The organism is Actinomyces ruminicola (assembly GCF_900103885.1).
Taxonomy (GTDB): Bacteria; Actinomycetota; Actinomycetes; order Actinomycetales; family Actinomycetaceae; genus Actinomyces; species Actinomyces ruminicola.
Genome location: NZ_FNIM01000014.1, coordinates 1 through 82,077 on the forward strand (window position 1 = coordinate 1; position 82,077 = coordinate 82,077).

56 protein-coding genes, 2 tRNA genes and 2 riboswitches are annotated in these 82,077 nt (G+C 71.0%); of the genes, 31 read left to right on the forward strand and 27 right to left on the reverse strand.

Annotated features, from left to right (window positions below; all coding sequences use genetic code 11):
- From BLR49_RS10220 to BLR49_RS10230, 3 genes are all read left to right on the forward strand, one after another.
- Positions 1–270: transposase (locus BLR49_RS10220; protein WP_176765847.1), on the forward strand; the 270-nt coding region annotated here is incomplete at its 5' end.
- 275 nt (positions 271–545) lie between these two features.
- A complete protein-coding gene (locus tag BLR49_RS10225) occupies positions 546–1,211 on the forward strand; it encodes a sugar O-acetyltransferase (protein ID WP_176765848.1) in 666 nt (221 codons plus the stop codon).
- A gap of 135 nt (positions 1,212–1,346) precedes the next feature.
- Complete coding sequence (locus BLR49_RS10230; RefSeq protein WP_092537294.1) at positions 1,347–2,849, forward strand: DHA2 family efflux MFS transporter permease subunit; 1,503 nt, start codon at positions 1,347–1,349, stop codon at positions 2,847–2,849.
- A gap of 116 nt (positions 2,850–2,965) precedes the next feature.
- Here the strand turns inward: BLR49_RS10230 and BLR49_RS10235 are convergent, their stop codons facing one another.
- Positions 2,966–5,332: a prolyl oligopeptidase family serine peptidase gene (locus tag BLR49_RS10235; protein ID WP_092537295.1), complete on the reverse strand. Its 2,367-nt coding sequence runs from the start codon at positions 5,330–5,332 to the stop codon at positions 2,966–2,968.
- Positions 5,333–5,354: 22 nt separating this feature from the next.
- Positions 5,355–6,473: a Gfo/Idh/MocA family oxidoreductase gene (locus tag BLR49_RS10240; protein ID WP_092537297.1), complete on the reverse strand. Its 1,119-nt coding sequence runs from the start codon at positions 6,471–6,473 to the stop codon at positions 5,355–5,357.
- Between the two features lie 448 nt (positions 6,474–6,921).
- On the opposite strand from BLR49_RS10240, the gene BLR49_RS10245 reads away from it, so the two are divergent.
- Both BLR49_RS10245 and BLR49_RS10250 read left to right on the forward strand, forming a co-directional pair.
- Complete coding sequence (locus tag BLR49_RS10245) at positions 6,922–7,296, forward strand: hypothetical protein (protein WP_092537299.1); 375 nt, start codon at positions 6,922–6,924, stop codon at positions 7,294–7,296.
- Positions 7,297–7,377: 81 nt separating this feature from the next.
- Positions 7,378–8,886: a C2 family cysteine protease gene (locus tag BLR49_RS10250; RefSeq protein ID WP_092537301.1), complete on the forward strand. Its 1,509-nt coding sequence runs from the start codon at positions 7,378–7,380 to the stop codon at positions 8,884–8,886.
- A 39-nt stretch (positions 8,887–8,925) separates the two neighbouring features.
- Here the strand turns inward: BLR49_RS10250 and BLR49_RS13080 are convergent, their stop codons facing one another.
- The gene (locus tag BLR49_RS13080) at positions 8,926–9,231 is read right to left on the reverse strand and encodes a hypothetical protein (RefSeq protein WP_143008890.1); all 306 of its coding nucleotides are present in this window, start codon (positions 9,229–9,231) and stop codon (positions 8,926–8,928) included.
- A 383-nt stretch (positions 9,232–9,614) separates the two neighbouring features.
- Here BLR49_RS13080 and BLR49_RS13310 point away from each other — a divergent pair, with 383 nt between their 5' ends.
- Positions 9,615–9,767, forward strand: a complete 153-nt coding sequence (locus BLR49_RS13310; protein WP_176765849.1) for a hypothetical protein — start codon at positions 9,615–9,617, stop codon at positions 9,765–9,767.
- Positions 9,768–10,338: 571 nt separating this feature from the next.
- On the opposite strand, the gene BLR49_RS10255 is transcribed toward BLR49_RS13310, so the two are convergent.
- Complete coding sequence (locus tag BLR49_RS10255; protein ID WP_092537303.1) at positions 10,339–12,792, reverse strand: prolyl oligopeptidase family serine peptidase; 2,454 nt, start codon at positions 12,790–12,792, stop codon at positions 10,339–10,341.
- 214 nt (positions 12,793–13,006) lie between these two features.
- Here BLR49_RS10255 and BLR49_RS10260 point away from each other — a divergent pair, with 214 nt between their 5' ends.
- A complete protein-coding gene (locus BLR49_RS10260; RefSeq protein WP_092537305.1) occupies positions 13,007–14,575 on the forward strand; it encodes a DUF1593 domain-containing protein in 1,569 nt (522 codons plus the stop codon).
- Between the two features lie 8 nt (positions 14,576–14,583).
- Here the strand turns inward: BLR49_RS10260 and BLR49_RS10265 are convergent, their stop codons facing one another.
- The 6 genes from BLR49_RS10265 to BLR49_RS10290 form a co-directional block, all read right to left on the reverse strand.
- Positions 14,584–16,506, reverse strand: a complete 1,923-nt coding sequence (locus BLR49_RS10265) for a CocE/NonD family hydrolase (protein WP_092537306.1) — start codon at positions 16,504–16,506, stop codon at positions 14,584–14,586.
- Positions 16,503–18,128 (reverse strand): carboxylesterase/lipase family protein, encoded by a 1,626-nt coding sequence (locus BLR49_RS10270; RefSeq protein ID WP_092537307.1) that lies wholly within the window; start codon positions 18,126–18,128, stop codon positions 16,503–16,505. Before BLR49_RS10270 ends, BLR49_RS10265 begins: the two co-directional genes overlap by 4 nt.
- 1 nt (position 18,129) lies before the next feature.
- Positions 18,130–19,563: an MFS transporter gene (locus tag BLR49_RS10275; RefSeq protein WP_092537309.1), complete on the reverse strand. Its 1,434-nt coding sequence runs from the start codon at positions 19,561–19,563 to the stop codon at positions 18,130–18,132.
- A gap of 32 nt (positions 19,564–19,595) precedes the next feature.
- Positions 19,596–22,595 carry an alpha-L-rhamnosidase gene (locus BLR49_RS10280; RefSeq protein ID WP_281241818.1) on the reverse strand — a complete coding sequence of 1,000 codons (3,000 nt, stop codon included), beginning with the start codon at positions 22,593–22,595 and terminating at the stop codon, positions 19,596–19,598.
- Between the two features lie 1,042 nt (positions 22,596–23,637).
- Positions 23,638–26,649, reverse strand: a complete 3,012-nt coding sequence (locus BLR49_RS10285) for an alpha-L-rhamnosidase (protein WP_218121349.1) — start codon at positions 26,647–26,649, stop codon at positions 23,638–23,640.
- A 199-nt stretch (positions 26,650–26,848) separates the two neighbouring features.
- Entirely contained in the window at positions 26,849–27,457 is a 609-nt protein-coding gene (locus BLR49_RS10290; RefSeq protein WP_245690607.1) for a TetR/AcrR family transcriptional regulator, read from the reverse strand.
- 278 nt (positions 27,458–27,735) lie between these two features.
- Here BLR49_RS10290 and BLR49_RS10295 point away from each other — a divergent pair, with 278 nt between their 5' ends.
- The 4 genes from BLR49_RS10295 to BLR49_RS10305 all read left to right on the forward strand — a co-directional run bounded on the left by BLR49_RS10295 (position 27,736) and on the right by BLR49_RS10305 (position 31,521).
- Complete coding sequence (locus tag BLR49_RS10295) at positions 27,736–29,103, forward strand: MFS transporter (RefSeq protein WP_092537313.1); 1,368 nt, start codon at positions 27,736–27,738, stop codon at positions 29,101–29,103.
- A 142-nt stretch (positions 29,104–29,245) separates the two neighbouring features.
- On the forward strand, positions 29,246–30,544 hold the full coding sequence (locus BLR49_RS10300; protein ID WP_092537315.1) for a glycoside hydrolase family 1 protein: 1,299 nt from the start codon (positions 29,246–29,248) through the stop codon (positions 30,542–30,544).
- Between the two features lie 238 nt (positions 30,545–30,782).
- Positions 30,783–30,959 (forward strand): zeta toxin family protein, encoded by a 177-nt coding sequence (locus tag BLR49_RS14025; RefSeq protein ID WP_143013747.1) that lies wholly within the window; start codon positions 30,783–30,785, stop codon positions 30,957–30,959.
- Positions 30,960–31,143: 184 nt separating this feature from the next.
- On the forward strand, positions 31,144–31,521 hold the full coding sequence (locus BLR49_RS10305; protein ID WP_143013748.1) for a hypothetical protein: 378 nt from the start codon (positions 31,144–31,146) through the stop codon (positions 31,519–31,521).
- Positions 31,522–32,294: 773 nt separating this feature from the next.
- Here the strand turns inward: BLR49_RS10305 and BLR49_RS10310 are convergent.
- The 7 genes from BLR49_RS10310 to BLR49_RS10340 all read right to left on the reverse strand — a co-directional run bounded on the left by BLR49_RS10310 (position 32,295) and on the right by BLR49_RS10340 (position 41,973).
- Positions 32,295–35,213 carry an alpha-L-rhamnosidase gene (locus BLR49_RS10310; protein ID WP_092537319.1) on the reverse strand — a complete coding sequence of 973 codons (2,919 nt, stop codon included), beginning with the start codon at positions 35,211–35,213 and terminating at the stop codon, positions 32,295–32,297.
- A 320-nt stretch (positions 35,214–35,533) separates the two neighbouring features.
- Positions 35,534–36,349, reverse strand: coding sequence for a class II aldolase/adducin family protein (locus BLR49_RS10315; RefSeq protein ID WP_092537376.1), 816 nt, complete (start codon positions 36,347–36,349; stop codon positions 35,534–35,536).
- Positions 36,350–36,406: 57 nt separating this feature from the next.
- Positions 36,407–37,942: a rhamnulokinase gene (locus BLR49_RS10320; protein ID WP_092537321.1), complete on the reverse strand. Its 1,536-nt coding sequence runs from the start codon at positions 37,940–37,942 to the stop codon at positions 36,407–36,409.
- Between the two features lie 85 nt (positions 37,943–38,027).
- Positions 38,028–39,218, reverse strand: coding sequence for an L-rhamnose isomerase (gene rhaI, locus BLR49_RS10325; RefSeq protein ID WP_092537323.1), 1,191 nt, complete (start codon positions 39,216–39,218; stop codon positions 38,028–38,030).
- 72 nt (positions 39,219–39,290) lie between these two features.
- Positions 39,291–40,574 carry an MFS transporter gene (locus BLR49_RS10330; RefSeq protein WP_092537325.1) on the reverse strand — a complete coding sequence of 428 codons (1,284 nt, stop codon included), beginning with the start codon at positions 40,572–40,574 and terminating at the stop codon, positions 39,291–39,293.
- A 47-nt stretch (positions 40,575–40,621) separates the two neighbouring features.
- On the reverse strand, positions 40,622–41,086 hold the full coding sequence (locus BLR49_RS10335; RefSeq protein ID WP_092537327.1) for an L-rhamnose mutarotase: 465 nt from the start codon (positions 41,084–41,086) through the stop codon (positions 40,622–40,624).
- A gap of 368 nt (positions 41,087–41,454) precedes the next feature.
- A complete protein-coding gene (locus BLR49_RS10340) occupies positions 41,455–41,973 on the reverse strand; it encodes a flavodoxin (RefSeq protein ID WP_092537329.1) in 519 nt (172 codons plus the stop codon).
- A 247-nt stretch (positions 41,974–42,220) separates the two neighbouring features.
- Here BLR49_RS10340 and BLR49_RS10345 point away from each other — a divergent pair, with 247 nt between their 5' ends.
- Positions 42,221–43,231: a LacI family DNA-binding transcriptional regulator gene (locus BLR49_RS10345; RefSeq protein ID WP_092537331.1), complete on the forward strand. Its 1,011-nt coding sequence runs from the start codon at positions 42,221–42,223 to the stop codon at positions 43,229–43,231.
- 68 nt (positions 43,232–43,299) lie between these two features.
- Here the strand turns inward: BLR49_RS10345 and BLR49_RS10350 are convergent, their stop codons facing one another.
- Both BLR49_RS10350 and BLR49_RS10355 read right to left on the reverse strand, forming a co-directional pair.
- The gene (locus tag BLR49_RS10350) at positions 43,300–43,623 is read right to left on the reverse strand and encodes a putative heavy metal-binding protein (RefSeq protein WP_092537378.1); all 324 of its coding nucleotides are present in this window, start codon (positions 43,621–43,623) and stop codon (positions 43,300–43,302) included.
- 130 nt (positions 43,624–43,753) lie between these two features.
- Positions 43,754–44,272, reverse strand: coding sequence for a SprT-like domain-containing protein (locus BLR49_RS10355; RefSeq protein WP_092537332.1), 519 nt, complete (start codon positions 44,270–44,272; stop codon positions 43,754–43,756).
- Positions 44,273–44,319: 47 nt separating this feature from the next.
- Here BLR49_RS10355 and BLR49_RS10360 point away from each other — a divergent pair, with 47 nt between their 5' ends.
- Positions 44,320–45,345, forward strand: a complete 1,026-nt coding sequence (locus BLR49_RS10360; RefSeq protein ID WP_245690608.1) for a hypothetical protein — start codon at positions 44,320–44,322, stop codon at positions 45,343–45,345.
- 83 nt (positions 45,346–45,428) lie between these two features.
- A complete protein-coding gene (locus tag BLR49_RS10365) occupies positions 45,429–46,946 on the forward strand; it encodes a phospholipase D-like domain-containing protein (RefSeq protein ID WP_092537334.1) in 1,518 nt (505 codons plus the stop codon).
- 505 nt (positions 46,947–47,451) lie between these two features.
- On the opposite strand, the gene hrpA is transcribed toward BLR49_RS10365, so the two are convergent.
- From hrpA to BLR49_RS10385, 4 genes are all read right to left on the reverse strand, one after another.
- Positions 47,452–51,867: an ATP-dependent RNA helicase HrpA gene (hrpA, locus tag BLR49_RS10370; RefSeq protein ID WP_092537382.1), complete on the reverse strand. Its 4,416-nt coding sequence runs from the start codon at positions 51,865–51,867 to the stop codon at positions 47,452–47,454.
- An 814-nt stretch (positions 51,868–52,681) separates the two neighbouring features.
- Positions 52,682–53,494 carry an alpha/beta hydrolase family protein gene (locus BLR49_RS10375; protein WP_092537336.1) on the reverse strand — a complete coding sequence of 271 codons (813 nt, stop codon included), beginning with the start codon at positions 53,492–53,494 and terminating at the stop codon, positions 52,682–52,684.
- A 213-nt stretch (positions 53,495–53,707) separates the two neighbouring features.
- Complete coding sequence (locus BLR49_RS10380) at positions 53,708–54,565, reverse strand: PspA/IM30 family protein (RefSeq protein WP_092537338.1); 858 nt, start codon at positions 54,563–54,565, stop codon at positions 53,708–53,710.
- A 199-nt stretch (positions 54,566–54,764) separates the two neighbouring features.
- Positions 54,765–56,843: a TPM domain-containing protein gene (locus tag BLR49_RS10385; protein ID WP_218121351.1), complete on the reverse strand. Its 2,079-nt coding sequence runs from the start codon at positions 56,841–56,843 to the stop codon at positions 54,765–54,767.
- Positions 56,844–57,137: 294 nt separating this feature from the next.
- On the opposite strand from BLR49_RS10385, the gene BLR49_RS10390 reads away from it, so the two are divergent.
- Positions 57,138–58,049, forward strand: coding sequence for a type 1 glutamine amidotransferase (locus BLR49_RS10390; RefSeq protein ID WP_092537342.1), 912 nt, complete (start codon positions 57,138–57,140; stop codon positions 58,047–58,049).
- Here the strand turns inward: BLR49_RS10390 and BLR49_RS10395 are convergent.
- Complete coding sequence (locus BLR49_RS10395; RefSeq protein WP_092537344.1) at positions 58,034–59,746, reverse strand: DNA repair helicase XPB; 1,713 nt, start codon at positions 59,744–59,746, stop codon at positions 58,034–58,036. The genes BLR49_RS10390 and BLR49_RS10395 overlap by 16 nt on opposite strands.
- Positions 59,747–59,840: 94 nt before the next feature.
- Between BLR49_RS10395 and BLR49_RS10400 the strand changes: the two genes are divergently transcribed.
- The 11 genes from BLR49_RS10400 (at position 59,841) to BLR49_RS10450 (ending at position 75,641) form a co-directional block, all read left to right on the forward strand.
- Positions 59,841–62,213 carry a helicase-associated domain-containing protein gene (locus BLR49_RS10400; protein WP_092537346.1) on the forward strand — a complete coding sequence of 791 codons (2,373 nt, stop codon included), beginning with the start codon at positions 59,841–59,843 and terminating at the stop codon, positions 62,211–62,213.
- Positions 62,214–62,295: 82 nt separating this feature from the next.
- Positions 62,296–63,480 (forward strand): DUF3027 domain-containing protein, encoded by a 1,185-nt coding sequence (locus BLR49_RS10405; RefSeq protein WP_245690609.1) that lies wholly within the window; start codon positions 62,296–62,298, stop codon positions 63,478–63,480.
- Positions 63,481–63,686: 206 nt separating this feature from the next.
- Positions 63,687–65,141, forward strand: coding sequence for an NCS2 family permease (locus BLR49_RS10410; protein WP_092537384.1), 1,455 nt, complete (start codon positions 63,687–63,689; stop codon positions 65,139–65,141).
- Between the two features lie 174 nt (positions 65,142–65,315).
- Complete coding sequence (locus tag BLR49_RS10415) at positions 65,316–66,653, forward strand: MFS transporter (RefSeq protein ID WP_092537350.1); 1,338 nt, start codon at positions 65,316–65,318, stop codon at positions 66,651–66,653.
- 171 nt (positions 66,654–66,824) lie between these two features.
- Entirely contained in the window at positions 66,825–67,502 is a 678-nt protein-coding gene (locus BLR49_RS10420) for a metal-dependent transcriptional regulator (protein WP_092537352.1), read from the forward strand.
- A 278-nt stretch (positions 67,503–67,780) separates the two neighbouring features.
- A riboswitch (cyclic di-AMP (ydaO/yuaA leader) is annotated at positions 67,781–67,951 on the forward strand.
- Complete coding sequence (locus tag BLR49_RS10425) at positions 67,951–68,694, forward strand: C40 family peptidase (protein ID WP_092537354.1); 744 nt, start codon at positions 67,951–67,953, stop codon at positions 68,692–68,694. It overlaps the preceding riboswitch by 1 nt.
- 218 nt (positions 68,695–68,912) lie before the next feature.
- A riboswitch (cyclic di-AMP (ydaO/yuaA leader) is annotated at positions 68,913–69,071 on the forward strand.
- A 5-nt stretch (positions 69,072–69,076) separates the two neighbouring features.
- Entirely contained in the window at positions 69,077–69,877 is an 801-nt protein-coding gene (locus BLR49_RS10430) for a C40 family peptidase (RefSeq protein WP_092537356.1), read from the forward strand.
- Positions 69,878–70,031: 154 nt separating this feature from the next.
- Positions 70,032–70,973, forward strand: coding sequence for a universal stress protein (locus tag BLR49_RS10435; RefSeq protein WP_092537358.1), 942 nt, complete (start codon positions 70,032–70,034; stop codon positions 70,971–70,973).
- Between the two features lie 98 nt (positions 70,974–71,071).
- Positions 71,072–71,147 (forward strand) — tRNA-Arg (locus BLR49_RS10440).
- Positions 71,148–71,235: 88 nt separating this feature from the next.
- Positions 71,236–75,408 (forward strand): DNA helicase, encoded by a 4,173-nt coding sequence (locus BLR49_RS10445; RefSeq protein WP_092537360.1) that lies wholly within the window; start codon positions 71,236–71,238, stop codon positions 75,406–75,408.
- Positions 75,405–75,641: a transcriptional regulator gene (locus BLR49_RS10450; protein WP_245690610.1), complete on the forward strand. Its 237-nt coding sequence runs from the start codon at positions 75,405–75,407 to the stop codon at positions 75,639–75,641. The genes BLR49_RS10445 and BLR49_RS10450 overlap by 4 nt, the downstream gene beginning before the upstream one ends.
- A 161-nt stretch (positions 75,642–75,802) precedes the next feature.
- On the opposite strand, the gene mscL is transcribed toward BLR49_RS10450, so the two are convergent.
- From mscL to BLR49_RS10465, 3 genes are all read right to left on the reverse strand, one after another.
- Entirely contained in the window at positions 75,803–76,180 is a 378-nt protein-coding gene (gene mscL / locus BLR49_RS10455) for a large conductance mechanosensitive channel protein MscL (protein WP_092537386.1), read from the reverse strand.
- A gap of 116 nt (positions 76,181–76,296) precedes the next feature.
- Positions 76,297–76,992, reverse strand: a complete 696-nt coding sequence (locus BLR49_RS10460) for an RcpC/CpaB family pilus assembly protein (RefSeq protein WP_342706653.1) — start codon at positions 76,990–76,992, stop codon at positions 76,297–76,299.
- Between the two features lie 111 nt (positions 76,993–77,103).
- A complete protein-coding gene (locus BLR49_RS10465) occupies positions 77,104–77,775 on the reverse strand; it encodes a 5-formyltetrahydrofolate cyclo-ligase (RefSeq protein WP_092537364.1) in 672 nt (223 codons plus the stop codon).
- 256 nt (positions 77,776–78,031) lie between these two features.
- Between BLR49_RS10465 and BLR49_RS10470 the strand changes: the two genes are divergently transcribed.
- The 5 genes from BLR49_RS10470 to BLR49_RS10490 all read left to right on the forward strand — a co-directional run.
- On the forward strand, positions 78,032–79,243 hold the full coding sequence (locus BLR49_RS10470) for a molybdopterin molybdotransferase MoeA (RefSeq protein WP_092537366.1): 1,212 nt from the start codon (positions 78,032–78,034) through the stop codon (positions 79,241–79,243).
- Between the two features lie 109 nt (positions 79,244–79,352).
- Complete coding sequence (locus BLR49_RS10475; RefSeq protein ID WP_245690611.1) at positions 79,353–79,949, forward strand: GNAT family N-acetyltransferase; 597 nt, start codon at positions 79,353–79,355, stop codon at positions 79,947–79,949.
- A gap of 131 nt (positions 79,950–80,080) precedes the next feature.
- A complete protein-coding gene (locus BLR49_RS10480) occupies positions 80,081–81,235 on the forward strand; it encodes a hypothetical protein (protein ID WP_092537370.1) in 1,155 nt (384 codons plus the stop codon).
- Between the two features lie 187 nt (positions 81,236–81,422).
- Positions 81,423–81,495 (forward strand) — tRNA-Ala (locus BLR49_RS10485).
- A 351-nt stretch (positions 81,496–81,846) separates the two neighbouring features.
- Positions 81,847–82,077: transposase (locus BLR49_RS10490; RefSeq protein ID WP_176765850.1), on the forward strand; the 231-nt coding region annotated here is incomplete at its 3' end.

Below are 82,077 nucleotides of genomic sequence, written 5' to 3' on the forward strand. Positions count from 1 at the left end.
GCCTTCCCCAGGGAGCACTGGCAAAAGATCTGGACGGGCAACCCCATTGAACGGCTCAACCGTGAGATCAAGCGCCGCACGGACGTGGTCCAGGTCTTCCCCGACCGGGACTCCGTCACCAGACTGGTCGGTGCGGTCCTACAAGAGCAGCACGAGGAATGGCAGTACGGCGAACGCCGCTACCTATCCGAAACCTCACTACGCCGCCTCACACGGATCCTCCACGAACAAGCCGAAACCACCCACCCCATCATGGCCATCACCGCATAACCAGATCTACACCACACCAAGAGACTTGACCCTACGGATGGACACGCCTCCTCTGGGGGCGGAGCGGGAGAGCCTGCCTTCAGGCTCAGTCACGCGTGGCAGCGGGGACGGCTTCTGTTCAAGGCGCACGGAAGCCATTCGCGCGCTGCCCCAAACCGCCGGCGCTATCCGGTAGCGTTCACAACGCAGGGATAGCGCGGAGGCATCGACGCATCCGCACTCGAACGCGCAGACACATCGGCGACATGCGCGGCTGCTACGTAAGGAGGTGTGCCATGGAGGATCAGGACGCGCGCGCCCGCGCCGGGCTCCTGTTCGACACCGCCTGGCCGCCCTACCGCTCCCTCAAGGCCCGCGCCCACGACCTGTGCCGCCGCTACAACGCCCTCAATGACCTCGATCCCGAGCGCGATGAGCTCATCCCGCAGATCTTCGCCGAGATCGGCGAGGGCTTTCACGTGCGCGGCCCGCTGTACGTCAACTGCGGCTTCCACACCCGCATCGGGGCGCGCTTCTTCGCCAACCTCAACTTCACGCTGCTGGACGACGTCCCCGTGACCATCGGCGACGACGTCCAAGTCGCGCCGGGTGTCACCATCGCCGCCGGCACGCACCCCCTGCTCGCCGCCGAGCGCCAGCACCTGACCTACCCCGACGGCCACACCGGCGGCGCCGAATACGGCGATCCCGTCGTCATCGAGGATCGCGTCTGGCTCGGCGCCAATGTGACCGTCATGCCGGGCGTCACCATCGGGCACGACGCCGTCATCGGCGCCGGCAGCCTGGTCACCCACGACGTGCCGGCCGGCTGGCTCGCCTTCGGCGTTCCGGCCCGCCCCGTACGCGAGATCACCGAGGCCGACTCGGTGCACAGCCCGACCTCCGCCGTCTATGGGCGCCTCGGCTCCGAGCAGCGCCCCGCAGGGGCGGACGGCCATTGACTGCCGGGACGGTCCGCCCACATCGGCCCGCCCGGCGTACCGTCCCTCAATGCACATCGGCTGTACCCCTTCGGTGCGCCGCCCCGTGCACGCTCAAGGCGCCGCATCAAACCCTCCTAATAGAAAGCACCCCCAATGACTGCGGACTCCCGCACCTCCATTCCGACCCCCGCCCGGAAGGCGCCCGGCCCCTACCGGGTGGCCGCCGTCGTCATGATCGGCTCATTCATGTCGGTCCTGGACGGCACCATCATCAACGTCGCCATCCCCGCGCTGCAGCGCCACTTCGCCGCACCCGACGGCACCCTGCCCGCGTACTCGGCCGTCTCCTGGACCGTCACCGGCTACGCGCTCGCGGTGGCGGCAATCATTCCGCTGACCGACTGGGGGCTCAAGCGCATCGGCGCCCGCTGGATGTACATCGGCTCCATCACCCTGTTCACCATCGCCTCCGTGCTGTGCGCCCTCTCCCCGAGCCTCGGGTTCCTGATCTTCATGCGCGTGGTGCAGGGCCTGTGCGGCGGCTGCATCATGCCGGTGGGCACCACCCTGGTCGCCCGTGCGGCCGGGCCGAACAACCTAGGCCGCATGATGAGCCTCATGGGCGTCCCCATGCTGATCGCCCCGGTCATGGGACCGATTCTGGGCGGCTGGCTGGTGGAGGTCGCCTCCTGGCACTGGGTGTTCCTCATCAACCTGCCCTTCGGGCTGGCGGCTGCCGGGCTCGGGCTGTTCCTGCTCCCGCGCGACGACGACCGCGGCACCGTGCGCCTGGACGTCCCCGGCGTGGTACTCATGTCGCCGGGCCTGGCCCTGACTCTCTGGGGGATCTCCAACGCCGGCAGCGGGGCGTCGCTCACCGCGCCGATGGTGTGGGCGCCGCTCGTACTCGGTCTGGTGATGGTGACGGCCTTCGTGCGTCGCAGCCTGCGGGCCGAGCACCCGCTGCTGGACCTGACGATCCTGCGTCTGCGCGGCTACCGCAATGCCATCCTGCTGGCTGTGTTCTTCCAGGCCGCCTTCACCGCCGACCTGTTGCTGCTGCCGGCCTACTTCCAGCAGGTGCGCGGCCTGGGCGCCATGGCCGCCGGCTTCTTCATCGCCCCGACCGGCCTGGGCGCGCTGATCTCCATGCCCATTGCCTCCAACCTGGTCGACCGGCTGCCTGCCGGACGGGTGGTGCCCTTCGGCATGACCGCCATGTTCGCCTCCGTGCTCGCGCTGACCCAGGTGGGTGCCGACACGAGCCTGTGGTGGCTGGGCGCCGTCCTCATGGTGCAGGGGCTGGGAATCGGCGGCACCATGATGCCGGTGTCGACGGCGGCCCTGCAGGCGGTCGACCGCGAGGAGGTCGGCAACGCCACCACTCTGTTCAACATTGGTCAGCAGGTCTTCGGCGCCGTCGGCATCGCGATTGTCTCCGTGCTGCTCGCCCTGTTCCTGGCCGCGACCGACTCTGGTGCGGCGGCGGTGGCCGGCGAGCTGAGCGGGGCGGAGCTGACGACCGGCCTGGCCCAGGCGGCGGGAGCCTTTGGACGAGCCTTCTGGATGCCGACGATCTCCATGGCGCTGGCCCTGTTCATGTCCTTCCGCCTGCCCATGCGTCGCGAACGCGCCACCATCCCCGACGTTTCCTGAGCGTGACCCTCCCAACCGTCGAGACCGGCATGTCATTCGTGCCGGTCTCGACGTGTTACCGGCGCTTTCGGCGCAACTAGCGTCCGCCTCGGTGGGAGGGGAGCGGCGGCGAGTGCCTATGCGGTGTGGCGATGGGCGAAGACATGGAGCAGGGCGCTGACGAATGCCCGCTGCGCGTGGGTGGCCGCGCGTGAGTGCCCGCCCGCGGCGGTCTCGAAGTAGGTGACGTTCTGCCCCAGCCGGTCCAGCCGATAGGCCAGGGAGCGGGCGTGCGCCGGGTGCACGCGGTCGTCCGCGGCCGAAGTCAGCAGCAGCACCGGCGGATAGTCACGCCCCGCCTCGAGCAGATGCAGCGGTGAGTGCTCGCGCGGCCAGGCCCACTGCTCGGGGTCGTCCGGATCGCCGAACTCCGAGGTCCACGCCGCCCCGGCCGACAGCTGCGTGTAGCGGCGCATATCCGTCAGCGGCACCTCCAGCACGGCCGCCCCGATCCGCTCCGGGTGCCGGGCCAGCACCTCCCCGGCGAGCAGGCCCCCAGCTGAGGAGCCGTATAGCGCGATCGTCTTCGGGGCGGCGACGCCGCGCGCCACCAGCGAGTCCAGCACCGCCACCAGGTCCTCGACCACCCGCCGTCGGCCGGCGCCGGTGCCCGCCAGGTGCCAGGCGGGCCCGTACTCGCCGCCGCCACGCGTATTCGCCACCACATAGGTGCCACCCCGCTCCAGCCACGCCTTCCCGGTGACGGGCTCGTACCCGGGCGTGAGCGACTCGCCGAAGGCCCCGTAGGCGTGCACGAGCGTCGGCGTCGGCGCAGAAGTGGGCCGGCCGATCTGGAAGTAGGGCACGCGGGTGCCGTCGGCGCTGGTGGCCACGTGCTGGGTGACGGTGATGCCGCGTGCGTCGAAGCGGGCGGGCGCCTGCCGCACCACCGCCATGCCCGTCAGCTCCCCGGACGGCATCAGCCGGGCGACCGTCAGGGTCGAGGGCGTGGTCCACCCCGACGCCGAGATCCACAGGTAGTCGGAGTCGGTCGGGCGCAGCGGCGTCGCGGACACCGACAGCAGCGCCCGCCCGGGACGCAGCGCGGTCTCATCGCCGTTCGGGCAGCCGGGCAGGTCGGAGGCTCCGGTCAAGTCGATCCAGTGATGCGACCACTCGTCCGGGGCGGTCCCCGTCTCTTCGGAGGCCCCGTCCCGCCCGTGCGTGGGCGGCGTGCACACCTCCAGGCGGTCGGCGACGTCGTCGAGCACGGTGAGCACGAGATGGTTTGCAGTCCAGGCGGCCGACAGGAGCGTCGATGAGGCGGTGGGCGTGAACAGGACCTCCAGCCTCCGCTCCCCGGCCAGGTAGTCGGCCAGTTTCGCGCCGAGCATGGCGCCGGCCGGGTGGGTGCTGCCGCCGACCTCCCAGGGGCTGCGCAGCTGAATGGTCAGCCACTCCCGCCCGACGCCGGCCAGGCAGTTCTCCGGAACCTCCAGCCGGATCGCTCCCGCCGGGACGACGTCACCGGTGGGGGTGGCAACCGTGCCGGGGCGCGCCCGGCCCTCCAGCGCGGCGCGGGCGGCCGCGGCTCCGGACGGGCAGCCGGCGTCGTCGGGCAGGAGCCAGATATGCGTGTGCTGGAAGCTCGGCATGGTGGTCAGCCAGGTCCGGCCCCAGGGGTCGCGAGAGGTGAAGGCGGCGACGGCGCCGCTCCCCGCGGTCACCAGCACCTCCGCCTCATCCAAGGACTGCCCGCGCCGTAGACGCCGCACCTGACGCGGGTAGCCCGCCCCCGACAGGGTGTCGGGGCCGAAGTCGGCGGAGACTATGGCGGCCTCGCCCGCGTCGTCGCCCCAGGTCATCGATCCCTTGGACAGCGGGCGGAACAGGCCGCCGTCGTCCGGGGAGATGAAGCTGCGCGAATGCAGGTCGTACTCCACGGTGAGGCTTGCGTCACCGCCGCCCGGGGACAGCGTGACCAGGGCGCGGCGGCCGGCGCGCGGGCCGGTGGTGAGCACCTGCGCCCCGCCCCACACCAGCTCGGCGCCGCCGGCGCAGGCGAGCGCCGTCGGCCGGGCGCCGGCCGCATTCAGGGCGTCGAGGTCGAGCAGGGTCTCCCACTGGGTGGGCTCGGGGGCGCGGTCGGCTCGGGACGGGGCTCCCGCCGCATATGACTCCCAGCTGGTGCGGCGCCACAGGCCCCGCGGGTGCGCGGCATCGGTCCAGAAGTTGTAGAGCATGCCGGCGCGGTCGGCGACGGCGGGGATGCGGTCCGGGCAGTCGAGCACAGTCTGGATGTCGTCGACCAGGTGCTCGAATGCGGGGGAGGAGGCGTACTCGCGGGTGGCGCTCTCGTTGCGGTCGGCGACCCAGGCGCGGGCCCGCTCCCCGTGGAGCTCGTCGAGCCAGGCGGGGGCGACGGCGTCGTCGGGTGGAGACCCGACGACGCCGTCGGCGGGCGGGGGCGCGCTCGCGGCGCCGGACCTTGCGGAGCTGTCCACGGGAGGGCGGCGGGCGAGCCGGTCAGGCCTGCTCGGGGTGGACCACCTCGTGCGTGCGGGCCGAGGCGACAACCGCCTCCAGGACCGTCAGGCAGCGAATCACCGACTCATTGGTGATGACCGGCGCGGCGACGCCGTCGACCACGTCGCGGGCATTGCGGTAGAAGTCCATGACATCCACGTCCACCTCGGGCAGCGGCAGCACCTCCACCGGCGGGGTGGTGGTGGCCAGGGTCTTGTAGTCCAGGATGCGCGGTGCCATCGTCTTGGTCAGGCCCACGCCCGCCTGCACGGGGGTGGCGTCGTCCTCCTCGGCGCCGGTGCGGCGCACCATGCGGCCGTTCATCTCCCAGTCCTCGATGACCACGGTGCCCTGCGCGGACTGCATCCAGAACTTGGCCTCCGGCAGGAAGGAGGTGGTGGACACGTCCACCATCGCGTGGAAGCCGTTGGCGAAGGTCAGGTGGGCGCGGAAGCCGTCGTCGACCTGGTGACCGAGTGCGAAGGACAGCTCGCCGTAGACGTCCACCACGGGGGAGTCGACCATGGTCAGCAGGCGGTCCACGGTATGCACGCCCCAGTCCAGGATCATGCCGCCGCCGTGTTCGGGCAGCTGCCGCCAGTCGCCGGGGATGCCGCGCGAGCCGTGGATGCGCTGGACCAGGTAGGTGGGGGCGCCGATGAGCTGCTCGTCGTAGACCTTCTTGATGACGTTGAAGTCGGGGTCCCAGCGGCGGTTCTGGTGCACCATGAACATCCGGCGCGTCTGCTCGGCGACGGCGGCGACCTCGCGCATCTCGGCGGAGTTCATCATGGCGGGCTTCTCGCACAGCACGTGCTTGCCGGCGCGCAGGGCGGAGATGGCGTAGTCGTGGTGGGAGTCGTTGGGGGTGCAGATGAAGACGATATCGATGTCATCATCGGCCAGGATGTCGGCTGCGGAGGCGTAGACGTGCAGGCCGTCGGCGGCGGCGTCCTCGTTGGCGCGCGGGTCGGTGTCGTAGATGCCGACGACGTCAATGGCGACGTCGTCCAGCGCCCGCAGGTTGCGGGTGTGGTAGACGCCCTGGGTGCCGTAGCCGATGACGGCGAGCTTGTGGGTGGGGGCTGGGTCGGGCTTGCGGGTGGATTCCTCGGACACGGTGACCTCCGGAAGTGTTTGTGCAGTGCGGCTGCGGTTTGCCGATTGCGATTGGCTGCTCGCGGCGACCTCGTTGCCGCCGCCGCGTATAAGGCGACGGTAGGCGGCGCGTTGGCGGCTGCGTCAGGGCGGAGCGGGGGCCTTCCGCCCGGATCGGCGATAAGGCCGACTGCCGTCCCACACGCCGCCCTCCGTCGTCCGGCGTGAAGGTTCGGCGTCCGCCTCGGGCGCCCGAGTTCTGGCGAGCACTGGGCTGGACTGCGCGCGGTGCTGGGGACGTCTGAGGCTCGTGGGGACGGGCGCACGTGTTCTTGTGGTCGTCACTGCGCAGATCGGGGGTGTATTGAGGCGCCGTGATGCTAACCTGCGACCGTATCGAGACCAATCGGCTCGACTGGGACGCGCTGCTGGCAGTGCCCTCCCATGTCGGCGTAACAGGAGGTGGGCAGTGGTGTTGCAGGTTGTTCCTGAGGAGCTGGGCCGTGTGCGGGGGTTTCTGGAGGAGTGTGAGCACTCGTTGGGGCGGGTTTACGTGAACACCGGTGGTGAGGGTGCCTTCGGTGTGCCGGTGTTGGCGTGTGCGGCGGCGCGGTTCGCCTACCACTTCGAGGACCGGGCGGCCCGGGATGCCTCGCGGGCGGTGGAGCTGGCCGACGGGCTGATGGCGGCTCAGCGGGACTTCGCGAGCACCGATGAGGAGGCCGCCGACGGCGCACGAGCCCTTGGCGAGTCCTCGCACCGGTTCGGTCACGGTCGCTCCAACGGCATCGTGGTCGATCGTGACACCGGGCGCGTGGTCAGCTACCACGGCCTGACCCACTGAGCCCTAAGCCCCCTTGCAGCGCGCGGCCGTGCGCGCCTGCCCTGCCGAGCGCGTCCCAGTTTGTTGAAGGAGCCTTGCCCCATGAGTCCCTTGTCCATGTCCTCACCGGCCACCGGGCCGGTCTCGACCGCCGCCGCTATGGGAATCGGCAGCATCCTGGTGGGGCAGGTGCCGGGCGATCCGGCGGCGGTTCGTGCCGTTGCCACCGACTGGAAGCAGACGGCCCGCAGGTTCTGGGATGCGGCGGACCTGGCTGACTACGCCCGTGGTGCCGCGCCGTCCTTCCAGGGGGTTACGGCCGATGCCTTCAGGCGTGGTGCTCGGGAGCTGACCGGTGCGCTGGAGCGGAACGCGCAGGACCTTGAGGCTGGCGTGGGTCCGCTGGAGGCCTACGCCCGCGTCCTCGACTCCGCGATCGCGGCGGCTGACGAGCTGCGGGAGTTCGCCGGCCGGTCCTTGCTGGCCGCCCTGGGGACCCCGGCGGCCGCGATCGTGGCCGCCGCGGTCGTACCCGCCATCGCCCAGGCCTGGGCGGGCATACTCGCCGAGGTTAACCTCACCGCCACCCATACCGCAGCGGCGTTGAACACGGCATCGGCTGCAGGGGCTTCGGTCCAGGGCGCCGGGGCGCAGGCGCAGGGCGGCAAGGGCAAAACCGACGCCGAAAACAAGACCCCGTATAAGCAGGAACTGAGTGACGCCGATATAGAGCGGATTAAGCGCCAGTTGGATGGCGGCGAGGATTGGGACGATGTCAGCCAAGGCGAGTTAGGTGACTGCTATCTGATGGCTACGCTTCAGGCCTATTCATGGACCGACGAGGGCAAGCAGGTCCTGCGCGAGAACGTCAGATGGGATGAGTCCAAGCAGGCGTTCATCGTTACGCTCTACGATGACGGCGAGAAGGTGGAAGTCGAAGTCACCGACGTCTACACCTACGGGAACGGGCAGACCGACCTCATCGCGGTGTACGAGCGCGCCTACGGCAAGCACTTCGGGGATGAGGCGATCAGGGACGGCGGTCAACCTAGTGAGGTGATTAAGCACATCTCCGGCAATGACTCGCAAGTCGTAGACACCATCGGATGGAAATGGGGTGTACTTCCACAGCAGCAACACGAGTATACCGATGACGAGTGGCGGACTATTGAGCAGGCCGTTGAAGCTGGCAAGCCTGTGGTCGCCAGCACTGGAAGCGGCAACTTCGACGACGGCGATCAGGTTACCGCCATGGCTGACACGAATGACGATGGCGTCATCCGCTCCGATGATGAAAATGAGGGCGTCACCGTGGGCGAGGGGAAGCGAAGCTGGAAGCAAGGCGTCACCCCGGGCACAGAGCCGGACGAGGAAGGTCAGTACCGAATCGTCGGCGGAGACTATAGGGGGCAAGGGCGTACGTCCGCACACGCCTACACCGTCGTCGCCATCGATGATGAAACTGTGACACTATATAACCCTTGGGGCCGTAACGACACCGCCGGAGACTATTCCACGCCATCCGGGGATCTCAAGGATGGTTACATACAAATCTCCCGTGCGGACTATGAGAAGTTTTTCGGTAAAACAACCATAGAGGAGGGTGACTGATGGAAATCAGCTAACTGTCCTCGCGGAGCTAGGCGCAGCTTACGGACAGTAGTCTTCCGTGCGGCCACAGTATCTCACGCCGTCTTCAAATTGGATCACGAAGTAAATCCATTCGCCGACACCAACTTTCTCTTCAATGCCTGGAAGCCAAGTAAACTTGTTCGGATCAATAAGCGGAGCAGGGTCAACGCCAACCAAGGTTACAACCCCTAGACCCTCGATATCTACCGGTTCCCCAAGTCGCAGTTCATAGATGTGCTCGAAGCGCTCCAAATCCGTCCAGCGCAGGCGCGCAATCCACTCATGATCCTCAGAACGTAGCCCGGCCGAAGAAACCGCGCCCACAGTTGTCAGTATATCTGGAGTCGAGCCCCCCTGTGCCCTCACCTGATCCGGCTGAGACCCCTCTGGCAAGGGCGCAGATCGCAGTGCGGGCCTGGTCCACCAGATCCACCCGCCCGTCAGTGCCACGGCTACCAGTAACAGTGTTGCCACAGCTATAAGTACGCGCTTCTTGGGTATCGTGGGCCTTCTTGTCATGGGGTGCCTCCGGGTTGTTTCCAGTCAGATCTGATGTCTTCATGGTAGCGCATCCTGTTGCGTCTCTCGCGCTCTCCGTCTAGCAACAGCCTTCCGGCAAAAGCGGTTGCGTGCCGACCGCGGTCGTTCGAACATGCTCGCCGTGCCAAGTGGTCATGTGAGTGGTAACCGCCATCGACGACGAAACCGTGACGCTATATAACCCGTGGGCGCACAATGACGCTGCCGACGACTACTCCCCACCACCCGGAGGCCTGGGAGATGGATATATACGAATCTCCCGCGAGGACTACGAGAAGTACTTCGACAGCACGATTATAGAGAAGAGCGAGGAAGGCTAGATGTCGTGCAGATAATCGAGTTGAACGGCCTAGGGGCGCGGGCAATCGACTTCTTCCTGGGGGCTACATTCTCTGACGCCGTCTTCAAATTCAAGCACGAAGTAAATCCTGCTCCCGCCGCCAAGTTTCCCCTCAATTCCAGGTACCCAGGTCAGTCTGTTTGTATCAATAAGCGGGGCTGGGTCCACCTGCACTAGTGTCATGCGCCCCAAGCCCTCCACGTCAATCGACTCCCCGAGTCGCAGCTCGTAGATGTGTTCAACGCGCTCCAAATCCGTCCAACGTAAGCGCGCAACCCATTCATGCCACTCGGAACGCAACCCAGCCGAGGTAACCGTACCAGCAGTAGTGAATACTGCTGGAGCCGAACCGCCCTGGATCATAACCTGATCCGGCTGAGACCCCTCTGGCAAGGGTACGGATCGCAGTGCGGGTCTGGTCCACCAGATCCACCCACCCGTCAGTGCGGCGGCTACCAGTAACAGTGCCAGCGCACCTAGAAGGACGCGCTTCTTGGGCACCGTGCACCTTCCCTGACGTGTTGAGTTCAACTTGCCTTGCAAGGCGTACTCTATCTGTGACTCAACGAGAGATGCACGTCGATGGCGGAGTGAGAGTGGGCGGCGCCCGTGCTGTTGCTGCGCTCGGCGCCTGCTTTTTGAGACCCCGGGCGCCCGAATACGTGCCCACCGGTGGCCGCCCGCCAGGCGAAGGTGTGGATGAGGGCGCTCGTTGCCGCGCGCTGGGCGGGCACCGCCGTCCCCGTATGCCCGCCCTCGGTCTGCTCCACATAGCCGACCTCCAGCCCCAGCTCACGCATGCGGTAGGCCATGGTGCGGGCGTGCGCCGGGTGTACGCGGTCGTCGGCGGTGGAGGCGAGCAGCAGCAGCGGCGGATACTCGGCCTCGGGCCTCAGGGCGTGGAAGGGGGACAGGGGGCGCATCGTCTCCCAGTCGCCGGGATCGTCCGGGTCCCCGAACTCGGAGCGCCACATCGCTCCGGCCAGCAGGCGCGTGTACCGCTCCAGGTCCAGCACCGGCGCCTCCGCGATCGCCCCGCCGATCAGCTCGGGGTGGCAGGTAAGCATCTCACCCACCAACAGCCCGCCGGCGCTGCCGCCGTGCACCACCAGCTGCGCGGGCGCGGTCACTGCGCGGTCAATCAGTGAGCGCGCCACCGCCGCGAAGTCCTCCACCACCCGGTGGCGGCCCCGGCCGGTGCCGGCCAGGTGCCAGCCGGGCCCGTACTCACCGCCGCCCCGGATGCAGGCGACGACGTAGGTGCCGCCCCGCTCCAGCCACGCCCTGCCGGTCAAAGGCTGATAGCAGGGGGTCTGGCTGGTGCCGAAGGCGCCGTAGCCGTACAGCAGCGTCGGACCGGGAACCTGTCCTTCCGTCGTGGAGGTTCCCGCAGCGGTACCAGCTGTGGGAGCCGCCGTTAAGTCGCCGTCGTCTTCCTTGGCGCGGGGCCGGCCGATCTGGAAGTAGGGCACGCGGGTGCCGTCGGCGCTGACCGCCACGTGCTGGCTGACCCGCACGCCACGGGCGTCGTAACGCGCCGGCGCCTGGCGCAGCACCGACATGCCCGTCACCTCCCCCTCCTCGGTGAGGCGGGCCAGGGTGAGCGTGGGCGGGGTGGTCCACCCCGAGGCGGAGATGAACAGGTAGTCGGTGTCCCGCGGCCGCACCGCCTGCGCGCTCACCTCCAGCAGGGGCCGCCCCGGCCGCAGCTCGGTGGGATCCGGGGCCGCGGCGGCATCGGCGTCACTCGGGCGATAGGCGGCGCCCGTCAGGTCGATCCAGTGGTGGCGCCAGGCGTGTCCGCCCGCATCCCACTCCCGCTGCGAGGGCGGTGTGCAGACCTCCAGGCGGGCGACGGCGTCGTCTAGCACCGTCAGTACCAGGTGGCCCGCGGTCCAGGCGGCGCCGGACAGGAAGGAGGACGGCGTCGGGGTGAACAGCACCTCCAGACCGTCGCGCCGCCCTTGCAGCCACTCCTGCAGCGGCGCCGCCAGCAGCGTGCCCGGCCCATGGCGGTGCCCCGCCGCCTCCCAGGGTTCGCGCAGCTGGATCGTCAGCCAGTCCCGTCCCACCCCCGTCGACGCCGACGCCGGCACGTCCAGGGCGACCGCCGCCGCGGGCACAGCCTCGCAGTCGGCACTCAGCGCCCGCCGGGCGGCCTCCTCACCGACGGGCACGACGGCGTCGTCGGGCAGCCACCAGATCCGGGTGTCGCCCAGGCCGCGCATGCTCATCAGCCAGGTGCGGCCCCAGGCATCGCAGTTCGCCCGGGTGACAACGGCGTCCGGGGCGCCGGTGATCAGCACCTCGGCGTCGGCCGCAGCCCGGCCGCGGCGCAGGCGGCGCGCCTGCCGGGGCATACCCGCCGGGGACAGCGAGCCCGCGCCGAAGTCGGCGGCGAGCAGGCAGCTCTCCCCGTCCGCGCCCCAGGTGAGCGTGCCCTTGGACAGCGGCTTGTGGAAGCCGCCCTCGGCGGCGGGCAGGAAACGCCTTGCCTCCAGGTCGAACTCCTCGGTGACGGTGGCGTCCGACCCGCCCTCGGACAGGGACACCAGGGCGCGGCGCCCGGCCAGTGGGCCGGTCTGCAGTACCTGCGCCCCCGCCCAGGCCAGGTCGCGACCGCGCCTGCGGCGCTCGGTGTCCAGGTCGAGCAGCACCTCCCACTCGGTGGCGGAGCCGTCGTCGGGACGCGGTGGACTCGAGGGGGCTCCGGATGCGTAGGACTCCCAGCTGGTGCGCCGCCATACCCCGCGCGGGTGGGCGGCATCGGTCCAGAAGTTGTAGACCATGCCGGCCGCCTCGGTGACAGCTGGCAGCCGGTCGGGCGCCTCCAGGATCTCCTGGAGCGCCGCGGTCAGGCGCAGGTAGTCGACGTCGGCGGTGAAGGTCGCCATCGTCTCGTCCGTGCGCGCCGCCGCCCAGGCCAGGGCGCGCTCGCCGGCGGGCTCGTCCAGCCAGGCCGGCACTGGCGGCAGGGAGGGAGGGGCGGCGTCGGTGCGGTCCACCCGGCTATTGCAGCACACTCCGAGATGGCCTCATTGCCGCAAACGGTCACAAACAACGGATTCGCCCGCCCATCCGGAATCGGCGGCCGCATGATTCCAACGTTCTGTGAAGCGCCTTCAAAGCCAGCGGGCGCGTTTATGACCATCTGCGACAATGTTTCGCTCAGCGTGCGCCGAAGGCGCCCAAGCCGTCCGCATGTGGCACGCTGGGCGCATGCGCAAGGAAGCCTTCCCCCGGACCGACTGGCCGAGGGTGGTCGTCACCACCGACCCGGAGTTGGACGACCTGAACTCCATGATCCGCCTGCTCACCCACGCCGCCGAGATCGACCTGTGCGGCCTGGTGTACGCGGGCAGCAGGTTCCACTACACCGGCGACCCCGCCCGCGGCATCGCGCCCCACCGCTGGCCGGCTCCAGGCGCCAGGCTGCACATTGACGAGGCCATCGACGCCTACGCGCGGGTGGAGGACACCCTGCGGGTGCACGACCCGCGTTTTCCGACTGCGGCCCACCTGCGCTCCTTGGTGCGCATGGGCAACGTCGCCACCGAGGGGGAGATGGACGAGATCACCCCCGGTTCCACGCTCATCGCCGACCTGCTGCGGGAGACCGCCCTGACGCCGGATGGTGCGACCGGCGCGGGCGGCGCCCTGCTCGACGCCGCCCGCCCCCTGTTCATCCAGGCCTGGGGCGGCATCTCCACTCTCGCCCGCGCCCTGCGCACCGTCGAGGAGGAGCTCGGCGGCCGCGCGGACTGGCCGGTGCTCAAGCAGCGGGTGCTGGACCGGGTGGTGCTGTCGTCCTTCGGGGAGCAGGACTCGACCCTGGCCAGCTACATCCGGCCGTGCTGGCCGGGCCTGGAGCACCGCGAGGTCGCTACCAGGACCTGGGGATACACCACCCGGGACGTGCTCCTTCCCGCCGACCTCGAACTGGTCGGTGCGCAGTGGACGCGCGAGCACATCAGCAGCCGCGGCCCGCTGGGGGCCGCCTATAGGGTATGGGGCGACGGACGCCGCATGGCCGCCGACTTCGATGCCGAGGACTACTTCGGCGAGTCGGGCAAGACCGAGGCGCAGCTGCGCGAGGAGGGCTACCAGGTGTGGTGCCCGGTGCAGGAGCCCGGCGCCTTCATCTCCGAGGGCGACACCTCCAACTTCACCCTGCTGATCCCCAACGGCCTGCACTCCTGGGAGGACGCCACCTTCGGCGGCTGGGGCGGCCGCCAGGTACCGCACCCGGAACTTCCGGACACGCTCACCTCCGACATGCGCTTCACGCTGCCCGGCCTGCCGCAGCCGGACTACCCGCCGCTGGTCGTGGACCACGCCGCCGACGGCTCCGCCCCGCCCGAGTACCACATGACCCGCTGGTGGCGGGCGCTGCAGAACGAGTTCGCCGCCCGCCTGGCCTGGTCTGTCACGCCCCGTTACGAGGACGCCAACCACCCGCCCGCCGTCGTCGTCGAGCACCCCGACGGCGGAAGCGGGCTGGTACGCAGCGTGCGCCCCGGCGAGGTGGTCACCCTGACCGCCACGGCCACCGACCCCGACGGCGACCACGTGCTGCTGCGCTGGTGGGCCTACCCGGAGGCCGGGCCCAACCCGTGCCCGACGCCGCCGCGCATCCGGGACGACGGCGCCGGCAACGCCGTCGTCACCGTCCCCGCCGAGGCGAGACCCGGGCAGGCCATCCACGTGATCGTCGAGGGCACCGACACCGGCACCCCGCCGCTGACCCGCTACCAGCGCGTGGTGCTCGACGTCGTGGACGCCGCCTAGATGCGAGCTCAGGCGGAGTAGCGGCTCACCGCGGGGTGGGCATCCAGGTCGACGGTGGACACCACGACGGCGCCGGGGTGGGCGGCGTCGTGCAGCACCCGCATGGTCACCGGGGCGCCGTCGGCGGGGTCGGCCACGCTATAGCGCGGCCAGTTGGAGCCGGCCAGGTCCAGGCGCAGGCGGTGCCCGGCGGGCAGGTGCACGCCGGTTGCCCACATGTCCACCTCCACCTCCACGGGATCGCCCGGCGTGAGCGGGTCGCGCCGGTCGGTGCCGGTGCGGGCGCTGAGCCGCAGTACCCCGTCGGTCAGCAGGGTGGAGGTGCCATCGGGGGCCACGTCGGTAAGGGCGGCGTGCAGGTGGGCGTCGGCGGCGTCGGCCGCCACCCAGGCGTGCAGCCGCACCGGCCCGAGGAGCGTGACCGGCTCGGCCAGCGGCGCGCTGGAGAAGACGGCTACGTCCCCCCGCGCCTCGATGTCGCGCTGATCGTGCGGGCCGGCGTTCTCCGGCGGTCCCATGAGCATCTGGCCGCCCGCGGTGGGCACCGGGTCGGCGGGGTCGTGCACCCAGGCGGTGAATCCCTGCGCGTCGTCCTCGTCGCCGGGTGCGCGCAGTACGCCGTCGGCGTCCAGGCGCCAGGTCTCCTCGACGGCGTCGGGGGCGGGCCAGGCCGGCAGGTCGATCCAGCGGTCCGCGCCCATCACATACACCCGCACCGGGTCGCGCGGCAGCCGGGCCGCCGCCTGCGCGTCCCCGAGCGCCGCCCGCCAGAAGTCCAGGACCATTTCGCCCAGGCCGATGTCATCAATGCCGCCACCGGGGAAGTCACGCCCGGCCAGGTGCCCGTCGAAGGTCAGGTGGGTCCACGGGCCGATCACCAGGCGCACGTCCCCGGGCCGGCCCCGTGCGGCGGCGCCAGCGGCCATGGCCGTGCAATTGCGCAGGGTGCCGCCCTCGAACAGGTCGTACCAGCCGGACACGTGCAGCGTCGGCACCGTCAGCGCCGCCAGCTCGTCCGCCGGATAGGCGACGGATTCCCAGTAGGCGTCGTGCAGCGGGTGGTTCACCCAGTCGACCACGTGGGCTCCGGCCGGGTGCGCAGCCGCGAGGTCGCGTGCCGCCTGCGCGATACCCACCCGCTCCAGGTAGGGGGTGAAGTCCTCCACCGGTTCGGGCAGCGCCTCCTGTGGGGCGTCTGCGCGGCCGTCGCGCCACAGTCCGGTGCGCACCTGCTGCCGTGCCCACTCGTACGAGGGCCCCTCCAGCAGCACGCCACCGCGCATGGCCAGGTCGTCGTCATAGGTGGAGGGGGACACCCAGGCGGTCATGGCGGTCAGGTGCGCGGTGCTTGCCAGGGCGGCGGTGAACTGGGTGGTGGTCAGGTAGGAGTTGCCGAAGGTGAGCACGCGCCCGTCGCACCAGGGCAGGGCGGCCAGCGCCGCCAGCGTGGAGGTGCCGTCGGCGGCCTCGTCGAAGTAGAAGCGGAAGTCGCCGTCGGATATGTCCGTGCCGCGGCACGCCTGGGCGACCACCGCGAAGCCCGCGGCGATGGCCCGGTCCAGGCTCACGCCCGCCTGCATGCCCAGCACGCCCGCCATGAGCCCGGGCGCGGCCGGGTCCGCCCCGCAGGCCTCGGCCACCATCGGCCGCCAGGCCCCGAAGTAGGGGCAGCGTGTCAGCAGCACCGGGTGGGCGGCGGCGTCGTCGGGACGCGCGACGTCGGCGCGCAGCACGGTCCCGTCCGGCATGGGGAGCTCCAGGACCTCCCGGGCGGCGCGGGAGGCGGGGCCATCCGGCGCGGGCAGCTTCAGGGCGGCGCGCACGGGGGCCGGGGCGGCGGTTGCGGCCCCATCGGCCGGTCCACCCGACGGCGGTGCCTGCCGTCCCGGGGTCTGGTCCGGCCGGTCTGCGACCTGGCGGGTATCGGTCATGGCTCCGGCTCCTGCTCTGCCGTTTCGGCATCTTCCAGCATGGCGAACTCCAGGGGGTATACGACCTCGTCGACGGCGCCGGCGGGGGCGGCCGGGACGCCGTAGCGGCGGCCGGTGCCCGTCCGCGCCCAGGGCTGCCAGCCCGGGTCGCCGTCGCGGATGAAGCGCACCCAGTCGGCGTGCATGACGTCGGCCAGGGACTGCGGCCGCGGGGAGCCCTGGACGTCGTCGGCGTGCGGGTGGGCCAGGCAGTCGAAGACGAAGGGCACCTCCATGCAGTGCGTGGACAGCCCGCCCTCCGGTGCGGGCAGGGACGAGCACCAGGAGAAGTCGTACAGCCAGGTCCGGGTTGCCGCGGCGGGCGCGGACGTGCGCTGCCGTACCCAGGCCAGCACCGGCAGGCGGAACAGGCCGTTGGAGATGACCTGCCCCACCAGCAGTACTTCGTCTCCGGCAAGTTCGGGGTAGGTGGTGGTGAACTGCTCGATCCGCGCCGGGCTCATACCGGCCTGCGCCAACAGCTCCGCGGCGCTGCGCCCGGCCATCTCTCCGGCGAGCGCGCCGCCGATGGGGGTGAGCTCGTGCCGCACTCCGCCGCACAGGACCGGCACGTCCGCCCCCGTGCCCGCCGCGTCCAGGGTGGAGGCGGGGATGACATCGCCGTCGACCACCGGCATGAAGGTGCGGGAGATGGCCCGCGGCGGACGGGTGTAGCGCGAGAGGTCGGCGGAGACGTCGAACAGCGGGAACTCCCGGCCGAGCTGTTCCGACACGTCAAGCACCCGCACGGCATCCAGGGAGCGCCAGCCGTCCAGGCTCGGGGCGACGCCGGCGAGCTGGGCGGCCCGCTCCCCGATGACGCGGGCGTCGGCGACGGTGGCCGCCGTGGTGCCGCCGGACTGGCAGATCACGCCGTGCAACAGCCCGCGGGCGCGCGGAGAGCTCAGCAGCACCAGGGCGCTGGCACCCCCGGCGCTCTGCCCGCCGACGGTGACGCGCCCGGGGTCCCCACCGAAGGCGGCGATGTTCTCCCGCACCCACTCCAGGGCCAGTACCTGGTCGAGGACGCCCCGGTTGACCGGGGCGTCGGAATCGGGGATCCAGCCGAAGCCGTCGAATCCGAGCCGGTAGGACACGGACACGGTGACCACGCCGTCGCGGTTGAAGGCGGCCCCGTCGTAGTAGGGACTGGACGGGCTGCCGGCGTAGAAGCCGCCGCCGTGCACCCAGACCAGCACCGGTAGGCGGGCGGCGGTGTCTCCCGGGACGGGGGTGAAGACGTTGACGCCGAGCACGTCGTCGCCGGGGAGGGAGGGCTCCGGGATGGCGGTGACCTCGCCGAAGGGACGCCGCTGCGGGGTGGGGCCGGGGCGGGTCGCCTCCCGCACGCCGCCCCAGCGCCCGCGCCGCACCGGCGCCAGGAAGCGGTGCGGCCCCGACGGCGGCTCGGCGAAGGGGATTGCGTAGAAGGCCGCGGAGCGGCTGAAGCGGGCGGGGGAGCCGGTGGCCGAGATGATCCGCCGCCAGACCCCGCGCACCGCCCCGCAGGGGGCGTCGACGACGGGACCGGCTCCGGCCTGCGGCAGCGCTATGGGGGTGGAGGCGGGGTGAGGGGCGCACATGTCACTTGACCTTCTTGACCGGGTAGATGGCAAGTGCCGCCAGCAGCAGCATGACCATGGCGAATACGTAGATCATGCGGTACCCGGCGGCGCCGGCAATGCGTGCGACCAGCTGACCGGCCACCACGGGGGCCAGCATCTGACCGATGTTCGTGGCCGCGTTGGCCACGCCCAGGTCGCGGCCCGCGGCCTCCGGGTCCGGCAGGACATCGATGAACAGGGCCTGGTCCACGGTCATGAAGGCGCCGAAGGCGAAGCCCGACAGGGCCGACATGATCAGCAGGCTCGCAACCGTGGGCCAGACGGCGGGCAGCGCATACAGCGCCATGAGCGCGAAGGAGGAGTAGATGACAAAGGGCTTGCGGCGCCCCAGCTTGTCCGACAGCCGCCCGGAGACGAGCATCATGATGATCATGCCGGGCATGGCCACCAGGCTCAGGATGGGGACCATGGCATTGGCCTCGGCCTGGGTCAGGGCGGGGCGCACATAGGACTGGAGGATGTACAGGTTGAAGGTGGTGGAGGAGGTGTAGCCCAGCATCATCAGCAGGCGGGCGAACCACACCCAGCGGTAGTCGCGGTCGCGCAGGGCGATGGTGAAGCCGATGACAAAGGCCATTACGTCGAAGTGCGGCAGTTCCAGCTCCTTGGAGGAGCGGTCCTTGGCCAGCAGCACGAAGCAGGCGGCGCCGAAGGACACCAGGATGGCGAAGATGTAGTAGGCGTCCAGGCCCATGGCGTTGAAGGCATTGCCGGCGACCAGCGATCCTGCCAGCATGCCGACCATGGTGCCGATGCCGGAGAAGGCGGAGACCGTGGCCAGCCGGTTCTCCGGGGTGCGGTCGGCGATGGTGGTGACCAGCGGTGCCTGCATGAAGTTCAGCGCGACCTGCGCCACCACCCAGAAGATCGTGATCAGCAGGATGGTAGTGGAGTAGCGCAGCCCGATCATGAGCAGCGCACCGACGAACCCGCCCGAGCAGATCCAGAAGGAGCGGCGTCCCCAGCGCGACTTCCAGCGGTCGGAGATCACGCCGACGATCGGCTGGGCGAACATGGTGAAGAGGGATCCGACGGCGCTGACCACGGACATGGCGCTCGCACGGGCGCCGTCGTACTGGTTGTAGATGTCCATCAGCTCGGCGGCGTCCGCCCCGGTGTAGGTGCCGGAGGCGAGCTGCTGGAGCACCTCTGAGGTGACGTGCGGATAGTCGCCGAAGTAGGCCTGGAACTCCACCATCTGCACCTGGTTGGGCAGCAGAATGCCGGGAATGGCGGAGTAGCACGAGAACAGGAACATGCCCGCGATCGTGTAGGCGAACAGGTACTGGTAGAACGGGCGCCCGCCCAGGTACTTCATGGAGGTGCCGGGGCGGGTGGGCTCCTGGATATTGGGGTCCTTGCCCACCTGCGGGACCGTGGATGGTTGGGACATGGGAACTCCTTTGTTCTCGTGTGGATGTTTGCTCAGGTCACCAGGTGGTGGCGGCCGTGGGACAGCTCGATGGGCTCGCCCTCCTTACCCGGCAGGGTCACGCGCGCTGTTGCCCCCACGGGGACGACGACGTCGAGCTCCATCCGGCCCTGCCCGGCCGCGGCCGCCTGCGCGGACGCCTCACGGCCGGCCTCGTCCACCAGCCGCCAGGACACTGCGGCCCAGCCGCAGGGGGTGCGGTGCACGGCCTCGGCGCGGGTCAGCCCGCCGCCCGGCGTCGGGGCCACCTCGATCACCCGGTAGCCGGGCTCGGCGGGTGCCAGGCCCGCGACGCTGCGCTCCAGCCAGGCCGCCACCGCCCCCAGGGCGTAGTGGTTGAAACTGGTCATGTCGCCGGGGTTGATGCTCCCGTCCGGCAGCATGGAGTCCCAGCGCTCCCAGGTGGTGGTCGCTCCCATGGCCACCGTGTACAGCCAGCTCGGGCACGTCGTGGTCAGCAGTAGCCGGTAGGCGGCGTCGGCGTGACCTGTGGCACTCAGCGCCCCGGTGAGCACGGGCGTGCCCGCGAAGCCGGTGGACACATGCCCGCCGGAGGCCTCCACCAGCTCCGCCAACCGGTTCCCGGCGAATTCGCGGGCCTGCTCGGAGCCGGTCAGGCCGAAGGTGATCGCCAGGGCATAGGCGGTCTGGGTGTCGGAGGTCATGCGCCCGGCTCCGTCGGTGAAGCGGGCCCGGAAGCCCTCCCCGATCGCGTCCGCCAGGGCGGCGTAGCGGGCGGCGTCGTCGTCCTCGCCGAGCACCGCCGCCCAGTGGGAGACGATCCGGGCCGAATGGGCGAAGAAGGCGGTGGCCACCAGGTGCGGCTCCGTCATCGCCTGCATGGGGTTGTCCGGCGGGGCGGAGGGATCCAGCCAGTCGCCCAGCTGCATGCCGGAGTCCCACACGTGGTCGGCGGCGGCCAGCGAGTCCACCAGGTCCACCCACGCCTTGGCGGAGGCGTACTGCCGGCGCAGCAGACCCCGGTCGCCGGTGGCCCGGAACAGCTCCCACGGCACCACGGTGGCGGCGTCGCCCCACACGGCGGCCGGCCGCGGCGGCGTCCACAGGCCGCCCGGGATCACCGGCACGTACCAGGTGACGGTGCCGTGCGCCGCCTGCTCCAGGGCCAGATCCGCCAACCAGGAGGACAGCAGACCGGTACAGCAGTAATGGAAGGCGGCGGTGGGGGCGAAGGCCTGGATGTCTCCGGTCCAGCCCAGGCGCTCGTCGCGCTGCGGGCAGTCGGTGGGCAGGGCCACGAAGTTGTCCCGCATGGACCAGCGGGAGTTCTCGTGCAGGCGGTTCACGCGGGCATCGGAGCAGTCGAAGGCTCCCAGGCGCTCCATGTCCGTGTGCACGACCACGGCGATGATTGCCCCGGCCTCAATGTCCCGCTTGGCGGCCTCCGCCCCGCCCGGCCAACCGGACACGTCGGCGTAACGGAAGCCGTGGATGGTGAAGGCGGGCTCCCACTCCTCCACGCCGTCGCCGACCAGGGTGTAGCGGTCGGTGGCGGCGGCGCCGCGCAGCGGGCGCGTGCCCAGTTCGCCGTCCTCCAGCACCTCCGCGTGACGCAGAGTCACGGTGGTGCCGGCCGGGCCTGACACGCGGATGCGCAGCCGACCGGAGATGTTCTGGCCGAAGTCGATCAGCGCCCGCTCTGGGGCGAGCTCGATCTCCGCCTCTCCGATCGACATCGCCCGCCGCTCCAGCACCGTGACCGCCACCGGCAGCAGCGTCTCCTGTACGCGCACGGGGGCATCGACCGGCATGATCAGGCGCTCGGCGTCCGAGGCGCCCACCGCCACCGGCGACCAGTCGGCGGCGTCGAATCCGGGGGAGGACCAGCCGGGGGAGGCCAGGCGGGCGTCCACGGTCTCGCCCTCGTACAGGCCGGTGAACAGGATCTCCCCGGCGCCCGCCCGCCAGTCCGGGCCGGTGGCGATCGTGGTGCGGCTGCCGTCGGCGTGGGTGAGTTCGAGCTGGATGATGGCGGCGACGTCGTCGCCGTACAGGTTGCGGTAGCCGCCGTCGAAGCCGATGTGCCCGCGGTACCAGCCGTCGGCCAGCTGCGCTCCCAGGGCGTGCGGGCCGACGCCGTCGCCGGCGGGGGAGGAGTCCAGCAGCTGGGTGGTGACGTCGTAGGCGCGGGCGATCAGCCGCTGGCCGTACACCGTCCATCCGGGCACCAGCTCGTCCGCCCCGATGCGGCCGCCGTCGAGCTCGGCGCGGATGAGCCCGTGGGCGCTGACGTAGGCGCGGGCGGCCACCACCGGGCGGTCGACCGTGAACTCGTGGCGCACGCGTGGCGGACGGCGGTCGCTCTCGGGGTTCTCCGGCCAGGCGGGGCCGACCGGCAGGGCCTCCCAGTCGGAGGCGCCGAGCAGGCCGGCCTCGTAGACCACCGGCGCGGACCAGTCGGTGGTGGCGGGCAGCGCGGTGGCCGGGGCAGTCGCGGATGCGCCCACGGCGACGCTTCCGGTCACGCGCACGCGCACCGCCACGCGCTCGCGGGAGGCCAGCGGGCCGGCGGGCCACTCGGCCAGGACGCCGTCGGGGCTGGCGAGTGGCAGGGTCTCGGGTGCGGCGAGCGGGTTGCCCGCGGCGTCGGTGCGGGTGAGCTCGGCCTCGGCGGCGGTGGGGGACCAGCCGGCGGGGGCGGTGGGGATCTCCCAGGACAGGCGGGGTGTGGCGGAGGCGCCGCCCAGGACGTCGCCGGGCAGGTACTGCTCGAACTTCAGGTGGGTGGGGGCCGCCAGGTCGCCGACGGGGTCGAGCAGGCCGGCGGCGGTGATGGTGGGCTCGGGGACGGCGGGGCGGGCGTGGGGGAGGGAGTTGGTGCCGGGCGCGCCGTGGGCCTGGGCGATCGGAACCTCGGGGAGTGGGGGCTGCGGCAAGAGTGCCGGCGGGGGTGCGGGCGAGGCCGGGGCCTGCTGCGGGGCTGCGGGTGAGGCCGGGGCCTGCTGCGGCGTGGGGGAGGTCTGCGTTGACACGGTGAGGCTCCGTCTGCGGTGACGAGGGAAGGTGTTGAAACGACTCAAAGGTTAATTGCCGCGTGACCGCCGCGTCAATGGGGTGCGTGAGCGCTTACGGTTGGGCTCTACTACGCCACTTCCCCGTTGGGTACGCCGGTTAGCGGTCTGCTGCAGGCTCCGGGGGCGTACAACCGACGGTGAACTGGCGGAGTAAACGTCGAACCGGCGTAGTAGACGCACTGCGGGGGTAGGCAAAAACAAACCTGCAGTGTCGGCGTCTATAGCAACGGCCCGGTAGGCGAGCTGCCTCAGTGAGGACATCGTCCAACCGGTGGCCGTGAGGATCTCACCGGGCATGTCTGTGGAAGGCGGCCCAACGGCGGCGGTTTGCCGGGACGCGACTACGGGTGCGCCCAGCGCTATGCCCGCCCGCGGGCGGCAAGGCGGCGGTTGGTGGGGACGCGACTGTTGGCGCGCGGGGTTGCACGCAGCGGCTGTTGTCGGGAACTCTGCTGACCCGCAGTGTTTGTTGATATTACGCGGAAAGTCGAGACAGGCTGGAAATGGATGATGATGCTCCCGTGTGCGGCGGAGTGCTCGTTGCACACGGGAGGCGAGCCGCGAGTCTCAGCCTGTCCGCGTCTAACTCGCCTACAGCGGCCGGTAGCTGAGGCATTCAGCCGTCGCGGTTCCGCCGTGCATGCCCACGACCCGGTCGGTGGAGCCGTAGGCGACCTCGGTGGACAGGTGGCGCCCGTCCAGTCGGCCCAGTCCAGGGTCGTGACCGCCTCGGCCTTCCAGGTCAGGCGGCAGGCGCCGTCCTCGTCCCAGTACAGGCCCGGGTCGATGCCGGGAGTGTCCGCAACCAGCACCGGGTCGGACCAGCCGGCGGCGGCGGGGCGACTTCTCCTTCGGTGCTGGCGCGGTGTCCGGGCGCTTCCGCGGCCGGGCCGACGCCATATCGACCGATTTCGGCACGTAACTTCTACCGATTTCGGCACGTAAGTTCTACCGATTTCGGCGAGGGGTGGCGGGTGGGGATGTTGGAGTAGGTGCGAGCTCAGCCGCGTTGGGCGGCGGGGACAGGCTCTGCGTGCGGGGCCACTTCGGAGATGACCGCCTCCAGCGCCGCCCTGGCCTCCTCCATGCCCGGGATGAAGCTGTACATGGTGGCCGCCCCGGGCACGACCCGCACCGTGGAGTCGAGCTCGTGCTTGAGGAAGTTCGTAAGTGTGGCGGCCGGGTCGGCCATGTAGGCCCCGTGCTTGCCGCGCACCGCCTCCACCACGCGACCCCACGCGGACTCATCATCGATCAGGTCGCGCACGGTGCGGATCGCGTCAGCGCCGTTCCGCGTCTGCGGCACCGTGACCGTGCGCTCGTGCAGGCCGTGCCCGAGCATCTCGGGGGCGGCCCCGGGCAGCACCAGCTCGGCGCTCGCCCCCACCGGCACCTGCACGCGCACGTGCAGCGCCTCGCCGTCGAGCTCCCAGACGACGCGGGCCGTGCCCAGCGGCAGCCGCCGCACCGCGCTCGCGGAGGTGAAGCCGTTGCCGACCTGCGGGGCCACCCGCAGCGCGCGCCCGCCGCCGCCGACGACGTCCAGCCCGGCCAGGTCCGTGATCAGCCACTGGGTGACGGCGCCCAGGGCGTAGTGGTTGAAGCTGGTCATCTCCCCGGGGTTGATGTCTCCGTTGGGAAGCATGGAGTCCCAGCGCTCCCAGATGGTGGTGGCCCCCATGGTCACCGGGTAGAGCCAGCTGGGGCACTGCTTCTCGAGCACCAGGCGGGCCGCCGTGGCCGCCTGCCCGCCCTTGACCAGGGCGGTAGGAACTAGCGGGGTGCCGACGAAGCCGGTGGAGATGCGGAACGAGCGCAGCCGCACCAGGTCCGCCAGGCGCTGCCCGGCCCCGGACACGCGCCGCGGCGTGTCCAGCAGGTCCCAGGCCAGCGCCTGCGCGTAGACGGTGGCGCAGTCGGACAGGATCAGCCCGTCGGCGGTGACATAGGCGTCCAGGTAGGCATCCCGCACGCTCGCGGCCAGCGCCTCGTAGTGGGCGGCGCGCTCGGCGTCGCCCAGGATCGCGTAGGCGCGGGCGGTGATGCCCGCACTGCGGGCGAAGTAGGCGGTGGCGACAACCTCCGGGTCGGCCTTGGCGGCGCCCGGGTCCTCCGGCGGGGCGTCGGGGTCGAGCCAGTCGCCGAACTGGAAGCCGCCCCGCCACAGGTGCGAGTCGCCCGCCACCGCATCGACGCCGTCGACGAAGCAGGCCATCGCCTCCGCGCTCGCGGCCAGCACGGCGGGGTCTCCGGTGGCCTCGTACACGGCCCACGGCACCAGGGTGATGGCGTCGCCCCAGGCGCAGGTGAGCTTGTTGCCCTCCAGCACGTCGGGGACCACCACCGGCAGGGCCCCGTCGAGCGTCTGCGCCGCGGCCAGGTCCTTCGTCCATGAGCTCAGGAAGGCGGCGGCGTCGTACAGTGACATCGCGGTGGGGGCGAAGGCGCCGATGTCGCCCGTCCAGCCCAGGCGCTCGTCGCGCTGCGGGCAGTCCGTGGGCACGGTGATGAAGTTGTCGATTGTGGACCAGCGGGTGTTCTCCACCAGCCGGTCCACCAGCGGCTGCGAGCTGGCGAACCAGGCGCCCCGCTCCATGCCGGCCGATACGACACGTGCCGTCAAGGACGCCAGCAGCGCGTCGTCGTCGCCGGGGAAGCCATCGACCTGTACGTAGCGGAAGCCGTGCTGGGTGAGGGTGGGGGTGAAGACCTCGGGCCGTTCGGTGGTGCCGGTGCCCGCGAGGGTGACGTGGTCGGTGCACTCGGCGTTGCGCAGCGGGCGGGTGCCCAGCTCGCCGTGCTCCAGGACCTCGGCGTGGCGCAGGGTGATCACGTCCCCGGCGCCGCCGCCCGCCACGCTCAGGCGCATGTGCCCGGTGAGGTTCTGCCCCAGGTCCACGATGCGCCTGCCCGACGGCGTGGTGATGACCTCGATCGGCCGCACCTCGCCGATGACGGTGGGCAGCGGCAGCGTGGTCGGCTCCAGGGCCGCCCCGGGCAGGTCGAGGACGGCGACCGGGGACTCGGCCTCCGGCGCTCCGAGCGCGGGCAGGCGCAGGTCGGTGGACTGGCCGTTGTACAGGTCGTTGGCGGTGATGTTGGAGGGGCGCCAGGTCCAGTCGGCGTCGGTGCCGACCGCGGTGGTGTCCGCTCCGTCGCTCAGCTCCACCTGGGCCAGCAGCCACAGGTCCTCACCGTAGACGTTCTCGCGCATCGCCCAGGTCAGGTGGCCGCGGTACCAGCCGTTGCCCAGGACGACGGCGAGCTCGTGCTCTCCCGGGGTGAGGATGGTGGTCACGTCGTGGGTCTGGACCAGGATGCGGCGGGAGTATTCGGTCCAGCCCGGGGCGAGCTCGTCGGTGCCCACCTTGACGCCGTCGATGAAGGCCTCGTAGGTGCCGCCGGCGGCCAGGTGCAGGCGGGCGGAGGTGGTGCCCGCGGGGACGCTGATGCGCCGCACCATGACCGGGGCCGGGTCGGTGCGCTTGTTGCCGGGAGCGGCGATGGGGCGGGCGGACCAGTCGGCGCGCTCCAGCAGCCCGGTCTCGACGACGGCGGGAGCCGACCAGGGGGACCAGGCGCCATCATCTCCGGCCACTCGCACCCGCCACACGGCGGCCTCGCGCGAAGCCAGCGGCGCGGCGGGCCAGGGCACGAACAGGGAGTCGGGGCCCTCTGTGACGCAGACTTCCGTGCTGTTGGGCAGGGTGCCGACGGCGCCGCGGGCGATCTCGATCTCGGCGCGCGCCTGGGTCCAACCGGCGGGGGCCGTGGGCACCTCCCAAGAAAGCGCCGGTGCGGAGCCGGTGCCGCCGAGCACCGGCCGGTCGGGGCGGTGGTGGTCCACGCGCAGCCGCACCGGCGCGGCGAGGCGGCCGACCGGGTCGATGACGTCGGGCGCGGGCGCGGTGAGGAGGTCGGCGCCGCGGGCTGTGGGGGAGGTCGAGGCGGCGGGTTGGCTGGAGTGGTGAGTGGACACGAGCATCTCCGGGTCGTCGTTGAACCGTTTCACGGATTGTCGGGAGCGTATGCGTGGTTCCGGTCGCGTGTCAACCAGGACGGAAGTGTCAAAAACGATGACAAGCGCCGGCTTTCCGGTCTGACGGCGCGTGGCGAAACGTTGCTGTTACGGGGATGGCCGGTTGCATCTGGGGTGTCGGCGACGCGTTTGCCATCAATCCTGACGTTCTGCCCCGCGGCGGGCGGTTGCGTCATGTTTGGCGCAGCCGGTTGGCGAAGTCGCGGATGACGGCGGCCATGTCCACGCCGCGGTCCAGCAGCCACTCCGTCTGCACGCCCTCGATGAGTGCCGTCAATTGTGTGGCGGCCAGGTCCAGGTCGATGTCGTCGCGCAGGTGTCCGGCGTCGCGTTCGCTCTGGAGGTCGGCGCGCACCGCCGCCCGGAAGCGCCGCGCCAATCCGGCGATGTAGTCGTGGGCGGGATGGTCGGGGTTGACCGCCTCGGCGCGCATGACGGTGTCCAACTGGATGAGGCCGGGGATGGCGGCGTTGTGCTCCATGATCAGGGGGAGTGCCTCCAGGAGTCCGTGCTCGGCGAACAGGCTCGCGCGCCACTCGGACTCGGTCTCCTCGCGGCGTATGAGGACGGCCTCGAGCAGTTTCTCCTTGTTTCCGAAGTGATGGCGCAGCAGGGTGTGGCTCACCCCGACGGCGTCGGCGATCTGCCGCAGGGAGAGGTTGTTGTAGCCCTGCTCGGCGAAGACCTCCATGGCGGCGTCGACGATGGCGGCGCGACGCCGCTCCCCGTTGGCGTAGCGCGTGCGCCCGTCGGGCGGGGCGACGGCGTCTGAGTCGGGCACGGCCAACCTCACCTCCGGGCAAGTTGCTGTTCTCGGGCGCGTGGGCCAGGCGGGTGCCGCCGGGCCCGGCACCAGCCTAGATGATTGGTTTCTTGAGGGCGTGGTGGGGGTGTCTGTGGTGCGGTGGCCCATCGCGGAGACATGGACCAACTTGGAAGTGATTTAGATCTTGACCAAAGTGGTGCAAATTGGGTTATGGTGTTGCCCGCCAGGCGCCGCGGGCTCCGCGAGCGCGCCGTCGCCGGCACTGCCGCCGGCCGCACATCAAGGACGATCAGATGAGTACCCCACCCCCCACTCGGCACGACGATGCCGACAACCCCTACGCCTCCGCCGTCGTGGAGGCCGACTACGCGCAGCAAGCCTCAGACCCCAGGCAACCCGCAGCCGCGACTTCGGAGGAGGCGGAGGCCGAGCGCATCGCCGCCAAGTTCGGCAACCCGCGCAAGACCATCTGGCTGGTGATCATCGCCGCCATCGGCGGCTACATCATGATGATGGGCATGGGCACGGCGCTCCAGTTGCGCCTGAGCGTCATCGACGAGGATCTCGCCACCCTGGTTTACTCTCGCGCCACCTCCCTGTCCGCCCTGCTCATGCTCGCCGTTGTTCCGATCGTCGGTGCCCTGAGCGACCGCACGCTCTCGCGCCTGGGCCGCCGTCGCCCCTGGATCGTTGGCGGCTACCTCGTCGCATTCGCCTGCTTCCTCATCATCGGCTCCTCCACGAGTTCCATCGTCATCATCGCCGCCTACATCATCGGTATCGCCTCCGCCCAGGCCGGTTTCAACGCCTACTCCGTCATCCCCGTCGAGGGTGTCCCCGGCAACATGCGTGGACGCATCATGGGCTTCATGGGCCTGTGCGGCGCGCTCGCCATGAGCGCTGGCTCGTACATCGCCGGTGCCCTCGTCGACATCTCCACCATCCTGCTCATGACCGTGCCGCCGGCACTCGCGATCATCACCGCCCTGCCGCTCCTGCTGCTCTACAAGGACCCACAGCACAGTCGCGAGGAGATTCCCCAGGGCGGCACTCTCGACATGTTCGCCCACATGTTTGTCAACCCGGTCAAGCACCCGAACTTCGGCATCGTCTGGCTCTCCCGCTTCCTCGCCGGTGCGGGCATGGCCGCCTTCCTCGGCTTCTTCGTCCTCTACCTCATCATCGGCCTGCACATGAGCCCCGCCGAGGCCGGTGCTCAGGCCGGTCACCTGTCCCTTATGAGCGCCCCTGTCTCCATCGCGGTCTTCATGGGCTCAGGCTGGATCTCCGACAAGCTTGGCATGCTCAGGCCCCTCGTCGCCCTGGCCGCCATCATCATGGCGGCCGGCCTCATCATCGCCGCCACTTCTACCAGCGTTGCCGGCTTCACTGTTGCCTGGCTGGTCTTCGCCGTTGGCCAGCCCATGTACCTCACGGTGGACCTCGCCCTATGTGCCAAGGTTCTGCCCAACGAGGCCGACGCCGGCAAGGACATGGCCGTCTTCGGCCTCGCCCTCAACTTGGGAAATGTCCTTGTGCCAGCTGTTGCCCCGACGCTGCTCGGCCCGGCCTCAAACAACTACCCGCTGTTGTGGGGTGCTGCGGCCGCCCTCGTCTTTACCGGCGCCCTGCTGATGCCGCTCGTCAAGGGTGTCAAGTAACCGGGACGACGGCGGTGGTCGGCGTCCGCGCCGGCTGCTGCCGTGCCCTTAAGCCGCCCCGCGAATCGCACGCAATTCCTTATGCGAGCCGCGCCGCCGTCGAGCCGGCCTGCTGAAGACAACGAACGGAGAGAGTCAACTCATGACCATCCCTGCGCCCGCATCCACGTACACATCACCCACCACCCGCCGCACCCCCTTCCCCGAGGGCTTCCTCTGGGGCACCGCCACCGCCTCCCACCAGGTGGAGGGCGGCAACGTCAGCAACGACGTCTGGCTGTACGAGCACGTACCCGGCACCATGTACGCCGAGTCCTCCGGCGACGCCTGCGACCACTACAACCGCTACCGCGAGGACATCGCCCTGCTCGCCTCCCTGGGACTGAACGCATACCGCTTCTCCCTGGAGTGGAGCCGCATCGAGCCCGCCGAGGGTGAGTTCTCCGCCGTCGCCATCGCCCACTACCGGGACATGCTGCGCGCCTGCCACGAGCACGGGCTCACCCCGCTGGTCACCTACCACCACTTCACCTCCCCGCAGTGGCTGATCGCCCGCGGCGGCTGGGAGGACGCCGGCACCCCCGCCCTGTTCGCCCGCTACTGCCGCCGCGTCACGGAGGAGCTGGGCGACCTGTTCGACATCGCCTGCACCATGAACGAGCCCAACCTCGCCATCCTGCTCGGCGAGATGGGCATGTGCGAGCGCGAGCCCGCCCAGCGGCTCGGCAACCCCACCTGGGAGGGCGCCGCCCGCGCACTGGGGACGACGGCGGACAAGGTGGCCGGATTCCAGCTGTCGGCCACGCCCCAGGCCTTCGAGATCAAGTGCGCCGCGCACAAGGCCGCCGCCCGGGCCATAAAGGCCATCAAGCCGGAGATGCAGGTCGGCTGGACCCTGGCCAACTCCGACTTTCACGCCGCCCCCGGTGGCGAGGAGCGGGTCGCCCGACTGAACGAGGAGAACAATCTGCGCTATCTGCGCGTCAGCGAGGGCGACGATTTCGTAGGCCTGCAGACCTACAACCGCACCGTGCTCGGTCCGGATGGGCCGGTGCCGCCGGCCGCGGGGGCGGTGCTCAACCAGGGTGGGGAGGAGATCTGGCCCTGGGCCATCGGCGCCGTCGTCCGCCAGGCCTGGGACACCGTCCAAATGCCCATCTATGTCACCGAGAACGGGCTGAACACAGAGGACGACGCCCAGCGGGTCGACTTCCTGCGCACCGCCATCGGCGAGGTCGGCTCCGCTATTGCCGACGGCATCGATGTGCGCGGTTACATGTGCTGGTCGGCGATGGACAACTTCGAGTGGATCTTCGGGTATGGCCCCAAGTTCGGCATCATCGCTGTCGACCGGGACACCCAGGTGCGCACGCCCAAGCCCAGCGCGCATCTGCTCGGGGAGATCGCCGAGACCAACGGCGCTAACCTGGACTGGAACTAAGGCGTCGAGCGACTATTTGAAGCTCTGCGGCCCGGCGACCTGTGCGGTGGTCGGGCCACTCTGCTTTCCCCGCCGAGGGCGAGTCCTGGAACAGGCAGCGCCGGGCACCGCGGGATGAGCGTGACGCGGTGGACTCACACGACCGCGATGCGATTGTGGCCGCCATGGAGCGGTGGGACAACAACCTCGAGTTACTTCGCCATGCGCGTTCTACTGCCCGATCAGTTGAAGCGGCGTAATGGATGAAGTGACTTCTCGTAGAGCCTGGACACTGGCCCGGGCCGACCTGTTCGCTGGGGGCCCTCCGTCATCGTCACCGGTGCTGCTGTCGGTCGGGGCTCAGCCGGGTGCTGGGAAGACTCAGGCGATTGACGCCGTTATGCGCAAGCTCTACCCGGGTGAGTCCTTCGTCTAGGTGATCGGCGACGACTTGCGACAGTTCCATCCCGACTTTCCCGCCCTGTCCCGCTCCTCGGGTGGTAGTGCTGGGCGTGAGCGCCTTCGGCTCCTGGACGGGATGCATGGACCGCTGTCTCTCCGCGCTGGAGACGGGCAGGGCCGCACGCGGGACGCCGTTGGCGGCCCACAACGCGGGCCCGATGGGAACACCACAGACCCTGCTGGCAGCGGCGTCGAGTCCTGAGGTGCGCCGGCTGTCGATCGTGGACTGCACGGGCATGGTCCACTACGACAACACCCGGAGCAGCAATGGCGAGTGGACGCGGCCCGAGCGCGCCGTCGCGGTGCTTACCGAGTTGCGCAGCCGGCCCGGTGACTCGGCTGGGAGGCTCGCCCGGGTCGACTCGCTCGCCGTGCGCGCGGAGATGCTGAAGGCGGTGCCGCTTGTGCATGAGGGCATCGCTCACGCCCGACGACTGGCCGGAACGCGTCCTGTACGCTCGAAGGCGGATGTACTCGGGCAGATCGCGGAGCGAAGCAAACGGTGGGGTCAGACGGGCCAGCCCGGTCTCGAGTAACCAAGTCGGCGTCGCGACCGACCCAACCGATCGCTGTGATGGGATTACTCAACAAGAAGGGCGAGGACTTCTTCGTCCTCGCCCTGTGTTTCCGTGGCCTTACGGCCGTCGCGGGAGCGCCCGCGAGGTGTTCCGCCTCAGGCGGTCACCTTGTTGCAGTCGCTTTCAGCGCTGCTCGTTCTCGGCGGCAATCGCACGCTCGAGCTCACGCTCGCGGGCGGCAGCGGCGCGGACGGCCAGATCGATGTCGAAGAACATGTTCGGTTCCTTTCGGTTGAGTTCTCCCGGCCGGTTCTCCGACCGGGGTCGGCTGGCTGTTCCTGCCGACGCCCATAAATGTACCGATCGGTCGGCCCCAGTTCCAGCCCGGAGGCTGTGCAGTCTGTCATGCTTGCAGTAACGATCTGAAACATGTTGCGGTGTATTGCAGCCGCAGTCGTAGGCGGGCGATGGGCGGCCGCAACCTCGGCGCAACTGTGTAAGACGGTTGTCGAGTGCAGGGTGGCTGGGTCTGATCGGTGGGTGTTGCTGGCCTGGCACTGCTGTCCGCACACGGGAGTTGTCAGGACGAATTCGTACGATTCAGGTTAATCGTTGGAATAGCGGCGAATCGGCAGGTCGGCTTGAAAACCGTCGAGGTGCTCCCGTGTGCGGCGAGGGCCGCGCCGCACACGGGAGCACCTCCACCGGTTCCGGCCCGACAGGCAAAACCGCGGAATCATGCGGATTGCGGATTCTAGCTGGAGTCGTTAGTGTGCGCCGTTGGTGTTCGCCTACGCCACCAGCACCGTCTGTCCGCTGGACAGCTCGCGCCGACTGCCGTCGGGCGTCACCAGCTCCCCGGTGACCCCGGCCGGCAGGCTGATCTCGTAGCGCACCGGAATGCCCGAGACGGTGGAGTCCGCATCCCCGGAACCGGCTTCGGGCACGTCACCGGCGGCCCGCTCCCAGGCGACCTCCACCCGGCCGAAGGGCGTCTCGCGGTGCGCCCGCGCCCAAGACACCGGGCCGTCGGTCAACGCTGCCACCCGCACCCGCCGGTAGCCGGGCTCGGCGGGGGCGATCCCGCCCAGGCGCCGGAACAACCAGTCGTCCACGCAGCCGAAGGCGTAGTGGTTGAAGCTCATCGCCCCCACGGTCCCGTCCGGGGCAACGGCATCCCACGACTCCCAGATCGTCGTGGCCCCCTCGGCCACCTCGTACAGCCAGGACGGCACCGTGTCCTGCATGAGCACCGCCCAGGCCACGTCCGCGCTCCCGGACTCGACCAGCACATCCAGCAGGAACGGTACCGACAGGAAGCCGGTGTCCAGGTGGTCGCCCGCCTGGCGCACGAGCCGCACCAGCCGCTCCGCCACCGCCCGACGCCGCGCGCCGCCGTCCGGATCACCGGCGGCGACGATGTCGAAGGCGAGCGCCAGCACGTACATCCCCTGCAGGTCCGGCTCCATGGCGCCATCTGTGCCGATGTACTCCGCGGCCACCGCCGCCCGCACCGCCTCCCAGCGCTCCCGGTAGGCGGCCGCGTCGTCGTCGCGGCCGAGCACCTCCGCCACCTCGGCCAGCGTGCGCAGCGCCTCGGCGTGGAAGGCGGCGCCGACGAACTCGCTGGTCAGGTGCGGCGCGGTCATGATCGCGTCCGGCGCCCCACTGGCCAGGGTGGAGGGCGCCAGCCAGTCCCCGAAGTGCATGCGCGAGTTCCACAGCAGCCGCTGCCTCGTGGCCGTTTCCGCATCGAGCCGCTCCCAGCCGGTGGTGCGGTCGGTGTCCTCCCAGTCGCCGCCGCGCAGGCGCGGCGGCAGCTCGGTGGCGGCCTGGCGGGACTGCATCTCCACCCAGGCCTGCATGGCCGGGTAGTTGGCGCGCAGCGTGTCGGTGTCCCCGTAGCGCTCCCACAGGGTCAGCGGCACGCGGATGATGGCGTCGCCCCAGCCGGCCGCGGCAGTGATGCCGCCGATGCCGGGCTGCCCCTCCATGGCGGCCTGCCGGGGCGCGAAGGGGGAGATGATGACCACGCGGCCGTCGTCGTGCTGGTCGGCGCGGACGTTGCGCAGCCAGCGGGCCAGGAAGGTGTGCACCTGGGCGTTGTTGGTGGCCGCCGGGGCGAAGACCTGGATGTCGCCGGTCCAGCCGACCCGCTCGCGCTGGGGGCAGTCGGTGGGAATGGACAGGAAGTTGGCGCGCTGGGACCACACCGTGTTGGCGTGCAGCCGGGTCAGGCGCGCATCGGAGCAGGCGAAGTCGCCCGCCGCCTCCAGGTCCGAACCAATGACGACGGCGATCGCGTCCCGCGTGTGCAGCTCGCCGGGGTAGCCGGTCACCCGCGCGTAGCGGAAGCCGTGGAAGGTGAAGGTCGGCTCGTAGGTCTCGGGGGCCTGCGGCGTGCCGGTGCCGGCCATGATCCAGACGTCGCGCTGGTCCTTGTTCGGTCCCTGCACGTTGGAGAAGAAGTTGCCGTCGGCGGCCAGGTGCTCGGAGTGCTCCAGGGTGATCTCGGTGCCGGCCGGGCCGACGGCGCGCAGCCGCACCCGCCCGGCGATCACCTGTCCGAAGTCCAGCACCGTCTCCCCGGCCGGAGTGGTGATCACCCGTGCGGTGGGCAGCTCCGTCAGCCGTCTGACGGGCTCGCCCCGGAAGGGTTCCAGGGCGGTCGCCGGGTCTAGCCCGACGCCGGGGATGATCCGCACCGGGTCCCAGGCGGAGTCGTCGAAGCCGGGGGAGTCCCAGCCGGCGACGGCGGGAGTCAGCCGGTCGTCGCGCTTCTCACCGATCATGATGTCGCTGTAGCGCAGCGGCCCGGACTCGGTGGAGCGGGCGGTGGAGTCCGGCCCCCAGGTCTCGCGGGTGCCGTCGGCCCGGGTGAGCGAAAGCTGCCACCAGCCGCGCAGCAGGGTGCCGTACTGGCCGGACTCCCCGGTGATGGTGGCCCGGCCGGCGAACCAGCCGTCGCCCAGGCGCAGGCCGAGGGTGTGCGGCCGCGGCTCCCCGGCGGGGTCGGCGAGGAGCGCGGTGACGTCGTGGACCTCGAACTCGGTGTAGGCGTGGTAGCTGGTCCAGCCCGGCGCCAGCACCGTGCCACCCACCGGGGTGCCGTCGATGGTTGCCTCAACCACGCCCTGGGCGCTGAGGAACAGGCGGGCGCGGGTGATGGGGGCGGCGTCGGCGGAGCGGGGCAGGTCCTGGCGGATGAGCTTGACCGGGTGCAGCCGCTGGCCGGCGGGCTGGGGGTCGCGCGGCGCGAACAGGGTGGCGAAGGACGCGGGCGGCTCCAGTTCCACCGGCGTCTGCGTAGGCTCCACCCAGTCGGCGACGACGTCGGCCCTGTCCAGCAGGGAGGTGGAGAAGGTCGACTCTGCCCACGGCGAGGGCGCTGCCTCTGGGGCGGAGCCGGTCCAGACGCGCACCCGCCAGGCGTAGTCCGTATCGGAGCCGAGGGGCTCACCGCCGTAGGGCAGCCATGGCGAGGCAGGCGGGTCGGGGATCCCCGCGCGGCCGGTGGCCCATACCGGCGGCTCGAGCGGGACGCCGGCTGCCGGGTCGAGACGACGTACCTCGACCTCGAAGGCGGTTGCGGGCGCCTCGCCGGGCACCTGCCACGCGAGCACCGGCCGAGGTACGGCTACGCCCAGCGGGGCGTGCTGGTGGTCGACGGTCAGGCGGATGGGGGCCGGGGCGGTCCGGTCGGTGCTCATGGGGACTCCTTAGTCCGGGGGCTTGCGGGGCGGAATGGACGGTCCGGGGTTCGCAAAAGTGTCCGGATTCGGGACAAACGGGCCGCTGACACTGAAACACGATTTGTAGAGCCTTGGAATCATGCGGTTTCTGTTCCGGCCTCGCGGGCACTCACCGTCGTTTGTCCGGGATTTTGACAATCTGGACACTGCTGCGGGGTCGGTTGACCCGGTTGTGGGGCAACCGACCCCGTCCCGCGAGTGTCGACCGATCTCGGCACGTAACTTCTACCGATCTCGGCACGTCACTTCTACCGATCTCGGTGGGAGGGGGTGGCGGGTCAGAACAGGTCGGTGTCGACGTTGAAGGTCTCGACGACGGCGCGCAGCTCCTCGTCGGTGACGCCCTCGCCCAGGCCGCCCGCCATGATGTTGCGGACCTCGTACATGGCACCGGTCTCGGCGTACTCGACCTTGTCCACGGCGGCCAGCGGGGCGAGGTCGGAGCGGACCATGATGCCGTGCTTGGACCACAGCACGATCACGTGGTCGCGCAGGGCGCGCACATTGTTCTCCATGAGGGTGGCCGATCCGGGCACCATGAAGTCGAGCACCTCGATGCCCTGGGGCAACTGCACGATGGTCTCCGGCTCCCAGCGCAGGATGCGGCGGTTGAAGTCCGCCGTGTTGCGGATGTCCTTGATGTGGGAGAGCTGGACCAGGTAGGGCGGCTGGGCGTGGATGACGGCCTGGAAGTCCACGCCGCGCTGGGCCACCTGGTCGTTGTGGACCGCCAGGTGGGAGTTGAACTCGCTGGTGGGGCGCACGTAGGCGCGGTCCGGGTGGGTGTACCAGGTGCCGGTGAGGCCGCCATCGTCGACGACGAAGGCGGACACGTTCGCCTCCGGGGCGTCGGCGACGTCGCGCAGGCGGCAGCCCGAGCCGGTGACCAGCACGGTGCGGCCGGCCAGCGCCGGGGCGGGCAGCGGCAGCTCGGTGCCGGGGGCGGCCTGGGGGAAGCGGTCGGCCAGACCCAGCTGCTCGGCGGAGGCGTTTATGGACACGGAGATGTTCCCGGCACCGGCCTCGACGGCGCCCATGTGGTCCAGGCGGCGTCCGGCGGCGCCCATCTGGGTGAGGATCTCTGCCAGGGTCATGGTGGTCACGGTGGTTGTCCTTTCGGTAGGTGTTCCTGAATAGTCGGTGGTGCGGCGTCAGCCGAAGAGCTGGCGCTCGGCGGCGTCCCAGCCCGCGGCTGCGGCCGGATCGGGTTCGTACTCGGTGATGTCGGAGGAGTTGCGCACCAGCTGCCGCAGCGCGGTCAGATCGCCCTCAAGCAGTCCCGCGCCGCGGGCGGCGACGACGATATTGCCCAGGGCGGTGCCCTCGGCGGGCCCGGCGACCACGCGCAGCCCGGTGGCGTCGGCGGCCAGTCGGCACAGCAGCCGGTTGCTGATGCCGCCGCCGACCATGTGCAGCACCCCGACCTGCTTGCCGGACAGCTCGGCCGCCTCGCGCACCGCGCGGCGGTAGGCCAGGGCGAGGGAGTCGTCGATGCAGCGCACGTAGTCACCGATCGACCGCGGGCGCGGCTGGCCGGTGCGGATGGCGAAGTCATCGATGCGGGCGGCCATGTCCCCGGGGTCGAAGAAGACCGGGTCGTTGATGTCCACCACGGTGCGCAGCGGGTCGGCGGCCTCGGCGGCGGCGTCCAGCTCCCGGTAGGACAGCTCCAGCCCCTGCTGGCGCCAGGTGCGCACGGCCTCGTTGAACACCCACAGCCCCATGACGTTCTTCAGGTAGCGGACGGTGCCGTCCACCCCGAGCTCATTGGTGAAGTTGGCCGCCCGGGAGGCCTCGGTCAGCACCGGCGCGTCCAGTTCGAGCCCGACCAGCGACCAGGTGCCGCAGGAGACGTAGGCGAAGTCGCTGCCTGCGGCGGGCACGGCCGCGACGGCGGAGGCGGTGTCGTGCGAGCCGACGGCTACCACCGGGGTCGGGTGCCCGTCGGGTCCGAAGACGTCGACGACGTCGCGGCGGACCGGTCCGACGACGGTGCCCGCCTCCACGATGTCGGGAAGTACCCCATCCAGGTTGAGGTCGAGCTCGGTGCGCAGTCGCTGAAGCAGTTGCGTTGACCAGTTGCGCTCGCGGGCGTCGACCAGACCGGTGGTGGAGGCGTTGGTGATCTCCGCGACCGGCTTGCCGGTCAGCCAGTAGGTGAGCAGGTCCGGCAGCAGCAGCATGGTGCGTTGGGCGGTGCTGGCGGCAGGGGCGGCGGCCCGGGGCAGGCCGCCGTCGCGCGACTCGGCCACCAGCTGGAAGACCGTGTTGAAGTCCTGCACCTGCAGGCCGTTGACGGCGTACAGCTCGGCGGCGGGGATGGCGGCGAAGACCTCCGCCGGCACGCCTCGGGTGCGCGGGCAGCGGTAGGCGGCGACCTGCCCGGCCAGCAGGCCGCTGGGGGCCAGCAGCCCGTAGTCGACGCCCCAGGTGTCGATGCCGACGGCGGCCAGCGGGCCGACGTCGCGCACGGCGGCGAGCAGGCCCTCGCGGATCTCGTTCCACAGGTGCAGGACGTCCCAGTACAGGCGCTCGCCGTCGGGACCCGGCAGGGGGATGGGGCCGTTGGTGAAGCGGCGGGTCTCTGTCAGGGTGACGCGGCCGTCGGCGATGGTGCCGACCATGACGCGCCCGGAGGAGGCGCCCAGGTCGACGGCCCCGACGTGGAGGGGGTGGGCGTTGGTCATGGTCGGAACCTTTCTCGGTGTGGGGGAGGAGGGGTGGCGGGGCCGGGTGCCCGGGCGGGTGCCCGGCCCCGCCACCGGAAGCGGCTCAGGCGCCCCAGCCGGCGGCATTGCCGCCGACGCGCTCGGCGCGGATCTTGTCCAGGTAGCCGGAGTCCAGGAATGCCCGCATGGGGTCGGGGGCCAGCCCCTGGGACTCGCGCAGCTCGGCCAGCAGCGGGCGCACGTCGGTGCTGAAGGCGTCGACGAAGATGTCGTTGGCGGCCAGCACGTCGCCGGCGCGCTGCGCCTGGGCGAGGGCCTCGCGGTCAACCAGCAGCGCCTTGGCGGTGGCCTCCTGCACATTGGTGGCCGAGCGGATCTCGCCGGGGATCTTCTCCTCCAGGTTGTGGCACTGGTCGAGCATGAAGTTGACCCCGGAGTCGGGGGCGAGCGCCCCGACGGCGACGATCTCGTTCATGATGCGGAACAGCTGGTAGGGGTCGGCGGCGCCCACGATCAGGTCGTCGTCGGCGTAGAAGCGCGAGTTGAAGTCGAAGGCCCCCAGGCGGCCCAGCCGCAGCAGCTGCGCGACGATGAACTCGATGTTGGTGCCCGGGGCGTGGTGGCCGGTGTCGAGGACCACCTTGGCCCGCTCTCCCAGCGCCAGGCAGTGCACCAGGGAGGTGCCCCAGTCGGGCACGTCGGTGTGGTAGAAGGCCGGCTCGAAGAACTTGTACTCCAGGACCAGCTGCTGATCGTCGTCGAGCGCGGCATAGATCTCCGCCAGGGAGTCGGCGAGGCGGTCCTGGCGGGCGCGGATGGAGTCCTGGCCGGGGTAGTTGGTGCCGTCGGCCAGCCAGATCTTCAGGGCGGGCGAGCCCGTGGCGCGCATGATGTCGATGCACTCCAGGTGGTGGTCGATCGCCTTGCGGCGGATCCTTTCGTCCGGGTTGGTCAGGGAGCCGAGCTTGTAGTCCTCGTCCTGGAAGACGTTGGAGTTGATGGTGCCGATGGTGACGCCCTGGTCCTCGGCGTGAGCGCGCAGCGCCTCATAGTCGTCGACCTTGTCCCACGGGATGTGCAGGGAGACCCTGGGGGTGACGCCGGTGTACTTGTTGACCTGGGCGACGTCGTCGATCTTCTCGTACGGGTCGCGGGGCACGCCGGCGGTGGTGAAGACGCGGAAGCGGGTGCCGGAGTTGCCGAAGGCCCAGCTGGGCAGCTCGATGGTCTGGGTCTGGAGCAGGCTGCGGGCCTCGGCGCTGAGGTCGGATAGCGAGGGGGTGGTTGCCGACATGATGTTCTCTCCTTCGTGAGTTCGGCGCGGATGGTGATTGGTGTTGGTGGGGTGATGCCCGGAGGCGCGGGTTCAGGCGGTGGTGACGTGCTCGCCGTAGCGCTCCAGCTCGATGTCCTTCAGGGACTTGCCCTGGGTCTTCGGAGCGCCGATGGTGCCCACGAGCGTGGAGACGACGAGGAAGCCGATGAGGATGAGGCCATCGATCATCAGGCCGCCCTCCCACTTGAGGATGATCGGGAAGATCAGCGAGATCAGGCCGGAGGCCAGGCGGACCACGAAGAAGACGATGCCCTGCGCGGCCGAGCGGTACGGGGTGGCGAAGAGCTCGGGGGACCACACCGAGTAGAAGGCCTGGGCGGACGGGCCGGCGGACAGGCCCCAGATGATGGTGTAGCCGAAGGCGGTCCAGGCGGCGTCGGAGGGGCCGAAGACCAGGACGATCCAGGAGACGATGGCGGCCAGGCCGCCGACCAGGAAGTGCCAGCGGTAGGGGACGCGGTCGACCAGGTTCATGAAGATGAAGGTCGAGACGATCACGAAGCCCCAGGAGAGCATGGAGAATAGGTCGGTCTGGATGGTCTTGTAGCCCATGGAGCTGAGGATCGTGGGCAGGAAGATGCCGTTCTGGGAGGCTGCCTGGTTCCAGCAGGTGTAGATGACGGCCAGGAAGATGAGCGCGGTGATGTTCACGCGGCGGTTGAACAGCTTGCGGAAGGCCGCCCACATCGACGGCGGCTTGGCCTGCGCCCCGCCCTTCGCCTGCTCCCAGGTCTCGGACTCCTCCAGGCCCTGCCGGATGTACCAGGTGACCAGGGCGATCACAACCAGGTGGGCGAAGATGATCCGGCTGCCGAGCAGCCCCAGCGGGGCGAGGGCGGCGGCCAGGCCGAAGCCGATGAAGGGGCCGAAGGACCAGGCCAGCTGGGTGGCGCCGATGTGCTTGCCGCGCTGGCCGGTGGGGGCGAACTCGGCGATGTAGGTCCAGCCGGCCGGCACGGACGCGCCCACGGCCAGGCCGACGATCACGAAGCCGGTGAACAGCATGGGCAGGTTCGCGGTGAAGACGACGATCAGGCCGCCGAGCGCGTACAGCAGCAGGTCGTAGGTGTAGATGAACTTGCGCCCGTACTTGTCGCACAGGGGGCCGCCGATGAGGGCGCCGATGGCGGCGCCGAAGGCGTTGGAGCTGAAGGCCGCCAGCAGGCCGGCGATGGTGCCGTCGTCGCCGGGGAAGTACGCGGCGCCCCAGAAGCCGAGCGAGGTGGCGATGGCGATGATGGAGCCGGAGTCGATGTAGTTGGACATGGCGACGGCGGCGGTCGCCTGCCATCCGGTCAGTGGTTTGCGTGCCACGGGTTCCTCCTTGAGTCTTGGGGATGGGGTGGGCGGGTTGGGGAGGGTCAGGGCAGGTAGAAGTACTGGGGCAGGACGGCGGAGGTGCCGCCGTCGGGCTGGACGAAGTACTGGGCCATTTCCGCCTGCCAGCGGGTGTTGACCTCCTCGTCCTCCATGGCGGCCATGGCCGCGGCGGTGTCGTCGGACTCGAAGTAGCCGACGACGAGCCCGTCCTCGGGGCGCAGGAACAGCGAGTAGTTGCGCCAGCCGCAGCGGGTCAGGGCGTGGCGCATCTCCTCCCAGACGTGCTGGTGGACCTCGACGTACTCGGTGAGCCGGTCCGGGCGCACGTGCAGCAGGAAGCAGCAGCGGTGGGGGGATCGGGCCGAGGTGGTGTTCAGCAGCTCGGTGAGGGCGGCCGGGACGACGGCGGAGGCGGCCGTGGCGTCGAGGGCGGGCGGCGTGGCCGGGGCGGCACCGGCTGTGGCGGCCGCGGTGGCGGGAGCGTCGGCGGTGGGGGAGTCAGTCATGGAACGTCCTTGTTCGTGGGTGCCGCGGCGGAGGGCCGAGTCCTGAACGACGGCGTGAACCGTTTCAACGCGAGCGACCATAGCCCTGCGGCTGCCCGAGAGTCAAGGGGCGTGCTTCTGGGGCGCTGACTAGCCGGCGCCGGGAGTGTCTTAGGCGGGTAGGCCTGCGGGGCAGGCACCGAACGGTTCCCGAATACGTGTGGCGAAAGGTGGGGTGGCCTGGGCCATTTGCCTGAGCGCGCGCCTACTTCAGGCGAGTCGGGGAGTTCCTCTTCGCCTCCTGCGGAAGCGCGGGTTGGGAATCGGACTTCTTCGGTTGGGACGCCGGCGCTGTCGGCCGGGCCTCCCCAGCGGTCGTCGAACCCTCGCTACGCCTCGACCCCCAGCCGGTCCAGCCAGCGACGCACGCCGTCGGCGTCGATACTCGCCTCCAGGCGGGTGCCCGGCCTCCAGTCGCCCGTGGTGGTCTGGGCGGCCAGCTCGCGGGCGCTGGCGCCCACCGGCGAGGAGAACGACGTGCAGAACGGGACCACCGTCTTGCCCGTGAAGTCGTTGTTGCGCACGAAGTCGCCCAGCACCCAGGAGGCCTCGCCCCACCAGATGGGGTAGCCGACCAGCACGGTGCCGTAGTCGGCGAAGCCGTCGGGGGTGTCCTGCGCCAGCGCCACATGCCGCAGGCTGCGATCGATGTGCTCGCGCGACACCCGGCTGCGCGGATCGTTGTAGTCAAGGTCGGGCTCGCTGTAAGCGTCGACGGGCGCGAGCACGAAGGCGTCGGCGCCCAGCGTGCGGGTGATGGTCTCGGCCACGCGGCGGGTGTGCCCGTGGGCGGAGTAGTGGACTACGAGCGTGGTGGGGCGGGACTCGGGGGCGTCGCCGGTGGTCATCTTCGAACCTCCAATCGTCGATAACCGATTATACGGTCGGTTCTCTACCTAGTGGTGACAAACGGTTGGCTCTCCTCCCTCTCCTCCGTCTTCGCCGCCTCCTCCGCGGCGACACGTGCGCGCCGGCCCCGTCGGAGCAGGCGACCTGGAATGATGGGCCGCGGTTGCCGCGAATGCGCGCGGCTCCACTGCGCTCGCACGGCGGGCTGCAGGACGGCCCGGGTGTCTGCGTCAGGAAGGAGCGAACATGGCACGGCCCTCGGTAAGAGACGTCGCCGAGCGGGCGGGGGTGTCCGTCGGCACCGTCTCGCACGTGCTCAACCACCCCGATCGCGTCGCCCAGCCCACGCTCGACCGTGTCCGCGCCGCCATCGACGAGCTCGGCTTCGTGCGCTCCGAGGCCGCCCGCCGGCTGCGCCACGGCGGCTCCTCCCTGGTGGGGGTGCTCGTCCACGACATCTCCAACCCCTTCTTCACCGAGGCCGCCCGCGGCATTGAGGACCGGCTGCGCGAGGGCGGCCGCGTCCCCATGCTCGGCTCCACCGACTCCGACCCCGAGCGCGAGCGCGAGCTCATGAGCCTGCTGGCCGGCATGGACGTCCACGGCGTCATCGTCACCCCCTCGGTCTCCACCCTCGACAACCTGGCCGTCCTGGCCGGCCGCGGCATCCGCGTGGTGCTGATGGATCACCCGCCGATCTCCGCGGAGCTGTCCACCGTCTCCGGCGACGACGTCGCCGGCGCCCGCGCCGCCGTGTCCCACCTGATCGGCCTGGGCCACCGCCGCATCGGCTTCGTCAACGGCCCGCTGACGGTGCGGCAGGCCGCCGACCGGCGCGACGGCGTCGTCGCCGCACTGGCCGAGGCGGGCATGGATCCGGCTCACTCCCTGCTGGAGACTGAGGCCGTCAGCGGCGGACAGGGCTTCACCGCCGACGCCGGCGCCGTCGGGGCCGCCGCGCTCCTCGGGGACGAGACTCCGCCGACGGCGCTGTTCTGCGCCAACGACCAGCTCGCCATTGGCGCCATGCGGGAGATCCGCCGCCGCGGCCTGAGCATTCCGGACGATGTCGCCATCGTCGGCTACGACGACATCTCCGTGGCCTCAGAGCTGATCACCCCGCTGACCAGCGTGCGCCAGCCCATGCGGGAGATGGGGGCGGCTGCGGCCGACCTGCTGCTTTCCGACGGCGGCGGCGTGCGGCACATCGTCTTCCCGCCGGAACTCATCGTGCGCGAGTCCACCGTCGGCAAGTGACTGCTCGGCATCAATCGTCTGAGCGAGCATCACCCTTGGAGCAACGCAGCCGCGGTCGGTTTCCACTCTCAGCGGGAGAAGCGCACCGCCGTGCCGGAGGCGGTCACCATCAGCATGCCGTTGTCGCTGCCGAGGGTCTCATAGTCGATATCAACTCCGACCACGCCCTCTGCGCCGAGTTCCTGCGCTCGCTGCACCATCTCGGCCAGCGCCGTTTCCCGCGCCTGGATGAGCTCGTTCTCGTAGGACTGGGACCGGCCGCCGACCATATTGCGGAAGCCCGCCGCGATGTCCTTGAACATATTCACGCCCGCAATGGTCTCCCCGCAAACGACGCGCAGGTACTGGGTGACGGGGTAACCCTCAACGGTAGGGGTGGTGGTGACGATCATCTGGTCTCTCCGGTGGTGGGGGTGTACGGGCGGGCCGGGATCGAACCGCCAGCGCAGATTCTGCCCCGCCAAGGTGATCACGAGATCGTTCCCGTGGATGATCTTCACCTCGTCGTCGGGGCGGACGGCCTCACGCCTGCGGTCGTTCCAGCCGGGCCAGGGCGCGGGCATAGTCCGGGCCGATCTCCTGGGGACTGACCGGCTCGCCGTCGTAGGACCAGCTCAGCAGGTGCTCCACGCTGAAACCGCGTGCGCAGCGCGAGCAGGAGCACGGCAGCGCCGGGCGCCGCATCCGGTCCACGGTGTGCCCGGCGGGGCAGGTGCCCACCCAGCGACCCGCCACGCGCGGCGCGCGAATGCTCACCAGCCGGTGGCCGCTGGCCCCGATCCGCCGAGCCTCCGTGCGCCAGACGGCGTCGTGCCCGTGGGCGGAGCCCACCCGGGCGTGAGCAATCTCGTGCAGCACGGTCTCGCGCACCTCGGCCTCGTCATACAGCGCCATCAGGTGCCGTGACAGCGTGATCCGTCTGCGGGAGTGGTCGGTCTGACCGGCGCGCCGCCGGGCCCGGTCCAGGGACACCGACCAGTCGGCGAGGCCGTGCTCCTCCATGAGGACTCGAGCCAGCGCAAGCACATCGGGCAGGTTCACGTCCCGAGCGTAGTTGCCAGACGCCTGCCTGTGGCAATATTACTGCAATGTCACGCCCCGCCGCCCGGCCGCCGCGCCGCTCTCCCCAAGGCGCCCCGCGCCGCACCGCCGACCACCGGGCGGCATCAAGTCGTCGCCGTACGCCGCCGCGCGGCACCCGGCTGGCCGAAGCGGCCCGAGCCGGATCGCGTAGGGCGCGCTGGCGTCGTCGTCGGCAGCGGCGGCGTCTGGGGCCGGTCGGCGTCTTCCTCAGCGCGTTCCTGATAACGCTGCTGCTAGGCCTGCTGGTTATGAATGCCGTCGGCACTGCTCCCGCGGCCCCATCGCCCACGCCTGCCACCGAGCCGGCTGCCATCTCCCGCGACATGACCGGTTTCGACGCCGGGCACATCATCGACGACGACGTCTTCTACGACTCGACCACCATGACCGCCGCCGAGGTCGCCGCCTTCATTGACAAGGCGAATGCCGGCTGCCAGGCCGGCACTGACGGCACCCCCTGCCTGGCCGACGCCACCTTCGACACCGAGGAGCGCGCCGCCACCACCGCCTGCCCGGGCGGATACACCGCCGCCACCGGGGAGACGGCGGCCGCGATCATCTCCCAGGTGGCCACCTCCTGCGACATCAACCCGCGGGTGCTGCTCGTGCTGCTGCACAAGGAGCAGGGGCTGCTCACCGCGTCCGGGGCGAGACTGACCGCCCACCGCTACGAGGCGGCCACCGGCTACGCCTGCCCCGACGGACAGGAGTGCGATGCCGAGTACGCCGGCTTCTTCCGGCAGGTGTACGGCGCCGCCTCCCAGTTCCAGAGCTACCGGCTCGACCCGCACGGCTTCCAGGTGGTCGCCGGGGAGACCACCCAGCTGGCCTATTCGCCCAACTCGCTGTGCGGCACCGGCGAGCTGACGGCCGCCAACCAGGCGACGGCCGGCCTGTACAACTACACGCCCTACCTGGCCAACTCGGCGGCCGCCGACGGCGGCGATGACTGCACCAGCTGGGGGAACTGGAACTTCTACGGCTACTTCCGCGCCCTGTTCGGTGACCCGACGCCGTCGACCGCGGACTGACGCGCCCGGCTCACCCCCTGCGGGGCACGGGGCGGCGGGCGCGCCGGTGCAGCGGGGGCGCACAACGTGTGAGGATTACCCGCATGGAGTGGCACCCGGTGCTGACGACTGTGTGGGTCGTCCTGGAGTACGTGATCAAGTTCTTGGCGCTGGGAACCGTTCCGGAGAATCGTCGCCCGTCGTCGTCGACCGCGTGGCTGCTGCTGATCTTCCTACTGCCCGTGGTCGGTCTGCCGTTGTACGTCTTCTTGGGCAGCCCCTGGGTGCACGGCAAGCGCTACCAGCAACAGCTGGAGGCCAACGCCGCCGTCAACGAGTTCACCGCGGGCATGCCCGATGCCCCCGCCGGCGCCCGCCCCTCGCCGCACCTCGGCTCGGTGCTGCGCATGAACCGGAGGCTCACCGGCCTGCCGTGCGTCACCGGCGAGGTCGTCGCCCTGCACGCGGACTCGGCGGAGACCTATGCCGCCATGGCTCGCCTGATCGACACGGCCCAGCACCACGTGCACGTGGAGTTCTACATCCAGAGCTGGGACGAGGTCACCGACGTCTTCTACTCCGCGCTCGCCCGGGCTGCCGCACGGGGCGTGACCGTGCGCCTGCTGGTGGACCATCTCGGTTCGCGCAAGTATCCCGGCTGGAAGGACTTCGGTGCCCGCCTGTCGGCCGCAGGCGTCCAGTGGCGGCTGATGATGCCCCTGCTGCCGCACAAGCGCCGCTTCCGGCGTCCCGACTTGCGCAACCACCGCAAGGTCTTCGTCATCGATGGCGAACGCGCCTTCATCGGCTCCCACAACATCATTGACCCCACCTACCGGCTGCGCTCCAATATCCGTGCCGGGCGCACCTGGGCGGACCTGTCCGTGGAGGTCACCGGGGACATCGTCATCGAGGCCGAGACGGTCTTCGCCATGGACTGGTTCTTCGAGTCCGGGGAGGTCCTTCAGGTGCAGGACGCGCTCCCGGGCGCGCCGGACGTTGACGAGCTCCTGGAGCGCCGTCCGCCCGTGGGCACCCCGGCCCCGCAGCCGGGCCGGCCCGACGCCGTCGTCAACGCCATGCAGCTGGTGCCCTCCGGCCCGGGCTACCCGACCGAGCCGAACCTGCGCATGTTCCTGTCACTGATCCAGAACGCCACCCGGCGCGTGTCGATCACCAGCCCCTACTTCATCCCCGACGAGGCGCTGCTGGCAGCCATGACCACGGCCGCCTACCGGGGGGTGGACGTCGAGCTGTTCGTCGGCAAGGAGTCCGACCATCTCATCGTCAATCATGCCCAGCGCTCCTACTACGGGGCGCTGCTCGCCGCCGGCGTGCGCATCTACCGGTACCCGCCGCCCACCGTCCTGCACGCCAAGTACATGACCGTCGACGGCGAGGTGGCGGTGATCGGCAGCGCCAACATGGACTTCCGCTCCTTCGCCCTGAACTACGAGATGATGCTGCTCTCCTTCGGCGGCGACCTGGACGACCTGCTGCGGGACAACGACGCCTACTACCGGCGCGTGTGCACCGAACTGACTGCCGAGGAATGGGCCCGGGAGCCCTGGTGGCGGCGCTATATCGACAACGTGTGCCGACTGGTCTCCGCGGTACTGTGAAGCGCCGGTCGGCGCATGTCGCCGGGCCATGCCCGGGCAACATTGTCTGAATCCGTCATAAACGCGCCGGCGACGCTGAAATGCCTTCCGTGAATCGTTGGAATCATGCGGTCGTGGGATCGGGCAGGGGTGCCGAATCGGGTGTTTGTGACCGTTTGCGACAATGCTGGCCCGTCGAGGTCCCCGCAGCTTGACCGTTGCCCACATTCCTCCGGCTTGGGAGCATGCGAGACGCCGACGAATCAGCAGGCTGGGCTCGCGATTGACCAGGCGCTGGCCCGCTGGGACCCGGGATGCCTGCGTGAGTTTGAGCTGGCGGACGGCGCTCGGGTGGCAGATGACCTGGAAAGGCGCAGGCTGTCAGGGCCTGCCGGGAGCCTACGGGGACAGATGTGAGACCGCCAAGGCCCTCATGGACAGGGGCGGCCACAGCTGAACAGGCGAACTCGTCGTAGGGGAGACCGCGCTGCGGGCGCCCGCACGGGCTCCGTGAGGCCGGCTCCGCTCACACCTTCGCCAGCAGCTTGCCGATGCGCTGCAAGCTGACTTTGCGGGCGGTGCCGAGCGTCTGGGCGAACAGGCTCACCCGCAGCTCCTCAACCAGCCAGCGCGCCTCGGAAAGCACCGCCTCACGCCCGGGCTCCGTGGGCAGCGCCGCCGCCCGGGCGCGCGCCTCGGAAAGCATCCGCTCCGCCTGCTCCACCTGATAGGCCAGGGCCGCGTCCTGGCTGGGGGAGGACTCGGCCTTGGCGATCCGGAGGGCCAGCGCCCTGAGGTACCGCGGCAGGTGCGGCAGCTGTTCCGGTGGGGTGGCGGCGATGAACCCGTCGTACACGAGCCCCGCGGCGTGCTCGCGCACCTGCTGCAGGGTATTCAGCAGTGCCAGGGAGGTGTGGGCCGACACCTCCCGCTCCACCTCGCGCTGTGCGGACAGCGTCTTGGCGACCGCCTGCGCCACACGGTAGACCTCGTCCTCCAGCTCCTGGCGCATGACGCTCACCAGCTGCTCGAACACGGCCCGTTCCCGGACCGTGGCCAGTGGCGTGCGCTGCGCCGCCGCCCACCGGTCGGCGACGCTCCGCGCGGCGGCCAGCTGCATGTCCTCCACCAGCGCCTCGGTGGTCCGGTAGGGGCTCGCCGCCAGGGTGAGTGTCTGCGTCGGGTTCCACCGTGAGGTGACCCGGCCCGTGGGCAGGGCGGTGCGCGCCAGCGCCAGCGCCGTCACTCCCGCACCGTGCGCGCGCTCCTGGGCGACGGCGTCGGGCAGGATCCGCAGATCCACACTGCGCGCCCCCGCCGCCACCAGCGCCGGGTAGCCGCGCACCACCAGGCCGGCCGTGCCCGGGGTCTCGATCGTGGCCGGAATCGTCGACCGCTCCGGCCCCTCCAGCCCGGTGACGCCCTCGGGCCAGTCGGTGAGCCCCGAGTGCTCGGCCATGCCCGGCTCGGCGGCGCGCGTGCCCCTCGCGCCGCCCGACGCCGCAGCCGCAGTCCCCTGCGCGGATTTCCCGGGTGCAGGTGCGGCGCCCCGGCCGCTCCGCTTGCCGCGGCCACCGCCCCGACGCCGGCCCTGCGCCCGCTGCGCGTCGGCCATGGCCTGGGCGATGGCGCCGTGGACGGCGTCGCGCACGGCCGCCTCGGTGCGTCCGGCCTGACGGCGCTGCAGCACCACCAGGTCCTCATCCCGATCGAGTTCCCGGCCGGATCCGTCCACGGCCACGAAGGCCATGCGCAGGTGCTCGGGCAGCCGCTCGACGGCCTCATCCCAGTCGGTGTCGGTGATCTCCACCTGCCGCAGGCGCCCCGCCGCGTCCGCGAAGGCCTCTCGGAAGGGGACCTCCGGCGCCGACGGCGTCCCCTCGCCCCCGGCCGCACCGGGGACGTCTCGGCGGATCGCCTCCCATACCTGCGCCCCCACGTCGGGCGCGGGCACCAGCATGCGGCGTACCCGTTTGGGCAAGGCGCGGATCGTGGACACCACCAGTTCGGGGCGCAGACCCGGCACCAGCCAGTCGAAGCCGACCGGTGCCAGCCGCCCCAGCACCTCCACCGGAACCAGCACGCTCACGCCGTCGTTCGGGGCGCCCGGCTCGAAGACGTACTCCAGGCCGAGCGTCAGGTCGCCCTGCACCCAGGCGTCCGGGAAGCCGGTGGTGTCGTCCCCGCCCGGCAGCAGCAGTTCGCGGGTGAAGTCGAGCAGGTCTGGGTGGTTGCGGCGCTCACGCTTCCACCAGGCGTCGAAGTCGTTCGCGCCGTAGACGTCTTCGGGCAGGCGGTCGTCGTAGAAGTCGAACAGGGCCTCGTCGCTGGCCAGCAGCCCGTGCTCGCGGCGCCGCTGCTCGACGTCGGCCAGCTCCTCCAGCAGCTCCCGGTTGCGCTGCACGAAGCCGTGCCGGGCATGCCAGCCGCCCTCCACCAGCCCGGAGCGGATGAACATCTCCCGCGCCAGCTCGCGCGCGTCGGCGGTTCCGACCGAGGCGAGCGTGGCCGGTCGATCTGCCACCAGGGTCATGCCGTACAGCAGCAGCTTCTCGTGCACCATGGCGGCGCCGCGGCGCGTGGACCAGTACGGCTCCCCGTACACCCGGTGCAGCAGCCCGGCCGCCCCGGCCGCCTCCTCGATCCAGCGGGCGTCGACCTTGGCGACGGTGCGGGCGAACAGGCGGGAGGTCTCCACCAGCTCCGCCGTCATCACCCAGTCGTAGCTCTTGCGCCGCAGCCCCGAGCCCGGCCAGATCACGAAGTGGCTGCCGCGCGCGCCCGCGTACTCCCGACGCCGCTCGTCCCAGGTGCCCACGTTGGACAGCAGGCCCACCAGCAGGGAGCGGTGGATCGCGTCGGCGCTGGGCGTGTCCGCGCTGCGGCCCAGGGCGACGACGGCGGCCGCCACGTCCCCGTGGGCGATCGTGGCCGCCTGCGTGCCCGGTTCCAGACGGGCCCCGGCGGCTCGCACGGCGCTCGCGGTGGGCAGGTCCACCGGGGCCGCGCGCAGCCCCAGCGGGCGAGCCAGCTGGCGCAGTTGGTTGTACACGTCCTGCCACTCGCGCACCCGCAGGTAGTGCAGGTACTCGGCGCGGCACATGCGTCGGAAGGCGGAGCCGGACAGGTCGCGCTGCTGGGTGCGCAGATAGCGCCACAGGTTCAGGTAGGTCAGGAAGTCGCTGGTCGGCTCGGCGAAGCGCCGGTGCAGGGCGTCGGCCGCCTCCTGGCGGTCGGCGGGGCGCTCGCGCACGTCCTGCATGGACAGCGCGGCGACGATCACCATGACCTCGCTGACGCAGCCGAGTTCGCCGGCCTGAAGCAGCATGCGCCCCAGCCGCGGGTCGATGGGCAGGCGGGCCAGGCGTCGCCCCACCTCGGTCAGCCGCGGCCCGCCGGCGTCGTCGCCCCGGCCGCCCCGACGCCGTCGGCCCGCGCCCCCGCCGCCGACCGGCTCAATGGCGCCGATCTCGCTCAGCAGCTGGATGCCGTCGCGCACGGCGCGGGAGTCGGGGGCGTCGAGGAAGGGGAAGTCCTGCACCTCGCCCAGACCGAGCGCGGCCATCTGCAGAATCACCGAGGCCAGCGAGGTGCGCAGGATCTCCGGCTCGGTGTACTCCGGGCGGGAGTCGAAATCGGACTGCGAGTACAGGCGGATGGCGATGCCGTCGGCGACGCGCCCGCAGCGCCCCGAGCGCTGGTTGGCACTGGCCCGGCTGATCGGCTCGATCGGCAGGCGCTGTACCTTGGTGCGGTTGGAGTAGCGGGAGATGCGTGCCAGGCCCGGGTCGATCACATAGCGGATGCCGGGGACGGTCAGGGAGGTCTCGGCCACGTTGGTGGCCAGCACGATGCGGCGGCAGGTGTGCGCCTCGAAGATGCGGTGCTGCTCGGCGGCGGACAGTCGCGAGAACAGGGGTACGACCTCTACGGCGCCGGGCGCGGAGGTGCGCCCGTGCGGGGTGTAGCGCGGGCCCAGGTGGTCGATGAGTGCCGACTCGGTGTCGCGGATGTCCCGCTCCCCGGCGAGGAAGACCAGGATGTCGCCGCTGCCCGCGGCCATGAGCTCGTCAGCGGCGTCGAGGATGCCGGTGACCTGGTCGCGTTCGGTCTCGGGGGGAGTATCGGCGGCTGTGGGGGAGACGGCGTCGGGGTCGTCGGGGTCGAGCATGAGCGGCCGGTAGCGGATCTCGACCGGGTAGGTGCGTCCGGACACCTCGATCACTGGAGCGGGGGAGCCCTGGCCGAAGTGGGCGGCGAAGCGCACCGAGTCGATGGTGGCGGAGGTGATGATGACCTTCAGGTCGGGGCGCTGGGGCAGGAGCCGGGCCAGGTAGCCGAGGATGAAGTCGATGTTGAGGCTGCGCTCGTGCGCCTCGTCAACGATGATCGTGTCGTAGCGCCGCAGCAGGGGGTCGGACTGGATCTCCGCCAGCAGGATGCCGTCGGTCATGAGCTTGACCAGCGTGCCCGGGCCGATCTCCTCGGTGAAGCGCATCTGGTAGCCGACCACGCCGTCGGGGCCGATGGGGGTGGCCAGCTCGTGGGCAATGCGCTCGGCCACCGAACGGGCGGCGATGCGCCGGGGCTGGGTGTGGCCGATCATGCCGGTGATGCCGCGGCCCAGCTCCAGGCAGATCTTGGGCAGCTGGGTGGTCTTGCCCGAGCCGGTCTCCCCGGCCACGATCACCACCTGGTTATCGCGGATCGCGGCGGCGATCTCCTCGCGACGGGCGCTGACGGGCAGCTCTTCGGGATAGGTGATCACCGGGACGGCGGCGCGCCGGGACTCCACCTGCTCGGGGGTGTAGCCGTGCCACTGCCGATACCGGCCGGTTCCCCGGCGGTGTCCACGGGGATGGCGCCCACGCCTGCCACCGCCGTTGCTGCTGTCGGCTTCAGGGCGGCCCGCGCGCCGGGTCGGTCGCTCGTTGTCACTCATCAGGGGGTCTATTGTGGCCCATCCCCGCATCCCCGCTCCTCCCCTCGCCGAGATCGGTAGAAGTCACGTGCCCAGATCGGTAGATATGGCGCGGAGTGGTGGCCAGCATCCTCGTTGCGCCTCATGACTTCGAGCCGGCGGTGGGCGAATGCCCGAGGATACTCGGACCTGTCACGGACTGCACCACTTTCCACTCGAGTGGGTTCGGGACGCGATAGCGAAACCGCATGACTTCGCGGATTCTTAGGAGAACATGGACGTCTGGGTGTATGAATGTGGTGCATCCCGTGACAGGGATGGGGCGTTTGCTGGCTCTTCCGGTTTGAGGGTGTGGTGTGGCACCCTGTGGGCGCTTGTGGTTGGGGTGCGACCGCGTGTTGTGACCGTGTTCCCCTGTCTGAACTGCGATTGCGTGTCTGGGCCGTCTGAGAGACGTCTTCCAGACGGCCCAAACCGGCGTAGACGGTCCAAACCGGTGCGGCGGAGGCGGTGCCTCTTGGGATCTCCCGCTCCGGGTAGACGCCGCGGCCTGTGACACGGTGCGCCTCGGGCCTGTGGCGGGGATCGTCCACTACGCCGGTTAGGTGTTTGTTGAAGGGCTCTGGAGCCTTCAGCAGACGTCGAAGGGACGTACCCAACGCCGTATTCGGGATCTAGGGCCTCAAACCCCTGTTAGCAACTGCCCGGCTCAGGAGCCCACCACCCACCACGCCCGATATGCATACCCGCGTAAACCGGAAGACCCCGGTCACCCTGGCTGCCCAGCGCCATAGCGACCGATCTCGGCACGTAACTTCTACCGATCTCGGCGGGGTCAGCGCAGGCGGCGGGTGACCCACTCGGTGCTCAGGCGCGCGATCTCCTCGGTGGCCGCGTCACCGTCGGCCTGCACCTGGTACAGGCGGCTTCCCTCGGGCAGCAGCGGGAAGGCCTCGGTGGCGGCCTCCGCGGTGTCCGGCAGCTCATCGGTGAGGCCGCCGTGCAGCATGAGGATGGGCCAGGGCAGGTCCGCCATCGTCTTGTCCGGAGACTGGAGCGAGACGTCGGCCAGTGTCTCCTTGCTGAGCACGTCCCACTTGCGCGAGTTCGGGTTGTCATCGGGCAGACGGGTCAGCCCGTGCCGGTCGAGTTCGTCGAGCTGCTCGGGGGAGAAGACGTTCTCCCACAGGATCGACTGCGGGCCCACCACGGCCCCGGCGACGACGGCGGTGCGCACCTGCTCGGGGCGCGCCAGCAGTGCGGCGGTGGCGCCGAAGCCGTTGGCGTGGATCGCCTGACGGACATAGCCGCGGTTGGCGAGCCAGCCGGAGACGGCCTGGAGATCTTCGATCTCTCCCGCCAGGGTGATCACGTCGTCGTCGGACTCGCCCAGGCCCGAGAAGTCGAACTGGAGCGTGGCCAGGCCGGCCGCCCGGTAGTGCTCGGCGATCTTGTCCAGCCTGTCGGCCAGGCCGTGGCGGTCGGTGAGGAAGTCGTGGGCGAGAATGACTACTCCCTCGGCGCGGGGAGGGACCGCCTGTCCGGCGGCGTCGAAGACATCCGGATCGAAGGGCTCGGCACCTTCGGGAAGACGCATCGTCGCGGCAAGATTGATGCCACGGGCCGTGTCGATGCGTAGGTTCACCATGGCTTCAAGGTAGGTCAAGGCCAGCTGCAAGTCACGGGTACTGGCGCTGTGACCAGGCCAATTGCGCTGCCAGCGTGACGATGCCGACTCGGCGTCAGCCGCGCTCTGGGCGTGGACGCAGACAGCTCGTAGCGGCTCCCGAGGCGCGTTGGCGCCCGCTCCTGGAGGAGCGGGCGCCAACGCGCCAACGGTTGTGCGGCTACGGGCCAGGGCTCAGTACGAGGACTGCTCGTCAGCCTCCTCGGCATCGGCCCGCTCGGTATTGTCCGTGCTCTCGGCCTTGAGCGCCTCGAAGGCTGCGTCGACGTCGCCTTCGGTGATCTGCGCGGGGGCGGAGGCGCCGGGAAGCGTGGTGTTGCTGCCTGCCTTGAGCGCCGCCAGCCGCGCCTCGGCCTCCAACTGCTGGTCGGAGGACTCCAGCTCGGCGAACTGGGCCTCCAGCGAGGCGCCGGCGATCTCCGCCTGTCCGGCGGCCTGCGCCTCAACGCGGCGCACCTGGTCCTCGTAGCGGGCGAGTTCACTGGTGGGGTCCATGACGTTGATTGAGCGGATAGCGCCCTGCACCTTGACCTGCGCCTCGGCGTTCTTCTGCCGGGCGACCAGCTGGTCGCGCTTGGTCTGCAGCTCACCGAGCTTGGCCTCCATCTGCTGCAGGCCCGCCTTGAGCTGGTCGACGACCTGCTGCTGGGAGGCGATCATCGGCTCGGCCTGCTTGGCCTCGTTCTCGGCGGTGATCTGCTTGGTCAGGGCGATCTTCGCCAGGGAGTCCCACTTGTCGGCCCCGGCTGCGTCCCCGCCGGCGCGCAGCTCGTCCGCCTTGCGCGAGGCGGCCAGGGCCTTGTTGCCCCAATCCTTGGCCTCGGCGACGTCTGCTTCGTGGTCCTTCTCCGCCAGGCGCAGGTTGCCGATGGTCTGGGCGACGGCGTCGCGCGCCTCCGCGATGGATGCCCTGTAGTCGCGCACCAACTGGTCGAGCATCTTCTCCGGATCCTCGGCGCGGTCGATGAGGGCGTTGATGTTGGCGCGGGTGAGCTGGGCGATGCGGCCCAGGATTGACTGCTTCTCAGCCATGTGGTTTCCCTTCGTCATGCTCGCCCGGGGTCGGCCGGGCGGGGCGGTTACCGGAGCCATACTTCCAGCAAACGTGGCGGTTTTGGCTCATCACGGCCGGTTTCGCCGACGACGATCCCCGCCTGGCGGGTCGGCAAGGCGCCTCACGGTGAAGCGCGCCGTCCCCACGGCGCCGCCCCGGGCCGGCCGGGGGACGGGCTTAGAAGCGGCCGCCGCCCCCGCCGAAGCCGCCGCCACGGCCCCCGCCGAAGCTGCCTCCCCCGCCACCGAAGCCGCCGCCTCGCGGACCGCCGAAGCCCCCGCCGAAGCCGCCGCCGCGAGGTGGACGCGGCGGGCGCGGTCCGCCGCCCCACCCGCCGTAGTTGCGGCCTCCGCCGAGCAGGATGCCGCCGAGCACGAGCGAGCCCAGGTCGATTCCGCCCTGACTGGATGAGCCGCCGGAGCCGGATCCCCAGGAGCTGGAGTTACGCACGTCGGCCTCCGCCTGGGCCTGAGCCTGCGCGACCAGCGACTCCCCCGAGGCCACCTCCGCGAGGGCCGCCGTCGGATCCGTCGTCTGCAGGGAGGTGGCTGCGGCGGCGTGGCGGGAGGCCTCGGCCAGGGCGGTGCGGGCGGAGGAGCCGACGGCGCCGCGGTAGCTGGTGATGTAGGAGGTCACCGCCGAGATCTGCGAGTTGAGTCGCCCCAGGCGGGAGACCAGGGTGGCCCGGGCGCGTGAGTCGTTCTCCTCCTTGGCCCGTGCCGGTGCCAGTGCGGCGTCGAGCGCGGACTCGGCGCGGGCCAGGTGGTCCAGGGCGGCGAGCGGATCGCCGTCGGGACCGGCGGCAGCGCGGCCCTCGGCTACGGCCGCCTCCGCGTCGGCCACCAGCGGCTGCAGCGAGGCGCCGGGAAGCTGCCCGGCCAGCCGCTGGGCGTCCACCAGGTCTGCGGAGATGGAGGCGATGGCCGCATCCAGGTCGGCGCTCGCCCGCTCCAGGCGCTCGCGCACGCCGCGCACCTGCCCTGCCAGTTCGGTCGCCTGGGCGATCGAGGCCTGGGCGATGCGCACCTGCTCCACGGCGGTGGACTGCTTGCCGGACTCGGCGCTGTTCCGCGCCTGCTCCAGGGCGGCCCGGCCCGCCTCTACCAGCTTGCGGGCCCGCGCGGGGGCCTCGGAGATGGAGCTGAGCGCGCTCGCTGGGTAGGTGGCGTGCAGGGTGACCAGCAGCGTGTCGGCCGCAGTGATGGCCTGCTCGGCCTCGTCGGCGCGCTGCGCGGTCTCAGCGATGGAGCGCGGCAGGTTCTCCTCGATGCCGCGACGCTCCTTGAAGGCAGCCTCATGCGCCTGGATGGCGGCGGTGGCCTCGGCGCAGTGGGACAGGATCTCCTGGCACAGCCGACGCTGCTCGGCCTCGTCTCCGGGGGCGTTGTCCAAGCGGCCGCGCAGTTCGAAGGCCCCCGCCACGTGCTCCTGGGCGGCGGCGAGCGCGGCGGTGAACTCATCGGTGGCGGACAGGCCGAACTGGGCCTGCGCGTAGGACAGCTCCTCGGCCGCGGAGCGCACGGTGTCGTCGGTGCTCACCAGGGTGGCGCCGGCGCGGGTGCGCAGCTGGTCCAGGGACTCGGCCGGCTGGACGGCCCTGCCGGAGCCCTGCTTGCGCTTGCGGCTGCGGCTGTAGGCGACGACGCCCACTGTGCCCGCCCCGACGGCGGCGAGGCCCAGGACCAGCCCCGAGCCCCCCGAGCCGGAGGAGCCGGCGGCGTCCGCGATGACGGTTACGGCGCCGTCGTAGTCCTTGCTCACCAGTGCCTTTTGTATGTCGCTGCGCACGGAGTCGAGCTTGGAGTCGGACCACACCGAGTCGTCGGCCGAGCCGCCGAAGGCGAAGGTGTTGTTGCCGTCGGCGGGCATGTTGATCACCAGCAGCAGGTCGGTGGTGCCCAGTCCGGAGGCGTTCCATGCCTTGGCGGCGTACTGCGAGGCGGTCTGGGAGTCGTCCCGCATGGTGACGATCCACAGGCCGACGCCGTCCTCGGCCAGCTTGTCGACGGCCGCCTGGGCAGTCGAGGCGTTGAGCAGGCCCGCGTCGTCGGTCACATGATCAGTGATGCGGGTCGACACCTCGGTCGGCACGGTCGCGGTGCCGACGCTGTCGGCTACGGCGACGGCGGTGAAGGCGCTGGGCGCGGGATACGGCGCTGCGGTCGCCGTCGGCGCGGCCCCGACCGTGGCCGCGGCGCCGAGCAGCACGGCGCCGAGCACAAGGCGGGCGGCGCGGCGTGCCGCGGGTGTGCTCAAGGACAATGCCGGTCCGTGGGCTGCGCAGGAGCTGTAGGAACCGGCATAGGCAGTGGTGCCCGTGGCCGGGCGGGCAATCGATCGCATCGGGAACATCGTCCCTGGTGGGGGGTGCCACGGCAAGCGGTTTCGCCCCCGGCACGCCATGCCGACCGGTCTCGGCACGCAACTTCTACCGATTTCGGCACGTAACTTCGACCGATCTCGGTGAGAGGGGACGGGTCGGCCGTCGTGCGGCTCACAGGTGCGGTGTCGCCCTTGCGTCCGTGGCGCTCGCGCCCACCAATAGTCCCCATGACTGACACCATCCGCACCTCCGCCGACGCCGCCACCGTCTCCTCCGCCCCGAGGTCCGCTGCCGAAACGGTCATCACCGTGATTGAGCCGGAGCCGCAGGCGCCCCTGGGACGTCTGCGCGAATGGCTGTCAGCCCAGAAGTTGGCCCTGCGCATGGTGCGGCCCGAGGCCGGCGACCCGCTGCCGGCCCTCGATGAGCTCGGCGACGGACTGGTGGTGCTCGGCGGGCCCATGAGCGCCCACGCCGAGGACGCCCACCCCTGGATCGGGCCGCTGCGGGGGCTGCTGCGCGACGTCGTCGACGCGGGTGTGCCGACCGTGGCCATCTGCCTGGGCGCGCAGATTGCTGCCGAGGCCGTCGGCGGAACCACCGCCACCCCCTCTCCTCATGGCACCGAGCGCGGCGTGGTGGACCTGGAGCTGACCGACGCCGCCGCCACCGACCCCCTCTTCTCCGAGATCGTCGACGAGGCGGTGCGGGCCGCCGTGCGGGCCGGCATTCCCACCCAAGACGGCACGCGGCTGCCGGTGCTCGTCTCCCACGACGACGGCGTTGTCAACCTGCCCGAGACGGCCACGCTGCTGGCCTCCTCCGCGGGCGCGCCGGTGCAGGCCTGGCGCGTCGGCCACCTGCTGGCGCTGCAGCACCACCCGGAGTCCACGCCCGCCCGGATGGAGCGGGTGGAGTCACGCGTGACCGCGTGGAAGCTGGGAGCGGTAGCCGACATGGAGGAGCTGAAGGACCTCACCGACGACGAGCTGCCCGCCGAGGCGGTGTCGGCCGGGCGGCGCGTGCGCGCCGAGGCGGAGCGAGCCGAGCCCGTGGTGCAGGCCTTCGGCCGTGCACTGGCCCGTGTGCTGGCGCGGCAGGCCCGTGCTCACCGCGCCAGCGGCTACCGCGAGGCCTGAAGCCCCTCCAGGTCCTCGGCGTCGATCACCTCGTAGGCGTAGCCCTGCTCGGCCAGGAAGCGCTGCCGGTGCGCGGCGAACTCCTGGTCCACCGTGTCGCGGGCGATCACCGTGTAGAAGTGCGCCTGCCGCCCGTCTTCCTTGGGGCGCACGATCCGCCCCAGCCGCTGCGCCTCCTCCTGCCGGGACCCGAAGGAGCCGGACACCTGCACCGCCACCGAGGCGCCGGGCAGGTCGATGGAGAAGTTGGCGACCTTGGAGACCACCAGCGTGCTCACCTCGCCGGAACGGAAGGCGTCATACAGGCGCTGACGCTCGCGCACCGTCGTCGCCCCGGTGATCAGCGGCGCCCCCAGATGCTCGGCCAGCTCCTCCAGCTGGTCCACGTACTGGCCGATCACCAGCGCCGACTCCCCGGGGTGGCGGGCCAGCAGGGCGTCAACAATGCGCAGCTTCGCCGGGCTGGACGCGGCCAGCCGATAGCGCTCCTCTGCCTCTGCGGTGGCGTAGGTCATGCGCTCCCCGGCCTCCAGGGTCAGCCGCACCTCAGTGCACACGGCCGGGGCGATCCAGCCCTGATTCTCCAGGTCCTTCCAAGGGGCGTCGTAGCGCTTGGGGCCGATGAGCGAGAACACTTCGTCCTCCCGGCCGTCCTCGCGCACCAGCGTCGCCGTCAGTCCCAGCCGACGGCGGGCCTGCAGGTCCGCCGTCATGCGGAAGATCGGGGCCGGCAGCAGGTGCACCTCGTCGTAGACGATCAGCCCCCAGTCGCGGGCGTCCAGTAGGTCCAGGTGCGGGTAGACGCCCTTCCGCTTGGTGGTCAGCACCTGGTAGGTGGCGATCGTGACCGGGCGGATCTCCTTGCGCGCACCGGAGTACTCGCCGATCTCGTCCTCGGTCAGAGAGGTGAAGCGCATCAATTCCTGCTTCCACTGGCGGGCGGAGACGGCGTTGGTCACCAGGATCAGGGTGGTGGTGGCCGAGCGGGCCATCGCCGCCGCTCCCACCAGCGTCTTGCCGGCCCCGCACGGCAGTACCACTACGCCGGAGCCGCCCGCCCAGAAGGAGTCGACCGCCTCGACCTGATATGGGCGCAGCGCGAAGGCGCCCTCGACCCCCGCGGCCACATCCGCAGCCGAGTCTTGCAGCGCGATCGGGTGCGCCTCGCCGTCGACGTAGCCCGCCAGGTCCTCCGCCGGCCAGCCCAGCTTGATCAGCACCTGCTTGAGGTGACCGCGCTCGGACGGGTGGACCACCACGTCCGCATCCCCCAGGCGCGCCCCCAGCAGGCCCTTGGTGCGCTTGGAGCGCATCACCTCCGCCAGGACGGGGGCGTCGGTGGCGTGCAGCACCAGCCCGTGCGCCGGGTCGGTGACCAGCTGCAGCCGTCCGTAGCGGCCCATGGTCTCGGCGATCTCGGTAAGCAGCGAGTGCGGCACGGGGAAGCGCGAGTAGGTGATGAGCACATGGATGACGGTCTCGGCGTCCAACCCGGCGGCCCGCGCGTTCCACAGGGCCAGTGGGGTGATCCGGTAGGTGTGGATGTGCTCCGGGGCGCGCTCCAGCTCGGCGAAGGGGGCGATGGCGCGGCGGGCGTCGGCGGCGTCCGGGTGGGCGACCTCCAGCAGGACCGTCTTGTCGCTCTGGACGATCAGCGGACCGTCGGGCAGGGCGGGGGAGGGCCGGGAATCTGACATGGGCGGGAGTATCCCAGCGGGCGACGTCGTCCCGCCGTGATGCAGGCGACGCATTCACCGCCAGCGGAGCGGCGCCCGCAGTAAATTGGTCTGGATGAGCACTCAGAAGTCGGACCCGGGCCCCGGTCCCACGTCTTCGGGGACTGGCGCCACGGTGGAGCAATTGGCCGACCACCTCATGGCCCTGCCCGATCGCGATGTCGCCGCCCTCCTGCTGGCCCGCCCGGACCTGACCTCCCCGCCCTCATCCTCCTTCACCGCGCTCGCCGTCCGCGCCGGCGCCCGCCCCAGCGTCGAGATCGCCCTGCGCGACCTCGACGCCGTCACCCTGGCAGTCGCCGAGGCCACCGTCGCGCTGCGGTCCACCGACGCCGCCGCACTGGCTCATGCCCTGGGCCTCGGAGCCGATGACGTCGCCGCCCGCTTGGACGTGCTGACCCGCCTGGCCCTCGTCATCGACGCCGGCCCCGTGCCCGGGCTCGCCGACGCCTTCGGCCCGCACCCCTTCGGGCTCGGGCCGGCCGCGGCCGACCCGCCCGCCGTCGAGCAGCTCCCGCCCCCGCTCACCGCCCTGGAGCAGCAGGCCGACCCCGGCACCGCCGTGCTGAAGGCATTGGCGTGGGGCCCTCCGGTAGGCACCCTCGGCCCCGGCCGCCGCTCCGTCGGCGCGGCCGAACTGGTTGAGCGCGGCTGGCTCGAGCGCACCTCGGATGCGGCCGGACGCACCCGCTTCATCCTGCCACGAGAGGTCGGACTGGCCCTGCGGGCGGGGCGCCTGAACCGCGAGCCGCTCCGGCCCCCGTCCGCCGATGGCCTCGACGTCCTGCCCCCCGACGCCGTCGCCTCCGAGGCCGCCATCCACGCCGAGGAGATCGTGCGCCTGACCCGCGAGCTGCTGAACGAGTGGGGCCGGGAGGGAGGGCAGATCCTGCGCTCCGGGGGCGTGGGGGCGCGGGCGCTGGAGCGCACCGCCGCCGCCATCGGCCTGGAAGGCGGCCAGGCCGCCACCGTCATCGAGCTCGCGGCCGGTGCCGACCTGCTCGGCCTGGACGAGGCCGGCGCCGCCTGGGTGCCCGCGGCCACGGCCTCCGCCTGGCAGGAGGCGGAGCTGCCCGAGCAGTGGGCGGCGCTCGCGGCCGCCTGGGCCGTCTCCTCGCGCACCCCCTGGCTGGTCGGCACCCGCTCCGACGGCGGCGCCCTGCGCCCGGTCCTCGGCGCCGACGTCGAAGCCGCCTGGGCGGGCAGGCTGCGGCGGCGCATCCTGGCCCTGCTCGAATCACTGCCCGAGGGCACTTCCGCCGATGCCGCCTGGGTGCGCGGCGCCCTCACCTTCGCCCGGCCCCGCCGCCCGATCCCCGACGGCGCGGTCACGGCTCTGCTCGCCGAGGCGGAACTGCTCGGCCTCACCGGCGGCGGCGCGCTCAGCCGTCCCGGCCGGGTCCTGGCCGCCTGGTTGCGTGCGGCCCCCTCCACCGGTCCCGACACCTCCTCCCCGACCGCCGGCCCCGGCGGATCCGGGCAGCGCGAGGAGCCCGACGGGCAGCTGCTGGCGGCGCTCGAACAGTCCCTGGCCGCAGACCTGCCCGCCGGTGTCGACACCCTCCTGGTGCAGTCGGACCTGACCGCGATCGTCCCCGGCCGCCCCACTCCCGCCCTCGCCGCCGTCCTGGAGCGCAGCAGCGTGGTGGAGTCCCGCGGCGGCGCGCTCACCGTCCGCTTCACCCCCGACTCCGTGCGCCGCGCCCTGGATGAGGGCTGGTCCGCCGCCGAACTGGTGCGGGCGCTGTCCCGCTTCAGCCTCACCCCGCTGCCCGGCGCGTTGACGGTCCTCGTCGACGACGCCGCCCGCCGCCATGGAGCGGTGCGTGTGCGCGAGGTCACCAGCGTCCTGCGCGTGGCCGACCCGGCCGTAGCCGCCGGAATCCTCGCCGACGCCTCCCTGGCCGGCCTCGGGCTGGACCAGGTCGCGCCGGGGATCATCCTGTCCGCGGCGTCCGCCGGGGCGGTGCTGCGCGAGCTGCGCGCCGCTGGCCTGGCCCCGGTCCTCGAGAACGAGCACGGGGGCATCCTGGTTGCCGGCGATTCCAGCGGCCACCATCGCCGCCGCGCCCCCGCTCCGCCGCCCGCCCGCCCGGGCAGCGAGCACACCGTCACCCGACGCCGCCCGAGCCGGCCCGAGTTGGCCGGGCTGGTGGGACGGCTGCGGGCGGGGGAGGAGGCCCGCCGTGCGGACGGCGGGGCGCCGACGTCCGCCGGTGACCCGGTACACGTGCTGGCCCTGCTGCGACAGGCGCAGGCGTCGCGGGCGCGAGTGCACCTGCGCCTGGCCGGGGCGGACGGGGCCCAGCAGGAACGCACCGTGCGGGTCCTCGCCGTCGAACCGGGCCGGGTCCGGCTGGCCGACCTCGGGCGGGAGACCGAGCTGACGGTCGCCGTGCACCGGATCGTGTCGGTGGAAGCGCGCTGAGGCCCGCGGACTCGCGACGGCCTCTGGCGCGGCCCGGGACGGCGGGAGGACGAGAAGCGGCCCGTCCGCCTACACTTGAGCCGTGACTGACGCAGCGACAGACACGTCGAAGAACACGTCGACCATGACATCCGAGACGGCCGCCGGCCACACCACGGTGGAGATCGACCGCCCCGGCGCTCTGCCGACCGCGGCCCAGCAGGCCGCCGCGGCCAAGGACAAGGTCCTGACCTCCCCGGACGCCATCGAGGCGGCCCGCAGCGCCCTGGGCGAGATCACTGAGCCGCTGTCCGTCGGCCGGTACGCGGCCTCACGGCAACTGGACAAGCGCCTGATCACGCACCTGTTCGAATGCAATCTGACCGGATACCGCGGCTGGCGCTGGGCCGTGACCATGTCCCGGCCGCCCCGCGGCCGCACCGCCACGATCTGCGAGCTGGAGCTGCTGCCGGGCGAGGAGGCGCTGCTGGCCCCCGCCTGGGTGCCGTGGGCCGATAGGCTGCGCCCCGGGGACACCACCCGTTCCGACCGCCTGCCCCGCAGGGAAACGGATGAACGCCTCGAGCCCGGTTGGGAGGCCACAGGCGAGGAGGAGGGCGACACCGTCGCCCTGGACGAGCTCGACCTCGGGCGCGCCCGCGTGCTTTCCGCCGAGGGCTACCGGCGTGCCGCCCAGCGCTGGTACGACGGCGACCACGGTCCCGACGCCGAGGGCGTGCGCAAGGCCCATGCCACTTGCTCCACCTGCGGCTTCCTGGTGCCCATGGCCGGGCGCCTGCGCAACACCTTCGGCGTGTGCGCCAACGAGTGGGCGGCCGATGACGGGCGCGTGGTCTCCCTGGACCACGGCTGCGGCGCACACTCCGAGACCGACCTGCCCGATCAGGGGCCCGAGTGGCCGGTGGCCCCCTCACGCCTGGACGAGGAGGCCATGGAGCCGCTGGCCACCAACGGCACGGACCTGCGTGGCGGACACGGCCGCGACGAGGCGGGCGCGCAGGAGCAGCAGGAGCAGGCGGAGTCGGCCCCCGCGGGGGCCGATGCGGCGCCCGAGGAGTCGGCGCCCGAGGAGTCGGCGCCCGAGGAGTCGGCGCCCGAGGAGTCGGCGCCGGAACCTGAGGTCGCCTCGGCCTCGCAGCGCGCCGCCTCCGCCCGCGATGCGGTCGCCGACCTGGCCCTGGAGCGCGAACGCCACGATGCCACGCAGCGCCCCGCCGCGGCGGACGCCCTGGCCCAGCTCGAGGCCTCGCTGCCGACGCGCTCCTGAGCGATCCCGCCGCACTGGGGAGGCGGACCCGACGGCGCCCGCGCAGCGGTCGGCACGGACCGAATACGGGCAGGCACTCCAGGCCGAGTCCATGAAGGCCCCTTCGAGGCCCCGCCAGGCCGTCCCGGATTGTCCGAGGTATGGCCGGAATTTCGCGGTAGGCCCGGCGTCTGGGACAATCTGGCCCCGTGACCACACACACCCCAATTCCCACAACGTCAGAACAGAAGAAACCGACAGCGCCCCGTGGCGCTTTGGACCGCTTCTTCCATATCACCGAGCGCGGTTCGACCGTGGCGCGCGAGGTGCGCGGTGGCCTCGTCACCTTCTTCACGATGGCCTACATCCTCGTCCTCAACCCGCTCGTGCTGTCCACCCCCCACGAGGGGATCGCACCCCTGGGCACCTCCGAGCAGATCGCCGCCGGCACCGCCTTCGTCGCGGGCGTCATCACGATCCTCATGGGCCTGGTTGCCAACTACCCGATGGCCCTGGCCGCGGGCCTGGGCATCAACGCCATGATCGCCTACACCCTGGTCGGCATGAACGGCATGACCTACGCCGACGCCATGGGACTGGTGGTCATTGAGGGAGTCATCATCCTGGTCCTCGTGCTCACCGGATTCCGGGAGGCCGTATTCAAGGCGGTCCCGGCGGACATCAAGACCGCGATCTCGGTGGGCATTGGCCTGTTCATCGCCCTGATCGGCCTGGTGGACGCCAAGGTCGTGCGCGCCGGCGGCACGCCACTGGAGCTCGGCCTGGGCGGCTCCCTGCAGGGCTGGCCCGTCCTGGTGTTCCTGTTCGGCCTCTTCCTCATCCTGGTGCTGCACGTGCGCAAGGTGCGCGGCTCCATCCTCATCGGCATCGTCGCCTCCACCGTCCTGGCCGCCGTCATCGAGGGCTTCGCCCACCTGGGCGCCTTCGATGCGGAGTCCAACCCCACCGGCTGGTCGCTATCCATCCCCTCCCTGGAGGGATCACCCATCGAGCTGCCGAGCCTGGCGACGCTGGGCCACTTCAGCCTCCTGGGCAGCCTGGAGAAGGTGGGCGTCGTCTCCGTCGTCCTGCTCGTCTTCTCCCTGATGCTCGCCGACTTCTTCGACACCATGGGCACCATGGTCGCCATCGGCGCCGAGGGCGACCTGCTGGACGAGGACGGCAACCCGCCGCGCACCCGCGAGATCCTGGTCGTCGACTCCCTGGGCGCGATCGCCGGCGGTGCCGGCGGCGTCTCCTCCAACACCTCCTACATTGAGTCGGCCGCGGGCGTCGGTGAGGGCGCACGCACCGGCCTGGCCTCCATCGTCACCGGCGTGCTGTTCCTGGCGAGCATGTTCATCGCCCCGGTCGTCTCCATGGTGCCCTACGAGGCGGCGACCCCGGCGCTGGTGGTCGTCGGCTTCCTGATGATGACCCAGGTGACGGACATCGACTGGAAGACGCCGGAGATCGCCCTGCCCGCCTTCATCACCATCATCATGATGCCGTTCTCCTACTCCATCACCAACGGCATCGGGGCGGGCTTCGTCTCCTACCTGGTCGTCCAGCTCGCTCGCGGCAAGGCCAAGCAGATCCACCCGCTGATGTGGGTGGCCTCGGTGCTGTTCGTCGTCTACTTCACGCTCGAGCCCATCAAGGCCATCCTCGGCGTGGGCTGACGCCGGCACGCTTCGCAAGCTGTCACCCGGAGGGGCGACGACGCGGCTACGGTCACGTCGTCGCCCCCTGTCTGTGGCAGCTGTACAGACGTACAATTGACCGATCCCAAAAATGCGCGCATCTCAGCGGGTGCGCCCGCCGTCACACCACGAAACTGGAGTCATCTCCCCACCGTGAGCAGCACCTTCGAGTCACTCAAGTTCCACAACTATCGGATCTGGTTCTTCGCCGCACTCGTCGCCAACACCGGCACCTGGATGCAGCGCGTCGCCCAGGACTGGCTGGTGCTGCGGATCCTGACCAATGACTCCGCCTCCGCCACCGGGATTACGACGGCGCTCCAGTTCCTGCCGGCCATGCTGTTCAGCGCGCACGCCGGGCTGATCGCGGACCGAGTGGACCAGCGCAGGTTCCTGATCTTCACCCAGTCCGCCATGGGCGTGGTCTCCCTGGCGCTGGCCGTCGACGTGCTCGCCGGCCGTGCGGCGCTCTGGCACGTCTACCTGGCCGCCTTCGCCACGGGGCTGGCGGCCGCCTATGACGCTCCGGCCCGCCAGATCTTCGTCGCCCGAATGGTGCCCGTGGACAACCTGGCCAATGCGGTCGGCCTGAACTCGGCCTCCTTCAACGCCGCCCGTCTCCTCGGCCCCGCCGCCAGCGGACTGGTGATCGCCTGGATCGGGCCCGGCTGGGTGTTCCTCGTAAACGCCCTGACCTTCCTGTTTCCGGCCCTGGCGCTGGTGACCATGCGGGTGACGGAGCTGTACGACGTGCCCCGTGCCAAGCGCGCCAAGGGACAGCTGCGAGAGGGACTGGCCTACATCCGCCACCGCACGGACATCATCGTCATCATCGCGGTGATCTCCGTCGTATCGATGTTCACCCTCAACTTCCAGGTGACGATGGCGGCGATGGTGCGGTCCACCTTCGACATGGAGTCCGACGCCTACGGCACCGTCTCCTCGATCTTCGCGATCGGCTCCCTGGCCGGCGCCCTGTGGGCGGCGCGGCGCAAGTCCCCGCGCGTGCGCACCCTGGTGGTCGCCGCCTTCTTCCTGGGCCTGTTCACGATCCTCATGGCGCTTACGCCCAACTACCAGCTGTTCGCCGCCTCGACGATCCCGGTGGGCCTGTGCGTGCTCACCGTGCTCACCAGCGCCAACCAGACTGTCCAGCTGAACACGGAACCGGCCATGCGCGGGCGCGTCATGAGCATCTACATGATGTTCTTCCTCGGCACCACGCCGATCGGCGCTCCGATCATGGGCTGGGTCTCGGACCAGTGGGGGCCGCGCATCTCCATCCTGGCCGGCGGCATCGCCGCGATCCTCGCCGCTGTCGTCGCCGGCGTTTGGGCGAGGCGCCACTGGCACATCGATTTCGCCTACTCATCCACCCGGCCCTTCCTCGCCACCATCGGTCCGCGCGAGCGGGCCCGGTTGGCAGATGCGGGCGGGGCGGTGGGCGCCCCGGGAGCCGCCGCGGATGACGCACCCGGCACGCCCGAGTAGCGCGGGCCCCTCGCAGGCCGACCGACGGCCGCCCCGTCTCGGGAAGCGGGTGGGGGCAGGGCCGCGTCGGGCCCGGACGCCGATATCCTGTTCACGCACGTGTGCACGCGCCGCGCCCCGGCTGCGGTCAGCCGTGCGGCATTGGGTAGCGGCCAGCGGAGGAGACGCCAGATGAGTGGGTTGATCGACACTACCGAGATGTATCTCAAGTCCGTGTATGAACTCGAGGAAGACGGCGTGCTTCCGCTGCGCGCGCGCATAGTGGAGCGGCTGGGGCACTCGGGGCCGACCGTGTCCCAGACGGTCTCCCGCATGGAGCGCAGCGGGCTCATATGGGTCGCCGAAGACCGCTCGCTGCAGCTGACGGAGGAGGGGCGCCGTCGGGCCACGGAGGTTATTCGCAAACACCGTCTTGCTGAAAGACTGCTGCTGGACGTGATCGGCGTGGACCGCAGACTCGTTCACGATGAGGCCTGCCGCTGGGAGCACGTGATGAGCGAGCAGGTGGAGGACCGGCTGGCGGCGATTCTCGACGACGTGTCTGCGGATCCCTTCGGCAACCCGGTCCCGGAGCGGGTACCCACGCATCCGGCCCCCGCGGCCGACGAGATCAGTGCCGAGCGGATGGTTCGCGACGGGCGCTCGGAGGCCGTCGTCTCCCGTGTGGGAGAGCCCATCCAGGCCGACGCCGAGTTGATCTCCCGCTTCGAGGACGGCGCCATTCGCGCGGGCGTGCCCGTCCGGCTGACCTCCACCGTCGGCGGCATACGGGTGACCCGCAAGGACGACGACGCCGCATTCGTACTTCTGCCCGGTTCCCTCACCCGGCACCTGTTCCTCAAGCGCTGATTCCATCGCCTCGGGCGGGTGCGCAGACGCTGGAGCGGCGTTCTCGTATCCGCCTGCCGCCGCGATGCCGGCTGGGCGCCGATGCCGTCGGGCTACCGCTCGACGGCATCATTCGTATGCGTCCCGGTGGCACTGAGTGTTGTTCGCACGACCCTGGCGTGGGAGATTCCACAGTGTTAGGGGCGGGGGAGAGGTACCCATTGCCGCAGGTACTCCACTACCGTGGTGGCCGCGGTCGGCACTCCGGTCGCGGAGGGGCGCGCAGAGCCCAAGCCTGCCGGTGCGGGTCGCCTCTTCCCATCGATCTTCTTCGGCAGGCCCGGGGGAACCACTTCTCCGGCCGCAAGGCCTCTCGGCCGCGGCCTCGGGGTGAAGCCCGCGTGACGCGGGCCGGGCGTCTCCCGCCCGAACCCGACAGCTAACCTCGGCGGCTCCTCAGGAGAATTCATTGACTACAAATGTCAAGGCCCGTCATCGCAAGGCCACCCGTCCGCTGACCCCGCTCTCGGATGCCGCACCCGTCGCCCGTCGTGGACTCGCCGTTGCCGCCTCCTCGGGGCTCGCCCTGACCATGATCGCCTCCGGAGCCAGTGCTGCCGGCGACGACGCCGAGGTCGGCAGCTCGGCCGGTGCGCTCGGTGAGTCCGGCGTGGCCGAGCTCGCCACCGATGCCCGCGAGGTCGTGACCACCAACGCGGCCATCTCGGCCGCCTCCAACCCGGAGTGGGGCGCCGACGTGGTTGAGGCCGACGCCGTCACGATTACCGCTCCGGTGGTCGAGGAGGCCGAGCCCGAGTCCGCTGTCGAGGTCGCCGAGGACTCCGGGAACGCCCAAGCCGCCGAGGAGGCGACGTCGAGCACCGCCAGCGGGCAGGGTATGGTCGCGCTGGCCATGCAGTACGTCGGTACCCCCTACGTGTGGGGTGCTTCCGGTCCCTCCGCGTTCGACTGCTCCGGCCTGGTGTCATACGTGTACGCCCAGTACGGAATCAGCATCCCGCATCAGTCCGGTCAGATCCGCGCCATCGGGACGCCGATCTCCGCGGCCGAGGCCCAGCCCGGTGACATCCTGTGGTGGTCCGGTCACGTCGCCCTTTACGCGGGCGACGGCATGATGGTCGACGCCTCCCCGTCCACGGGCGTGGCCTACCACGCCATCTACTCGGGGGCCACCTACCTGCGCGTCGGCTGACCTGATCGACGTCGCCCCGCTCCGGTCCCCGGAGCGGGGCGTTCTCGTGCCTGTGCGACGTCGGCCTACAGCCCTGTCCACCGCAACCTGCATGTGCCACTTGTCACGGCGATGTGTGTGATCTCCCCGTGACGGGGGCGGGTCCCTTCAGGTAACGTGTCCACCGTTGCGGAGCACAAAGGGCCGCAACGCCGAGATCGGGGCTCAATCCTGCCGCTCGATCCTGGCAGCCACATCCCAAATACATGGCAGGAACGGGGGAACCAAACGCGGCTTCGGCGCAGGCCGGAGCCTTGGGGTGAAGCCCGCGTGACGCGGGCCGGGCGTCTCCAGTCCGAACCCGACAGCTCACCTCGTCGGCATCTCAGAGGAGAACCACTACATGACAACACGCACCTCGGCTCGGCATCGTAAGGCTGCTCGTCCGCTGACCCCGATGACCACGGTCGCACCGGTCGCCCGTCGCGGTTTCGCCGTTGCTGCATCCTCAGGCCTCGCTCTGGGCATGATTGCCTCCGGAGCCTCGGCCGCGAACACCAGCGAGGCCGCGCAGTCCGCCGGCTCGCTCGAGACTCAGGGTGTCGGGGCCCTTGCCGCCGAGGCGCGCACCGTGGTCTCCACCAACGAGGCCGTGCAGGTCGCCGAGTCCGTCTCCGTCCCCAGCGACGTCGAGACCGTGGACGCCCCGACCGTTGAGGCCCCTGTCGTTGAGGTTGAGGAGGAGACGGCGGAGGCCACGGCTGAAGAGGACGCCGCCGCCACCACCGCGGACACCGCCGCGGCCACTGCGGACACCGCCGACTCCACTGCGACTGCCGCCACGGCGAGCACCGCGGCCACCAACCCCTCCGGGTCCACGATCGTCTCCATCGCCCTGCAGTACACGGGCATGGCCTACGTCTGGGGCTCCAACTCCCCCTCCAACGGCGGTTTCGACTGCTCCGGCCTGGTCCAGTACGTCTACTCCCAGGTCGGCATCTCGCTGCCCCGCACCTCCTACGCCCAGGGTGCCTCCGGCACCATCGTGTCCGCCGCCGCGGCCCAGCCCGGCGACATCGTCTACTACGGCGGCCACGTCGGCATCTACGCCGGCAACGGCATGATGATCGACGCGGGCAACGAGAGCGTCGGCGTGTCCTACCGGGCCGTCTACGGCTCCCCGCAGTACGTCCGCGTGGGCTGAAGCGCGCGGCAATCCGCTTCCCGACGTGGGGGCGACCGACCAGGTGTCGGCCGCCCCCACGTACTATTTTCAAAACGTGTTTTGGAACACGCCCGCAGACAGGGCAAAATGAGTGTGGTCGAGTATCCGAAGCTCGCAGAAAGGGGCACAACCCATGGCCGAAGACAAAGTCGTCCTCGTCGGAGTTGACGGCTCACCCGAATCCCTGGAGGCGGTCGACTGGGCGGTCGACCGCGCCGCCTGCAACGGCTGGCGCGTTCATATCCTGTGCGCCTACTCCCTCCCCTCCTTCACCACCGCTTCGCTGGACGGCGGCTATGCCGCCCTGGACGACTCGGCCGTGCGCGCAGGCGCCGAGGCCGTCGTCAACGAGGCAGTCGCCCGCGCGCAAGGGCGGGGCGTGACGGTGACCAGCTCCCTGGAGACCGGCGACCCCGCCGGCGTGCTCGTGGACCTGTCCGCGGACGCCGCGCTCGCCGTCGTCGGCACCCGCGGCGGCGGCGGCTTCGCCGACCGTCTCCTCGGCACCGTCTCCTCGGCACTGCCGGCGCACAGTCGCTGCCCCGCCGTGGTGGTCCCGCGGCACACGGAGGGTTCCGCCTTCACCCCCGTTCGGCGCATCGTCGTGGGTGTCGACGGCTCCGACTCGGCTCGTAAGGCGCTCAGGCGGGCGGTGCGCGAGGCCGACGCCTGGGGCGCCGAGCTGACAGCCATCGCCGCCGTCCCCATGGCCTCCGGAGCGGGAGCACTGGCATGGCTGCCCGCGGCCGTGGACCGTGAACAGGTGCTGACCGATGTCCGCTCCGGTCTGGACCGTGCCATCGCCGAAGCGACCGAGGGCTACCCCGACGTGGTGGTGCGCCGCCACGCCCTGGACGGCAACGCGGCCGAACTCTTGTCCGAGTTCTCCACCGCCGTCGACTTGGTGGTGGTCGGCTCCCGCGGCCGCGGCGGATTCTCCGGGCTGCTGCTCGGCTCCGTCAGCCAGGCCGTCCTCTCGCACGCCTCCTGCCCGATTATGGTCGTGCCCGCCCGCACGCGGGAAGAGGACGCCCGCGTGGGCCGCAACCAGACCACCCCCTGGTCCCGCGCCTGACCCGCATCGGCGTGGACGGCGGTCGGTATCCAGCCACCGACCGCCGTCCTCGCCGGGGAGGCCGCGTGATCGGGTAGGATCGCACGCGGCCTCAACCGGCCCTCGTAGCTCAGGGGATAGAGCACCGCTCTCCTAAAGCGGGTGTCGCGCGTTCGAATCGCGCCGGGGGCACCATGATCGTTGTCCGGACCGTCGCGCAGATCCCCGCACCTTCGGTGCGTCGGCGCCGCGCGGCGCGGCTGGACGGATATCGTGAGGGAATATGACGCCTTCACTGTTCTCGCTAGGTCGCAACCGGCATGACGCCGGGCCGCAGGCACGTGACCCCGAGGGCGCCGACCTGCCCGACGACTCCGCGGCCGCCGAGGCTTCGCCGTCGGACCCCACCCCGTCGCCGGACTCCGAGCGTCGCGCCCGCATCGATGCGGCGCTCGACGTCTGGCGTCAGGAGCTTGCCGACCTCGGCGGCACCTCCAGCCTCGACGCCTTCTCCGACCGTGACGGCATCGTCGACCTGACGGCCGCTCACCCCTCGGGCCTGGCCCAGCTGTACGCCGGCCGGCCCACCCACCTGGGCAGTCTCGTGCGTGAGCGCGTCGCCCTCGGCATTGCCCGGCAGTGCTTGCGCGAACTCGCCGGACGCACCGACCAGCTCTCGCGGCGCTTCGGCGTCGCCCCCGTGTACCTGGCCATCGGTGTGGCCGGCTGGACGGAGCCGGTGGCTACCGCGCCCGATGAAGAGAGCTCTGCCGCCAACGCCCCGGCTGCCCCGGACGCCGACGATTCCTCCGCCGTCGCCGACGCCGACTCGACTCCGCCGGTCGCCGTACGCGCCGTCAGCGCGCCCGTCCTGCTGCGGCCAGTGCGCCTGTCCAGTGCCGGCGCAGACGCCTCCCTCACTCTCGATCGATCGATCGAGGTCAATCCCGTCCTGACGCGGGCGCTGCGTCACCACGGCTGCACAGTGGACGTCAATGTGGTCGCGCGCGCCACCCTGGCGGACGACGGCTTCACCTCTCGCGATGCCCTCAGCGGCATCGGCTCGCTGGGGCGCGAGTTCCTTCCCGGTTTTGAGATCCATGAGCGTCTGGTCGTCGGGGCCTTCGTCCACCCCGGGCAGGCGTTGGTGGAGGACTTCGACGCCACCATCGATCGTGCCCGCACCTCCGCGCTCGTGGCAGCACTCGCGGGTGACGCCGAGGCCCGCGCCGCCCTGGACGTCGCCCTGCCCGACCCAGATCCGACCGACCGGGCGCCGGAGCGCGAACGGGGCGTGGGCGACCTCGACCCCGCCCAGCTGGACGCCGTCGAGGCGGTCGGCTCCGGCGCCTCCCTGCTGCTGGACGCGCCTCCCGGATCTGATGTCGCCGACACCCTCGCGGCGATCATGGCCGACGCCGCCGCCCTGGGGCGCACCGTCCTGCACGTGCCGGCCACCAGCGCCGACGGGCATGCCGTCGCGGACGTCCTGCGCGAGCTCGGACTGGGCTCCATTGTGCTCGACCTGACCGAGGACTCCGCCTGGCGCCGCCACGCCGCCGAGGGCATTAAGACCGCCATGGGTGTGAACGTCCCCGATCTGGATGTGACCGCCATCGTCGGCATGCGCAGCCGGCTGACCTCCGTGCGCGAGAAGCTCTCCCGCTATGTCACCGCACTGCACAAGCGGCGCGATCCCTGGGACGCCTCCGCCTACGACGCGCTCCAGCAACTCGCCGAGCTCACCTCCGGGCGGGTGCGTGCCCGCACCACCGCGCGCGTAGCCGCGGGCCGCCTGGAGCACCTGGACGCCGCCGGCCGTGCGCGGGCCTCCGAACTGCTTCACCGGGCTCACGCGCTCGGACTGTTCACCAGCGCCTTGGCCGACTCCGCCTGGAACGGCATGGCGGTGGCCGACGTCGATGAGGCGACCGACGCGCTGGCCCGTCTGACTCGGCTCGCCGACGAGCTCCTGCCCGCGGTCCGTGAGCAGGTGGCCGCGGCCGCCGCGTCCACCGGCATCACCCGCGCCACCACGCTCGCGCAGTGGTGCGAGCAGCTGGAGATGCTCGACGGCGTGCGCGACTCCCTGGACGCCTTCCTGCCCGAGGTCTTCGAGCGCTCCGCCGCCGACATGGTCATCGCCACCGCGTCCAAGCAATGGCGGCAGGAGCACCGCGTGGAGATGGGGAGGTCCACCCGGCGCCGCTTCATCAAGCAGGCCAGGGATCTGGTGCGCCCGGGACGGGAGGTGGCCGACCTGCACGGGGAGCTGGTCAAGGTGCAGCAGCGCCGCGAGGTATGGCGCCGCTACGATCCCGAGGGCGGCTGGCCCCACCTGCCGCAGGGGCTCGATGAGATGCAGCGCGTGGCCACCCGCACCCGTGACTCCGTCACCGCCTTGCAGCCGGTCATCGGTGCGGATGGGTCCCTGATGGATCTGCCGCTGACCGAGCTGGAGGAACGCTCCCGCATCCTGGCCGCCGACGATGTCACCGTCCACAAGCTCCCGGAGATCAACCGGGTGGCCACGGCCCTGGACGACTTGGGGCTCACCCCCCTGCTGGACGACCTGGCGGCCCGCAGGGTTGAGCCGGACCAGATCGACGACGAGCTCACCTACTGCTGGTGGTCGTCCCTGCTGGCGCAGATCATGCGCGAGGACCCCGACTTGGGCGGGCTCGACGCGGACGCCCTGAGCGACCTGGCCGTTACTCTGCGTGAGCTGGACGCCTCTCAGGTCGACTCGCTGGCCGGGCCCGTGGCCCAGGCCTGTGCCCGACGCGTCCGGGAGGCCGTCGAAGCGGACAAGGACGCCGCTCGCAGCCTGTACCGGGCCCTGTCCCTGGAGGAGGGGATGTCGCTGCGCGATGTTATCGCCACGCATCCCCTCGCCATGGTCGCCAAACCGGTATGGATCATCCCGCCCACGCTCGTACCCCAGGTCTTCGCCGCCGATGCCGTGGTCGACCTGGCGATTCTGGACGCCTCCACCAACGTGCCGGTATCGCGGGTCATCCCCGCCTTCGTGCGTGCCGAGCAGGTGCTCGTCGTCGGCGACCCCCGGCGCTCGCCCTCCGGGCTGGCGGCCGAGCTCGGCCCGCTCCTGCCGCAGGTGACACTGCCGACCGGCCGCAACACCCTGGACGCCGAGATCGCTGCATTCCTCGCCGCCAACGGCTACGACGACGTCGTCGAGGCGATCCCGGCTCCACCCGGGCGCTCTCGCCTGTCCCTGGAACTCGTCGACGGACGCGGCATGCCGGCCCCGGGCCGTACCGCCGTCGAATCCGTGCCCGCAGAAGTGGGCCGGGTGGTCGACCTGATCATCGACCACGCCCTGACCCGCCCCGAGCAGTCGCTCGGCGTCATCGCCCTCAATGCGCGCCACGCCGAGGAGATCCGGCGCGCTACGGCAGCGGCCGTAGCGGGTTCGCCGGCGCTGGCCGACTACTTCGAGATGGGCGTGTCTGAGCCCTTCGTCGTCGTCGACCTGGGCGAGGCGCGCTCACTGCGCCGCGACCGGATCATCGTCTCCGTCGGCTACGCCAAGACCCCGCACGGGCGCACGATTCACAGCTTCGGTGAGGTCAGCGACGTCGGTGGCATGGTCGGGCTGGTCGAGGCCCTGTGCGCCTCGCGGGGCGGCACCCAGGTCGTGTCTTGTTTGGGCCCGGAGGACATCGATGCCGGACGCCTGCACGCTCCCGGCGCTCGACTGCTGCGTGAAGTGCTCGTGCACGCAGCCGACTCCGGTCGGCAGTACCCGCAGCAGGAGGAGACGACGCCGGAGCGTCTGCTCGTCGAGCTCGCCGAGCACCTGTGGCGCAAGGGACTGATAGTGGTGCCCCGCTACGGCATCGAGGGCGGCGTGCATATTCCCCTTGCGATCGGTCACCCGGATCTGCCGGGCGAGCTGCTCGTAGCCGTACTCACCGACGACGCCGAGTATGTCGCCCAGCCGAGCCTGCGGCGGCGTGACCGGCATTGGGTTGAGCGCCTGCAGCAGCGCGGCTGGCGCGTGCACATGGCGTATTCCGCGGGCGTGTTCGTCGATGTCGAGGCGGAGGCGAAGAAGATTGAGGCGCAGGTGCTGGCGGTACTCGCCTCCCGCACCGAGGCCGCCACCGCGGCGCCGCTGCCGGTGCGACTGGAGGAGGCCGGCCCGGAGACGACGGCGCCCGCCGAGTCGGAGGGGGAGCCGCCGGATCCCGCCCGTGGCACCGGCCAGGCAGACGTCTCTGCGCGTGCCGACCGCCCGCCGATCGCGCCGGGGCTGCCGCTGCAGGCCTACTCCGACGATCAGCTCGATGAGCTCGTCGCCTGGATCCGTTCCGACGAGGTGGAGCGCACCGAGGCCGAGGAGGTTGAGGAGCTCCGCCAGGCACTGGCGTTGAGCCGGCGTGGTTCGGGGATCGACGCCGTGTTGGCCAACGTGGTCCGGCGGAGCCGATGAGCGAGCCCGCCGGCACCCGCAGGAGGCGGCGCGCCGTGGCGCTCTCGCCCCAGGACGCGGCGCGCGTCGCCCGGGGGGAGGCGCCGCAGGCGCAGGCGGAGGCGCAGCGGCGCCGCGGCATGGACGCGCTCGCCGACGCCCGTTCCCGTGACGGCGGCGTGCTCGATCGCACCTCGCCGGACCATGCCAATGACGCCCGCCTCCTGCGCGAGGTGCCGCCCCACTGGAGCTGACCCTTCGAGATGTGTCCGCCTGTGAGAGCCGCAGGCAGGCGCCGGGGGCCGTATCCGCACCTGCACAAGCAGAAGTGGCGTCCGCCGGAGGGCGGACGCCACTTCAATCCTTGCTCTGGCCGCCGCCGACGCGGGCGCGGGCCGAGCAACAGGAATGCAGGTCAGCGCTGCTTGAGCAGGTCGCGGATCTCGGCCAGCAGCTCGACGTCGGTCGGCTCGGCGGCCTCCTCCTCTTCCTGCTTCAGCCGCGCGTTGAGCTTGTTCATCGGTGCGACGATGCAGAAGTAGACGGCCGCGGCGACAAGCAGGAAGTTGACGGCGGCGGTGATGATCGTGCCCGGCTGGATCGGGTCGGAGCCGTTGATGGAGAACGCGAGCACCGAGTCGAAGTTCGGCTTGCCCACCAGGGCGCCGATGATGCCCATGATGACGTTGGTGACGGCCTCGACGATGGGGGCGAAGGCGCCACCGATGATGACGGCGACGGCCAGTTCCAGGACGTTGCCCTGGGCGATGAACTCCTTGAATCCCTTGAACATGGGGGACCTTTCGTTGCGGGCGAGGGCGCAGATGTGCCACTCGCGGAAGTCGTGGAGCGGGAGCGGCGCAGCGTTCTTGGGATGGGCCGCGACCGCATGGCTGGAGGCGGGCGACGTCATGGGCTCAGCACGATGCCAAGCGCTCCATTAGTGGCCGCGCCGACAATTAGACTAGCGTCCACAGCGGGAACGGCAAGGGTAACGAGTGTGACCTTCGTCTGGGCGGTCCACTGGTTGTCGTCGCCCTCCACCTGGGCGAGCACCACCCGGGCGCCGGAACAGATGACGCGGGAGGACTCGCTAGCCTCCTCCCCCGGCGGCGCCGCGGCGCTTCGCTCGGCCACGATGTCCACCCGCGCCCCCGGCTCGGCCAGCTGTGCGCCGATGTCGATCGGGACCTGTACGAGCCGCTCCGACGGCGCCAAGGCAGCGGCCAGGGCTGCGCTCGTCATGGAGGTGGTCAGCACGGTGCCCTCCTCCAGGGCGATGGCGGCGCGGCTACCCACCACATCGGCGCCTGCCAGCCCGCCGGTGGGCAGGGCGGTCTGCGCCACCGCGCGCACCTCGAGGTCCGCCTCGGTCAGAACCGCGCCGGCATTCACCGGCCGGGCGACCACGAGCACCTCCTGCCTTCCCTCCGGCGCCGGCCGAAGCACCCCCAGGGCAACCACGATGGCGGCCCCCAGGCAGACGGCTACCACCAGGTGCCGGTGCCGCCACAGCAGCAGGGAGGGACGGGGCGGGCGCAGCCGCGGCTGCGGAGAGCGTTCGACCTGGCGCGTGTGACTGGGATGACGGTGCAGACGAGGCATGCCGAAACCCTGGCACCTCGCCTCCCGGATGCGCAGCGGACCTGTGAACAGGTGCGTCGACGGCTGTCGGCCGGAGCGCCTGTGGATTGCGGTGTCGAGGCCGACAGGTCCTCAGCCCCGCCCAGACGGGGCGTCAGCGCCGCCCGCGAAGGCGGAGCCCTCCAGCAGGAACCACTCGTCGGGCGTGATCACGGCGTCGACCCGGGCGTCGTGCGCCTGGGTCGGCAGCGGCCCCGCAACCAACTCGTCGTCGTGCACCACCGCGAAGATCGGCGCCTCCGGGCGCCGCAGGGGGAGCACGCGGTCGTACCAGCCCCCGCCCTGGCCCAGACGGCGGCCCGAGCGGTCGACCGCGAGCGCCGGAACAATCACGGCCTCGGCGTCCGCCACGGCGGTGGCGGGCAGCACCGGCCCGCTGGGCTCTGGAGGACGCCCGGGGGAGCGCTCGGCCAGGTCGGCGATCCCGCGGAAGTACCCCCAGCAGCGGGACAGGTGCGGCCCGAGTACGGGCAGCAGCACGGCGGTTCCCGACTCCTCCAGGTGCTCCAGCAGCAGCCGGGTACAGGGCTCGTGCCCCACCGACACGTAGGCGGCCACGATGTCCATGCCGGCGATGGCCTGGAGGACGTGTGCGGTGAGCCGGCGGCAGGTGGCATTGTGCCCGTGCTCGGGATGACGGTGGTGGGCAGCCCGATGCTGACGCAGTACTTGACGCAGCTGCTCCTTGGCGTCGCCGGCCGCCAGGGAACCGGTGTCTGGCAGGACGCGTGCCTGAGTACTCATACCGGCATTGTCGCAGGTGAGACCGCAGGTTGCGGAGGCGGGCGCCGGGGTGTTGTACCCGGTGGCGCTCCGGTTGCCGGCGCCGTCGGCCGGAGTGGGCCGCAGCCACCCCGCGGCCCGGACCGCCGGAGGGCCGGTGGGGCGGAGCCGAGTTCTGACCCACGAGCCGGTTCATGGGCGGGCCATCCGTCCCGGCCGGGTAGCCTGGACCGGTACGCCCGGGACCGGACTCCGGGCAGGAGGAGGACCACGCCCCATGCGCACCGTTGCTGAGCACCTGGCGGCCTGCCTGGAGATCGCCCGGGCCGCGGCCCCCCTGGACGTGGTCCTCCTGGACGCGGTCGGCTGCGTCCTGGCCGAGGACGTCGTCGCCGACATCGACCTGCCAGCCGTAGACCTGGCCGGGCTGGACGGCTACGCGGTCGCCTCCGCCGATGTGGCGGAGGCCGCCGAGAGCTCTCCCGTCGCCCTGGAGGTGATGGACGCCGTCCGTGCCGGCGACATGCGCCCCACGCGGTTGGTGCCCGGCGCGGCCATCCTGATCGATTCCGGCGCCCCTCTGCCACTGGGCGCCGACGCCGTGGTGCCGTGGACGGACACGGACCGAGGCGAGTCGCGGGTGCAGGTGCGGGCGGCGGTTGCCGCCGGGGACAACGTGCGCCACCGCGCCGAGGACGTGCAGGCCGGCACCACGGTCCTGCCGCAGGGTTCGCGTGTCTCGGCGCGCCAAATCGCACTCCTGGCCGGGATCGGCCGCCACCGGGTCAAAGTGCACCCGGCCCCTCGGGTGGTCATCGTGTCCATCGGTGACGAGCTGGTGGAGCCCGACCACGCTCGCGAGGCCGGGGATGTCTTCGATGCCAACGGTCACGCCCTGGCCTGCGCCGTCACCGACGCCGGCGGCCAGGCCTTCCGGGTGGCGGCGGTGCCCGACGACCTGGGAGCCTTGACCGAGACCATCGAGGATCAGCTCGTACGCGCCGACGTGCTCATCACCACCGGAGGGCTGAGCGTCGGGCAGGGCGATACCGTCAAGGACGTGCTGGCGCCGCTGGGCACGGTGCGCTTCGACGCCGTGTCCATGTCGCCGGGGCGGCAGCTGGGCGTGGGCACGGTCGAAGGCACGCCCATCTTCTGCCTGCCCGGAGATCCGGTAAGCGCACAGATCGCCTTTGAGACCTTCATCCGGCCGGTCTTGCGGCAGATCGCGGGGTGGCAGGACCTGCATCGCGCCTCAGTGCCGGCGACGGTCACCTCCGGCTGGCACTCCCCGGCGCGCAAACGGCAGTTCGTGCCCGTGCACCTGACGGGATCGCCGTCGCGCGGATACGCCGCGGAGCCGACGGCGCAGCCGGGAGCCACCCGGCTGCTGGCCCTGGCCCGGGCCAATGCGATCGCCGTCGTGCCGGAGGGCACCCAGACGGTCGTGTCCGGCGACACGCTGCACTGCCTGCTGCTCGATGCCTGAGCGGTGGCTCCCGGAGGCGGCCGATCCCCTCGGCGCTATCGGCGGTCTCGGCGTGCTGCGGCCGCGTGAGCGCCGGTTTCCGTGGCCAGTCGTCCTCACCGAGTCCGCGGTGAGCGCGCGTGCCCTGGCGCGCGGGCCGCGCACCGTGACACTGCGCCCCATACGCCCCCGTGATCAGCGCGCCTGGCAGCGGCTGCGGCTGGCCGACGACGCCCGGCTAGCCCCCTGGGAGGCGACGCTCCCGCCCGGCAGCCCCGATGCACTCGGCTCCTTCCGGGAGTATGTGCGTGCCCAGAACCGGTTGGCGCGGCGCGGCGAGGCGATGCCCTTCGTGCTGGAGGTAGACGGCGTGCTGGCGGGCCAGGTGTCGGTGTCGTCCATCCGCTGGGGCGCGCTCGAGTGCGCGACCGTGGGCTACTGGATCGGTGCCCAGTGGGAGGGCCGCGGGGTGATGACGCTCGCGGTGGCGATGGTGCTGGATCACCTGCTCGGCGAGCAGGTGGGGCTGCACCGCGTGGAGATTGACGTCAGGCCCGAGAACACTCGTAGCTTGGCCGTGTGCCGACGACTCGGACTGCGGCAGGAGGGCCTGCGGCGGGGACTGATGTTCATCAATGGTGCCTGGGCGGACCATGTCGTCTTCGCCGTCGTAGCGGAAGAAGTCGCGGCCGAAGGCGGATTTGTGAGTCGCCTGGGACGAATGTGAAAACTGAGGTTCGGTGATTGGGGGTCATCCCGTGTCGCTGGGAATTATCGCGGGAGAATGCGGGCGCAATACCCGCCAACACGCCGTGTGAGTGCCCGAATTCCGTAGCCACGTCCGCTTACGGTTGAGCCGTGGGAATCGGAACGTGGGCGCTACTGGCACTCGTCGCGGTTCTCGCCGTGTATCTGCTGCCGTTCCTGGTCGGGCGTCGCGAGGCGATGGGCATGGCCAACGCGGAGGATCGCTACTCCTCGGAGTTGCGGCTCCTCGCCACGGGGAATGCGGCCGTTCCGGAGGGCGGCTGCGGGGGCGGACACGCCATGATTTTCCGACGCCGACCGGAGGTGAGGGCGATGAACAGGCCCGAAGTCAGGAATGTGCGTGCGCTGCGCAAGGAGCGTGAGCTCGTGCGCGTCCGTGCTGCGCATGAGCGCGGCCGGGAGCGGCGCCGTGTCGCTGCCTCCCACCGCGCCACGGTCGCGCTCATCCTGCTGGGCATGACTCTCGGCGCCCTGGTAGTCGCCGGGGTGACGGTCATGCCATGGTGGCCCGTGGCCATTCCCGCCGGTCTGCTGTGCGCGTCCGCGGTGGCCGGACGCCGGGCGGCGCGGGCCTCCGCGGCGTCCGATCTCCGTGAACGCCGCCGCATTGCCGCGCTTGAACGTGAGTTGACGGCGCTGACCGGAGGCTCCGCCGGACGGCGTTTGGTTGAGGACGCGCCTCAGGAGACGGCCGAGGCGGCGCAGCCGCAGAGCGGCGAGACTGCGGAGGGGAGCCGGGCCGGGCAGGATCCCCGAGCGCAAGGCGTCGAAGCCGAAGCTGCGGAGGCCATCGGGCAGGTTGCGGAGCTCGCCGAGCCGGAACAGGGGAGCGCGGCAGACACGGTTGCTGATCGCGGCGCGACCGATGACGCGGGCCCGCAGACCCCGGCAGGGGACGAGCGAGGTGCTGCTTCCGCCCCCGCCGCCGAGGCCGCCGTGCCGGACGCCGCTGCTTCCGCGCCCGAGGAGAGCGGGGGAGACGACGATGCCAAGGCGCCTAAGACCCCGCCCCAGGGCTGGCACCCGGTGAGCGTTCCGGCGCCCACCTACACCTTGGCTGCGCGTGCTCCCCGCCGCAGCTATGAGCCGCCTGTGGAGGAGCCCTTCGACTCCGCCCCGGTTCCTGAGCGGCCCCGCGGCGTGCGCACCTATCCCACTGCGGACGTCACGGTGGGAGGCGACGAGCCCGTGTTCCACCCCATCGACCTGGAGGCGGTGCTTGAACGGCGCCGCGCCGGCGCCTGACAAACAACGGCCGACACGCTCGGGCAGCAGGACCACCGTCCGCCCACGTTGCGAGCAGGTGGACAGGGCTGCTTTTCCGCGCAGGTCCACCCGGCCTCGCCTCGGCCGAGTAATACCTGGTGGCGTGAGTCACTGCTGTGCGACTTGCGGGCCGCCACGACTGAGGTGCTACGATCTGCGGTGCCCAGGGGCTATGGCGCAGTTGGTAGCGCGTCTCGTTCGCAATGAGAAGGTCGGGGGTTCGAATCCCCCTAGCTCCACCGCATGATCAGATTCGCCCCGCCCGTCAATCGGGCGGGGCGAATCTTAGTTTTCCGCGTGAGCACGGTCTGCTGAGTCGATTGTGGATGGGTCCGCCGTCGGGGACGCGGGTTGGTCGCCGGGGAGCCCGACAGGTGAGCGTGCTCGGGGGCCGCCCAGTTAGGCGCTGCACTAGTACCCCGGGGTTTTGCAGTCCGTGGGGGTGGGGCGAGTGCTGCAGGCCCGGGGCGTGTGGCCGCGGTGGGTGGGTCTCGTAGTGTGGTGGCAATTCCCGCGGTGGTTTCCTCTGGTAGGGGGCATCGTGGGAGCCCAGATTCTCGACCAAGATTCACCAGGAAGGTTCACCCACGATGCCCGAGAACAAGTCTGCCGTGTCCACGCTGATCCAGGAAGTCCTTGCGGACCCCGACCTGGCTCATGATGATGTCTTCCGTCGGCTGCTTCAGGCCGGCCTGCAGGACCTTGTGGACGCCGAGGCCTCAGCGGTGATCGGCGCCGGCCGCTACGAGCGCACCGAGAAGCGCACCAACCGGCGTAACGGTACGAGGGCTAAGAGGCTGGCGACCACCGCCGGGGAGGTG

Excerpts from the sequence above, each read along its gene's own strand:
- BLR49_RS10225 (WP_176765848.1), top strand. The coding sequence starts at position 546 with ATGGAGGATCAGGACGCGCGCGCCCGCGCCGGGCTCCTGTTCGACACC.
- BLR49_RS10230 (WP_092537294.1), top strand. The coding sequence starts at position 1,347 with ATGACTGCGGACTCCCGCACCTCCATTCCGACCCCCGCCCGGAAGGCG.
- BLR49_RS10250 (WP_092537301.1), top strand. The coding sequence starts at position 7,378 with ATGAGTCCCTTGTCCATGTCCTCACCGGCCACCGGGCCGGTCTCGACC.
- BLR49_RS10260 (WP_092537305.1), top strand. The coding sequence starts at position 13,007 with ATGCGCAAGGAAGCCTTCCCCCGGACCGACTGGCCGAGGGTGGTCGTC.
- BLR49_RS10265 (WP_092537306.1), bottom strand. The coding sequence starts at position 16,506 with ATGACCGATACCCGCCAGGTCGCAGACCGGCCGGACCAGACCCCGGGA.
- BLR49_RS10270 (WP_092537307.1), bottom strand. The coding sequence starts at position 18,128 with ATGTGCGCCCCTCACCCCGCCTCCACCCCCATAGCGCTGCCGCAGGCC.
- BLR49_RS10275 (WP_092537309.1), bottom strand. The coding sequence starts at position 19,563 with ATGTCCCAACCATCCACGGTCCCGCAGGTGGGCAAGGACCCCAATATC.
- BLR49_RS10295 (WP_092537313.1), top strand. The coding sequence starts at position 27,736 with ATGAGTACCCCACCCCCCACTCGGCACGACGATGCCGACAACCCCTAC.
- BLR49_RS10300 (WP_092537315.1), top strand. The coding sequence starts at position 29,246 with ATGACCATCCCTGCGCCCGCATCCACGTACACATCACCCACCACCCGC.
- BLR49_RS14025 (WP_143013747.1), top strand. The coding sequence starts at position 30,783 with ATGGATGAAGTGACTTCTCGTAGAGCCTGGACACTGGCCCGGGCCGAC.
- BLR49_RS10305 (WP_143013748.1), top strand. The coding sequence starts at position 31,144 with ATGGGAACACCACAGACCCTGCTGGCAGCGGCGTCGAGTCCTGAGGTG.
- BLR49_RS10310 (WP_092537319.1), bottom strand. The coding sequence starts at position 35,213 with ATGAGCACCGACCGGACCGCCCCGGCCCCCATCCGCCTGACCGTCGAC.
- BLR49_RS10315 (WP_092537376.1), bottom strand. The coding sequence starts at position 36,349 with ATGACCCTGGCAGAGATCCTCACCCAGATGGGCGCCGCCGGACGCCGC.
- BLR49_RS10320 (WP_092537321.1), bottom strand. The coding sequence starts at position 37,942 with ATGACCAACGCCCACCCCCTCCACGTCGGGGCCGTCGACCTGGGCGCC.
- rhaI (WP_092537323.1), bottom strand. The coding sequence starts at position 39,218 with ATGTCGGCAACCACCCCCTCGCTATCCGACCTCAGCGCCGAGGCCCGC.
- BLR49_RS10335 (WP_092537327.1), bottom strand. The coding sequence starts at position 41,086 with ATGACTGACTCCCCCACCGCCGACGCTCCCGCCACCGCGGCCGCCACA.
- BLR49_RS10340 (WP_092537329.1), bottom strand. The coding sequence starts at position 41,973 with ATGACCACCGGCGACGCCCCCGAGTCCCGCCCCACCACGCTCGTAGTC.
- BLR49_RS10345 (WP_092537331.1), top strand. The coding sequence starts at position 42,221 with ATGGCACGGCCCTCGGTAAGAGACGTCGCCGAGCGGGCGGGGGTGTCC.
- BLR49_RS10350 (WP_092537378.1), bottom strand. The coding sequence starts at position 43,623 with ATGATCGTCACCACCACCCCTACCGTTGAGGGTTACCCCGTCACCCAG.
- BLR49_RS10360 (WP_245690608.1), top strand. The coding sequence starts at position 44,320 with ATGTCACGCCCCGCCGCCCGGCCGCCGCGCCGCTCTCCCCAAGGCGCC.
- BLR49_RS10365 (WP_092537334.1), top strand. The coding sequence starts at position 45,429 with ATGGAGTGGCACCCGGTGCTGACGACTGTGTGGGTCGTCCTGGAGTAC.
- hrpA (WP_092537382.1), bottom strand. The coding sequence starts at position 51,867 with ATGAGTGACAACGAGCGACCGACCCGGCGCGCGGGCCGCCCTGAAGCC.
- BLR49_RS10375 (WP_092537336.1), bottom strand. The coding sequence starts at position 53,494 with ATGGTGAACCTACGCATCGACACGGCCCGTGGCATCAATCTTGCCGCG.
- BLR49_RS10380 (WP_092537338.1), bottom strand. The coding sequence starts at position 54,565 with ATGGCTGAGAAGCAGTCAATCCTGGGCCGCATCGCCCAGCTCACCCGC.
- BLR49_RS10390 (WP_092537342.1), top strand. The coding sequence starts at position 57,138 with ATGACTGACACCATCCGCACCTCCGCCGACGCCGCCACCGTCTCCTCC.
- BLR49_RS10395 (WP_092537344.1), bottom strand. The coding sequence starts at position 59,746 with ATGTCAGATTCCCGGCCCTCCCCCGCCCTGCCCGACGGTCCGCTGATC.
- BLR49_RS10400 (WP_092537346.1), top strand. The coding sequence starts at position 59,841 with ATGAGCACTCAGAAGTCGGACCCGGGCCCCGGTCCCACGTCTTCGGGG.
- BLR49_RS10420 (WP_092537352.1), top strand. The coding sequence starts at position 66,825 with ATGAGTGGGTTGATCGACACTACCGAGATGTATCTCAAGTCCGTGTAT.
- BLR49_RS10430 (WP_092537356.1), top strand. The coding sequence starts at position 69,077 with ATGACAACACGCACCTCGGCTCGGCATCGTAAGGCTGCTCGTCCGCTG.
- BLR49_RS10435 (WP_092537358.1), top strand. The coding sequence starts at position 70,032 with ATGGCCGAAGACAAAGTCGTCCTCGTCGGAGTTGACGGCTCACCCGAA.
- BLR49_RS10445 (WP_092537360.1), top strand. The coding sequence starts at position 71,236 with ATGACGCCTTCACTGTTCTCGCTAGGTCGCAACCGGCATGACGCCGGG.
- BLR49_RS10450 (WP_245690610.1), top strand. The coding sequence starts at position 75,405 with ATGAGCGAGCCCGCCGGCACCCGCAGGAGGCGGCGCGCCGTGGCGCTC.
- mscL (WP_092537386.1), bottom strand. The coding sequence starts at position 76,180 with ATGTTCAAGGGATTCAAGGAGTTCATCGCCCAGGGCAACGTCCTGGAA.
- BLR49_RS10460 (WP_342706653.1), bottom strand. The coding sequence starts at position 76,992 with ATGCCTCGTCTGCACCGTCATCCCAGTCACACGCGCCAGGTCGAACGC.
- BLR49_RS10465 (WP_092537364.1), bottom strand. The coding sequence starts at position 77,775 with ATGAGTACTCAGGCACGCGTCCTGCCAGACACCGGTTCCCTGGCGGCC.
- BLR49_RS10470 (WP_092537366.1), top strand. The coding sequence starts at position 78,032 with ATGCGCACCGTTGCTGAGCACCTGGCGGCCTGCCTGGAGATCGCCCGG.